The 115,343-nt window shown below is 74.5% G+C and carries 94 protein-coding genes, 1 tRNA gene and 5 pseudogenes (1 of these 100 running past the window's edge); 30 read left to right on the top strand and 70 right to left on the bottom strand.

Features of this window, described 5'->3' with window-relative positions:
- The 5 genes in view from rlmB to CPE01_RS11335 are tightly spaced (at most 58 nt apart) and all read right to left on the bottom strand, a layout consistent with a single transcriptional unit that may run on beyond the window.
- Nucleotides 1–583, bottom strand: the 5' portion of a protein-coding gene (gene rlmB, locus CPE01_RS11355) for a 23S rRNA (guanosine(2251)-2'-O)-methyltransferase RlmB (protein ID WP_146806783.1). 407 nt of this gene lie to the left of the window's left edge; the window shows 583 of its 990 coding nt (coding positions 1–583); the start codon lies at nt 581–583; its stop codon lies beyond the left edge, outside the window.
- A complete protein-coding gene (gene cysS, locus CPE01_RS11350; protein WP_146806781.1) occupies nt 583–2,016 on the bottom strand; it encodes a cysteine--tRNA ligase in 1,434 nt (477 codons plus the stop codon). Before cysS ends, rlmB begins: the two co-directional genes overlap by 1 nt.
- 58 nt (nt 2,017–2,074) lie before the next feature.
- Entirely contained in the window at nt 2,075–3,253 is a 1,179-nt protein-coding gene (locus tag CPE01_RS11345; protein WP_146806779.1) for an alanine racemase, read from the bottom strand.
- Nucleotides 3,250–4,548 carry an MFS transporter gene (locus CPE01_RS11340; RefSeq protein WP_146806777.1) on the bottom strand — a complete coding sequence of 433 codons (1,299 nt, stop codon included), beginning with the start codon at nt 4,546–4,548 and terminating at the stop codon, nt 3,250–3,252. Before CPE01_RS11340 ends, CPE01_RS11345 begins: the two co-directional genes overlap by 4 nt.
- Nucleotides 4,545–5,162, bottom strand: a complete 618-nt coding sequence (locus CPE01_RS11335; RefSeq protein WP_146806775.1) for a TetR/AcrR family transcriptional regulator — start codon at nt 5,160–5,162, stop codon at nt 4,545–4,547. The genes CPE01_RS11340 and CPE01_RS11335 overlap by 4 nt, the downstream gene beginning before the upstream one ends.
- Nucleotides 5,163–5,291: 129 nt before the next feature.
- Here CPE01_RS11335 and CPE01_RS11330 point away from each other — a divergent pair, with 129 nt between their 5' ends.
- Entirely contained in the window at nt 5,292–6,626 is a 1,335-nt protein-coding gene (locus CPE01_RS11330; protein WP_146806774.1) for a D-arabinono-1,4-lactone oxidase, read from the top strand.
- Between the two features lie 95 nt (nt 6,627–6,721).
- Nucleotides 6,722–7,675, top strand: a complete 954-nt coding sequence (locus tag CPE01_RS11325; protein WP_146806773.1) for a quinone oxidoreductase family protein — start codon at nt 6,722–6,724, stop codon at nt 7,673–7,675.
- A 48-nt stretch (nt 7,676–7,723) separates the two neighbouring features.
- Here CPE01_RS11325 and CPE01_RS11320 read toward each other — a convergent pair whose 3' ends face one another.
- A complete protein-coding gene (locus CPE01_RS11320) occupies nt 7,724–8,635 on the bottom strand; it encodes a LysR family transcriptional regulator (protein WP_146806771.1) in 912 nt (303 codons plus the stop codon).
- A 73-nt stretch (nt 8,636–8,708) separates the two neighbouring features.
- On the opposite strand from CPE01_RS11320, the gene CPE01_RS11315 reads away from it, so the two are divergent.
- On the top strand, nt 8,709–9,758 hold the full coding sequence (locus CPE01_RS11315) for an EamA family transporter (RefSeq protein ID WP_443092629.1): 1,050 nt from the start codon (nt 8,709–8,711) through the stop codon (nt 9,756–9,758).
- On the opposite strand, the pseudogene CPE01_RS11310 reads toward CPE01_RS11315, so the two are convergent.
- From CPE01_RS11310 to CPE01_RS11300, 3 genes and pseudogenes are all read right to left on the bottom strand, one after another.
- Nucleotides 9,680–10,156 (bottom strand): annotated as a pseudogene (locus CPE01_RS11310) (2-C-methyl-D-erythritol 2,4-cyclodiphosphate synthase); the annotation flags it as partial. The gene CPE01_RS11315 and the pseudogene CPE01_RS11310 sit on opposite strands and share 79 nt — an antisense overlap.
- The gene (gene ispD, locus CPE01_RS11305; protein ID WP_146806768.1) at nt 10,153–10,893 is read right to left on the bottom strand and encodes a 2-C-methyl-D-erythritol 4-phosphate cytidylyltransferase; all 741 of its coding nucleotides are present in this window, start codon (nt 10,891–10,893) and stop codon (nt 10,153–10,155) included. The pseudogene CPE01_RS11310 and the gene ispD, both read right to left, overlap by 4 nt.
- Nucleotides 10,894–10,948: 55 nt before the next feature.
- Nucleotides 10,949–11,431, bottom strand: a complete 483-nt coding sequence (locus CPE01_RS11300) for a CarD family transcriptional regulator (RefSeq protein ID WP_048341557.1) — start codon at nt 11,429–11,431, stop codon at nt 10,949–10,951.
- A 324-nt stretch (nt 11,432–11,755) separates the two neighbouring features.
- Between CPE01_RS11300 and CPE01_RS11295 the strand changes: the two genes are divergently transcribed.
- Entirely contained in the window at nt 11,756–12,313 is a 558-nt protein-coding gene (locus tag CPE01_RS11295; RefSeq protein WP_246783882.1) for a hypothetical protein, read from the top strand.
- 145 nt (nt 12,314–12,458) lie between these two features.
- Here CPE01_RS11295 and pstB read toward each other — a convergent pair whose 3' ends face one another.
- The 8 genes from pstB to CPE01_RS11255 all read right to left on the bottom strand — a co-directional run bounded on the left by pstB (nt 12,459) and on the right by CPE01_RS11255 (nt 19,666).
- Complete coding sequence (pstB, locus tag CPE01_RS11290) at nt 12,459–13,238, bottom strand: phosphate ABC transporter ATP-binding protein PstB (RefSeq protein WP_146806767.1); 780 nt, start codon at nt 13,236–13,238, stop codon at nt 12,459–12,461.
- 9 nt (nt 13,239–13,247) lie between these two features.
- Complete coding sequence (gene pstA / locus CPE01_RS11285; protein ID WP_146806765.1) at nt 13,248–14,240, bottom strand: phosphate ABC transporter permease PstA; 993 nt, start codon at nt 14,238–14,240, stop codon at nt 13,248–13,250.
- The gene (gene pstC / locus CPE01_RS11280) at nt 14,240–15,283 is read right to left on the bottom strand and encodes a phosphate ABC transporter permease subunit PstC (RefSeq protein WP_146806764.1); all 1,044 of its coding nucleotides are present in this window, start codon (nt 15,281–15,283) and stop codon (nt 14,240–14,242) included. Before pstC ends, pstA begins: the two co-directional genes overlap by 1 nt.
- A 106-nt stretch (nt 15,284–15,389) precedes the next feature.
- Nucleotides 15,390–16,517, bottom strand: coding sequence for a phosphate ABC transporter substrate-binding protein PstS (gene pstS / locus CPE01_RS11275; protein ID WP_146806763.1), 1,128 nt, complete (start codon nt 16,515–16,517; stop codon nt 15,390–15,392).
- Between the two features lie 123 nt (nt 16,518–16,640).
- On the bottom strand, nt 16,641–17,354 hold the full coding sequence (locus CPE01_RS11270) for a response regulator (RefSeq protein WP_146806761.1): 714 nt from the start codon (nt 17,352–17,354) through the stop codon (nt 16,641–16,643).
- Complete coding sequence (locus tag CPE01_RS11265; protein ID WP_146806760.1) at nt 17,351–18,586, bottom strand: sensor histidine kinase; 1,236 nt, start codon at nt 18,584–18,586, stop codon at nt 17,351–17,353. The genes CPE01_RS11270 and CPE01_RS11265 overlap by 4 nt, the downstream gene beginning before the upstream one ends.
- Before the next feature lie 165 nt (nt 18,587–18,751).
- Nucleotides 18,752–19,234 (bottom strand): DUF1269 domain-containing protein, encoded by a 483-nt coding sequence (locus CPE01_RS11260; protein WP_146806758.1) that lies wholly within the window; start codon nt 19,232–19,234, stop codon nt 18,752–18,754.
- A gap of 27 nt (nt 19,235–19,261) precedes the next feature.
- Nucleotides 19,262–19,666: a DUF7144 family membrane protein gene (locus CPE01_RS11255; protein WP_146806757.1), complete on the bottom strand. Its 405-nt coding sequence runs from the start codon at nt 19,664–19,666 to the stop codon at nt 19,262–19,264.
- Nucleotides 19,667–19,937: 271 nt separating this feature from the next.
- Here CPE01_RS11255 and phoU point away from each other — a divergent pair, with 271 nt between their 5' ends.
- Nucleotides 19,938–20,600 carry a phosphate signaling complex protein PhoU gene (phoU, locus tag CPE01_RS11250; protein WP_146806755.1) on the top strand — a complete coding sequence of 221 codons (663 nt, stop codon included), beginning with the start codon at nt 19,938–19,940 and terminating at the stop codon, nt 20,598–20,600.
- 224 nt (nt 20,601–20,824) lie between these two features.
- The gene (locus CPE01_RS11245) at nt 20,825–21,901 is read left to right on the top strand and encodes a hypothetical protein (protein ID WP_146806754.1); all 1,077 of its coding nucleotides are present in this window, start codon (nt 20,825–20,827) and stop codon (nt 21,899–21,901) included.
- 186 nt (nt 21,902–22,087) lie between these two features.
- On the opposite strand, the gene CPE01_RS11240 is transcribed toward CPE01_RS11245, so the two are convergent.
- The 4 genes from CPE01_RS11240 to CPE01_RS11225 form a co-directional block, all read right to left on the bottom strand.
- Nucleotides 22,088–22,825, bottom strand: a complete 738-nt coding sequence (locus CPE01_RS11240) for a phosphoglyceromutase (protein ID WP_146806752.1) — start codon at nt 22,823–22,825, stop codon at nt 22,088–22,090.
- 82 nt (nt 22,826–22,907) lie between these two features.
- Nucleotides 22,908–24,227 (bottom strand): glycosyltransferase, encoded by a 1,320-nt coding sequence (locus tag CPE01_RS11235; RefSeq protein WP_146806885.1) that lies wholly within the window; start codon nt 24,225–24,227, stop codon nt 22,908–22,910.
- A gap of 264 nt (nt 24,228–24,491) precedes the next feature.
- Nucleotides 24,492–25,535 carry a lactonase family protein gene (locus CPE01_RS11230; protein ID WP_146806751.1) on the bottom strand — a complete coding sequence of 348 codons (1,044 nt, stop codon included), beginning with the start codon at nt 25,533–25,535 and terminating at the stop codon, nt 24,492–24,494.
- A 148-nt stretch (nt 25,536–25,683) separates the two neighbouring features.
- Nucleotides 25,684–26,922: an ROK family transcriptional regulator gene (locus CPE01_RS11225; RefSeq protein ID WP_146806749.1), complete on the bottom strand. Its 1,239-nt coding sequence runs from the start codon at nt 26,920–26,922 to the stop codon at nt 25,684–25,686.
- A 75-nt stretch (nt 26,923–26,997) separates the two neighbouring features.
- On the opposite strand from CPE01_RS11225, the gene xylA reads away from it, so the two are divergent.
- Both xylA and xylB read left to right on the top strand, forming a co-directional pair.
- On the top strand, nt 26,998–28,188 hold the full coding sequence (gene xylA / locus CPE01_RS11220) for a xylose isomerase (RefSeq protein ID WP_146806748.1): 1,191 nt from the start codon (nt 26,998–27,000) through the stop codon (nt 28,186–28,188).
- 29 nt (nt 28,189–28,217) lie between these two features.
- Nucleotides 28,218–29,648, top strand: coding sequence for a xylulokinase (gene xylB / locus CPE01_RS11215; protein WP_146806746.1), 1,431 nt, complete (start codon nt 28,218–28,220; stop codon nt 29,646–29,648).
- 77 nt (nt 29,649–29,725) lie between these two features.
- On the opposite strand, the gene CPE01_RS11210 is transcribed toward xylB, so the two are convergent.
- From CPE01_RS11210 to lysS, 3 genes are all read right to left on the bottom strand, one after another.
- On the bottom strand, nt 29,726–30,058 hold the full coding sequence (locus tag CPE01_RS11210) for a histone-like nucleoid-structuring protein Lsr2 (RefSeq protein ID WP_146806744.1): 333 nt from the start codon (nt 30,056–30,058) through the stop codon (nt 29,726–29,728).
- A gap of 74 nt (nt 30,059–30,132) precedes the next feature.
- Nucleotides 30,133–30,321, bottom strand: coding sequence for a hypothetical protein (locus tag CPE01_RS11205; RefSeq protein ID WP_146806742.1), 189 nt, complete (start codon nt 30,319–30,321; stop codon nt 30,133–30,135).
- On the bottom strand, nt 30,318–31,754 hold the full coding sequence (gene lysS / locus CPE01_RS11200; protein ID WP_246783895.1) for a lysine--tRNA ligase: 1,437 nt from the start codon (nt 31,752–31,754) through the stop codon (nt 30,318–30,320). The genes CPE01_RS11205 and lysS overlap by 4 nt, the downstream gene beginning before the upstream one ends.
- A 232-nt stretch (nt 31,755–31,986) precedes the next feature.
- Between lysS and CPE01_RS11195 the strand changes: the two genes are divergently transcribed.
- Both CPE01_RS11195 and CPE01_RS11190 read left to right on the top strand, forming a co-directional pair.
- Nucleotides 31,987–32,556 carry a sigma-70 family RNA polymerase sigma factor gene (locus CPE01_RS11195; RefSeq protein WP_146806738.1) on the top strand — a complete coding sequence of 190 codons (570 nt, stop codon included), beginning with the start codon at nt 31,987–31,989 and terminating at the stop codon, nt 32,554–32,556.
- Entirely contained in the window at nt 32,553–33,938 is a 1,386-nt protein-coding gene (locus CPE01_RS11190) for a hypothetical protein (protein ID WP_146806736.1), read from the top strand. The genes CPE01_RS11195 and CPE01_RS11190 overlap by 4 nt, the downstream gene beginning before the upstream one ends.
- Before the next feature lie 75 nt (nt 33,939–34,013).
- Here the strand turns inward: CPE01_RS11190 and nadC are convergent, their stop codons facing one another.
- The 10 genes and pseudogenes from nadC to folP all read right to left on the bottom strand — a co-directional run bounded on the left by nadC (nt 34,014) and on the right by folP (nt 44,712).
- Nucleotides 34,014–34,946 carry a carboxylating nicotinate-nucleotide diphosphorylase gene (nadC, locus tag CPE01_RS11185; RefSeq protein WP_146806735.1) on the bottom strand — a complete coding sequence of 311 codons (933 nt, stop codon included), beginning with the start codon at nt 34,944–34,946 and terminating at the stop codon, nt 34,014–34,016.
- A gap of 8 nt (nt 34,947–34,954) precedes the next feature.
- Nucleotides 34,955–36,682, bottom strand: a complete 1,728-nt coding sequence (locus CPE01_RS11180; protein WP_186811515.1) for an L-aspartate oxidase — start codon at nt 36,680–36,682, stop codon at nt 34,955–34,957.
- A gap of 203 nt (nt 36,683–36,885) precedes the next feature.
- Nucleotides 36,886–37,341 (bottom strand): annotated as a pseudogene (gene panD, locus CPE01_RS11175) (aspartate 1-decarboxylase); the annotation flags it as partial.
- Nucleotides 37,338–38,228, bottom strand: a complete 891-nt coding sequence (panC, locus tag CPE01_RS11170) for a pantoate--beta-alanine ligase (protein ID WP_146806733.1) — start codon at nt 38,226–38,228, stop codon at nt 37,338–37,340. The gene panC and the pseudogene panD, both read right to left, overlap by 4 nt.
- Nucleotides 38,225–39,379, bottom strand: a complete 1,155-nt coding sequence (locus tag CPE01_RS11165; protein WP_146806731.1) for a Rossmann-like and DUF2520 domain-containing protein — start codon at nt 39,377–39,379, stop codon at nt 38,225–38,227. The genes panC and CPE01_RS11165 overlap by 4 nt, the downstream gene beginning before the upstream one ends.
- Nucleotides 39,376–40,932 (bottom strand): PH domain-containing protein, encoded by a 1,557-nt coding sequence (locus CPE01_RS11160; RefSeq protein ID WP_146806729.1) that lies wholly within the window; start codon nt 40,930–40,932, stop codon nt 39,376–39,378. The genes CPE01_RS11165 and CPE01_RS11160 overlap by 4 nt, the downstream gene beginning before the upstream one ends.
- Nucleotides 40,929–41,408, bottom strand: coding sequence for a PH domain-containing protein (locus CPE01_RS11155; RefSeq protein WP_146806881.1), 480 nt, complete (start codon nt 41,406–41,408; stop codon nt 40,929–40,931). Before CPE01_RS11155 ends, CPE01_RS11160 begins: the two co-directional genes overlap by 4 nt.
- A gap of 186 nt (nt 41,409–41,594) precedes the next feature.
- Nucleotides 41,595–42,083: a DUF3180 domain-containing protein gene (locus CPE01_RS11150; protein WP_146806727.1), complete on the bottom strand. Its 489-nt coding sequence runs from the start codon at nt 42,081–42,083 to the stop codon at nt 41,595–41,597.
- Complete coding sequence (folK, locus tag CPE01_RS11145) at nt 42,083–43,723, bottom strand: 2-amino-4-hydroxy-6-hydroxymethyldihydropteridine diphosphokinase (RefSeq protein ID WP_146806725.1); 1,641 nt, start codon at nt 43,721–43,723, stop codon at nt 42,083–42,085. Before folK ends, CPE01_RS11150 begins: the two co-directional genes overlap by 1 nt.
- Nucleotides 43,720–44,712 (bottom strand): dihydropteroate synthase, encoded by a 993-nt coding sequence (gene folP, locus CPE01_RS11140; RefSeq protein WP_443092628.1) that lies wholly within the window; start codon nt 44,710–44,712, stop codon nt 43,720–43,722. Before folP ends, folK begins: the two co-directional genes overlap by 4 nt.
- A 172-nt stretch (nt 44,713–44,884) precedes the next feature.
- Between folP and CPE01_RS11135 the strand changes: the two genes are divergently transcribed.
- Nucleotides 44,885–45,256 (top strand): VOC family protein, encoded by a 372-nt coding sequence (locus CPE01_RS11135; RefSeq protein ID WP_146806724.1) that lies wholly within the window; start codon nt 44,885–44,887, stop codon nt 45,254–45,256.
- A 123-nt stretch (nt 45,257–45,379) separates the two neighbouring features.
- Here CPE01_RS11135 and CPE01_RS11130 read toward each other — a convergent pair whose 3' ends face one another.
- The 7 genes from CPE01_RS11130 to dacB all read right to left on the bottom strand — a co-directional run bounded on the left by CPE01_RS11130 (nt 45,380) and on the right by dacB (nt 53,329).
- The gene (locus CPE01_RS11130; protein WP_146806722.1) at nt 45,380–45,964 is read right to left on the bottom strand and encodes a 1-acyl-sn-glycerol-3-phosphate acyltransferase; all 585 of its coding nucleotides are present in this window, start codon (nt 45,962–45,964) and stop codon (nt 45,380–45,382) included.
- A gap of 16 nt (nt 45,965–45,980) precedes the next feature.
- Nucleotides 45,981–46,583, bottom strand: a complete 603-nt coding sequence (gene folE, locus CPE01_RS11125) for a GTP cyclohydrolase I FolE (protein ID WP_146806720.1) — start codon at nt 46,581–46,583, stop codon at nt 45,981–45,983.
- On the bottom strand, nt 46,583–48,616 hold the full coding sequence (gene ftsH / locus CPE01_RS11120) for an ATP-dependent zinc metalloprotease FtsH (protein ID WP_146806718.1): 2,034 nt from the start codon (nt 48,614–48,616) through the stop codon (nt 46,583–46,585). Before ftsH ends, folE begins: the two co-directional genes overlap by 1 nt.
- A gap of 151 nt (nt 48,617–48,767) precedes the next feature.
- Nucleotides 48,768–49,322 (bottom strand): hypoxanthine phosphoribosyltransferase, encoded by a 555-nt coding sequence (gene hpt, locus CPE01_RS11115; RefSeq protein WP_186811512.1) that lies wholly within the window; start codon nt 49,320–49,322, stop codon nt 48,768–48,770.
- 11 nt (nt 49,323–49,333) lie between these two features.
- Nucleotides 49,334–50,557 carry a tRNA lysidine(34) synthetase TilS gene (tilS, locus tag CPE01_RS11110; protein ID WP_146806714.1) on the bottom strand — a complete coding sequence of 408 codons (1,224 nt, stop codon included), beginning with the start codon at nt 50,555–50,557 and terminating at the stop codon, nt 49,334–49,336.
- A 1-nt stretch (nt 50,558) separates the two neighbouring features.
- A complete protein-coding gene (locus CPE01_RS11105) occupies nt 50,559–51,671 on the bottom strand; it encodes an Rv3626c family coenzyme F420 biosynthesis-associated protein (RefSeq protein WP_146806713.1) in 1,113 nt (370 codons plus the stop codon).
- Nucleotides 51,672–51,904: 233 nt separating this feature from the next.
- The gene (gene dacB, locus CPE01_RS11100) at nt 51,905–53,329 is read right to left on the bottom strand and encodes a D-alanyl-D-alanine carboxypeptidase/D-alanyl-D-alanine endopeptidase (protein WP_146806711.1); all 1,425 of its coding nucleotides are present in this window, start codon (nt 53,327–53,329) and stop codon (nt 51,905–51,907) included.
- A gap of 159 nt (nt 53,330–53,488) precedes the next feature.
- Between dacB and CPE01_RS11095 the strand changes: the two genes are divergently transcribed.
- Nucleotides 53,489–53,983: an inorganic diphosphatase gene (locus CPE01_RS11095; RefSeq protein WP_146806709.1), complete on the top strand. Its 495-nt coding sequence runs from the start codon at nt 53,489–53,491 to the stop codon at nt 53,981–53,983.
- A gap of 92 nt (nt 53,984–54,075) precedes the next feature.
- On the opposite strand, the gene CPE01_RS11090 is transcribed toward CPE01_RS11095, so the two are convergent.
- On the bottom strand, nt 54,076–55,500 hold the full coding sequence (locus tag CPE01_RS11090; RefSeq protein ID WP_146806708.1) for a C40 family peptidase: 1,425 nt from the start codon (nt 55,498–55,500) through the stop codon (nt 54,076–54,078).
- Nucleotides 55,501–55,983: 483 nt separating this feature from the next.
- On the opposite strand from CPE01_RS11090, the gene CPE01_RS11085 reads away from it, so the two are divergent.
- The 6 genes from CPE01_RS11085 to CPE01_RS11060 all read left to right on the top strand — a co-directional run bounded on the left by CPE01_RS11085 (nt 55,984) and on the right by CPE01_RS11060 (nt 62,528).
- Nucleotides 55,984–57,303 (top strand): bifunctional o-acetylhomoserine/o-acetylserine sulfhydrylase, encoded by a 1,320-nt coding sequence (locus tag CPE01_RS11085; protein ID WP_146806707.1) that lies wholly within the window; start codon nt 55,984–55,986, stop codon nt 57,301–57,303.
- A 128-nt stretch (nt 57,304–57,431) separates the two neighbouring features.
- On the top strand, nt 57,432–58,652 hold the full coding sequence (metX, locus tag CPE01_RS11080; protein WP_146806706.1) for a homoserine O-acetyltransferase MetX: 1,221 nt from the start codon (nt 57,432–57,434) through the stop codon (nt 58,650–58,652).
- Between the two features lie 74 nt (nt 58,653–58,726).
- On the top strand, nt 58,727–59,452 hold the full coding sequence (locus CPE01_RS11075; RefSeq protein WP_146806705.1) for a maleylpyruvate isomerase N-terminal domain-containing protein: 726 nt from the start codon (nt 58,727–58,729) through the stop codon (nt 59,450–59,452).
- Nucleotides 59,453–59,559: 107 nt separating this feature from the next.
- Nucleotides 59,560–60,270 carry a DUF5995 family protein gene (locus CPE01_RS11070; RefSeq protein WP_146806704.1) on the top strand — a complete coding sequence of 237 codons (711 nt, stop codon included), beginning with the start codon at nt 59,560–59,562 and terminating at the stop codon, nt 60,268–60,270.
- 38 nt (nt 60,271–60,308) lie between these two features.
- Nucleotides 60,309–61,265, top strand: coding sequence for a zinc-binding dehydrogenase (locus tag CPE01_RS11065; RefSeq protein WP_146806703.1), 957 nt, complete (start codon nt 60,309–60,311; stop codon nt 61,263–61,265).
- Nucleotides 61,266–61,511: 246 nt separating this feature from the next.
- Nucleotides 61,512–62,528 (top strand): alpha/beta hydrolase, encoded by a 1,017-nt coding sequence (locus tag CPE01_RS11060; RefSeq protein WP_371861999.1) that lies wholly within the window; start codon nt 61,512–61,514, stop codon nt 62,526–62,528.
- Between the two features lie 148 nt (nt 62,529–62,676).
- Here the strand turns inward: CPE01_RS11060 and CPE01_RS16470 are convergent, their stop codons facing one another.
- Both CPE01_RS16470 and CPE01_RS11050 read right to left on the bottom strand, forming a co-directional pair.
- Complete coding sequence (locus tag CPE01_RS16470; protein WP_186811511.1) at nt 62,677–64,656, bottom strand: restriction system modified-DNA reader domain-containing protein; 1,980 nt, start codon at nt 64,654–64,656, stop codon at nt 62,677–62,679.
- A gap of 307 nt (nt 64,657–64,963) precedes the next feature.
- Complete coding sequence (locus CPE01_RS11050) at nt 64,964–65,320, bottom strand: MTH1187 family thiamine-binding protein (RefSeq protein WP_146806702.1); 357 nt, start codon at nt 65,318–65,320, stop codon at nt 64,964–64,966.
- Between the two features lie 127 nt (nt 65,321–65,447).
- On the opposite strand from CPE01_RS11050, the gene CPE01_RS11045 reads away from it, so the two are divergent.
- From CPE01_RS11045 to CPE01_RS16465, 3 genes are all read left to right on the top strand, one after another.
- The gene (locus CPE01_RS11045; protein ID WP_146806701.1) at nt 65,448–65,906 is read left to right on the top strand and encodes a pyridoxamine 5'-phosphate oxidase family protein; all 459 of its coding nucleotides are present in this window, start codon (nt 65,448–65,450) and stop codon (nt 65,904–65,906) included.
- Nucleotides 65,907–66,182: 276 nt separating this feature from the next.
- Entirely contained in the window at nt 66,183–67,862 is a 1,680-nt protein-coding gene (locus CPE01_RS11040; RefSeq protein ID WP_186811510.1) for an HNH endonuclease signature motif containing protein, read from the top strand.
- Nucleotides 67,863–67,918: 56 nt separating this feature from the next.
- Entirely contained in the window at nt 67,919–68,059 is a 141-nt protein-coding gene (locus CPE01_RS16465; protein WP_186811509.1) for a hypothetical protein, read from the top strand.
- 208 nt (nt 68,060–68,267) lie between these two features.
- On the opposite strand, the gene CPE01_RS11035 is transcribed toward CPE01_RS16465, so the two are convergent.
- The 8 genes and pseudogenes from CPE01_RS11035 to CPE01_RS11000 all read right to left on the bottom strand — a co-directional run bounded on the left by CPE01_RS11035 (nt 68,268) and on the right by CPE01_RS11000 (nt 79,830).
- Nucleotides 68,268–71,261 (bottom strand): FAD-linked oxidase C-terminal domain-containing protein, encoded by a 2,994-nt coding sequence (locus CPE01_RS11035; protein ID WP_146806699.1) that lies wholly within the window; start codon nt 71,259–71,261, stop codon nt 68,268–68,270.
- Between the two features lie 159 nt (nt 71,262–71,420).
- Nucleotides 71,421–71,660, bottom strand: coding sequence for a hypothetical protein (locus CPE01_RS11030; protein WP_146806698.1), 240 nt, complete (start codon nt 71,658–71,660; stop codon nt 71,421–71,423).
- Nucleotides 71,657–73,813: a ferrous iron transport protein B gene (gene feoB, locus CPE01_RS11025; protein WP_146806697.1), complete on the bottom strand. Its 2,157-nt coding sequence runs from the start codon at nt 73,811–73,813 to the stop codon at nt 71,657–71,659. The genes CPE01_RS11030 and feoB overlap by 4 nt, the downstream gene beginning before the upstream one ends.
- 56 nt (nt 73,814–73,869) lie before the next feature.
- Nucleotides 73,870–74,106 carry a FeoA family protein gene (locus tag CPE01_RS11020; protein ID WP_146806696.1) on the bottom strand — a complete coding sequence of 79 codons (237 nt, stop codon included), beginning with the start codon at nt 74,104–74,106 and terminating at the stop codon, nt 73,870–73,872.
- A 247-nt stretch (nt 74,107–74,353) separates the two neighbouring features.
- Nucleotides 74,354–74,791, bottom strand: coding sequence for an OsmC family peroxiredoxin (locus CPE01_RS11015; RefSeq protein WP_146806695.1), 438 nt, complete (start codon nt 74,789–74,791; stop codon nt 74,354–74,356).
- A 399-nt stretch (nt 74,792–75,190) separates the two neighbouring features.
- Nucleotides 75,191–76,177: an AAA family ATPase gene (locus CPE01_RS11010; protein ID WP_146806694.1), complete on the bottom strand. Its 987-nt coding sequence runs from the start codon at nt 76,175–76,177 to the stop codon at nt 75,191–75,193.
- Between the two features lie 101 nt (nt 76,178–76,278).
- Nucleotides 76,279–77,763, bottom strand: coding sequence for a M15 family metallopeptidase (locus CPE01_RS11005; RefSeq protein WP_146806693.1), 1,485 nt, complete (start codon nt 77,761–77,763; stop codon nt 76,279–76,281).
- Between the two features lie 611 nt (nt 77,764–78,374).
- Nucleotides 78,375–79,830 (bottom strand): annotated as a pseudogene (locus CPE01_RS11000) (GMC oxidoreductase).
- 207 nt (nt 79,831–80,037) lie between these two features.
- Between CPE01_RS11000 and CPE01_RS10995 the strand changes: the two are divergent.
- Both CPE01_RS10995 and CPE01_RS10990 read left to right on the top strand, forming a co-directional pair.
- On the top strand, nt 80,038–80,640 hold the full coding sequence (locus CPE01_RS10995; RefSeq protein ID WP_146806692.1) for a protein-L-isoaspartate O-methyltransferase family protein: 603 nt from the start codon (nt 80,038–80,040) through the stop codon (nt 80,638–80,640).
- A gap of 180 nt (nt 80,641–80,820) precedes the next feature.
- A complete protein-coding gene (locus tag CPE01_RS10990; RefSeq protein WP_146806691.1) occupies nt 80,821–84,726 on the top strand; it encodes a S8 family serine peptidase in 3,906 nt (1,301 codons plus the stop codon).
- A 111-nt stretch (nt 84,727–84,837) separates the two neighbouring features.
- Here CPE01_RS10990 and CPE01_RS10985 read toward each other — a convergent pair whose 3' ends face one another.
- Nucleotides 84,838–85,377 carry a ribonuclease H family protein gene (locus tag CPE01_RS10985; protein WP_146806690.1) on the bottom strand — a complete coding sequence of 180 codons (540 nt, stop codon included), beginning with the start codon at nt 85,375–85,377 and terminating at the stop codon, nt 84,838–84,840.
- Between the two features lie 317 nt (nt 85,378–85,694).
- Between CPE01_RS10985 and CPE01_RS10980 the strand changes: the two genes are divergently transcribed.
- A complete protein-coding gene (locus CPE01_RS10980) occupies nt 85,695–89,582 on the top strand; it encodes a S8 family serine peptidase (protein WP_146806689.1) in 3,888 nt (1,295 codons plus the stop codon).
- A gap of 223 nt (nt 89,583–89,805) precedes the next feature.
- A complete protein-coding gene (locus tag CPE01_RS10975; protein WP_146806688.1) occupies nt 89,806–90,333 on the top strand; it encodes a hypothetical protein in 528 nt (175 codons plus the stop codon).
- Nucleotides 90,334–90,389: 56 nt separating this feature from the next.
- Here the strand turns inward: CPE01_RS10975 and CPE01_RS10970 are convergent, their stop codons facing one another.
- The 6 genes from CPE01_RS10970 to CPE01_RS10945 all read right to left on the bottom strand — a co-directional run bounded on the left by CPE01_RS10970 (nt 90,390) and on the right by CPE01_RS10945 (nt 96,846).
- Nucleotides 90,390–91,355, bottom strand: coding sequence for a 5'-3' exonuclease (locus CPE01_RS10970; protein WP_146806687.1), 966 nt, complete (start codon nt 91,353–91,355; stop codon nt 90,390–90,392).
- Nucleotides 91,356–91,470: 115 nt separating this feature from the next.
- The gene (locus CPE01_RS10965; protein ID WP_146806686.1) at nt 91,471–92,097 is read right to left on the bottom strand and encodes a DUF4203 domain-containing protein; all 627 of its coding nucleotides are present in this window, start codon (nt 92,095–92,097) and stop codon (nt 91,471–91,473) included.
- A gap of 182 nt (nt 92,098–92,279) precedes the next feature.
- On the bottom strand, nt 92,280–93,677 hold the full coding sequence (locus CPE01_RS16460) for a hypothetical protein (protein ID WP_186811508.1): 1,398 nt from the start codon (nt 93,675–93,677) through the stop codon (nt 92,280–92,282).
- 195 nt (nt 93,678–93,872) lie between these two features.
- On the bottom strand, nt 93,873–94,541 hold the full coding sequence (locus CPE01_RS10955) for an RNA polymerase sigma factor (protein ID WP_307723695.1): 669 nt from the start codon (nt 94,539–94,541) through the stop codon (nt 93,873–93,875).
- 128 nt (nt 94,542–94,669) lie between these two features.
- Entirely contained in the window at nt 94,670–96,328 is a 1,659-nt protein-coding gene (locus tag CPE01_RS10950; RefSeq protein ID WP_146806685.1) for a MinD/ParA family ATP-binding protein, read from the bottom strand.
- Nucleotides 96,329–96,468: 140 nt separating this feature from the next.
- Nucleotides 96,469–96,846: an ATP-binding protein gene (locus tag CPE01_RS10945; protein ID WP_246783880.1), complete on the bottom strand. Its 378-nt coding sequence runs from the start codon at nt 96,844–96,846 to the stop codon at nt 96,469–96,471.
- 252 nt (nt 96,847–97,098) lie between these two features.
- Between CPE01_RS10945 and ligD the strand changes: the two genes are divergently transcribed.
- Nucleotides 97,099–98,181, top strand: coding sequence for a non-homologous end-joining DNA ligase (ligD, locus tag CPE01_RS10940; protein WP_146806683.1), 1,083 nt, complete (start codon nt 97,099–97,101; stop codon nt 98,179–98,181).
- A 15-nt stretch (nt 98,182–98,196) separates the two neighbouring features.
- Here ligD and CPE01_RS10935 read toward each other — a convergent pair whose 3' ends face one another.
- Nucleotides 98,197–99,354 (bottom strand): M15 family metallopeptidase, encoded by a 1,158-nt coding sequence (locus CPE01_RS10935; RefSeq protein WP_146806682.1) that lies wholly within the window; start codon nt 99,352–99,354, stop codon nt 98,197–98,199.
- 198 nt (nt 99,355–99,552) lie between these two features.
- Between CPE01_RS10935 and CPE01_RS10930 the strand changes: the two genes are divergently transcribed.
- Nucleotides 99,553–100,713: a hypothetical protein gene (locus CPE01_RS10930; RefSeq protein ID WP_146806681.1), complete on the top strand. Its 1,161-nt coding sequence runs from the start codon at nt 99,553–99,555 to the stop codon at nt 100,711–100,713.
- A 37-nt stretch (nt 100,714–100,750) separates the two neighbouring features.
- On the opposite strand, the gene CPE01_RS10925 is transcribed toward CPE01_RS10930, so the two are convergent.
- The 9 genes from CPE01_RS10925 to CPE01_RS10885 form a co-directional block, all read right to left on the bottom strand.
- A complete protein-coding gene (locus CPE01_RS10925; RefSeq protein ID WP_246783879.1) occupies nt 100,751–101,704 on the bottom strand; it encodes an endonuclease/exonuclease/phosphatase family protein in 954 nt (317 codons plus the stop codon).
- 137 nt (nt 101,705–101,841) lie between these two features.
- Nucleotides 101,842–102,186 carry a hypothetical protein gene (locus tag CPE01_RS10920; RefSeq protein WP_146806680.1) on the bottom strand — a complete coding sequence of 115 codons (345 nt, stop codon included), beginning with the start codon at nt 102,184–102,186 and terminating at the stop codon, nt 101,842–101,844.
- Between the two features lie 190 nt (nt 102,187–102,376).
- Nucleotides 102,377–102,449, bottom strand: a tRNA-Thr gene (locus CPE01_RS10915).
- A gap of 159 nt (nt 102,450–102,608) precedes the next feature.
- Nucleotides 102,609–104,255: an alpha/beta hydrolase gene (locus CPE01_RS10910; RefSeq protein WP_246783878.1), complete on the bottom strand. Its 1,647-nt coding sequence runs from the start codon at nt 104,253–104,255 to the stop codon at nt 102,609–102,611.
- Nucleotides 104,256–104,398: 143 nt separating this feature from the next.
- On the bottom strand, nt 104,399–105,535 hold the full coding sequence (locus CPE01_RS10905) for a DNA polymerase III subunit delta' (RefSeq protein WP_146806679.1): 1,137 nt from the start codon (nt 105,533–105,535) through the stop codon (nt 104,399–104,401).
- Nucleotides 105,532–106,209, bottom strand: a complete 678-nt coding sequence (gene tmk, locus CPE01_RS10900; protein WP_146806871.1) for a dTMP kinase — start codon at nt 106,207–106,209, stop codon at nt 105,532–105,534. Before tmk ends, CPE01_RS10905 begins: the two co-directional genes overlap by 4 nt.
- Nucleotides 106,210–106,323: 114 nt before the next feature.
- The gene (locus CPE01_RS10895) at nt 106,324–107,328 is read right to left on the bottom strand and encodes a Gfo/Idh/MocA family protein (RefSeq protein WP_146806678.1); all 1,005 of its coding nucleotides are present in this window, start codon (nt 107,326–107,328) and stop codon (nt 106,324–106,326) included.
- A 101-nt stretch (nt 107,329–107,429) separates the two neighbouring features.
- Nucleotides 107,430–110,144, bottom strand: coding sequence for a type I DNA topoisomerase (gene topA, locus CPE01_RS10890; protein ID WP_146806677.1), 2,715 nt, complete (start codon nt 110,142–110,144; stop codon nt 107,430–107,432).
- 76 nt (nt 110,145–110,220) lie between these two features.
- On the bottom strand, nt 110,221–111,135 hold the full coding sequence (locus CPE01_RS10885) for a phosphatase PAP2 family protein (RefSeq protein ID WP_246783877.1): 915 nt from the start codon (nt 111,133–111,135) through the stop codon (nt 110,221–110,223).
- A gap of 256 nt (nt 111,136–111,391) precedes the next feature.
- Between CPE01_RS10885 and CPE01_RS10880 the strand changes: the two genes are divergently transcribed.
- Both CPE01_RS10880 and CPE01_RS10875 read left to right on the top strand, forming a co-directional pair.
- On the top strand, nt 111,392–112,036 hold the full coding sequence (locus CPE01_RS10880) for a TetR/AcrR family transcriptional regulator (RefSeq protein ID WP_146806676.1): 645 nt from the start codon (nt 111,392–111,394) through the stop codon (nt 112,034–112,036).
- Between the two features lie 319 nt (nt 112,037–112,355).
- Nucleotides 112,356–112,649, top strand: a pseudogene (locus CPE01_RS10875) (winged helix-turn-helix domain-containing protein); the annotation flags it as partial.
- A 328-nt stretch (nt 112,650–112,977) separates the two neighbouring features.
- Here the strand turns inward: CPE01_RS10875 and CPE01_RS10870 are convergent.
- A complete protein-coding gene (locus CPE01_RS10870) occupies nt 112,978–114,723 on the bottom strand; it encodes a hypothetical protein (protein WP_146806674.1) in 1,746 nt (581 codons plus the stop codon).
- Between the two features lie 460 nt (nt 114,724–115,183).
- Here CPE01_RS10870 and CPE01_RS10865 point away from each other — a divergent pair.
- Nucleotides 115,184–115,343 (top strand): annotated as a pseudogene (locus CPE01_RS10865) (DNA repair protein RadA); the annotation flags it as partial.

Below are 115,343 nucleotides of genomic sequence, written 5' to 3'. Positions count from 1 at the left end.
CGAGGTTGCGCGGGTCGGTCACGCCGTCGAGCGCGACCGCGAGCACGGGCACACCCGCACGCGCGGCGGCGTCCAGCAGGTCCTCGTCCTCGGCGTAGGCGTACGGCGGGACCTGGATCGCGACGCCCTGGTGCACCGAGCCGTCCGTGAGCCGGTCGAGCTCGGCGCGCGAGACCTCGAGCAGCGGGTAGCCGGCGTCCGCGGCGGTCGAGACGATCTCGCGCGTGCGGTCGTCGGCCTCGAGCCGCGCCGCGAGGTAGAGCGTCGTCACCGGCACACCGGTGCGCAGCGCCTCGAGCACGGAGTTGCGCCCCGAGACGATCTCGTGGGTCGACGACTTGCGACCGCCCTTGCTTCCCGCGGCGGAGCGCGACGCGGACGACGCCGGCCGCCCCGACGTGCCGCGCGCCTGGCGTTCCGCGGCGACCTTGCGCTTGTGCGCCACGTGGTACGGGCGGTCCTCGGCCTTCGGCGTGGGGCCCTTGCCCTCGAGCGCCTTGCGGCTGTGACCGCCGGTGCCGACGGTCGCGCCCTTCTTGCCGCCCTTGCGCGTCGCGCCGCGACGCGAGGAGTTGCCGGCCATCAGTCCTCCGATCGGGGTGCGAGCGTCCAGCGGGCGCCCGCAGGTGAGTCCTCGACCACGACACCGGCTGCGGTGAGCCGGTCGCGGATCGCGTCCGCGGTCGCGAAGTCACGCGCGGCGCGCGCTGCGGCACGCGCCTCGAGCTGGGCCTCGACGAGCTCGTCGAGCGCGCGCGCGTACCGCTCGTCGGTGCCCGCGGAACGCCACTGCGGCGATCCCGGGTCGAGACCGAGGACGTCGAGCATCGCACGCAAGGTCACGAGCGCGTCGCGCGCACCCGGCAGATCACCGGACGCGAGCGCGGTGTTGCCCGCACGCAGCGTCTCGTGCACGACCGCGAGCGCGGCGGGCACGTTGAGGTCGTCGTCCATCGCCGCGACGAACTCGTCGGGCAGGGGCGCGGCCGCGACGTCCTCGTCCGGCACCTCACCGGTGCGCTCGACAGCACGCTCGACGAAGCCCGCGAGCCGGTCCCACGTGGCCTCGGCCTCGCGCAGCGTGTCGTCGGTCCACTCGAGCATCGAGCGGTACTGCACGGCGGTGAGCGCCCAGCGCAGCACGACGGCCCGCACGTCGCGCAGCACCACGTCGACGAGCAGCCCGTTGCCGAGCGACTTGCTCATCTTCGCGCCGCCCTGCGTGACCCAGCCGTTGTGCAGCCAGTAGCGCGCGAACGGCTGCCCGGCGGCGCGCGACTGCGCGAGCTCGTTCTCGTGGTGCGGGAAGCGCAGGTCGAGCCCGCCGCCGTGGATGTCGAACTCGGGCCCCAGGTAGCGCGCGGCCATCGCGGAGCACTCGAGGTGCCAGCCCGGCCGACCCCGCCCGAACGGCGTGTCCCAGGACGCGGTCTCGGGCTCGCCCGGCTTGGGCGCCTTCCACAGCGCGAAGTCGTGCACGTCGCGCTTCGCGCCGCCGACGGGCGCGTCGTCGGGTGCGGGGACCATGTCGTCGACCGGCTGGCGCGTGAGGGCGCCGTAGTCCTTGAACGACCGCACGTCGAAGTACACGTCACCGGGCCCGGCCTGGTACGCGTGCCCGGTGTCGACGAGCGTGCGCATCAGGTCGATCATCGCGGGCACGTGACCGGTCGCGCGCGGCTCGTACGTCGGGGGCAGCACGCCCAGCGCGTCGTACGCGGCGGTGAACGCGCGCTCGTTCGTCATCGCCCACGACCACCACTCGACGCCCGCCTCGGCGGACTTGGCGAGGATCTTGTCGTCGATGTCGGTCACGTTGCGCACGAGCGTCACGCGCAGGCCCTTGCGGCGCAGCCAGCGGACGAGCACGTCGAACGCGACGCCCGACCGGACGTGGCCGACGTGGGGCGGCGCCTGCACCGTCGCACCGCACAGGTAGATGCCGACCTCGCCGTCGACCCGGGGGACGAAGTCGCGCACCGTGCGGGTGGCGGTGTCGTACAGGCGAAGACTCACGCGGGCAAGGCTACCGGCGCGAGCCTCGTCGGACGTGCGCGCAGAGCCGACCGCAGGGTCAGCCGAACGTCCGGCCTTCGCCGCGGTACGTCGGCACGGTCGCCTCGACGGCCTCGCCGCGCACCAGGTGGACGTCGGCGAAGCGCTCCATGACCTCGCCGGACTTGGCGTGCCGGAACCACACCCGGTCGCCGACGCGCAGGTCTGCCCCGCTGCGGACGCGCAGCGGGGTCTGGACCTCGCCCGCGCCCTCGCGCGGCGTGAGCGTGAGCCCGGCGGGCCAGACCGGTCGCGGCTGGCGGGACGCGGTCGGCGGGCCGGAGGCGATGTACCCACCGCCGAACGTCGTCGCGTAGCCCGAGGCCGGGATCCGCACGACGTCCAGCCCGAAGAACGCCGCGGGCCGCGGCTCGAACGAGCGGTACGCGTCGAACAGCGTGGGCACGAACAGCCCCGAGCCCGCGGTGACCTCGGTGACCGTCGGGTCGGAGACCGACGTCTCGACCGAGCCCGAACCGCCCGAGTTCACCAGGTCGAGCCGGTGCCCGACGGCCTGGCTGACGGCGTCGACGACGAGTCCGCGGCGGCGCGCGAGGTCGCGCACCGACAGGCGCTTGACGGCGCGCACGGCCGCGCTCGAGTCGGGCATGCCCGCGACCTGCGCCTCGTAGAACATCACGCCGCGCACCGAGAGCCCCTCGCGCTGCGCGACGGCCCGGGCGAGCGCCTCGGCCTCGGCCGGGGTGTGCACGGGTGAGCGGCGCACGCCGAGGTGCGCCCGCAGCGGCCCGAGGCCCACCCGCAGCGACGCGTCGACGTCGAGGCAGACCCGCAGGGTCGTGCCGTGCGCCGCGGCGGCCTTCGCGGCGAGCTCCGCCTGCGCGACGTCGTCGACCATGAGCGTGACCGCCGCGGCGGCCACCGGTTCGGCGGCGAGCGCGTCGAGGCCGCCGGCGTCGACCGACGGGTAGCCGACGAGCACGTCGGTCACGCCGGTCCCGGCGAGCCACACGGCCTCGCGCACCGAGTACGCCATGACGCCCGCGAACCCGGGGGTCGCGAGCACCTTCTCGAGCACCGCGCGCACGCGCACGGACTTGCTGGCCACGCGGATCGGCGTGCCGACGGCGCGTGTCACGAGGTCGGCGGCGTTGGCCTCGAGCGCGTCGAGGTCGACCACGGCGAGCGGTGCGGGCAGGTGCCCGGTGGCGGCGTCGAGCCGGCGTCCGATCGTCATGCGACCAGCTCCTTGTCCCGACGGGCGGCCTCGGCCTCGTCGTGCGCCGCGAACCGGCCGGACAGCGCGGTGATGACCAGGACGAGCGCGATCGGCAGCAGGAACCCGACGCGCAGCGACGAGAACCCGCTCACGATGCCGACGAGCACCGCACCGAGCAGCGTGCCGCCGTAGTTGAAGACGTTGAGCCGCGCGACGACCGCGTCGGCGTTGTCCGGGTCGAGCGCACCGGCGGCCGAGAAGCACAGGGGTGCACCGAGCCCGAGCCCGGCCCCCGCGACCGCGAAGCCGACGAGCGCGAGCCCGGCACCGGGCGCCGCGACGACGAGGCCGAGACCCGCCGCGGCGATCAGGGACGCGGCCCGCACGACGCGCACGCGACCCCACCGACGGACGGCGCCGTCACCGAGCAGCCGCGGCACCAGCGCGGTGACGAGGTAGGCCGCGAGCGTGAGCGGGCCGAGCCACGCGGCCGCGTCCAGCGTGCTCTCGACGTAGAGCGAGCCCCACGTCTGGGCGGCGTTGTCCGCGGCGTAGAACGCGAGCAGGCACACGCCCAGCACGACGAGCGGGCCCCACGGGATCGCGGCGGCGACCGGCGCACGCTCGTCGTCCCCGTCCTCCCCTCCACCGGGACCCGTGGGCGCAGCGGCCTGGGCCGCACGCGCGTCGCCGGGGCCGGCCGCGTCCGGGGCCGGCAGCACCAGCAGCTCCTGCACGACGACCGCGTCGCTGCGCTGCCCGTCCCGCAGCTGCAGCCACCCGGCCCCGGCGGCGACCAGCACGCCCGGCAGGAAGACGAGCATCACGGGGTCGTAGGGCAGCCACATCACCGTCGCGGAGCACACGAGCGCGCCGACGACCGCACCCACCGACCACCCGGCATGGAAGCTCGACATGAGGGGGCGCCCCGCCGCGCGCTGCACCGCGACACCCTGCATGTTGGTCCCCGCGTCGACCATGCCGAGCGCCACGCCGTAGAGCGCGAACGCCGCGATGGCGACGGGGAACGTCGGTGCGAGTGCGACGAGCGGGATCGTCGCGGCGATGCCGAGCAGACCTGCCGCGAGCGCGACGCGGCTGCCGCCGGCGCGCCGCGTGAGCCGGTCGGCCACGGCCGAGCCCGCGACGGCGGCGAGCAGCACGCCGAGCACGGCGAACGTGAGGTCGTCCTCGCTGATCCCGTACCGGTCCCGCACGACCGGCAGGCTCGCGAGGATCGTCGTCAGGACGTATCCCTGCGCCGCGAACGCGAGGGTCCCGGCTCGGCGTGCCCGGCCGGACAGCCCGCTCACGCCTCGTGGCCCGCGGAGGAGAGCGGCGCGGTCCTGGTCGACAGGAACTGCCCGAAGCGGTGCATCGACTCGCGTGCGGCCTCGTCGTCGCCGTCGACGAGCCACGACAGCGACAGGCCGTCGACGAACGCGACGACTGCGCGCGCGAGCTCGGGCACGGGCTGGATCCACTCGACCTGGGCGACGCGGGCGATCTCCTCGAGCACGCTCTCGGCCGCGGACCACTGCCCGCGGTACTGCTCGAGCGCGACGTCGCGCAGCTCCTCGTGCCGCAGCGAGGCGGTCGTCAGCTCGTACGAGAGCAGCTGCGCCCCGCGGGAGCTGGAGATCGACTGCCAGAACGCGCCCACGAACGCCTGCACCACCTCGTCGGCGGTCGCGCCGTCGGGCACCTCGGAGAGGTCGGCCGAGGCGTTCTGCATCGTGATGGCGTGCGCCATCGCACGCATCAGCTCGGACTTGTCCTGGAAGCAGTAGTGCACGACGCCGAGGGAGACCCCGGCCTCGGCCGCCACCGCGCGTACGGTCGCGGCCTCGATGCCGTCCCTGCTCGCGACCGTGATCGCGGCCTCGATGAGCTGCTCGCGCCGCTCGGCCACCGGCATGCGGTTCATGCGGTCCCCTTCGTATGGCACCGGTCAGGGCCCGGGCCCCCGCCCGCGACCGGTGCCGCCGCGACAACGATAGCCAAGCATGGCGTCCGCGCTTGACTTGGACAAGCGTTCAGTCGCACTCTCGTCGCCATGGGGGAGACGACGCCGGGGGCGCGCTGGCAGAACTGGGCACGGACCGCTTCGTCCCGTCCCGTCCGGGTCGAGCACCCGCGTGACGTCGCCGAGCTCGCCGCGTGCGTCGCCACCGCGGCCGAGCAGGGCCTGACGGTCCGCGCCGTGGGTGCAGGCCACTCGTTCACGGCGGCCGCCGCGACCGACGGCGTGCTGCTCTCGCTCGACGCCGTCGACGCGATCGAGCAGGTGCAGCGCCGGCCGGACGGCACGACGCTCGTGACGGTCGGCGCGGGCATCCGGCTGGCCGCGCTCAACGGCGCGCTCGCCGCGCTGGGTCTCGCGCTGCGCAACCTCGGCGACATCGACCGGCAGTCGATCGCCGGCGCGATCTCGACGGGCACGCACGGCACGGGCGCACGGCTCGGCGGCCTCGCGACGCAGGTCGTCGCCGCCCGGCTGGTCACCGCCGCGGGCGAGGTCGTCGAGACGTCCCCCACGCACGAGCCCGAGCTGTTCGAGCTCGCGCGGCTCGGACTCGGCAGCGCGGGCGTGCTCGCGGCGGTCACGCTCGAGACCGTGCCCGCGTTCCTGCTGCGCGCGGTCGAGGAGCCGTGGCCGCTCGACGCGGTGCTCGAGCAGCTCGACGGCCCGGACGGGCTCGTCGACGGCAACGAGCACTTCGAGTTCTACTGGTTCCCGCACACGCGGCGCGCGCTGACCAAGCGCAACAACCGCGTGGACTCCGGCAGGGGCCTGAACCCGCTGCGTCGCTGGGTCGACGACGAGCTGCTGTCCAACACGGTCTTCGAGGCGACCAACCGGCTGGCGACGGCGGTGCCCGCGGTGACCCGGCGCCTCAACGCGGTCGCCGCACGCAGCCTGTCGGCGCGCACCTACGTCGCGCCCTCGCCGCAGGTGTTCGCCTCGCCGCGGCGCGTGGTGTTCCGCGAGATGGAGTACGCGGTGCCGCGTGCGGCGGTCCGCGACGTGCTCGCCGAGGTCGACCGCTGGGTCGAGTCGTCGGGCGAGCGCCTGCCGTTCCCGGCCGAGATCCGGTTCGCCGCGGCCGACGACCTGTGGCTCTCGACCGCGCACGGCCGCGAGACCGCCTACCTCGCGGTGCACCAGTACTGGCGTCTGCCGCACGAGCGGTACTTCTCGGCGGTCGAGCGGATCGTCGCGGAGCACGACGGCCGCCCGCACTGGGGCAAGCTGCACGGCCTCGACGCCGAGCGGCTGGCGCAGCTCTACCCACGGTTCGCCGACGCGCAGCGCGTGCGCGCGCAGGCGGACCCGACGGGCGTGTTCGACAACCCTTACCTCACGCGCGTCTTCGGCCCACGCACCTGACACGTGTCACTCGCGCGGGTGATCACAACCGTTTCAGTGCACACGGGACGGACCAGCCCTGGTCTCCCGCCGCGCGGAGGTGCACTCTGAGCGGCGTGTCGCACACCAGCACCGCCGCCGTGGCGGTCTCCTACGGCGGCCCCGAGTCGCTCCGCCTCATCGATGTCGACCCCGGTGAACCCGGCCCGGGCGAGGTCCTGATCGACGTCCGAGCGGCGGCCGTGAACCCCTACGACTGGAAGCAGTACGCGGGCGGGCCGGGCGCGGACCCCGCGCGCCTGCCGCTGCGGCTCGGTTTCGAGGTCGCCGGGGTCGTCACCGACATCGGCCCCCACGTGCGCTGGCTCGCCGTGGGCGACGAGGTCGTGGCCTGGCCCGTGCACGGCGGGTACGCGCGCTCGCTCGTCGTCCCCGAGCAGGTCACGGTCCGCAAGCCGGCGACGCTGGGCTGGCCCCAGGCCGCCGGGCTCCTGGTCGCGGGCACCACCGCGGAGCACGCGCTCACGGCGACCCGCACCGGACCGCAGGACGTCGTGCTCGTGCACGGCGGATCGGGCTCGGTGGGCCGCATGGCGCTCCAGCTCGCCGAGCTGCGCGGGGCTCGCGTCATCGCCACGGCCTCCCCCGCCGCGCACGACGACCTGCGTGCGCTCGGCGCCGTCCCCGTCACCTACGGCGCGGGGCTCGTCGACCGCGTCCGGGCGGCCGCGCACGACCTGGGCGCGGACGTGACCGTCGCGATCGACACGGTCGGGTCCGACGAGGCCCTGGACACCTCCGTCGCGCTCGTCGCCGACCGCACCCGGATCGCGACGATCGCGGGCTTCCGGCGCGCGGGTGAGCTCGGCATCCTCGCGCTCGGCGGCGCCCCGGGCGCCGACCCGGGCACGCAGGTGCGCGACGCAGCCCGCGCGCAGCTCGTCGAGCTCGCGGGCGACGGCACGCTCGACGTCCACGTCGCGCGCACCTACCCGCTCTCGGACGTCGCGCAGGCGCACGCCGACAGCCGCTCCGGGCACGCTCGCGGCAAGCTGGTCCTGCTCCCCTGACCCTGGCGGGTCGCGGCGCGCGTCAGCCCCGCGCGTCAGCCGCGCGCATCAGCCCCGCGCGGGCGGCGCCGTGATCCGTGACGCGAGCGCCTCCAGCTCGCTCAGCACGCGCTGCACGACGACCCGCTCGGCCTTGTCCCGGCGCACCAGCGCCTCGACGAGCCGCCCGGCACGCACGCCCGCGAGAGGGACGAGCCGCACGCGCGGGTCCGCGCCGAACGTGTAGCGCGGCAGCAGCGTCACGCCGTGCCCGGCGCCGACGAGCGCGGCGGCCACGTGGAAGTCGTTGATCCGGTGCCGCACGCGCGGCTCCGACCCGGCGCGAGCGCCGACCGCGGTGAGCACGTGCGCGACGGGGAACCCGGCACGTACCGCGACCCAGTCCTCGTCGGCGAGGTCCTGGGGCTCGAGCTCGTCGCGTCGCGCGAGCGGGTGGTCGGGCGCGAGCGCGACGTCGAGCGGCTCGCGCAGCAGGTGCCGCACGACGACGTCGCGCCCCCACCCGGGCGAGCCGTCGGGCCGGTGCGCGACGACCACGTCGATCTCGTCGGTGAGGCCGACGAACTGCGCCTGCGGGACGTCGTCGTCGGAGCACTCGACGCGCACGTCCGGCAGCGCCCGCGTGCGCTCGAGGAGCCCGGGCAGGAGCAGCTGCGCGCCGCTCGCGAACGCGCTGACGCGCACGGTCCCGCCCGGCCGTTCGCGCAGCCGGTCGACCGCTGCCGACGCCCGTTCGAGCGCGACCGCGACGTCGACCGCCGCCTCGCTGAGCGCCTGCCCGGCCGCGGTGAGCCGGACCCCGCGTCCCACCCGCTCGGTGAGCGGCACCCCCACCGAGCGCTCGAGCTGGTGCACCTGCTGCGAGACGGCCGACGGCGTCAGGTGCAGCACGTGCGCGGCGGCGGTGACGCCGCCCTGCGTCCCGACGGCACGCAACGTCTGCAGGGCACGCGGATCCATGTAGCAACGCTACAGCGTCGCTTCACGACAATGCGCTTGTGGTTCACAGTTCACGGCCTGCAGGCTCGGCAGCATGACCACGCGCGACCGCCTGCTCGCCATCGTCGTCGCGATCGCCTGGGGCCTGAACTTCCCCGCCATCCACCTCACGCTCGAGCAGTTCCCGCCGTTCCTCGCGGTCGCGCTGCGGTTCTCGATGCTCGCGATCCCGACGCTCCTGCTCGTCCCGCGCCCGAGCGCGCCGTGGCGGTGGGTGCTGCTGTACGGCACCGGGTTCGGCGTGCTGCAGTTCGTCTTCCTCTACCGCGCGATCGACGTCGGTATGCCGACCGGCCTCGCGTCGCTCGTCCTGCAGTCCTCGGCGCCCTTCACGGTCGTGCTCGCCGCCGCGCTCCTGCGCGAACGCGTGTCCCGACGCCAGGCGCTCGGCGTGCTCGTCGCCGTGATCGGGCTCGCGGGGATCGCGTCCCACCGCGCGGGTCTCGACGGCGGCACCACGCTCGTCCCGGTGCTGCTCACGCTGTGCGGCGGGCTCGGCTGGTCGATCGGCAACCTCGGCAACCGCCGCGCGATGCAGGCCGCGCCGGGCGAGCCGCTGCGCCTCATGCTCTGGATGTCGGTCATCCCCCCGCTGCCGCTGCTCGCGCTGTCGCTCACCCTCGAGGGCCCCACGCGCATCGCCGCGTCGTTCGACGGCCTGACGAGCCCGACGGGCCTCGCCGCGATCGGCGGGCTCGCGTTCACCGTCCTCGTCGGGACGCTCGGCGGCTCAGGGCTGTGGACCTCGCTCATGTCACGCTACCCGGCCGGCGTCGTCGCGCCGTTCTCGATGCTCGTCCCGGTCATCGGCATCGGTTCGTCGTGGCTCCTGCTGCGCGAGCCCACCGAGCCGGTCGAGCTGGTGTGGGGTGCCCTCGTCGTCGGCGGGGTGCTGCTGGGCAGCATCGCGCCCCGGCGCGCGCGTCAGTCGGCGTTCGGCACCGGGACGACGAGCGCCGTCGCGATCGCCGCGACTCCCTCGCCGCGGCCCGTCAGCCCGAGCCCGTCGGCCGTCGTCGCGGAGACGGTCACGGGCCCGCCCGCGGCCGACGAGAGCGCCGCCTCGGCCTCGGCGCGCCTGTGACCCACGCGCGGCCGGTTGCCGATCACCTGCACCGCCACGTTCCCCACGACGAATCCCGCGTCGCGCACGCGCCGCGCGGCCTCGCCGAGCAGCGTCACCCCCGCGGCGCCCGCCCACTGCGGCTCGGAGGTGCCGAAGTTCGAGCCCAGGTCGCCGAGGCCCGCGGCGGACAGCAGGGCGTCGGCCGCGGCGTGCGCGGCCACGTCCGCGTCCGAGTGGCCCGCGAGCGGACGCTCACCCGGCCAGGCGAGCCCGGCCAGGTGCAGCACGGCGTCCGGTGCGGGGTCCTGCTCGTACGCGTGCACGTCCACGCCGACGCCCGTGCGCGGCAGCGGGTACCCCCGCCCGCCGTGGCGCGAGGCGCCCGTCGAGGCGTCCGTCGACCCGTCGTGCGTCATGCGTCCCCCAGGAGCTCGGCGACCCGCAGGTCGCGTGCGGTCGTGATCTTGGCGGCCCGCTCGTCGCCCGGGACGACCCACACGTCGAGACCCAGCCGCTCCACGAGCCCGGCGTCGTCCGTCGCGGCCAGCGACTCGTCGTGCGCGTGCGCCACCGCCTCGTCGTGCGCGTCACGCAGCAGGCCCAGCCGGAAGCCCTGCGGGGTCTGCACGGCGCGCAGGTCCGCGCGCTCGACCGTGGCGAGCACGGGCTGCGCCGCGGTGAGGTCGGCCGGTCCCACGCGCTTGACGGTGTCGGTCACGGGCAGGCCGGGCACGACTGCGCCGTGACCCGAGCGGACCGCTGCGGCGACGCGCTCGACGAGATCCGGCGGCGCGAACGGCCGCGCGGCGTCGTGCACCAGGACGACCGCGTCCGCCTCGAGCGCGCCGGGCAGCGCGGCGAGCCCCGCGGCGACCGACGCCTGCCGTGTGGCACCGCCCGGGACGACGCGCACGGGCGCCCGCGTCTCGGCGCGCACCGCGTCGAGCGCGGACACGACGTCGTCGAGGTGCTCCGCGGGTGCGGTGACGACCAGCTCGTCGACGAGCGGGCCGTCCGGTCCGCGGGCGGCGAGCAGCGAGCGTGCGGCGTGCACGACGAGGCGCTCGCCCCGCACGGGGACGAGCGCCTTGGGCAGGGCGTGGCCCAGCCGGGTTCCGCTGCCGGCGGCCGTGAGGACGGCGACCACGCTCACGCGCGCACCACCGACACCTCGCGCACACCGACGCACGCCATGACGCCGGGAGGCGTCAGGAGGCGAGGACCTCGTCGAGGATGGCCTCGGCCTTCTCCTCCTCGGTGTGCTCCGCGAGCGCGAGCTCCGAGACCAGGATCTGGCGGGCCTTGGCGAGCATGCGCTTCTCGCCCGCGGACAGGCCGCGGTCGGCGTCACGACGCGACAGGTCACGCACGACCTCGGCGACGCGGATCACGTCACCCGAGGCGAGCTTCTCGAGGTTGGCCTTGTACCGACGCGACCAGTTGGTCGGCTCCTCGGTGTACGGGGCACGCAGCACCTCGAACACGCGGTCCAGGCCCTCCTGGCCCACCACGTCGCGTACACCCACCAGGTCGACGTTCTCCGCGGGGACCTCGATGGTCAGGTCGCCCTGGGCGACCTTGAGCTTGAGGTAGATCTTGTCCTCGCCGCGGATGGTCCGGGTCTTGATCTCTTCGATCAGCGCTGCACCGTGGTGCGGGTAGACAACAGTCTCCCCAACCGTGAAAGTCATCTGCAGGTGTCCCCTTTCGCAGGGGCACCATCTTAGCACGCCAAACGGACGCCCCGACTGGCCCCCACCGTCCCCAGGATGCACGTCTTCGCAGGTCAGAGGCCTGCCCGCGGGCGCGCGCGAGCGCGTGAGCGCGACCACGGGCACCGGCGGCACAGCCGGTCGACGCACAGGACCCCCGTCGATCGTGTGGGCATCCTCACCGCCCGCGCGAGGGACGAACGTCCCGCCGGGGGCCGCTGGCGGTCCGGTGACCGATAGGCTGGGGCCGCCCTCGACCACCCGCGCGCGCCTCGTCGCCGCGCGACGGCAGCAGGAGTCATCGTGACCTCGCACCGCCCCCGCCGCCTGCCCGTGCGGCTCTCCCTGCGCACCGGTGTCGCGGCGGCGCTCGCCTCCGGGCTGCTGCTCGCCGGCTGCTCGGCGACCAACCCCATCGAGACGAGCAAGCCCTACGACCCGTCGGACGGCATCGGCGCCACGCTCGGGGACGTGCGGGCCTCGAACCTCATGATCGTCAGCGAGGGCGTCGGCAAGCCCGGCGTGCTGCTCGGCGCGTTCACCAACGACGGCGACGAGGACGTGACGCTGACCATCGCGTTCGGCGGCGTGGACGCGGCCGAGGGCGCCGAGCCGAGCGCGGACCCGGCGTCGATCGACCTGCCGGCGGGCGAGACGGTGCTGCTGTCCAACGCGGTCGACGGCGGCGACCTGCAGGTCGTCAACGAGCGCGTCGCCGTGACCGCGACGCCCGCCGCACCCGGTGACCTCGCCGCGATCGCCGTGAGCTCCGACGTCTCGGGCGGGACGACCCTGCGGGTGCCCGTCCTCGACGGGACGCTGCCCGACTACGCGTCGGTGCTGCCCACGCCCGAGGCCTAGCGCCGCGGCCAAGAGCTGAGCGCCGCGGCCGAGGCTGAGCGCAGCCCCGCACGCACGAGCACGGACGAACGCCCCGCCGCACGCACGCGGCGGGGCGTTCGTCGTCCCGTGCCCTGGCCCGGACCCCGCTGGGACCGGCGGGTGCTCAGCCGAAGCGGCCGGAGATGTAGTCCTCGGTGGCCTGCTCGCGCGGCGCCGAGAAGATCACCGACGTGTCGTCGACCTCGACCAGCTTCCCGGGCTGCCCCTGCCCGGCGAGGTTGAAGAACGCGGTGCGGTCCGAGACGCGCGCGGCCTGCTGCATGTTGTGCGTGACGATGACGATCGTGTAGTCGGCCTTGAGCTCGGAGATGAGGTCCTCGATCGCGAGCGTCGAGATCGGGTCGAGCGCCGAGCAGGGCTCGTCCATGAGCAGCACCTGCGGCTTGACCGCGATGGCCCGCGCGATGCACAGCCGCTGCTGCTGGCCGCCCGAGAGCCCGGAGCCGGGCCGGTCGAGCCGGTCCTTGACCTCGTTCCACAGGTTCGCGCCGCGCAGCGACTGCTCGACGAGGTCCTGCGCGTCGCCCTTGGAGATGCGGCGGTTGTTGAGGCGGACGCCCGCGAGCACGTTGTCGGCGATCGACATCGTCGGGAACGGGTTGGGCCGCTGGAAGACCATGCCGATCTGCCGACGCACGGCCACGGGATCCACGTCGGGCGCGTACAGGTCGACGCCGTCGATCTCGACGCGCCCCTCGACGCGCGCTCCGGGGATGACCTCGTGCATGCGATTGAGCGTGCGCAGGAAGGTCGACTTCCCGCAGCCCGACGGGCCGATGAAGGCGGTCACCGAGCGGGGCTCGACGGACATCTCCACGTCGGCGACGGCGCGGAAGTCGCCGTAGTAGATGTTCAGGTCCTTGACGTCGATGCGCTGTGCCATGGGGGGTCCTCAGCTGATGGTCTTGGGGGCGAAGAAGCGGGTGACGAGCCGGGCGACGAGGTTGAGCAGCATGACCAGGAGGATCAGGGTCAGCGCGGCGGCCCAGGCACGGTCGTAGGTGATGGTCGCGATGCACGACGCGTCGTCCGCGGAGCACGGGATCAGTCCCTGCTGGAACTGCCGGTACACGTAGACGGGCAGCGTCATCATGCGGCCCTCGAACAGGTTGAAGTTGATCGAGTCGGCCACGCCGACCGTGATCAGCAGCGGCGCGGTCTCGCCGATCACGCGCGCGACCGCGATCATCACGCCCGTCACGATCCCGGCGACCGCCGTGCGCAGCACGACCTTGATCACGACGAGCCAGCGCGGCACGCCGAGCGCGAGCGCGGCCTCCCGCAGCTCGTTGGGGACGAGCCGCAGCATCTCCTCGCTCGAGCGCACGACGACCGGGATCATCAGCACCGACAGCGCGACCGACCCGACGACACCCATCCGGATGCCGGGGCCCAGGATCACGGCGAACAGCGCGTACGCGAACAGGCCGGCGACGATCGACGGGATGCCGGTCATCACGTCGACGAAGAACGTGACCGCGCGCGCGAGCGGGCCGCGCCCGTACTCGACGAGGTAGATAGCGGTGAGCAGGCCGATCGGGACGGAGATGAGCGTCGCGAACAGCGTGATCTCGACCGTGCCGACGATCGCGTGGTAGATCCCGCCCGCGTCGATGCCGCCGTACACGCCGCGCATCGAGTGGCTCAGGAAGTACAGGTCGAAGCGCTCGACGCCGTGCGAGACCACGGTCCACGCGACCGACAGCAGCGGCAGCATCGCGAGCGCGAACGCGCCCGTGATGACCCCGCGCATGACGCGGTCGGTGCGCCGGCGGCGCGGGTCGACCTGCCGCAGCAGGGTCGCCAGGTCCTTGGCCGGGTCGATCACGGCCGACGAGGAGGGCGACGTCGGGGACACCGCCGTGGGGCGGGGGGTGGCGGCCATCAGTTGGCTCCCGAGAAGTCCTTGCGCCGCGCGACGATCGCGCGCGCCGACATGTTCACGACGAGCGTGATGACGAACAGGGCGAGGCCGGTCGCGATGAGCACGGACATGCCCATGTCGCTGGCCTCGGGGAACTGCGCCGCGATGTTCGCGGCGATCGTCTGCTGCTGACCGGCGGCCAGGAGCAGGAAGCTGTAGAGGAAGCCCTGCGACAGGATCATCAGCACCGCCATGGTCTCGCCGAGCGCGCGGCCGAGGCCGAGCATCGCGGCGGACACCACGCCCGAGCGGCCGAACGGCAGGACGGTCATGCGGATCATCTCCCAGCGGGTCGCGCCCAGCGCGAGCGCCGCCTCCTCGTACAGCCGCGGCGTCTGCAGGAACACCTCGCGGCTCACCGCGGTGATGATCGGCAGGATCATCACCGCGAGCACCACGCCCACGGTGAGGATCACGCGGCCCGTGGGCGAGACGGTCCCGCCGAACAGCGGGATCCAGCCGAGCGTCGAGCCCAGCCACGACCACAGGGGCTGCACGAGCGGCGCGAGCACCATCGCGCCCCACAGGCCGTAGACCACCGACGGCACCGCCGCGAGCAGGTCGACGACGTAGCCGAGCCCCGACGCCAGGCGGCGCGGGGCGTAGTGCGAGATGAACAGCGCGATCGCGATGGCCACGGGCACCGCGAGCACGAGCGCGAGCACGGCCGCCAGGACCGTCCCGAACACGAGCGGGCCCACGTAGTCGGCCAGGGACGACGAGTTCCGCATGAAGCTCACGGAGTCGACGAGCTCGCCCGACGACGCCGTCAGCGCGGGCATCGCCTTGACGACGAGGAAGACCGCGACGGCGGCGAGCACCACGAGGATGAGCGCGCCCGCGCCGGTCGCGGTCCAGCGGAACACCCGGCTCGCGCCGCGCTCGACCGGACGGCCCGCGCGGCGCGGACCGCGCAGCGACCTGCGCGGCGGCCGGGAACCCGCGGACTCCGGGGGGCCGCCCGGGTCGGTCCCCGCCGGTGCGGGGCTGGTGGTGGCAGTCACGTCTGCTCCTTCAGGGGAGGACTCGGGGGGAACGTCCCGCGGCGCCGCCGCGGGATCGTCGGCGGCCGGCCCGCGTCCCCCCCGGGACGGGCCGGCCGCCGACGTGTCAGGCGCCGGCGATCGCGGCGACAGCCGCCTGCGCGTCCGCCGCGAGGTCGCTCGGCAGCGGGGCCGACCCGGCCGCCTGCTGCGCGGCGGCCTGACCCTCGTCGCTCACGACGTAGCCGAGGAACTCCCGCACGAGCGCGGCCTCGTCGGCCGAGTCGTAGTCCAGGCACGCCACGGCGTAGGACACGAGGATCAGCGGGTACGCACCCGCCTCGGTCGTCGTGCGGTCCACCTTCACGACGATGTCGTGCTCGCCGCGCTCCTCGTCGCGCGGGGACGCCGCCAGGGCGGCCGCGGCAGCCTCGGCGGACGGCGCGACGAACTCGTCACCGACCTTGACGGCGACCTGGCCCAGCTCAGCCGGGACCGCGGACTCGTCGGCGTAGCCGATCGTGCCCTGCGCGGCCTGCACCGACTGGATCAGGCCCGACGTGCCGGTCCCCGACTCGCCGCCCTGCAGCGGCCAGTCGTCGGCCGCCTCGTCGGTCCACACACCGCCGGCCGCCTTGTTGAGGAAGTCGGTGAAGTTCTTCGTCGTGCCCGAGCCGTCCGCACGGTGCACGGGCGTGATCGCGAGCGCGGGCAGGTCCGCGTCGGGGTTGTCCGCGGCGATCGCCGCGTCGTCCCACGACGTGATCTCGCCGCGGAAGATCTTCGCGATCGTCTCGGGCGCCAGGTTGAGCTCGGTGATGCCGTCCAGGTGGAAGGCGACCGCGATCGGGCTCACGTACACGGGGATGTCGACCGCCTCGCAGCGCGCCGCAGCGGACTCGATCTCCTCGGGCTTGAGCGCGGAGTCCGAGCCCGCCCAGGCCACGCCGCCGTCGATGAACTGCTGGCGGCCGCCCGACGAGCCGACCGGGTCGTAGTTGATCGTGACGTCCGGGTTGCTCGACTGGAAGCCCGCACGCCAGGCGTCCATCGCCTTCTCCTGCGACGAGGCTCCTGCGCCGTTGAGCTCGCCGGCCAGGTCGCTCGCGGGCGCCTCGCTGGTGGCGGCGCCGGTGGTCCCTGCCCCACCGGTCGCGTCAGCGAGGGGGTCGTCCGATCCGCAGGCCGCGAGCGTGAGGGCGAGGGCGCCGACGAGGGCGACCGCGCCCACGCGGCCGTGGAGGGAGAGCTTCACTGTGGGTCCGTCCTGTTCGCTGAGTGCGCACCGGGATGTGCGCGCAACGGCAGGTTGGCCCTCGGACGTGACGCCACCTGGGTCAGCGGGTGAACCCCGGGTGAACGCTCGCCGACGAACGCGTCAGGACCCGGGCGCGGCGTCCTCGAGCTTGTACCCGAGCCCGCGGACGGTGACCAGCAGCGACGGGTTCGCCGGGTCGTCCTCGATCTTGGCGCGCACGCGCTTGACGTGGACGTCGAGCGTCTTGGTGTCGCCCACGTAGTCCGATCCCCACACGCGGTCGATGAGCTGCCCGCGGGTCAGCACCCGCCCCGCGTTGCGCAGCAGCAGCTCGAGCAGCTCGAACTCCTTGAGCGGGAACGCGACGAGCTCGCCGCGCACGTGCACCGTGTGCCGCTCGACGTCCATCCGGACCGGGCCGGCGACGAGCAGCTCGTCGTCCTCGGGCTCGGGAGCGTCGGCGGGCGCGGGTGCCGAGCGTCGGCGCAGGACCGCCCGGATGCGCGCGACCAGCTCCCGCGACGAGTACGGCTTCGTGACGTAGTCGTCGGCGCCGAGCTCGAGCCCGACGACCTTGTCGATCTCGTCGTCCTTGGCCGTCAGCATGATCACCGGGACGTCGCTCGTCAGCCGCAGCCGGCGGCACACCTCGGTGCCCGACAGGCCCGGCAGCATGAGGTCGAGCAGCACGAGGTCCGCACCGCCCTCGTCGAACCGCGCGAGCGCGTCCGGACCCGTGGCCGCCTCGACCACGTCGAAGCCCTCGCGCCGCAGCACGTACGTCAGCGGGTCGCGGTAGGACTCCTCGTCCTCGACGACGAGGATGCGGTTCATGACGCACTCCGGTGCTGCACGTGCTCTCCCTGGTCGGGTTCGTGATCGGGATCGTGGTCGTCGTGCTCGTCGTTCTGCGCGGTCGCGAGGCTCGTCGTGTCCTGGTGCGGGACCCGCGGCAGGCGGATGGTGAACGTCGAGCCGCGGCCCGGCCGGGACCAGACCGTGACCTCACCGCCGTGGTCCGCCGCGACGTGCTTGACGATCGACAGCCCCAGGCCGGTGCCGCCGGTCTCGCGCGAACGCGCCGCATCCACGCGGTAGAACCGCTCGAAGACGCGCTCCTGCTCCGCCGGCGAGATGCCGATGCCCTCGTCGACCACCGCGATCTCCACGACGTCGCCCTGCTCCCGCACACCGACACCGACGCGCGTCGCGTCACCCGAGTACGCGACCGCGTTGTCGACGAGGTTCCGCACGGCCGTGACCAGCAGGTCGTGGTTGCCGAACAGCTGCACGCCGGTGTCGCCGCCGACCTCGATCCGCACGTTCTTCGCGGCCGCGGCCGTGCGGGCACGGTCGACGGCCTCGGCGACCACCGTGTCGACCTCGACCATCGCGAGCGGTCCGAGCGCGCCCGCGACCTGCAGCCGGGACAGCTCGATGATCTCGTGCACGAGCGCGGAGAGCCGCTGCGCCTCGGCCTGCATGCGGCCCGCGAACCGGCGGACCGCCTCGGGGTCGTCCGCCGCGTCCTGCACGGTCTCCGCCAGCAGGGACAACGCGCCGACGGGCGTCTTGAGCTCGTGCGAGACGTTGACGACGAAGTCACGGCGCACGGCCTCGAGGCGGCGCGCCTGCGTCATGTCCTCCGCGAGCACGACGAGGTGCCGGCCGCTGACCTGCGCGACCCTGACCTGCACGAGCAGCGTCCCGCGGCCGACGGGGGCGCGGTCGAGCTCGAGCTCCTCGTCGCGGATCACGCCGTCGCGGCGCACCTGGGCGATCATGTCGCGCACCGCGGGCGGAGCGACCCGGCCGCCGCGCACCAGGCCGAGGGCGTACGCCGGCGCGCTCGCGCGCACCACGCGGTCCTCGTCGTCCAGCACGACGGCCGCGGAGCGCAGCACCGCGAGCGTGCGCACCAGGCCCTCGTCGACCTCCGGCTCGGGCTGCGGCGGCACGCTCGACTGCGCGCGCTCGCTCCACCGGAACGCGAGCGTCGCACCGAGACCGACGGCCAGGCCGAGGATCCCGGCCACCAGCGGCGCGAGGCCGTCGACACCGTCCACAGCGCCACCCTAGGGCGGTGCGCGACGCGTGCGAGCCCGTGCAGGTGTGAGCGTGGCCGAACGCTCGACGAGCGTTCACCTGCCGTTCACGTCACGCGGGAGCGACCCGTCGTCGGACCACCGGCCTATCGGCCCGTCGGCCTGTCGGCCTGCCGGCCCGTGGGCTCAGCCGAACGCCTCGTGCAGCGTGCTGCTCTCGGCCTCGGTCAGGTTCGTCGCCACGAGCGTCATGTGCAGCCCGTGGAACCGCTCGGCGACCCGGTCGAGGTTGCCCTCGTCGGTCACGGCGCACAGCAGCGACGTCCCCGGCGTGACCTGGTCGCGGATCGTCGCGAGCTGGTCCTCCGTGATGCCGACCGCCTCGAGGCTCTTGCTCAGCGCCCCGAGCGCACCACCCGCGGCCGCACCGAGCAGCGGTGCGAAGAACAGGCTGCCGAACAGCAGACCCCAGAACGCGCCCCACCCCGTCCCGCGCCACCGGTCCTCATGGCCGTGCGTGACGTCAGGCTTGGCGGCCCCCTCGGGCCACTGCACGACGGCATGGTCGACGATCTTCACGAACCCGTCCGACGACGCGCTCTGCAGCGCGCTCAGCGCCTTGCCGGCGCCGTCGGGGGTGTCGAAGCTCCACGCGGTGAACGTCGTCATCTGGCACTCCTCTCCTCGCCGGCGCGCTCAGCGCACCGCGCGTTCGACCTCGTCGCCGTGCACCGTCAGCGCCCACAGCACGAACGCGCCGAGCACGATGATCGCGAGCGACCACCAGGGCGTGACGGGGAGCCAGAAGAAGTTCCAGACGATCGACGCGAGCACCGCGATGATCGCGACCACGCGCGCCCAGGTGGCCGCCGCGAACAGCGCGAACCCCGTGCACGTCAGCAGCAGGCCGAGGAACAGGTGCACCCAGCCCCACGTCGAGATGTCGACCACGTACGCGCCGCTGCCCGGGCTCCACGCGAGCAGCTTGTCCTCGTCGAACACCGCGATCAGCCCCGTGATGAGGTTGAACAGCCCGACGCTCAGCAGTGCGAACGCGCCGAACCACACCCAGCCGACCCAGCCTGTGACCCTCTGCTCCATGGCAGCCCCCGTTCGTCAGGACCGACCCGGACGGGCTCGTCGCACACCCGGGCGAACGCTCGAGACCGACCCTATGGATCTGTCCGTCGCGCGCGCCTCATCCACAACGGGTGACGCGCGCGACCCCGCCCGTACGGGAGAGGCGGGCCGAAGCGATCCCCGCCAGCCGCCGGGCGTTCACCCGGCCGGTCCCGCGCGTTCACCTTCGTCTGCGACCGTGCACGGGCCACCCGGCCCACGGCCGTGGCCGCGCCCTGAGGGAAGGACAGACATGCGGGACATCTTCGACGCCGAGCTCACCCAGCTCGGCGAGGACCTCGTCGCGATGAGCCGACGCGTCGAGCGCGCCGTGACCGACGCAGGCGTCGCGCTCATGACGGCCGACCTCGCGCTCGCGGAGTCGGTCATCGCCGACGACCTCGGCATCGACGAGATGGAGCGGGACCTCGACGAGCGCTGCATCCTGCTGCTCGCGCAGCAGCAGCCCGTCGCCACCGACCTGCGGATCGTCGTGTCCGCGCTGCGCATGAGCTCCACGCTCGAGCGCATGGGCGACCTCGCCCGGCACGTCGCGCAGGTCGCCCGCGGCCGCTACCCGCACCACGCCGTGCCCGAGCCGCTGTCCGCGACGTTCGCCCAGATGCACGACGCCGCCGTGCGCGTCGCGCGCCGCACCACCACGCTGCTCGAGAACCGCGACATCGCGCTCGCCGGGAGCATCGAGGCCGACGACGACCTGCTCGACGACCTGCACGAGGACACGTTCACGGCGCTGCTCGGCGGCACCTGGACCGGCACCCCGCAGCAGACCGTCGACGTCACGCTGCTCGGCCGTTACTACGAGCGCTTCGGCGACCACGCCGTCTCGGTGGCCCGCCGCGTCACCTACCTGGTCACCGGCACCCTCACCGACGACCTCACCGCCTCGGCCTGAGCCACCCGCCGGCCGCTGGCACCCGCTGGCCCTCACCGCCGAGTTCGGCACTTCCGCTCGAGTTCGTGCGTCTGGACTGCCGAGCTCGCGCGAGACTGCCGAACTCACCATGGCCGGTGTCCGCCCCCGCCCGCCGGGAGTCAGCGGCGGGCGGCAGGGGGCATGGTGCCCTGGATGTCCACAGGGGTGGCGCGTGGGTGCCGTCCGCGGGGCATCCTTCCCGCATGGGACGACGACCAGGCGCGCGACGGCCTGTCCCGGTCGCGCAGCTGCCTGCGGTGCACCTCGCCTCCGACGTGCCCCGCGCCGTCGTCGCGGCGCGTCTGCGCGCAGGGACCTGGACGAAGGTCGGCCACGGGACCTACCTGCCGGTGGAGTGCGATGCTCCGTGGCGCAGCACCCCCGCGGCACCGGCCCGGACGCTCGCAGCGGACCAGGGGACGGCTCCGGTGCGGCCGCGCTCACAGCAGGATGGTCCGCGCTTCAGCCGCCATCAGGTCCAGGCCGACGCGGGCGGTGCCGCACTGGATCGGCGCACCGTCGCGCTCGCGCAGATCGCGGGGACGGCACGGCGTCTGCGCGCACCGGTGGTGTTCTCGCACGTGAGTGCGGCTCTGCTGTGGGGGCTCCCGCTCTGGCGCACGCCGAGGCAGGTCCACGTCCTGCAGCAGAGCACGGCGAGCGCGCGGAGCGATGCCGCGGTCGTCCGGCACACCACGCTCGTCGACGACGAGGACGTGCGCCTGGTCGCCGGGCTTCGCGTCACGAGCCTCGAGCGCACGCTCGTCGACTGCGCCGCCCTCCTGGAGCCGATCGCCGGCCTCGTCGTCGCCGACGCCGCGCTCGCGGCAGGCGCAGACCCCGGGGACGTGGATCGGCGGGTGCACGCTGCGCGAGGAGCTCGTCATGCGGTCCGGATGCGCGCCGTGGTCGCGCACGCCGACGCAGGGGCTGAGTCGCCGTACGAGTCGGCGAGCAGGTTCGTCGTGCTCCGTGACGGCCTCCCGCGCCCGCAGACCCAGGTCCGCGTGGAGACGCGGCTCGGCGCGGTGTGGTCCGACTGGGGCTGGGAGGAGTTCTCGCTCCTGGCCGAGTACGACGGCCGGACCAAGTACGCCGGCATCGAGCAGTCGGCGTTCATGGCCGAGAAGCGCCGCCACGACGCCCTGCTCGAGGCGGGTCAGCGCGTCGTCCGGGTCGTCGCCGACGACCTGCGGGGGTCCGAGCTCACCGCACGGCTCCTCCCGCTGCTCCCCCGCTCGGTGCAACGAGCCCGTCGTCCCCGCCCAGACCTCCACTGACGCCGCATGCGTCCCGCCCGCATCACACCTCCAGCCCAGCCGAGCTCGGCACCTTTGCGCGAGATCGGCAGTCCGGACGCACGATCTCGCGCGAGACTGCCGAACTCGGCAGGGGTGCGGTGGGGAGGATGCAGGACGGGGCCGCTCCCCCGTGGAAGCGGCCCCGTGCTGGTGGTGCTGGGGGGGTCAGCGGCCCTGGTTGGCCACTGCGGCGATCGCGGCCTCGGCCGCGGACGCGTCGAGGTACGTGCCGCCCTTGACGGTCGGCTTGAAGTTCTCGTCGAGCTCGTACACCAGCGGGATACCGGTCGGGATGTTGAGGCCCGAGATGGTGTCGTCGTCGATGTCGTCGAGGAACTTCACCAGCGCGCGGATCGAGTTGCCGTGCGCGGCGACGAGGACGGTCTTGCCCTCCTGGAGGTCGGGGACGATGCCCGACTCCCAGTACGGCATCTCGCGCTCGAGGACGTCCTTGAGGCACTCGGTCAGCACGACGGGCTCACCGGCGTAGCGCGGGTCGGTGTCCTGCGAGAACTCCGAGCCGGGCTCGATCGCGGGCGGCGGGACGTCGTAGGAACGACGCCAGAGCATGAACTGCTCCTCGCCGAACTCCTCGAGCGTCTGCTTCTTGTCCTTGCCCTGCAGCGCGCCGTAGTGACGCTCGTTCAGGCGCCACGAGCGCTTCACCGGGATCCAGTGACGGTCGGCCGCGTCGAGGGCCAGGTTCGCCGTGGTGATCGCGCGGCGCAGCAGCGAGGTGTGCACGACGTCGGGCAGGATGCCGGCGTCCTTCAGCAGCGCACCACCGCGCTTGGCCTCCTCGACGCCCTTCTCCGAGAGAGAGACGTCGACCCAGCCGGTGAAGAGGTTCTTCGCGTTCCACTCGCTCTCGCCGTGACGGAGCAGCACCAGGGTGTAGGTCATGGGCTCCATCCTGCCGCAGCGCGGGGCGAGCGTCGCAGGGACGTCCGTCCCCCGGGCACGCGGCGAGGCGTGCCAGGACGCGTCAGCGGCTGCCGCGCTCGCGGGCGACCGCGTAGACCTTGAGGAGCTGGTCCGCGGCGGACTCCCAGCCGAACCGCTCCGCGGAGCGGCGTGCGGCGGCCGAGTAGGACGAGAGCCGCTCTCGGTCGGCGAGGACGTCGGCGAGCACGTCCGCCCAGCGCTTCGGGTCGTGCCCGCGCACGAGCACCCCGGAGACCCCGTCGTCGACGATGCTGCGCAGCCCGCCGACGGCCGCGGCGACCACGGGCACGCCCGCGGCCTGCGCCTCGGCGGCCACGAGCCCGAACGACTCCGAGCGCGACGGCATCGCGACCACGTCGGCCGCGTGGTACCAGGTCACGAGCTCGTCGCGCGCGGCGGGAGGACGGATCAGCAGCGAGTCGCCGACCCCCGTGATCTCGGCGAGCGCCTGCAGCTCACGGACCGCGGTGGACCGCCCCGAAGGCCCGCCGAGGACGACGAGCAGCGGCACCGGACGCCCGGACTCGCGCAGCACGCCGAGCGCGCGGACCAGGACGTCGGGCGCCTTGAGCGGCTGGACGCGACCCGCGAACAGCACGACGTCCCGGTCGGCGGGCAGCCCGAGCGCGGCACGGGACGCGGCGCGCTCGTCGTCGTCCACCGGCGCGAAACGCTCGAGGTCGACACCCGGCTCGACGACGTGCACGCGTGCGGGGTCCGCGCCGTACAGCTCGACGAGCTCGGCGGCCTCCGCGGGCGTGGAGGCGACGAGCGCGTCGGCCTCCTGGACCACCTGCTCCTCGCCGAGCACGCGCGCGGCCGGCTCGGGGTCGTCGCCCGGCGCGAGCGCCGCGTTCTTGACCTTCGCGAGCGTGTGCGCGGTGTGGACGAGCGGCACCTCCCACCGGTCCGCGGCGATCCGCCCGACCTGCCCCGACAGCCAGTAGTGCGAGTGCACGACGTCGTACCAGCCCGGCCGGCGCGCGGCCTCCCAGCGCAGGACGCCCGCGGCCATGCCGCACAGCACGCCCGGCAGGTCGTTCTTGTCGAGCCGCTCGAACGGGCCCGCGGGCACGTGGTGTACGAGCACGGGCGGGCGCATGCCGGCCGGGACGTCGTGCGCGGTGAGGATCTCGCGCACGCGCTCGTGGTCCACGTCGTCGCTCAGGGGGGTGCCGTCCGCCTCCGCGCCGGGAAGCACGACGGTCTCCGGCAGGTCGGAGGACGTGGCACGCGTGAAGATCTCGACGCGTGCGCCGCGCGCGGCCAGTGCGCGCGAGAGCTCGAGGACGTAGACGTTCATGCCGCCCGCGTCGCCCGTGCCCGGCTGGTCCAGCGGCGAGGTGTGCACCGAGAGCATCGCGATGCGCGGTGCGTGCTCCACGGTGCCTCCAGCTCGACGGGTGGTCCAGCGCGACGCTGTCCGCCGTCATTCTCACGCAGGTGGACGCGGACGGAACCCGGAACGGCCCTCGTCCCGCCGAGTGGAACGCCACACCCGCGAAGATCACGATCCGGTCACAACCGGGACGATCCGCTCAAGTCGGACGCGCATGGTGCCGATACGTGGCAGCTCGTCGCCCGCCGCCCGCGCTCAGGGACGGTCAGGGTCGGTCTGGGACGGTCAGGGACGCGGCAGCACGCACGTCGGTGCGGGCAGCGGCAGACGAGCGACGACCGCGTCGTCGTCGCCCCACGCGCGGTCCAGCACGACGAGCTCGTCGGACTTCTCCAGCCCGGCGACGACCCACCGCCCCACGACCGCGAAGTGTCGCGGCCAGCGCCCGCCGAGCGGGACCGACCGACCGTCGGTCAGCAGGCCGTCGGCCCCGACCCGCCACCTGGTCAGCACGTCCGCGCCGCGCACCCCGACGAACAGGTCCTCGCCGTCGAGCACGACGTGCGACGGCAGCGCCGCGCCCTGAGGCGCGACCGGGCCCGCGACCTGGCCGGCGACCGCCGGGACGGACTGCACGAGGGTGCCCGTGGCGGTCGCGACGTCCCACGCGAGGACGTGGACCGCGACGTCGAGCTCGCCCACGACGTACGCGAACCGGCCGTCGGCCGAGAACGCGAGGTGACGCGGGCCGGTGCCGGCGGGCAGCGTGGCCGCGATGCCGTCGGGGCGCAGGCCGTCGTCCGTGCGCGCGTAGCGCCGGAGCTCGTCGGTGCCGAGGTCGACGACGAGCACGTGCGCACCGCCCGGCGCGACTGCGACGAAGTGCGCGTGCGGCCCGTCCTGCCGGTCGGCGACCGGCCCGCCACCCTCATGCCCGAAGACCTGCCCGCCCGGCGCGAGCGCGTCGTCGGTCCGCTCGATCACCGCGAGCGTGCCGGACGAGTAGTTGGCCACCAGCAGGCGGTCGCCGTCGACGAGGAGGTGGCACGGGTCGTCGCCGCCCGACGGCCGCGTCCCGCCCTCGACCAGCCCGTCGCCGGTGACCTCGAACGTCGTGACCGCCCCGTCGGCGTGCTCGTTGCCCGCGTACAGCACGCGACCGTCGGGGTCGGTCGCGACGAACGACGGCGCGGGGGTCACGACCAGCTGCCGCGCGTCGCTCAGCACGCCGGTCGCGTCGTCGAGGTCGACCGACCAGATGCCCTCACCGCGGCCGACGGGCGTGCCGGCGCCGGCCGACGGGTACGTACCGATCCAGAGCTGCGTCACGGTGCCCGAGCCTACGACGCACGCGCCTCGCCGCTGCCGCTGCCGGTGCCGGTGCCGGTCGATGCCGCCCCGGATGCAGCGCTGGTGACGGTGGAGGGCGTGGCTCCTGCATTCATCGCTGCATCAGCGCCGGCGCACCCAGGGGTGGCTACGCAGAGGGAGCGGTCGCCGGGGTGGGCGTTGGCGCGTCCGGCTGGTCGGCGGGGTCGACGAGCCAGTCGACGGGGTGCGCGAGGACGCGCCCGAGCTGCGCGAGCGCCGCACCGGTCATGGCGGGCAGCGGGGCGGCGAGCGCGACGTCCACGCGCGGCTGCGCCCACGGCGCGGCGAGCACGTGCCGACGCAGCGCGGCGAGCACGGGGTCGCGCAGCCACGGCGCCAGGCGCGCGTACGTCCCGCCGAGCACGACGTCGGGCACGTCCACGACGTTGACGACGTTCGCGAGCGCGAGCCCGAGCGCCCCGCCCGCCGTCGCGAGCGCCCGGGTCGCGACCGCGTCGCCGCGCTCAGCCGCGGCGACGAGCGAGTCCAGGCCGTCGTCGGCGCTCAGCCCCGCGGCGCGCAGCATCGCGTCCTGACCGGCGACCTGCTCGAGCGTGCGCCCCTCGCCGACGACGATGTGCCCGACCTCCCCGGCCCACCCGTGCCGGCCGCCGAACAGCTCGCCGTCGAGCACGAGCGCCGCACCGACGCCGATCTCACCCGAGACGTACACGAAGCTCGGCCGCCCGGTCCCCGGCACCTCACGCGCGTCGGCCTCGGCGCGGGCCGCGAGGTCGGCCTCGTTGGCGAGCAGCGGCGGGTACGCGGCGAGCGTGGGCGAGGCGTCGGCGAGCATCCCGGCGACGTCGACGTCGCGCCACCCGAGGTTGGGCGCGTAGCGCAGGATGCCGGTGGACCGGTCGACGAGGCCCGGCAGGGCGAGGGCCGTCCCGACGAGCCGTGGGCCGCCGCCCAGCGCGGCGACGGCCTGCTCGACGAGCTCGCCGAGCAGGGGCAGGACCTCGTCGGGCGCGCTCCCCCGCAGGTCGCGGTGCGCGAGGCGCTCGTCGAGCACGGTGCCGGCGAGGTCGAGCACGCGCACGCCGAGGTAGTCGACGTTCACCTCGGCGCCGATCGCGGCGAGCGTGCCGGTCGGCGCTGTCAGCGGCACGGCGGGGCGGCCGGCACGCTGCGGGGTCGCGGGCGCGAGCTCGGCGAGCAGGCCTCCCGCGACGAGCTGGTCGACGAGCGCCGAGACCGTGGCCTTCGCGAGTCCGGTGGCGGCGGCCACGTCGGCGCGAGACCGTGGCGGCTGGTGCGCCGCACGCACCTCGAGCACGGTGCGGAGCACCAGGCCGAGGTTGTGCTCGCGCAGGCTCGCCTGCCGTGCCGCCGTTGGTCTCATGTCGCTTGACCCTAGCGGCTCGACGGCATAAGTTCATCCGTACAACTAATCCATCTCAACGTTGAGAGGTCCCTGATGGTGCGCAAGCCCACCCCCGCCGACAAGTTCTCCTTCGGTCTGTGGACCGTCGGCTGGAACGCGCAGGACCCGTTCGGTGCAGCCACGCGTCCGTGGCTCGACCCGGTCGAGTCGGTCCACAAGCTCGCCGAGCTCGGCGCAGCCCACGTGACGTTCCACGACGACGACGTGGTCCCGTTCGGCTCGTCGGACGCCGAGCGCGAGAAGATCCTCGACCGTTTCCGCGGCGCCCTGGCCGAGACCGGCATCACGGTCGAGATGGTCACGACGAACACGTTCACCCACCCGGTGTTCAAGGACGGCGCGTTCACGTCCAACGACCGCCGCGTGCGTCGCTACGCGCTGCGCAAGATCCTGCGCAACGTCGACCTCGCCGCGTCGCTCGACGCCGACACGTTCGTCATGTGGGGCGGCCGTGAGGGTGCCGAGTACGACTCGGCCAAGGACCTGTACGCCGCGCACCAGGCGTACGCGGACGGCATCGACACCGTCGCCGCGTACATCAAGGAGAAGGGCTACAAGCTGCGCATCGCGCTCGAGCCCAAGCCGAACGAGCCCCGCGGCGACATCCTCCTGCCGACCATCGGCCACGCGCTCGGCCTCATCGCCAAGCTCGAGAACGGCGACATCGTCGGCCTCAACCCGGAGACGGGCCACGAGCAGATGGCCGGCCTGAACTACACGACGGGCCTCGCGCAGGCGCTGTGGGCCGACAAGCTGTTCCACATCGACCTCAACGGCCAGCGCGGCATCAAGTACGACCAGGACCTGGTCTTCGGCCACGGCGACCTGTTCTCCGCGTTCGCGACGGTCGACCTGCTCGAGAACGGCTTCCCGGGCGGCGGCCCGAAGTACACCGGCCCGGTGCACTTCGACTACAAGCCCTCGCGCACCGAGGACTTCGACGGCGTGTGGGAGTCGGCGCGCGCGAACATGGCCACCTACCTCCTGCTCAAGGAGCGCGCGATCGCGTTCCGTGAGGACCCCGAGGTCAAGGAGGCCATCGAGGCCGCCGGCGTGCTCGAGCTCGCCAAGCCCACGCTCAACGAGGGCGAGACGCTCGCCGACTTCCTCGCGGACCGCTCCGCGTTCGAGGACTTCGACGTCGACGCCGTCGCCAAGCACGGGTTCGGCTTCGTGCGCCTCAACCAGCTCGCGCTCGAGCACGCGCTCGGCGCGCGCGGCTGACGCACCCGCCGGACAGGGACGGAACAGGCATGGCGCTCGTCGCCGGGGTCGACTCGTCGACCCAGTCCTGCAAGGTCGTGGTCCGGGACGCCGCGACCGGAGCGCTCGTGCGCTCCGGTCGCGCGTCCCACCCCGACGGAACCGAGGTCGCCCCCGCCGCGTGGTGGGACGCCCTGCAGACCGCGATCGCGGACGCGGGCGGCCTCGACGACGTCGACGCGATCAGCGTCGGCGGTCAGCAGCACGGCATGGTCACGCTCGACGAGAACGGCGATGTGGTCCGGGACGCGCTGCTGTGGAACGACACGCGTTCGGCGGCAGCCGCGCTCGACCTGATCGACGAGCTCGGCGGCCCGCAGGCGTGGGCCGACGCGACGGGCTCGGTGCTCGTCGCCTCGCTCACGGTCACCAAGCTGCGCTGGCTGCGCGACGCGGAGCCGGAGAACGCGAAGCGCGTCGCGGCCGTCGCGCTCCCCCACGACTGGCTGACGTGGCGCCTCGCGGGCCACGGGCCGGGCACGGGTGGGCTGGACCAGCTCGTCACCGACCGCTCCGACGCCTCCGGCACCGGTTACTGGTCCCCGACCACGAACGACTACCGGCACGACCTCCTCGAGCTCGGTCTGGGCCACGACGCGGTGCTGCCGCGCGTGCTCGGCCCGAACGAGGCCGGTCCGCGCTCGGCGGTCGGTGCCCGCAAGCCCGTGCTCGGACCGGGTGCCGGCGACAACGCGGCCGCCGCGCTGGCCCTCGGCCTGCGCCCCGGCGACGTCGCGGTGTCGATCGGCACGTCGGGCGTCGTCTCGGCCGTCACGGGCGCGCCGACGACCGACGGCTCGGGCCTGGTCAACGGCTTCGCCGACGCGAGCGGGCACTTCCTTCCGCTCGCGTGCACGCTCAACGCCTCGCGCGTCCTGGACGCGACCGCCCGCATGCTCGGCGTCGACCACGCCGGCCTGTCGGAGCTCGCGCTGCAGGCGCCCTCGGGTGCGGACGGGCTCGTGCTCGTCCCCTACCTGGAGGGTGAGCGCACGCCGAACAAGCCCGACGCGACCGGTGCCCTGCACGGCCTGCGGCTGGCGAACACCACGCCCGCGCACCTCGCGCGCGCGGCGGTCGAGGGCATGCTGTGCGCCCTCGCCGACGGTGTCGACGCGCTGAGGGCGCAGGGTGTCGCCGTGGAGCGGCTGTTCCTCATCGGCGGCGGCGCGCGGTCCGAGGCCGTGCGGCGCATCGCGCCGAGCGTGCTGGGCCTCGACGTGCTCGTCCCGACGCCCGGGGAGTACGTCGCGGACGGCGCGGCACGTCAGGCGGCCTGGGTGCTCTCGGGCACCGACGAGCCGCCCGCGTGGAGCGCGGCCGGTTCCGCCGAGGTGTTCTCCGGTGCGGCCGACCCGCGGGTCCGTGAGCAGTACGCGGCGGTGCGTGACCTGACCGCCGTCCGCCCGGCCGGCCTCTGAGGCGCACAGCCGACGACGAACGCGACGAAGGCCCGGTACCGCGAGGTACCGGGCCTTCGTCGTGCGTGCGTCGTGCGTCAGTGCGCCTTGTCGTACGCCTCGCGCACCTCGGCGCTGATGCGACCCCGCTCGGAGACCTCGAGCCCCTGCTCCTTGGCCCACTCGCGGATCGCGTGCGCGTCGCTGTCACCACGGCGACGACGAGCGGCCGGACGAGCGGCGGTCGTCGAGCGGCCACCCACCCGACGGGCGTGGCCGACCCAGGTCGCGAACGCGTCACGCAGCTGCGCTGCGCGCTGCGCCGTGAGGTCGATCTCGTACGTCACGCCGTCGAGCGCGAACGTGACCGTCTCGTCCGCCTCTGCCCCGTCGACGTCGTCGATGAGCAGGACCTGAACCTTCTGAGCCATCCGGTGTTCTCCCGATATTTGAGCCGGAACGTCATTCTGTCGGACGTCAGCATCACACCGGAGAACAATTGACGTCAAATGCTCGGCGGAGTTTCCTGCGAGGAATGTGCCGTCGCGCGCAGCTCTTCCTCGCGATCCAGACGGGCGAGCGCCTGGCGTTCCGTACGGTCTGCGTTCACGATCGCCCGCATCGCGAACCAGAACAGCAGGCCCACACCGATCGACGGAATGACCGCCGTCAGCACCCCGGACAGGCCGTTCACGACTGCGGCTTCACGAGCGGGAACAGGATGGTGTCGCGGATTCCCTGGCCGGTCATCGCGATGAGAAGGCGGTCGATACCCATTCCCATGCCACCCGACGGCGGCATCGCGAACTCCATCGCCGTCAGGAAGTCCTCGTCGATGCGCATCGCCTCGTCGTCGCCGCGTGCCGCCAGCAGCGCCTGCGCCTCGAAGCGCTGACGCTGGATCACGGGGTCGACGAGCTCGGAGTAGGCCGTCGCGAGCTCGAGCCCGCGCACGTACAGGTCCCACTTCTCGACGAGGCCCGGCTTGCTGCGGTGGTCACGCGTGAGCGGCGAGGTCTCGACCGGGAAGTCGCGCACGAACGTCGGCGCGTGCAGGTGGGCACCGACGTGGTGCTCCCACAGCTCCTCGACGAGCTTGCCGTGGTTGCGCTGCGCGGGCGCCAGCTCGATCTCGGCCTTCTCCAGCAGCTTCAGCAGCGTCTCGTCGTCGGTGTCGTGCGTGATCTCGACGCCCACGGCCTCGGACAGCGACTCGTACATCGTCAGGTGCGTCCACTCGCCGCCGAGCTCGTACTCGGTGCCGTCGGCCAGGATCGCGGTCGTCGTGCCCAGCGCCTCGAGCGCGGCGGTCTGCACCAGGTCCTGCGTGAGCGCCGCCATGGTGTCGTAGTCGCCGTAGGCCTCGTACGCCTCGAGCATCGCGAACTCCGGCGAGTGCGTGGCGTCCACGCCCTCGTTGCGGAAGTTGCGGTTGATCTCGAAGACGCGCTCCACCCCGCCGACCGCGGCGCGCTTGAGGAACAGCTCCGGGGCGATCCGCAGGAACAGGTCGATGTCGAACGCATTCATGTGCGTCTCGAACTGACGCGCGGCGGCGCCCTCGGGACGCACCTGCAGCATCGGGGTCTCGACCTCGAGGAATCCGCGACGCGCGAAGTTGTCACGCAACGAACGCACCACCGCGGCGCGCGTGCGCACCATGTCGCGCGCCTTGGAGTTCACGATGAGGTCGACATAACGCTGACGCACGCGTGCCTCGTCGGACAGCTCGGCGCCCTCGTACAGGTTCGGCAGCGGACGAATGGCCTTCGCCGCCATCTGCCACGAGTCGGCGAACACCGACAGCTCACCGCGCTTGGACTGGATCACGCGGCCGTGCACGAACACGTGGTCACCCAGGTCGACGTCCGCCTTGAACGCCGCGAGACGCTCCTCGCCGACCTCCGCGAGCGAGAGCATCGCCTGCAGTCGCGTGCCGGCACCGTCCTGCAGCGTCGCGAAGCACAGCTTGCCGGTGTTGCGCAGGAACACGACACGACCGGCCACGCCGACCTCGTCGTCCGTCTCCTGGCCCGGCTCGAGCGACGGGTACGCGGCGCGCACCTGCTCGATCGTGTGGGTGCGAGGCAGGGACACCGGGTACGGCGCGGTGCCCTCGGCCAGCATGCGCTCGCGCTTCTCGCGCCGGATGCGGATCTGCTCGGGCGTGTCGTCGGAGACGACCGCGGGCACGTCGGCAGCGGGCGAGGAAGCGGTGTCGGTCACCGGACCATGGTAATCGGGCGCCCGTGCGTCTTCGGTCCCGCCTGGCGCTGCGGCTGCGGGAAGATCGACCCCAACGCGCCGGGCACGCACGAGCGTTGTGGCTACGACATCCCGACGACCGAGGGGAACCGCCGTGGCACGACCATGGGAACAGCTCCTGGACCAGGTGGCGCGCGAACGCTGGCCGCGCCTGGTCGCCCACGCCGCGCTCGTCGCCGGCTCGACGAGCGAGGCGCCGGACCTCGTGCAGGAAGCGCTCATCGCGACGTTCCGCGGACGCGCCCGCTTCACGACCGTCGAGCAGGCCGAGGCGTACGTGCGCCGCGCGATCGCGTCGCGCGCGGTCGACGAGGCCCGCCGGCGCCGCCGCGAGCGCCTCGTCGCGCTGCGTGCCGCCGCTCAGCCGTCACCGCCGGACACCGTCGAACCGCCGGGCCCCGGACGCGACGTGGTCCGCGCGCTCGCCCTGCTGTCCCCCCGCGAGCGGGCGTGCGTGGTCCTGCGGCAGATGGAGGACCTGTCGATCGCCGAGACCGCGATGGTGCTCACCCTGTCCGAGGGCTCCGTCAAGCGGTACACCGCCGACGGCCTGAGCAAGCTCGCCGAGATCCTCGGCACGCATCCCCACACCGAGACGGACGACGAGCGCGTCCCCGTCCGCCCTGCACCCACCCCGCGCATCATCCCCGGAGGCGCACGATGAACCTCGACCAGCTCCTGACCGGCGCCCGCGACGAGATCGCGCAGGCGACCGCCCCCATCGACGACCGCACCCTGACGCGCGTGCGCGGCACCGTCCGCCGCGCCCGCATCCAGCGGCACACGTTCGAGTCCGTGGGCGCCGCCGCGTGCGCCGGTGTGCTCGGCCTCGGCGCGTGGGCGCTCTCGTCGCCGGACGGCGACCCCGTGGACCCCGCGACGCGCAGCAGCACCCCCGAGCCGTCGTCCGCCCCGACGACCGAGCCCACGACCGCTCCGACATCCGCGCCGACCACCGCCGTCGACGACGGCCCCGTGGCGCGCGCCGCCGAGGTCGACGACGCGACCGTGCTCGCCCGGCTGTCCGCACCGCGCACCGGCGAGCGCTGGTTCGACGAGGCCCTCGACGCGAGTGACGCGCTCGACGCGCTGTTCACCCCGGCCGAGCTCGCGAACGGCCCCGAGTACCACCTGTACCTCGTCGGCGACCGGGAGGCGTCCGCGATCTACGCGCTCGCGTTCCCGCCCGTGAACGACGACGTCGTGCAGTGGGGCAGCCGCGTCGAGCTCTACGAGATCGACGAGGACGGCCCGCGCGCGATCCTGTGCCCGAGCGCCCGCACCGGTGACGCGTGCGCGAAGGACTTCTCGTCGTCGAAGGCGGTCGCCGACGACGACACGTTCTACGACACGCTCACCCTGCCCGCGAGCATCGAGGTCGGCGACGGCTGGGCGCTGTCCACCGAGACGGTGCGCGGCGACGTCACGCGCGTCGCAGGCCTGCCCGCCAGCTTGGCCGACGCGAACGAGAAGCTCGAGGAGCTCACGAGCCTCGGCTCGCTGACCGTCGTGCGCCGCGAGCTGCCGAGCAGCGTCGACGGCTTGCGCTCCTACGGGTACGCGGTGCTCACGCCGTTCGGCACGATCCTTCCGATCGCCGACGCCGACGTCCCGGGCCTGGACTACCTGGGCATCACCTGGGACGACGGCGTGGACCGCAGCACGCAGGTCGCCGACGGCGACTGGGCCCGGTACGCGCAGGCCGCGGGCGCGGGCACCTGCACCACCGCGCAGTTCTCGGTCGAGAGCACGCACATCCCCGCGCAGTGGCGCACGGCGGGGGTCACGGCCGACGGCCGCGACGTCGTCGTCCCCGTGAGCGGCAGCCCGCTCGCCACGGCCGTGCACGCGTGGCAGCTGGAGCACTCCGGCACGATCGACACCGACACCGGCCAGACGCTCACCGGGCTCGACGCGGGCTACCGGTACGCGACGGTCGGCGAGTTCCTCGACGCGCAGTCGCTGTACGGCGTCGAGGGTCCCGACGGCGAGTGGCACCTGCACCTGCGCCCCGAGGCGACGAACGTCGTCTGGGAGTGCGCCTGAGCGATGACGAGGGGCGCGGCCGGGACTCCCGGACGCGCCCCTCGTGCTCGCTCCTCCGGCGTCCGGACCCGGCCGTCAGGCGCGCAGGTCGAGGGCCAGGTCGAGGATCGGGGACGAGTGGGTCAGGCCGCCGACGGAGAGGTAGTCGACGCCCGTGCCCGCGACCTCGGCGGCACGGTCCAGGGTGAGGTTGCCGGTGGCCTCGAGCTCCGCACCCGGGGCGGCCACCCGCACCGCGGCGACGACGTCCGCCAGCACCGGGGTGGGCATGTTGTCGAGCAGCAGGAAGTCGGCGCCCGCGGCGACCGCCTCGAGCGCCTGGTCGCGCGTGTCGGCCTCGACCTGGATCGCGACGTCCGGGAACCGGGTGCGCACAGCCTCGATCGCGGCCGTGACCGAGCCCGCCGCGGCGACGTGGTTGTCCTTGACCATGGCGACGTCGTACAGGCCCATGCGCTTGTTGGTGCCGCCGCCGCAGCGCACCGCGTACTTCTCGAGCGCGCGCAGGCCGGGCGTGGTCTTGCGGGTGTCGAGCACGCGCGCCCCGGTGCCGGCCAGGGCGTCGGCCCAGCGGCGGGTGTGGGTCGCGACGCCCGACGCGCGGGACGCGAGGTTGAGCAGCGTGCGCTCGGCGACGAGCAGGAGCTGCACCGGGCCGGTGAGCTCGGCGAGCACGTCACCGCGGGCCACGCGGGTCCCGTCGGGCACGCGCACGACGAGCGTCGCGGGGGCCAGTCCGAGGCGTTCGGCCACCTGTCGCAGCACCACCGGGACGACGACGAGCCCCGCGACGACGCCGTCGGCGCGCGCGACCAGGTCGGCGGTGCCGGTCGTCGTCGGGGCGATCGTCGCCTGCGACGTGACGTCGCGGCCCGGCGCCGTGCCCAGGTCCTCGTCGAGCGCCGTCGCGACGAGACGCTCGATCGCGGCCTCGTCGGGACCCGGGTCGCCGGGCAGCACGCCCGGACGGTCGGCGGGCGCGCTCGTGGCGCTCGTCGTGTGCGTCATCGTCGTCCTCAGTCGATCGGGGTGCGGGACAGCTCGAGGCGACCGTCGTGGCCCAGCCGCGCGTTCAGGCGCACGCGCCACCGCTCGTCGGTCGCGGGGAAGTCCGCACGTGCGTGGCCGCCGCGGCTCTCCTCGCGCGCGAGCGCGGTGGCGGTCAGGACGCTCGCGACCTGGTGCACGTTCGTCGTCTCCCACTCCGCGACCTGCGGGGCGGCGAGCAGACGACCGTCGTCGTGCCGCTGGTGCGCGTCCGTGGGCACGGCGGCCAGGCCGACCGCGGCTCGGCGCAGGCCGTCGGCGGAGCGCAGCACGCCCGGGCCGTCGGTCGCGAGCCGCTGCACCCGCGAGCGCGACGCGGCCGCGACCAGCGCCTCGTCGCCCGCACGCACCACGGGCTCCTGCTGGTGCAACGCGCCCGCCGCGACCTGCTCGGTGACGTGCTTCGCCGCGCGGTGCGCGAACACCAGGCCCTCGAGCAGCGAGTTCGACGCGAGGCGGTTCGCCCCGTGCACGCCCGTGCACGCGACCTCGCCCGCGGCGTACAGGCCGCGCAACGACGAACGCCCGACGAGGTCCGTGACGACGCCGCCCGAGTGGTAGTGCTGCGCCGGCGCGACGGGGACCAGGTCGTTCGTCAGGTCGATGCCGTGCTCGAGCAGGCGTTCGTGGATCGTCGGGAACCGCTTGCGCAGGAAGTCCGCGCCCAGGTGGCGCGCGTCGAGCCACACGTGGTCCGAGCCCGTCGCGGCCATCTGCCGCACGATCGCGTGCGCGACCACGTCGCGCGGGGCGAGCTCGGCCATCGGGTGCACGTCCGGCATGAACCGCACGCCGTCGGTGTCGAGCAGCAGGGCGCCCTCACCGCGCACGGCCTCCGAGACCAGCGTGAGCTGGCCCTTCACACCCGAGCCCAGCCACAGCACCGTGGGGTGGAACTGCACGAACTCGACGTCGCCGAGCGCCGCCCCCGCGCGCAGCGCCGCCGCGATGCCGTCACCCGTGGCCTGCGGCGGGTTCGTCGACGAGCGGAACACCTGGCCGATGCCGCCGGTCGCGAAGATCACGGCCTTGCCGAGCGCGGCACCGACGCCGTCGCGCTGACCCTCGCCGATCACGTGCAGCGTCACGCCGCACGCCGCCCCCGGGCGGCCGTCGGCGTCCGGCGGGCCGGTGAGCACGTCCAGCACGAGCGCGTGCTCGATGACCTCGATGCCGGGGTCGTCGCGCACCGCCTCGATCTGCGCGACGAGCGCCCGCGAGATCTCCGCACCCGTCGCGTCGCCGCCCGCGTGCGCGATCCGGTCCGCGTGGTGCCCGCCCTCACGCGTGAGCGAGATCTGGCCGTCGGGCGCCGTGTCGAACACCGCGCCGCGGCCGACGAGCTCGCGCACGCGCGCCGGGCCCTCGGTCACCAGCACCTCGACCGCGCGCGGGTCGCACAGCCCGGCACCCGCGACGAGGGTGTCGGACAGGTGCGCGGCGGGCGAGTCCTCCGGGTCGAGCGCCGCGGCGATCCCGCCCTGCGCCCACACCGTCGAGCCCGAGCCGAGCAGGTCCTTCGTCACGAGCAGCACACGCGGCACGCGCGTGCGCAGCTCGAGCGCGGCGGTCAGGCCGGCGATGCCGGAGCCGACGACGATCGCGTCGACCTGGACCGTCCAGCCGGCGGGCGGCGCGGCGAGACGGGTCGCGAGCCGCGGCAGGACGTCGTCCGTGGCCGGGTCCGACGAGGGCAGGCTCGTCGCGGCGGCGTCGGCCGCCGGGGCCGTCGTGGTCACCGGGCGGCGCCGTGCGTGACGGAGCCCTGCTCGTCTCCGGCGTCGGCACCGGCGTCCACGTCGGCAGGTGCGTGGGTGCCGTGCGGGCCGTGCGTGTGCGGCTCCCGGACGCCGCACCCCGCGTGCGTGTGCGGCGCGGCCCGGTCCACCGCGTGCGGGTGGTCGACGAGCTCGCGACCCGCCGCGAACGGCACACCGCTCGGCAGCAGGCCCGCAGCCTGCGTCCACTCGTCCGGCACCTGGCCGGGGTCGTCGGACAGGTCGACGATCCGGTTGTCGGAGTCGACCAGCACCACGTGCGGCTCGTACGTGCGCGCCTCGGCGTCCGACATCAGCCCGTACGCGATGAGGATCACGACGTCGCCCGGGTGCACCAGGTGCGCCGCGGCGCCGTTGATGCAGATCTGCCCCGACCCCGCCTCGCCCGCGATCGCGTACGTGGTCAGGCGCGAGCCGTTGGTCACGTCGACGATGTCGACCTGCTGACCGGGCAGCAGGTCCGCCGCCGCGAGCAGGTCCGCGTCCACGGTCACCGACCCGACGTAGTGCAGGTCCGCCTGCGTCACCGTCGCCCGGTGGATCTTGCCGGTCATCATCGTGCGCATCAGCGTGGTCATGCCTCGCCTCCCAGCGTCACGCTCGTGTTGTCGATCAGGCGCGTCGTGCCGATGCGGGCGGCGAGCGCGAGCACCGCCTCCCCCACGTGGTCGTCGGGCACCGGGGTGAAGTCGTCGGGGTCGACGAGGGCGACGTAGTCGACGTCCTCGTCCGCCAGCGCGGCGTGCGCCGCGGCGAGCACCGCGGCGGGTCCGTCGGACGCCGCGGCCGCACCGGCGCGCAGCGCACGCGACAGGCCGAGCGCACGACGACGCTCGTCGGGATCCAGGTACGCGTTGCGGCTCGACAGCGCCACGCCGTCGTCGTCGCGCACCAGCGGGACACCCACGACCTCGACGGGCACGTCCAGGTCGCGCACCATGCGCCGCACCGCGACGAGCTGCTGCGCGTCCTTGCGGCCGAACAGCGCGACGTCCGGTCGCGTCAGGTGCATCAGCTTGAGGACGACGGTCAGGACGCCGTCGAAGTGACCAGGGCGGACCGCGCCCTCGTACGTCTCGCCCAGCGCGCCCGCACTCACGCGCACGAGCGGGTCGCCGTCGGGGTAGACGACGTCGGGCGCGGGGGCGAACACCACGTCTCCGGGGCCGAGCAGGCCGGGCCCGGACAGCAGCTCGAGGTCGCGGGCGAGGTCGCGCGGGTAGCGCGACAGGTCCTCGCCCGCCCCGAACTGCAGCGGGTTGACGAAGATCGTCACGACGACCTGGTCCGCGAGCTCACGCGCGTGCCGCACGAGGGACAGGTGCCCCGCGTGCAGCGCGCCCATCGTCATCACGACCGCGCGCGCGTGCCTCGTCCGGGGCACCCCCGGGCTCGCCGCGGCGAGTGCGGAGTCGAGCTCCGCACGCGTGCGGGCGAGCGTCGGGGTTCCGACGGCGGTGGTCATGCGTCCTCCTGCGGGCCTGGCGGCCCGTCCTGCGGGTCGTCGTGGTGCTCGTCGTGATCGTCGTGCTGGGCACCCGCGTCGCCCGCGTCACCGGCCGGGGACGCGGGATCCACGTGCTGCTGCTCTGACTGCAACGATCCACCATCAGGATCGATGCCCGCGACCTGCGGGGACTGTGACGTGCGAGACGCGAGCGCGTCCAGGACCCGCGCCGCGGCGTCCTGCGGGAGCAGGCCGGCCGCGAGCGCCCGCGCCTCCGCCGCGCGGGCGAGCGTCCGGTACGACAGCGGGACGTCGGGGGCGCCCTCGCGCGCCGCGAACGCGTCGAGGGCCGCGAGGTGCTCGACGACCGTCCCCGCGTCACCGCGGCGCACCGGCCCGGTCAGCGCGGCGACCGCACCGCTCCCCCGCGCCTCGCGCCCGCCCGGCTCGCCGGGCGACTCCGCGCGGAGCGCACCGTCGAGCGCGGCCTCGAGCAGCGGGGTCAGCATGCGGCCCGGGTCGTCGACGCCCGCCGCCGCGAGCGCCTGCGCGGCCTGCGCGACCAGCACGACGAGGTGGTTCGCACCGTGCGCGAGCGCCGCGTGGTACAGCCCGCGCGCGTCCTCCTCCAGCACGGTCGGCTCGCCGCCGATCTCGACGACGAGCGCCTGCCCGATGGGGAGCACCGCCGCCGGGGCCGTCACCGCGAACGGGCAGCCGATCAGCCGCGCGAGGTCGAGCGACGTGCCCGTGAACGTCATCGCGGGGTGCAGCGCGAGCGGGATCGCGCCCGCCGCGCGCGCGGGGGTCAGCACGTCCGTGCCGAAGCGACCCGACGTGTGCATGACGATCTGGCCCATCTGCCACGCGCCGGTCTCCGCGAGGCCCCGCACCAGGTCCGCGAGCGCGTCGTCCGGCACGGCGAGCACCACGAGCTCCGCACGCCGCACGACCTCCGGGACGTCCAGCACGGGCACGCCCGGCAGCAGCGCCTCGGCGCGGTCACGCGACTCCTGGGACACCGCGCTCACGCCGACCACCGGGTGCCCCGCGGCGCGCAGCGCGTTGCCCAGCACCGCACCGACGCGTCCCGCCCCGACGACCCCGACGCCGAGCCGTCCCGGCCGCCGCTCGGGTGCGCCGGCGGCGCCCGCCGGCCCGAGGCTCACGACCGCTCTCGCATCCACTGCTCGGCACGCGCGGTCGCGCGCGCGGTCCGTGCCCGCTCCGCCTGCTCGTCGAGCAGCGCCGCCGCGACCCGGCCGTCCAGGTGGTCGACGCGCGGCGCGACCGGGCCGGGCGTCGAGTGCACGACGAAGCTCGCCAGCCCCAGGCGGCGCTGCAGCGGACCCTGCTCCATCCCGAGCGACTGCGTGCGCTCGTGCGGCACGACCGCGACCTGCCGGATCAGCCGCCCCGAGCGGATGACCAGCGCGGTCCGCGTGACCCGCACGCCGTGGCGCCGCCAGCTGACCGGGTCGACCCAGCGCGCACGGCGCGGGGCGGGCGTGAAGCCCCCCTCGTCGTCGACGCCCGACAGCGCGGCGTCGACCAGTGCACGCGGCTCCGGCACGCCCAGGTCCGGCAGCACGAGCCACAGCGCGGTCGCGGCCTCGTCGCGCGTCGCGACCGGGTGCAGCACCGTCGCGCGGCTCGCGTCCTCGCCCTGGCCGTAGCCCGCGACGTTGATGTCGACCTTCCACCAGTCCTTGCGGCGCCACCACAGCGGCTGCGTGAGCTGCACCGCCTGCACGCGGCCCGGCGGCACGGTCTGCGCGCGCTGCTCGGTCAGGCCGTGCCGCAGTCGGATGCCGTCGGGCGACAGGGCCGCGCGGAAGCTCGCCCCCGCGTTGACCCGGCCCCACAGCGCACCGCCGAAACCGACGAACGCGGGGAACAGCACCGCGAGCGCCCCGAGGTCCCGGGACACGGCCGCGGCGACGACCGCACCGATGACGAGCACGACGAGCCCGACGACCGTGGCGGACCGCAGCGTGGCCGCCAGCAGGCGCGGCATGGGCAGGGAGTAGACCTCCTGCTCGGGCGCCTCCTCGAACGCGGGGATCGACGACGCGGGCGGGACCGGGACGGGCGAGGCGGCGCTCGTCGAGCCCGTCGCATCCGGCGTGCCGACGTCGGCCGGCGCGTGCGCCGTCGGGTCGACGGGCGTCGAGACCGTGCCCGGCGCGTGCGCGGCCGGTGCCGTGGCGGCCGTGGGCCGGCGCAGCCCCGCCGCGAGCGCGAGCAGCTCGCTGCGCAGCGCCTGCGCGTCCGGCTCGCGCAGGTACGCGAGCTGCACGCCCGACCCGCTTCCGCCGGCCACCTCGAGCCGCAGCTCGGCCAGCCCCACGAGCCGAGCGACGAGCGGCTGGACCACGTCCACCGCCTGCAGCCGGTCCAGCCGCGCCTGCCGCTGCGTGCGGAACAGCACGCCGCTGTGCAGGTGCACGGCCTCGTCGGTCACCGCGAACCGCATGTGCCGCCACGCGATCGCCGCGTAGCCCCACCCGACGAGCGCGACGAGCAGCACGATCCCCAGCGCGATCAGCCAGCCGGGACCGCCGAGCAGGTCCGCGGCCGAGCGCACGTCGTCGGCCGCCTGGTACCCGACGATCACGACGACCGCGACCACCGACTTCCAGCCCTTGAGCGCGGGCGTGACCGGGTGGACGCGACGCCAGGCCTCGTCGGGAACGTGCTCGTCGTGGACGGAGGCGTTCACAGGCCCGCCAGCCGTGCCTCACCGCGCGACGCGAGCCGGTCCCGCAGGCGCGCCGCCTCCGCGGGCGGCAGGCCGTCGATCGACGCGGTCGTCGCGGGCGACGCCGTGTGCAGCTGCACGGACGCGATGCCGAACCGCCGCGCGAACGGCCCCGCGCTCACGTCCACGTACTGCATGCGGCCGTACGGCACGACGACGAGCGAGCGGAACAGGATGCCGCGGCGCACCAGCAGGTCGTCGGCACGCTCGGCGTACGCCATCGCGCGCACCTGGCGTGGGACGAGCACCGCACCCCAGAGCGCGAGCAGCACGACGACGCCCGTCGGCACCCACAGCCACGAGGCGCCCGTCGCGAGCGCGAGCGCCGCGAGCACCAGCACGAGCGGGCCGAAGACGAGCGCGATCGTCGTCAGGCGCGCCGCGGCCAGACGCGGCGACACCGCGGTCCACGTCACGCCCGCCGGCTCGAACGGCAGGCTCGCGTTCGTCGTCGCAGCGGTGGTGCCCGCGCTGGATGCCGGGTCCGGCTCGGGCGGGCGCGCGGTCGTCGGTTCGGTGCTCACACCGTCATCCTTCCATCGTCGTCGCCGGCACCCGGCGTCGCGAGGTCGTCGTCACGACGCGCGACCGGGTGCGCGAGCGCGTGGGTTCCGCCCCGCACGTCACCCGGCGCTGGGCTGCGGCGACGCCTTGGCCTCGGCCGTCTCGTCGTCCTGCGGCGGCGGGACGCGGCAGAACCACTCGACGACGAGCCCGACGACCGCCAGCACCACCGCGCCGGTCGTCGCGATCCCCGCCGCGACCGCGCGGCCCCCGTTGCCGTGCGTCGCCAGGTCCATCACGAGCACGATCGTCTGCCCGCCGTACCACCCCGCGAGCAGCGCCCCCGTGTAGCAGGACGCCTTGGCGAGCACCGCGGTCCGCGCCGCGCGGATCGGGTCGAGGTCCGGGCGCTTGCCGCGCAGGAACTGCCGGACCGCCCACCCCATGACGAACACGATCGCCGCGATCATCACCTCGACCGCGGCCACGAGCCACGGCACCTGCGGCGGCAGCCCGCCGCGACCGGCGAGGGCCGAGAAGCCCAGCCACGTCAGGGCCGCGACCCCGGTCGCGACGAGCGCGAGAGTCTGCCAGCGCGTGCGCTGCATCAGGCCTCCGGCGCCGCCGGTGGTGCCTGCGCGTCGTTCTCCGCGGGCTCCTCCCACTGCGCGGCGGGCACCGGCGCAGTCAGCCAGTCGAGCGCGAGCCAGCGCAGGCCCTCCCGGTCGGGTGCCGTCGCCGCGAGCGCCGCGACCGGCCCGCCGCCGAGCCCCGGCAGGACCGCGGCCGGGTCGACCTGCGCCCACGGCTGCAGCACGAACGCACGCTCGTGCGCGCGCGGGTGGGGCAGCTCGAGGTCGTCGGTCACCGCCAGCACCGAGCCGTACACGACGATGTCCACGTCGAGCGTGCGCGGGCCCCAGTGCTCGGTCCGCTCGCGGCCGTGCCGCTGCTCGACCGCCTGCGTCGCGCGCAGAAGGTCACGCGGCGACAGCGTGGTACGCACCAGCACGACCGCGTTGAGGAAGTCCGGCTGCTCGGGCCCGCCCACCGGCGCGGTGCGCGCGAGCGGGGACACGTCGATCACGTCGATGCCCGGCGTGCGGTCGAGGTCGCCGACCGCCGTGCGCAGGGTCTCCTGCGCGTTGCCGAGGTTCGCCCCGAGCGCCAGCACCGCACCGACCGGGCCGTCGGGCACCTCGTCGAGCCGGTCCGTGACGATCTCGCCCTCGACCACGCCGTCGTCGGCGCCGTCGACGTCCCCTGCGTCGTGCCCACCGTCGAGCGGCACGGGGGCGACCACCTGGGTCGCGTCGCCGGGCCCGAACGGCATGACCTGCGTCGCGTCGGGCTCGAACGGGATCGACGAGACCACCTGCGTCGCGTCGGGCTCGAACGGCGCCACCACCTGCGTCGCGTCACCGGACGGGAACGGCAGCGACGAGCCGACCTGCTCGTCGGCCGGGTGCACCTGCACGTCACCGCCCAGGGGTCCGCGCGTGACGACGTCACCCGGCGGCGGCAGCGGGACGAGCGGCGGTGCGACGGCGGCCGCACCGAGCGGGCCGACCGCGGCGGCCGCGGCCGGGTCGACGAGCGGCGCGGGGATCGGGGTCGCGCCGAACCCGGCGGCGGCCGGAGCCCCGGCGGGAGCGCCGGGCGGTGCCGCGGGCGGCTCGGCGTGCAGCGGAGCGGGCGCCGGCGCGGGCTCAGCGGCGGCCGGCGAGCCCTGGCCGGCCGGCGCCGCAGCCACCTCGACCGTGCCGATCGGCAGCGCAGCGGTGCGCGGCGGCGGACCCGCGGGCGCGGGCGCGCGCGTCACCGGCTCCGGCCGGTGCGGCTCGGCCGCGGGGAGCTTCGAGCGGTCGCGGCGGATCTCGACGACCACGTCGCCGAACGGCACCGTGATGGGCGCCTGCGGCTTGTGGACGGACACGTCGACGGCCGTGACCGCGCCGTCCGCGAGGACCGTCGCGGCGATGCGCTCCGCGACCGTCTCGATCAGGTCCGCCGGCGGACCCTCGATCACCGCGACCACCTGCTGCGCGAGCGTGCCGTAGTCGAGCGTGTGCGCCAGGTCGTCGCGCGCCGCGGCCCGGCGCGTGTCGAGGTGGACGACGACGTCCACGACGAACGTCTGCCCCTCGCGACGCTCGTGCTCGAACACCCCGTGGTAGCCCGTCGCGCTGATGCCGACGAGGCGGATCTGGTCCAGGCGGTGACCCTGGGCGTCGGTCACGTCGCTCACGCGTCCTCCTGTCGTGCGCCGCTCGGCGTCGTGCTCGGGTCGGTCAGGTCGTGCGCGGGCCTCGGACCGGTCGTCGGGCTCGTCGTCGGGCTCGAGGTCGGCGCGGTCGTCGGCTGGGTCCCGTGCTCGCGGCTGCCACCTTGCCATGCCGCGGCCACGCGCACGGCGTCCGCGGACGCCGCGACCTCGTGCACGCGCACGCACCACGCCCCCGCCGCTGCGGCGAGCGCGCTGATCGCCGCGGTCGCGTCGTCGCGGCGCAACGGCGGTGCGGGCGTCCCGTCCGGGCCCGCGAGCAGGTGCCCGAGGAAGCGCTTGCGGCTCGCACCGACCAGCACCGGGTAGCCGTCCGCGACGAGCTCCGGGAGGCGTGCCAGCAGCGGCCAGTTGCTCGCCCCCGACTTCGCGAACCCCAGCCCGGGGTCGAGCACCACCTGCTCGTCGCGCACACCCGCGGCCCGCAGCGCCTCGACGCGCTGCGCGAGCTCGCGGCGCACGTCCGTCACGACGTCGTCGTACCGGTCCAGGTCGTCCATGACGTCCGCGTGGCCCCGCCAGTGCATCGCGACGTACGCGACGCCCGTCCGCGCGACGACGTCGTACATCGCGTCGTCGGCCAGGCCGCCCGAGACGTCGTTCACGACGAGCGCCCCCGCGTCGACCGCCGCGCTCGCGACCTGCGCACGCGTGGTGTCCACGCTGACGACCGCGCCGCGCCGCACGAGCTCGGTGATGACCGGCAGCACACGCGCGCGCTCCTCGTCGACCGGCACGCGCCGCGCACCCGGCCGCGTGGACTCGCCACCGACGTCGAGCAGGTCGGCCCCCTGCTCGAGCAGCGTCAGCCCGTGCGCGACCGCGGCCGCCGGCGTGTACCAGCGACCGCCGTCCGAGAACGAGTCCGGCGTCACGTTGACGACACCCATGACGAGCGCACGACCAGCGCCGCGCAGCTCGTCAGGCAGCCCGACCGGTCCCTCGAACCTCACGCGCAGAGCCTATGCGCCACCCCGCCCCGGCCTCACGCCCATCCCCGCCCTCGCCGCGGGGACCTGGTGGGTGGGCGGGTGTCGGAGGGCGGTCGTACGGTGCTGGTGTCCGCTTCGACCGGTGTGCGGCCGGACGGACCGACCACCCGGATCGACGAGGACGGAGCACGCCATGCCGCACGGAGACATCACCCACATCGACATCCCGGTGTCCGACAACGACGCCGCGATCCGCTTCTACGGGACGCTGTTCGGCTGGCAGATCGCCGAGATGCCCGGCTTCGAGGGCTACCCCATGTGGCAGGCGCCCAACAAGATCAGCGGAGGCGGCCTCGCGCCGCGCAGCGAGGGCTTCACGCAGCCGCGCAGCTACGTCGAGGTCGACTCGATCGACGACACGATCGCGCAAGCCGTCGAGCTCGGCGCGACCGTCCAGCTGCCGAAGTCGCCGATCACGGAGACGAGCTGGTGGGCCGTCGTGCGGGACCCGGACGGCAACGACATCGGTCTCTACCAGGGCGACCCCACCGAGAACCCCGCCTGACGACCTGCCCCCGGGCCCGGCGGCGGTCGCGCTAGACGAGCAGGCCGATCCCCAGGGTCGCGACGACGGCCAGACAGGCGACGATCGAGATCGTCACGAGCATCGCCCGGGAACGCATGAACCTCATCGGGCGCCCTCCTCGGTCTCGGCCGCGAGCCGCGGCTCGGTGCGGTGCTCGGGGTGCAGGCCGGCCTTGTCGGCGTAGAACGCGCGGATCACGTCCATGTCCGCGCGGACGTCGCCGGTGAGGTCGATCGTCGGGCCGAGGCCCGTGGTCATCGTCGTGCGGTCGACGTAGCCGAGCGTCACCGACCAGCCCGTCTCGCGCGCGATCCGGTAGAAGCCCGACTTCCAGCCGGACCCCGTGCGCGAGCCCTCGGGCGTGACGACGAGGTAGAACCGCTCGCCGTCGCGGACGCGGGCCACGAGCTCGTCGACGAGCCCCGCGGGGTTGCGGCGGTCGACGGGGATGCCGCCGAGCCCGCGCATGATCGGGCCGGCGAGTCCCCTGAACAGCGTGTGCTTGCCGAGCCACCGGAACGGCAGCTCCTGCTCCCACGCGATCCCGAGCATGAAGACGAAGTCCCAGTTGGACGTGTGCGGGGCACCGATGAGGATGCCCGCACCGTCGCGCGACGGGCGCTCGGTGACCAGCCGCCACCGGCTGACCTTCCAGAACGCGCGGGCCGCCGTCCGACGAACGCTCACTCCTGGCTCCTCGGGCTCAGCGGGCCTGGATGAGGCTCATCGCCTCGGCGCGCGTCGCCGCGTTGCGCATCTGCCCGCGCACGGCCGACGTCACGGTCCGCGAGCCGGGCTTGCGCACACCGCGCATGGACATGCACAGGTGCTCGCACTCGACCACGACGATCACGCCGCGCGGCGTGAGCTGCTCGACGAGCGCGTCGGCCACCTGCGACGTGAGCCGCTCCTGGACCTGCGGCCGGCGCGCGAACACGTCGACGAGCCGGGCGAGCTTCGACAGACCGGTGATGCGGCCGTCCTCGCCGGGGATGTACCCGACGTGCGCGACGCCGTGGAACGGCACGAGGTGGTGCTCGCACGTGGAGTACACCTCGATGTCCTTGACCAGCACCATCTCCTCGTGGCCGAGGTCGAAGGTCGTGGTCAGGACGTCCTGCGGCGACATGCGCAGGCCGGCGAAGATCTCGCGGTACGCACGGGCGACCCGCGCCGGGGTGTCGAGCAGGCCCTCGCGCTCCGGGTCCTCGCCGACCGCGAGCAGGAACTCGCGGATCGCGGCCTCGGCGCGCTCCTGGTCGTACTCGCCGATGACGCCCGTGGGCTCGGAGATCGGGTCGACCATCAGCTCACCTCGGGCGTCTGCGACGGCGGCAGCTCGACGGCCTCCACCGGCGGGCGCTCGTGGTTCGCGGCGACGGCCTCGTCCTCGGGGACGACGGCGTGGCCGTTCTGCGCGGCGATCTCGGCGGGCGTCTGGATCGGCGGGCGGTCGGAGACGGCGCGCTGGTCGCTCGAGAGCCACACCTGTCGCGGCGGGCGCTTCACGACGGGCGCGAAGATCTCCTCGAGCTGCTTGGCGTTCAGCGTCTCCTTCTCGAGCAGCTCCAGCACGAGGGCGTCGAGCACGTCCCGGTACTCGACCAGGATCTCCCACGCCTCGTCGTGCGCCCGCTCGATGAGCCCGCGCACCTCGGCGTCGATCCGGCCCGCCACCTCCTCGGAGTAGTCGCGCTGGTGGCCCATGTCGCGGCCGAGGAAGACCTCGCCCGAGTCCTGGCCCAGGCGGATCGCGCCGATCGAGCTGCTCATGCCGAACTGCGTCACCATCCGGCGCGCGGTCGCGGTGGCCTTCTCGATGTCGTTGCCCGCGCCCGTCGTCGGGTCGTGGAAGACGAGCTCCTCGGCGACGCGGCCGCCCATCGCGTACGCGAGCTGGTCGAGCAGCTCGTTGCGCGTGACGGAGTACTTGTCCTCGACGGGCATGACCATCGTGTAGCCGAGCGCACGGCCACGGGGCAGGATCGTCACCTTCGTGACGGGGTCCGTGTAGCGCAGGGCCGCGGCGACGAGCGCGTGACCGCCCTCGTGGTACGCGGTGAGCTTCTGCTCCTTGACGTTCATGACGCGCGTGCGCTTCTGCGGCCCGGCCACGACGCGGTCGATCGCCTCGTCGAGCGCGTGGTCGTCGATGATCTGCGCGTTCTGCCGCGCGGTGAGCAGCGCGGCCTCGTTGAGCACGTTCGCCAGGTCGGCACCGGTGAACCCGGGCGTCCGGCGAGCCACCGCGGTGAGGTCCACGGCGGGCGCCATCGGCTTGCCCTGCGCGTGCACCTGCAGGATCTTCTCGCGACCCTTGAGGTCGGGCGGCTCGACCGCGACCTGCCGGTCGAAGCGACCCGGCCGCAGCAGCGCGGGGTCGAGGATGTCGGGGCGGTTCGTCGCCGCGATGAGGATGACGTTCGTCTTGACGTCGAAACCGTCCATCTCGACGAGCATCTGGTTGAGCGTCTGCTCACGCTCGTCGTGACCGCCGCCCAGGCCGGCGCCCCGGTGGCGACCGACGGCGTCGATCTCGTCGACGAAGATGATCGCGGGCGAGTTCTCCTTGGCCTGCTGGAACAGGTCGCGCACGCGGCTCGCGCCGACACCCACGAACATCTCGACGAAGTCCGAGCCGGAGATCGAGTAGAACGGCACGCCGGCCTCACCCGCGACGGCGCGGGCCAGCAGCGTCTTGCCGGTCCCGGGCGGGCCGTACAGCAGCACGCCCTTGGGGATCTTGGCGCCGACCGCCTGGAACTTGGCGGGCTCGGACAGGAACTCCTTGATCTCCGTGAGCTCCTCGACCGCCTCGTCGACGCCCGCGACGTCCGCGAACGTGACCTGCGGCGACTCCTTCGAGACCAGCTTGGCGCGCGACTTGCCGAAGCTCATGACCCGCGAGCCGCCGCCCTGCATGTTGGCCATGAGGAACCAGAAGATGCCCAGGATGATGATGAACGGCAGCACGAGCGACAGCAGGCTGCTCCACCAGGACGTCTGCGGGTTCTCGGACGTGAAGCCCTTGTCCAGGTCGGCGTTCTGCACCGCCTCGACGACCGTCTCGCCCTGAGGTGCGACGTACTGGAACTGCACGCGCTTGCCGAAGTCGTCGTCGCCCTTGACGAAGTTCTTCTCGAGCGTGAGCTGCACGCGCTGCACACCGTCGGTGATCTTCGCGGACTCGACGGTGTCACCCGCGAGCAGCGCGAGGCCGTCGGACGTGTCGATCGACTTGACGCTGGGCTGGGCCAGCGTGCTCACGCCGATCCAGAGCAGCACGACGGCCAGCACGATCCACAGCAGCGGACCGCGGGCGAGGCGCTTGACGTTCATAGGCGTTCGGGGCTCGGCCCCTCATCCTCCTGCTCGAGCGGGCTGATCGGTCGAACGTACACGTTCCGTCTGGCGTTCCCGGGCGCTGTTCGCGCAGGGCACAGCCCTCCGTCGGTCGCGTGGTGCGCCGCCGGCGGGCCGGTGCGGCGCGTCAGGCGCCGTACACGTGGGGGGCGAGCGTGCCGACGAACGGCAGGTTGCGGTACTTCTCGGCGTAGTCGAGCCCGTAGCCGACGACGAACTCCGACGGGATGTCGAAGCCGATGTACCGGACGTCGACCTCGACCTTGGCCGCGTCGGGCTTGCGCAGCATCGTCGCGATCTCGACGCTCGCGGGGCCGCGGCTGCGCAGGTTCGACACGAGCCACGACAGCGTCAGCCCGGAGTCGATGATGTCCTCGACGATCAGGACGTGCCGGCCGCTGAGGTCGGTGTCGAGGTCCTTGAGGATCCGCACGACGCCCGACGACTTGGTGCCGGACCCGTACGACGAGACCGCCATCCAGTCCATCTGCACGGGCGAGTGCAGCCGGCGCGCGAGGTCCGCCATCACCATGACGGCGCCCTTGAGCACGCCGACGAGCAGGAGGTCCTTGCCCGCGTAGTCCGCGTCGATCTGTGCCGCGATCTCGTCGAGCCTGCCGTGGAGCTGCTCTTGCGTGAGCAGGACCTTCTCGAGGTCGGCTCCCATGTCCGCAGGGTCCACTGCTGCTCCTGTCAGGTGCGGTGCTGGTCCGCCGGACGGGTCGTCCGGGTCGGCGTCGGTGGGCTGTCGGGCCCGACGACAAGCGTGCCACAGCGACGACGTGCGACCACCCGCCCCGGCAGCTGGACGGGCCCCTGGCCGTGCCAGTCGGTGAGCAGCGCGTCGACGGCGAGCACGTGGACGCGGTGCACGGACCCGTCGGGCGCGCCCGCGGCGACGATCGCGGCGCGCACGGCCCGCCGCCGCACGGCGTCGCCCGCGCCGCACAGCACCCCGACGTCGAGCACCACACCCGCCCCGCCGTCGCCATCGCCGTCGCCGTCGCCGTCGCCGTGAGCGTCACCGGGTTCGTCGTTCGCGCTCTGCTTCGTCGCTCCGGACCGACGAAGCGGTGTCGGAGCGACGAAGCGGCCGGCACCGGGGATGCGGGGGTCGACGACGAGGGCGGTCGCCGCGGCGTCGACCGTCCGGCTGTCCGGGGCGCCGGTGACGACGGCCGAGGTGAGGAGGGCCGCGGCCGCCGCGTCGAGGGCGTCGGCGTCCTCGCGGAGCTGCGTCGCGGAGCGGGCCAGCGCCTGCGCGACGCCCGGGCCGAGCTCGCGCTCCAGCACCGGGAGCACGTGCGCGCGCACCCGGCTGCGCAGCGGGTCGCCGGGCTGGCCGGCGTTCGTCGGGTCGTGCCACGGCTCGAGGCCGAGCACCGCGCAGACCGCGAGCGTGTCCTGCCGCCGGATGCCGAGCAGCGGCCGTCGCAGCCGGCCCCGCACGGGCGCCATGCCCGCGAGCGACCGGGCGCCCGACCCGCGTGAGAGCCCCAGCAGGACGGTCTCGGCCTGGTCGTCGAGGGTGTGCCCGAGCAGCACGGCAGCCGCGCCGGACTCGTCGGCCGCCTGCTCGAGCGCGGCGTACCGCGCGGCCCGCGCCGCGGCCTCGGGTCCACCCGTCCCGGTCACCTGCACGGGCACGACGAGCACGGGGTCGAGCCCGAGCGCGCGGCACTGCTCCGCGGCCCGCGCCGCGACCTCCGCCGAGCCCGGCACGAGCCCGTGGTCGACGACGACCGCCCCGACCCGCCGCCCCGAGCGGGGCACCGCGAACGCCGCACCCGCGGCCAGCGCGAGCGAGTCCGGCCCGCCCGAGCACGCGACCAGGACGAGCGCGTCGTCGGGCAGGTCCGCGAGCGCGTCGGTGACCGCGCACCGCACACCGGCGACGCGGGGGTCCGGCCCGCTCACGTCAGCCGTGCACCCGGCGCACCCACGCGCTCGGGTCGGCGATCTCGGCGGCGCTCGGCAGGTTCTCGCTCGCCGCCCAGACCGCGTTGAGCCCGTTCACGCCGACGCGCGAGCGCACCGCGCGCACGAACACCGCACCCTCGCGGTACTGCGCGAGCTTCGCGTCCATGCCGAGCAGGCGGCGCACGACGCCCGCCGGGCCGCGCGCACGGGCGCCCTTGTCCCGCCGGTCCTCGAACTTGCGCCGGATCTCGCGGACGCTCGGCACCACGCTGCGCCCGACGGCGTCCATCGCGACGTCGGCGTGCCCTTCGAGCAGCGCCATGACCGCGCCGACCTCGTCGACGAGCCCGCGCTGCTCGGTCGTCAGCACGTCGAGGATGCTGCTCTCGTCGTCGGTCAGCACCTTGCCGACCGTCGAGACCATGCGGCCGAACGTCTCCTCGCCCTGCCCGGTGAGCTCACCGAGCAGCTGGGTGAACCGGGTCCGCAGGTGCGTCGACAGCCACGGCGCGGCCGCGAACTGCAGCGCGTGCGTCTGCTCGTGCAGCGACACCCAGAGCCGGAAGTCCGCGGGCTCGAGCGTCAGCTGACGCTCGAGGTGCAGCACGTTGGGGGCGACGAGGAGCAGCCGACCTTCGCCGGGCGCGTCCGGGCCGGCACCCGCGGGCGGGGTGAACGGGTCGAACTGCCCGAGCACCTTGCCCGCGAGCAGCGCGAGCGCGGCGCCGAGCTGCGCGCCGGCGGCGAGCCGTCCGGCGGGGCTGGTGCGCGCGGGCGTGGCGTCGCCGGCGTCGGCGTCGGCGTCAGGCTGCCCGTGCGCGTCCGCGCCGGCGGGCGGCGCGCTCATGGTCGCGAACATCTGCACGTTCGCGCGGGTCCAGCCCGCACGGTCGACGACGAGCACGCGCGACACCTCGGCAGGCTCGCGGCCGTCGGCGGGCGTCAGGCGGGTCACGCGCGCCGCGTGCTCGGCGGCCGGGCCGGCGGCCTCACGCAGCGCGCCGACGAGGTCCTCGAGCTCGGCCCGCGACGCTGTGGGCCCGGGCCGGGCGGCGCGCGCAGCGACGCGCCGGGCGGTGTCCCAGTCGACCGGCCCCGTCGTCGCGTTCATGCGGCTCACGGTAACCCGCGCCCCTCGTCGTCCCGCCCCCGTTCGCCCACAGCGTCGAACCCACCCACCACGCCCTCGTCGTCGCCAACGCGCGGCCCGCACCGTGGCGCGAGCTCGGCAGTGCGGCGCGAGATCGGCAGTCCGGATGCACGAGCTCGCGCGCAGGTGCCGAGCTCGACGAGACCCACGCAGGCCAGCCGCCGCGGGTGGGGAGGTCGTCAGGGTGGGGTGGGTCAGCTCGTGCAGCTGCACGCGTGCAGGTTGGTCACGAACTCGTCGATGGCCTGGCGCGGGCCGAACGGGCCGGTCTCCTTCTCGTGCTTGACCAGCACGACGAACACGAGCTGGCGACCGTTGTCGTCGACGAGCGTCCCCGCGAGGCCCTTCACCCCCGACAGGCTGCCGGTCTTGGCCCGGACGAGCCCACGCGCGTCGGACGTCAGGTACCGGTCGCCGAGCGTGCCGGTGAGCCCGCCGATCGGCATGCCCGCGGCGATCGAGCGCAGCTCGGGGTGCTCGGGGTCGACGACGAGCTCGACGAGGTCGAGCAGCGTCGCGGGCGTGAGCTGCGAGCCCTCGGCGAGACCCGAGGCGTCGGCGAGCACCGCGTCCTTGGTGTCGACGCCGAGCCGGGTCACGGCACGCAGCACGGCCTGCGTGCCGCCCTCGAAGCTCGCGGGCAGCTGCTGGTCGAGCGCGACGACCCGCGAGACGACCTCGGTGATCGTGTTGTCGGAGTCCTCGAGGAAGAAGTGCACGAGCTCGGGCAGCGGGGCCGACGAGACGGTCGCCAGGACGGTCGCCCCGGCGGGCGCCGTGCCGCGCGACGGGTCGCCGGTGACCTGGATGCCCGCCTCGGCGAGGCGCTGCGCGAAGACCTTGGCCGCCGCGATCGTCGGGTCGGGGTACCGCGGCGGGTACGGCACCCCGTCCTTGGTCGCGGCGATCTTGACCGCGAGCGCGGTGACGGGTGCGACGTAGCCCAGGTTCAGGTCGCCCTCGTCCCAGCCGGGGCTGGTGCGCGGGCCGGTGAACAGGGTGTCGTCGACGCGCAGCGTGACCTTCGTGAGGCCGACGAGCCGCAGCTGCTTGGCCGCCGCGCGCGCGAGGTCGCCCAGGCCCGCGCGGCCGTTGACGACCGCGGCGTCGCCCGCGTCGGGCGCGAGCATCATGTCGCCGCCGCCGACGAGCACCACCTCGTCGCCGGAGCCGCGCACGACGCTCGTCGTGAGCGTGGTCGAGCTGTCGAGCGTGCCGAGGGCCGCGACGGCGGTGACGAGCTTCGCGGTCGACGCGGGCTCGCGCGGCGTGGTGGACCTGCGCTCGGCGATGACCTCGCCGGTGAGCTGGTCGGCGACGACCACGCCCGTGGCGCCGTTCTCGCCGAGCCGCGAGTCGCTCGCGAGCTTGTCGACGAGCGTCGCGACGGGGTCGGTCGCGGGCTCGGGTGCCTCGGCGTCGAGCTCGCCGAGCGCGGGGGTGACCTCGGGGGCGTCGACCGCACCGGGCGCGCTCGGGAACGGCGCGGCCTCGGGCGGGACCGGGTCGAGCGTCACGAAGCCGGGCACGACGTCGTAGGCGTCGGCCGCGACGTAGCCCCCCAGCCCCAGGACCAGGACGAGTGCCGTCACGCCGACGACACGTGCGCCTGTGGCCATCGTCACGCTCCGCTCGGGGACCCGATGGGACGGTCGGCCCACCGGTGCGTCAGAATATGTCGACAAGACGGTCCGCCCGAACCTGCGGCGCGCCGGTCACCGAACCACGCCGCCCGGACACGCGACCGACCCGCGACCTGGCGAGCGGACAGGAGTGCTGTGGAGTTCGACGTCACGATCGAGATCCCCAAGGGTCAGCGCAACAAGTACGAGGTGGATCACGCAACGGGGCGGATCCGGCTCGACCGCATGCTCTTCACGTCGACGCGGTACCCCGACGACTACGGCTTCATCGAGGGCACGCTCGGCGAGGACGGGGACCCGCTCGACGCGCTCGTGCTGCTCGAGGAGCCCACGTTCCCGGGCTGCCTGATCCGCTGCCGCGCGCTCGGCATGTTCCGCATGCGTGACGAGGCGGGCGGTGACGACAAGGTGCTGTGCGTCCCGACGGGCGACCAGCGCGCCGCGTGGCGGCAGGACATCGACGACGTGTCCGACTTCCACCGGCTCGAGATCCAGCACTTCTTCGAGGTCTACAAGGACCTCGAGCCCGGCAAGTCGGTCGAGGGTGCCCACTGGGTGGGTCGCGCCGAGGCGGAGGCCGAGATCCAGCGTTCGCGTCAGCGCGCGATCGACGCCGGCTACGAGCACTGACGCCCGGCTGCACCGACGCACCTCTCGCACGTACGACGAAGGCCCGGCCCCGATGAGGGGGCCGGGCCTTCGTCGTCGGTGGACGACGCGCGTCAGGGGCGACCGGCGTACGGCATGGAGCCGGCCCAGCGCATCGCGGTGATGCGCACGGTCAGGCCGGGCCGGGGCGCCTCGATGATCTGCCCGCCGCCGATGTACATCGCGACGTGGTAGATCGAGTTCGGGTCGTTGGCGTTGGTGCCCCAGAACACGAGGTCACCGGGCCGCATGTCGGCGTACCTGACCTTGAGGACCTGCTTGTACTGGTCGCGCGACGTGCGGTTGAGCGCGACGCCCGCGCTGCGCCACGACGTCATGGTCAGGCCGGAGCAGTCGTAGCCGGGGCCGGTGCCGCCCCACACGTACGGGGCGCCGAGCCGCGTCTTGGCGACCGCGACGGCGTTCTGGCCCATCGCCGCCGAGCCGCGTGACGTGCCCGTCCCGAGGCCGTACTGCGACGGCGGGGTCGTCGGCTTCGGGGCCGGTGGCGGGGTCGTCGGGGTCGCCGGCGGGGGCGTCGTCGGCGTGGCCGGCGGCGGGGTCGTCGGCGTGGCCGGCGGCGGCGTGGTCGGGGTCGCGGGCGGCGGGGTCGTCGGGTCCGGGTCGGGCGTCGCCGGGGGCGTCGTCGGCGGGGCGGCCGGCGGCTGCGTGGGCGTCGTCGGCGGCGCGGGCTGCTGCTCCTGCTCGCGCTTGCGCCGCGCCTCCTCCTCCTCGCGCTTGCGCCGCTCCTCGTCGATCGCGGCCTGGCGCTGACGCTCGACGTCGACGCTCGTGGCACGGGCGGCGGCGAGCTGGGCGAGCAGGGTCTCGCGCTCGGCCTCGCCCGCGGCCTGGGCGGCGGCGGCATCGTCTGCCGTGGTCTGCGCGGCGTCCAGGAGCTTCTCCGCCTGGGCCTGCGCGGCGCTCGCGTCGGCGGCGGCCTCGGTCGCGGCGCCCGCGAGCGTGCTCGCGACGAGCGTGGCCGCCTGGTAGGCCTGGACCGCCTCGTCGGTCTTGCGCGTGAACTGGTCCATCTGGCTGGTCCGACGAGCGACGTCCTCGAACCCGTCGGCGGACAGCAGCGCCTCGACGAGGTCGGCGGAGCCGCCCGAGCGGGCGACCTGGCGGGCGATCGCGACGAGCTCGCGGCGCGCCTTCTCGGCGTCGGCGGCGGCCTCGTCGGAACGGTCCTGCGCAGTGGTGGCGGCGTCCTGCGCGGTCTGCGCGTCGGACATCGCCTGCGTGTACGCCTCGCCCGCCTGCTGGACCTCGAGCTCGGCGGCGTCGGCCTCGGCGCTGAGCTGCGCGAGGCGGATCTCCATCTCGGCGACGGACCGCTCGGCCTGGCCGACGGCCTGCTGTGCGCGGCGGACGTCGTCGTCGGAGGGGGCACCGGGGTCGGCGACCGCTCCCGGTGTGCTGAGCAGCAGGATGCCGACGGTGGCCGCGGCGAGCGCGCTCGCGCCCCGCGTCCGTCGTCCGGCTCGTCGTTCGCCCACTCGTCGTGCCCCTCACGTGCTGCTGTGCGTGCCTTGCTGCGGGCCGTCGGTGGCCCTGCGGCCGACCCCGTGCCGTCGGTGCTCGCGGACGCACCTCGGCGGCGAGGAGGGCCGCGCTCTGCGGACGCTACCGGCGCGAGCCCCAGAAGTGAACACCAGTCACAACAGTCCCACCTTTCACAGCAGTCACATTCCGGACGAACCGGATGGACGAGACAGCGCGTGCTCAACATGTGGGACACCCATTCCACGTTGCGGTACGAGCGCCTTACGCTCCCCGACATGCCCTGCCGTCGAATGTGTCGCTGACGCGCACGTTCGGCCTGCCCGCCGACTGCTCGACGTCGATCCGGCGAGCACCGACGAAGGTCCAGCGGGGACTGCCCCGCTCGAACCGTGCGCGACCCTCCCCACTCCCCCGCGGGACGGGCGTCGGCTGCCGAGCTCCCCGCGGGTCCCCACCCCGCCACCAGGAGCACGACGATGAGCAACGAGAACTGGAACTTCGAGACGCGTCAGGTCCACGCCGGCCAGACGCCCGACCCGACGACCGGCGCCCGCGCACTGCCGATCTACCAGACGACGTCCTACGTCTTCCCTGACGCCGCCACCGCGGCCGCGCGCTTCGCGCTGCAGGACCTCGGCCCGATCTACACGCGCATCGGCAACCCCACGCAGGAGGTCGTCGAGAACCGCATCGCCTCGCTCGAGGGCGGCGTGGGCGCGCTGCTCGTCGCGTCCGGCCAGGCGGCCGAGACGTTCGCGATCCTCAACGTCGCCGAGGCGGGCGACCACGTCGTCGCGAGCCCGTCCCTCTACGGCGGCACGTACAACCTGCTGCACTACACGCTGCCGAAGCTGGGCGTCGAGACGACGTTCGTGAGCGACCCGCACGACGCCGAGGCGTGGCGCGCCGCGATCCGCCCGAACACCAAGGCGTTCTTCGCCGAGACCATCCCGAACCCCAAGTCCGACGTGCTCGACATCGAGCTCGTCGCCGGGGTCGCGCACGAGTACGGCGTGCCGCTGATCGTCGACAACACGGTCGCGACGCCCTACCTCATCAACCCGCTCAAGTGGGGCGCCGACGTCGTCGTGCACTCGGCCACCAAGTACCTCGGCGGGCACGGCTCGGCGATCGGCGGCGTGATCGTCGACGGCGGCACGTTCGACTACGCGCAGCACCCCGACCGCTTCCCCGGCTTCAACGAGCCCGACCCGTCGTACCACGGCCTCAAGATCGCCGAGGCGCTCGGCGTCGGCTCCGCGTTCGGCGCGAACCTGTCCTACATCCTCAAGGCGCGCATCCAGCTCCTGCGCGACCTCGGCTCGGCGGTCTCGCCGTTCAACGCGTTCCTCATCTCGCAGGGCATCGAGACGCTGTCGCTGCGCGTCGAGCGGCACGTCGAGAACGCGACGAAGGTCGCGCAGTGGCTCGAGGCGCGCGACGACGTGCTCGGCGTGCACTACTCGGGCCTCGAGTCGAGCCCGTGGCACGCCAACCAGGTCAAGTACGCGCCGCGCGGCGGTGGCGCGGTCCTCGCGTTCGAGATCGAGGGCGGCTCGGCGGCCGGTCAGGCGTTCGTCTCGGCGCTCGAGCTGCACTCGAACGTCGCGAACATCGGAGACGTGCGCTCGCTCGTCATCCACCCGGCGTCGACCACGCACAGCCAGCTCACGCCGGCCGAGCAGGAGCTGTCCGGCGTGACGCCGGGCCTCGTGCGGCTCGCTGTGGGCATCGAGCACATCGACGACATCCTGGCGGACCTCGAGGCCGGCTTCCGCGCCGCCAAGGGCGCCTGACCGTTCGTCACGACGAGGTGGGTGGGACGTCCGCGAGGCGTCCCACCCACCGCAGGTCGAGGGACGTCCGTCCCGAACCGCGGTCCGCCGCGGGTCCGCGACCACGTCCCTGCGTAGATTGGTTCACCATGTCCGACGAGTCCGCCGCCTTCGCCCCCGCCCGGGCGCTGGCCAGCACGCGCGCGAGCCGCACCCCGCTCGCGCAGCGCGCGCCCGTGCCCGCGTCGTCGGCGTGGCGCGAGGGCGACGAGGTCGGGCGTCGGCAGTTCGCCGACCTCGGGCCGTTCGCGCTCGACTCCGGCGGTCGTCTGCCCGCGGTCCGGCTCGCCTACGAGACGTGGGGCGAGCTCAACGAGGACGGCTCCAACGCGGTGCTCGTGCTGCACGCCCTGACCGGCGACTCGCACGTCACCGGCGAGGCGGGGCACGGGCACCCGACCGCCGGCTGGTGGCAGTCGATGGTCGGGCCGGGTGCGCCGATCGACACCGAGCGCTGGTTCGTCGTCGCGCCCAACGTGCTCGGCGGCTGCCAGGGCTCGACGGGACCCTCGTCGCCCGCACCCGACGGCACGCCGTGGGGCAGCCGGTTCCCGGTCCTGTCCGTGCGCGACCAGGTGGCCGCCGAGGTCCGCCTCGCCGACCTGCTCGGCATCCGCACGTGGGCCCTGGTGATCGGCGCGTCGATGGGCGGGCAGCGCGTGCTCGAGTGGGCCGCGTCCGAGCCGCAGCGCGTCGAGGCGTTCGCCGCGATCGCGACGACCGCGCAGACCTCCGGCGACCAGATCGCCAACTTCCACACGCAGCTCGTCGCGATCCAGGCCGACCCGGCGTTCCGCGGCGGGGACTACTACGACGCACCCGACGGCGCGGGGCCGCACGTCGGGCTCGGGCTCGCGCGGCAGATCGCGCACCAGAGCTACCGCTCCGCGTACGAGCTCGACGAGCGGTTCGGGCGCATCCCGCAGGGCGCCGAGGACCCGCTCGAAGGTGGCCGGTTCGCGGTGCAGTCGTACCTCGAGCACCACGGCGACAAGCTCGCGCGGCGGTTCGACGCGAACACGTACGTCACCCTCACGCGCACGATGCTCACGCACGACCTCGGCCGGGACCGCGGCGGCGTGGACAACGCGCTCGCGCAGATCACCGCACGCGGGCTCGTCGTGGCCGTCGACACCGACCGCCTGTTCCCGCTCGCGCAGTCCGAGCGGATCGCCGCACACGTGCCCGGCGCCGGGCCGGTCCGGGTCGTGCACTCCGACTACGGGCACGACGGGTTCCTCATCGAGGAGGACCAGGTGGGCCGCCACGTCTCGGAGTTCCTCGGCGAGCTCGTCCGCACGCGCCCCTGACCTGCGCACGAACCCGCACCCACCCGCCCGCGGACTCCCCGACACCGTCGCGACCGAGAGGGCAGGATGAGGCCATGACCGCGTCGCTGACCGAGGCCTCGACCGCGCTGCACCGCCAGTGGGACCGCCTGCGGGCGTGGGTCGTCGAGGTCGTCGACGACGCCGTGGGCGACGCCCCGTCCGTCCTCGAGGGCTGGACCGTGACCGAGCTCGTCGCGCACGTCGGCCGGGCGATGGACGCGCTCGCCGCGTGCTCACCCGTGCCCGCCGGGACCGTCCCGCTCACGCTCGGGGAGTACCTCGGCACGTACGCCGACCGCGCCGCCGACATCGCGCAGACCACGCGCCAGCTCGCCGAGCAGGTCGCCGACGACCCGATCGCGTGGATCGACGACCGTGCGGCCGCGGCGTTCGCGGCGCTCGACGCGTACTCCGCCGACGGCGACCTCGTCGTGCAGGCGCGGCGCGGGCCCGTGCGGCTGTCGGCCATGACCGTCTCGCGCGTGATCGAGCTCGTCGTGCACGCCGACGACCTGTACGCGTCCGTGCGGCGCGTGCCGGGCGCGGGCGCCGGTCCGGACCCGGTCGACCCGCTGGCGCTCGACCTCGTCGCGAGCGAGCTGCTCGCGGTCGTCGTCGCGCGCGGCGGGTGGGACCTCGAGGTGACCGACGCGCGGACGTGGGTGCGGCTCGCGGCCGGGCGCACGCCGTACGACGTGGACGTGCTCGCCGGCGCGGTCGCGGCCCGGTTCACCGGCGACTCGGTGCCCGACCTCGGGCGCATGCTGCCGGTGCTCTGAGGCCGACCGCCCCGAGACGCACCGCTCCGAGACGCACCGCTCCGAGCGGTTCGGCTCGGCGCAGGTTCATCCTGGGCAGGGCCCGCGGCGTCCGCCAAGGTGGGCGCATGGGGGTGACCGAGGGGTCCGTCGCCATCGGGCGGGTGATCGCCGCGATGGACGCCGAGCGCAGCCAGTGGTCCCGCACCGACGGGCTCGGCGTGTTCAGCGACGTCTACCGGGACGTCACGTCGCTCGTCGCCGTGCGCGTCACCGACGGCACGTTCAACGACCCCGCGTTCGTCGAGGACCTCGACGTGCGGTTCGCCGACCTGTTCCTCGACGTGCCGCGCGACCTCGCGGCTCGTCGGACCGTCAACAAGGCGTGGGCACCGCTCGTCGAGCGACGCGCGCACCCTGACCTGTGGCCGCTGCAGTTCGCGCTCGCAGGCATGAACGCGCACATCAACCACGACCTGGCGCTCGCGGTCGTCGCGACGTGCGAGGCGCGCGGCGTGCCGCCGACCGCGCGCGGCGTGCACGCGGACTTCGAGCGCGTCAACGACGTGCTCGCGGAGGTCGTGCGGCCGCTGCGGCAGTCGTTCCTCGACAGGCGGGTGGTCGCGGCGGGCGGCGAGCTGTCGCCCGTGGCGGACCTGGTCTCGAACTTCTCGGTCGACAAGGCGCGCGACGCGGCGTGGGCGAACGCGCTCGTGCTGTGGCACGTGCGCGACCTCGGCTTCGTCGCGGCCGCCGCGCGCGACGCGCTCGCCCGGACCGTGGGGCTCGTCAGCCGCCAGCTCCTGACGGTGTTCCCCGAGCCGCTCGACCGGCCGTAGCCCCTGCTCAGCGGGCTACTCATGGGTAACGTGACGGTGTGATCGCTGCCTACGCACGAGACCTGTCGCCCGACGACCCCGTCGCCGCCCTCGAGGTCGGCGACCGGCCCGAGCCCGTCGCACGCGAGCACTGGTCCGTCGTCGACGTGCGCGCGGCCGCGCTCAACCACCACGACGTGTGGTCGCTGCGCGGCGTCGGGCTGCGCGCCGAGCAGCTCCCGATGATCCTCGGCACCGACGCCGCAGGCGTCGTCGACGGTCGCGAGGTCGTCGTGCACGGCGTGATCGGCGGACCGTCCGGGCACGGCGTCGGGCCCGACGAGCCGCGCTCGCTGCTGTCCGAGCGGTACCCCGGCACGCTCGCCGAACGCGTCGCGGTGCCCACGTGGAACCTCGTCGACAAGCCCGCCGAGCTCTCGTCCGTCGAGGCCGCGTGCCTGCCGACCGCGTGGCTCACCGCCTACCGCATGCTCTTCACGACCGGCCGCGCGACCCCCGGCCAGCGCGTCCTCGTGCAGGGCGCGGGCGGCGGCGTCGCGACCGCCGCGATCCTGCTCGGTGCGGCCGCCGGGCTCGAGGTGGTCGTCACGAGCCGGTCCGACGAGCGTCGCGCGCACGCCCTGACGCTCGGCGCCGCCGCCGCGGTCGAACCCGGGGCACGCGTGCCGCGCGTCGACCTCGTGCTCGAGACCGTGGGCCGCGCGACGTGGTCGCACTCGCTGCGCTCCGTGCGGCCGGGCGGCACCGTCGTCGTCGCCGGCGCGACGACCGGCGACCCGACCGCCGCCGAGCTCACGCGGGTCTTCTTCCAGGAGATCTCCGTGCTCGGCGTCACGATGGGCACGCGCGACGACCTGCAGCACCTGCTCGCGTTCCTCGCGCGGACCGGCGTGCGCCCGCTCGTCGACCGCACGTACCCGCTGACGCAGGCGCGCGAGGCGGTGGCTCGGCTCGCGGCCGGCGAGCAGTTCGGCAAGATCGTGGTGACGGTCTGACGGCGCGCGACGACGGCGACGCGCGTCGTGGCACCTGGACCAGGTCGCACGAGACCACGTCACACCAGGAGCGCGGCGGACGAGGAGGCGAGGACGGTGGGCGACACGACGGGGACGACGCCTGAGCCCCCGTCCGGGCCGTCCGCCGCCGGCACGGCACGCGCCGGCACGACGCGCGTCGGGCCGGCACCCACGGGTCCGGCACCCGGCGCGGACGTTCCCGACGCGGACGTGGCCGGTGTGGACGTGGCCGGTGTGGACGTGCCCGACGAGGACGTCCCCACGGTGGCCTCGCCGCCCGGTGAGTGGGTGCAGGACGTGCTCGGACCCGACTACCAGGCACAGACGCTCGACCTGACGCCCGACGACGAGGGAGACGTGGTCGCGACCGTCGTCCGGCACCGGCCACCCACCGACGAGGCCGTCCGGCCCGCGCGCGCCCTGCTGTACCTGCACGGCTGGTCCGACTACTTCTTCCAGACCGAGCTCGCCGAGCACTGGACCGCGCGCGGCGTCGCGTTCTACGCGCTCGACCTGCGCAAGTACGGGCGTAGCCTGCGCGCGCACCAGACCCCCGGCTACGTCGACGACCTCGAGACGTACGACGAGGACATCGCCGCCGCGCTCGACCTGGTACGCCGCGAGCTCGGGGCGCACGCGCGCGTCGTCGTCATGGGGCACTCGACCGGCGGGCTCGTCGCGAGCCTGTGGGCGCACCGCAACCCGGGCGCGCTCGCCGGGCTCGTCCTCAACAGCCCGTGGCTCGAGCTGCAGGGCTCCGGGATGCTGCGGCACCTGTCGAGCCCCGCCGTCGCCCAGATCGCCCGGTTCCAGCCCAAGGCACCGCTGCCGAACATCGACCCCGGGTTCTACAACCGCACACTGTCCGCCGCGTCCGGCGGCGAGTGGACGTTCGACGACCGCTGGCGGCCCAACCCGTCGTTCCCCGTGCGCGCCGGGTGGCTCTCGGCCGTGATGACCGGGCACACCGTCGTCGCGCGCGGGCTGAGCATCGACGTGCCGATCCTCATGATGGCCTCGACGCGCACCCTCATCACGCCGCGCTGGAACGAGGCGATGCGCTCGGCGGACATCGTGCTGGACGTCGAGCTGCTCGCGAGGCGCGCGGTCCAGCTCGGGCCGTGCGTCACCGTGGTCCGGATCGCCGGCGGCGTGCACGACCTCGTGCTGTCCGCACCGCCCGTCCGGGCGCGTGTCTATGCCGAGCTCGACCGCTGGTCCGCGGGGTACGGCTGGGCCTGACGGCGCTGCGTCGGAGGACCCTCAGCGGCCGCCCGGCCTTCCGTCGGGCTCCGCCACCGGCGACGTGCGCGCCGGACGGGCTTGCTCGTCGTGCGGCTTGCTCGTCATGCCGCCTGTTCGTCGTGCGGCCCGCTCGTCGGGGCGCGTGCTACTCGTGGCGGCCGGCCGCCTCGGCGAGCGTCGGACCGCCGTCGCCGAGCCGCCACGCGCGCCAGCCGTCGACCTCCATCGGCGTGCCGGCCGCGTAGGCCGCGGCCTCCCCGGGGTCGAAGAACTGTGCGCCGTCGGGGAGCTCGATCGACCCGTCGGGGGCGAGCGTCGCGACCAGGCGCTGCCCGCGGCGCTCCCGCAGCCACACGAGCGTGACCACCGCGCGGCGCTGCTTGGCGAGCGTCGCCAGCTCGGGGTACGGCTCGTCGGGACGACGAGGCGCGGGGGCGGGCAGCGTGGGGGCCGCGACGAGGCCGTCGGCAGGGTGCGTCTCTGCAGTGAGGTCGGCAGGCGGCGCGGGGTACGTCGGCGCGTACTCGGCGTGAGCCGGCTCGTCGTGCGCCTGCTCGTCGTGGGCCCGCTCGTCGTACGCCTGCTCGTCGGACGCACGCTCGTCGGACGAACGCTCGTCATACGCGCGCTCGTCGTACCCGGTGCCGAGCTGGCGGCCGTACGGCTCGTCGTACGCGCGCTCCGCACGCGCGTCGTGCGCGTCCATGACCCCGGCACGACCCACCGCGGGCACCTGACCCGCGAGCAGGCCGGCCATCGACTCGTACAGCGGGGACGCCGTCGCCGGGTAGTCACGATCGGGCCGCGGGTCGGCGGCGGCCGGCATCGGGGCGGTGCTCGTCGTGCGAGACGCCGGCGCCTGGGGGGACGCGGACGGGCGGGACGACGAGTACGGGGCGCCGTACGCCACACCGGACCCCCCGGGCGTGGGCGCGGGCGGCACGACGGGGTTCGTCAGGAGCGGGTTCGTCGGGGCGGGGTTCGCGGGAGGCGCGTACGACGAGGTCGTGCGGTTCACCGGCGGCGCGTAGGACGGTGGGGCGGACGACGGGGCTGCCGGCGGACGAGATGCCGACGACCGCGTGACCGTGGCCGACGGGTGCGAGCCCGCCGCGGGCTGGCCCGCGTGCGTGACCGCGGGAACCGCTCGCGTCGACGTGGACACCTGCGCGCTCGGAGCACCCGCGACCGGGAGCACCGCGGCGGCGGGCGTCACCGGCGAGCCGGGGGCAGGCGTCGTCGGACGCGGGGGCGGCGGAGGCGGGAGCGGCGTCGACCGCCCTGCCGGAGGCGCGGGCGGTCGGTTCGTCGCCTGGCCCGTCGGACGCTGCGGGGCGGGCGGCGTCGACCGGCCCGACGCACCCTGGCTCGGGCCCGACGGGAACGCGGACGTCGAGGGCAGACCCGACCCGTACGCCGGCCCCGGGTGCACCGTGCCGCCCAGCGGTGCGGGCGGGCGCCGACGCCCCTCCTCGTACGCCATCGCCGTCGCGAACGACGCCTCGCTCGACCGCACCAGGCGCAAGGCGGTCGGCTCGACCGGGCGCCGTACGTTCTCGTGCCGGGCGAGCGGCGAGACGTCCAGGAAACGGCGGTCGTCGACGCCGCGGACCACCCCGAGCTGCAGCACGTCCACGTGCCGGCCCGGTCCCCGCAGGTAGCTCAACGTGTCGCCCGCCTCGGTCGCGACCTCCGAGCACACGATCAGCAGCCGCACCCCCTCGCGGCGGCTCGTCGCCATCCCGAACGCCACCTGGTCCCGGAACGCCGCGAAGTCCACCGCGAACCGGTCCGGGTCCGCGTGGTACGAGCGCGCCAGGTCCGTCGCCGTCATGCGCGCCGCCGCACCCGCGTGCCGCAGGGCCGTGACCACGGCGTCGTCGTCGAGCACCTGCACGCCCTCCACCACGACCGCACGGCCCGTCGCGTCCAGCGCGAGCAGCTCCGGCAGGTCCGCGTGGTCGGGCGCGCCCGAGCGGTGGCGCACCGGGAACAGCGGCTCACCCGCGATGGCCGCCAGGTGGTGCGTCAGCAGCGACTGGAGGTCCTGCGCGAAGGAACCGGGCAGCGGCTGCATCGGCTGGACGAGGCGCGGGCGGCCGTCGTCGAGCTCGAACAGAGGCATCCGGTTCCCAGCCTTCCCGGGGTGGGCGGCACCGTCCCACTCGGCCCGACCCGAGGCGTGGGAGGGCGACGGTTCCGGCGTTGCGCGACGACCCGACGATGGAGCGCACGCGAGAGGTCCCGCATGCTGAGCGACACTCTGGCATGTCCGCGCATGTCCGGTCTGTCCGCCGGACGGGTCGAGTTCCCCCGCCCACGACGACCGTGCGGGTGACGTGCCGACGTCATCTTCGTCCTGACGTGGACTCGTGTCACGCGTCCACGACCGTGTCGGGGTTTGTCGGTATGTGCAGGTCAGTGTGTGCAGGTCAGTCCGCGTGCGGCCCGGCGGGGGTCTCGTCGCGGTTCGGGGAGGGTGCGGTCGGGGCCGGGGACGAGGCGAGCGCCTGCTCCAGGCGGTCGACCTTGCCCGTGAGCTCGCCCGTCCGGCCGGGGCGGATGTCCGCCTTGAGGACCAGGCTCACGCGGTGACCGTGCCGGCCGACCGCCTCCGTCGCGCGGCGGACCACGTCCATGACCTCGTCCCAGTCGCCCTCGACGGTCGTGAACATCGCGTCGGTGCTGTTCGGCAGACCCGACTCGCGGACGATGCGGACGGCGTCGGCGACCGCGGCGGACACGGACTCGCCCGCGCCGAGCGGGGAGACGGAGAAGGCGACGAGCATGACCCGACGATGCCCGTCGGCGGCGTGCGGCGCAACGGCGGTCGGGTCGACGGTGGGTGGGGCGGGCCGTCGGTGGGCCGGCGTCGGACGCGACTGGCGTGTCAGTGGTGGGCGGTTCGATGGGCAGATGGCTGAACGAGTGCGATGGGCGGACGTGCGGCGCGAGGCTCCGGACCTGGCGGCGGTCGTGGAGTCGGTGTTCGGGGCGGGTCGGCACAAGACGCTCGCGACCTTGCGCGCCGACGGGTCGCCCCGGATCTCCGGGACCGAGCTCGCGCTCGGCGACGACGCGACGCTCGGGATGATGCCCGGCTCGGTCAAGCTCCGGGACGTCCTGCGGGACCCACGGGCAGCCGTGCACAGCCCGACCCTCGAGCCGCCCGACGACGTGACGCAGTGGCTGGGCGACGCCAAGATCGCGGGGCGCCTCGTCGAGTCGGAGCGACCCTCGGACGAGCCTCCCGGCGCGTACTTCGCGTTCGACATCGCGGAGGTCGTGCACACGCGCGTGGACCAGACCGGAAAGCTGCTGGTGGTGACGTCATGGCACCCCGGGCGCGGCCTGACGACGCTGTCGCGCGAGTGAGCAGGTCATGGACCCCAGGGTGACCCCTGGTTGTCCACAGATCTCCCGAGCGCGGGTTGCGCCGTCCGATCCCTCCCTAGAATCGTACGTATGTTCGATTTTGGAGATCGCGGCGATCTGCACGGAGGCGGCACCCCGGCTCGCGGTGCCGAGGCTCGCGGTGCCGAGGCTCGCGGGACGCAGGAACGGCGCGACGCGCCTGGCGACGGCCCTGCCGACGACGCCCTGGCCGGCTGGGTACCCGAGCAGCGGGAGGTCCTTGCCGAGCTCGAAGGGGTGCGCGACCGCCTCGCGCACCTCGTGGACCAGGCGGGGTCGGCACAGCGGTGGGCGGGGTCGGCGCGCGCCGCCGCGCTGGGCACGCTCGACCGGATCGCCGCGCTCGTGCCCGCGGTTCGCGCACCCGTGCTCGCCGCGCACCAGGCCTCCGCAGCGCGCGTCGGAGCAGAACGCGAGTTCGCCGACACGCGCGCGCGGCTGACCGGCAGCTCGCGCTTCCAGGTCGCCACGCAGGTCCGGACCGCGCAGACGCTCACGCGGCTGCCGGACGTGCGCGCGGCCATGGCGGACGGCCAGGTCCGCGAGGGACACGCCGACGTCCTCGCGCGGGCGCTCGCATCCGCCCCACCGCAGGTCGTCGACGCGCTGAGCAGCAGCGACGGCCAGGCAGCCGTCGTCGACCTCGCGCGGGGAGTCGACGCGCGGGAGTTCGAGCGCGGGCTCGCCGCGTGGGTGGCTGCGCAGGACCACGACCACCACGAGTCCCAGCGCGAGGCGCAGCGCCGCGCGAGGTTCCTCACCCTGACGCACGCGGCGGACGGTACGTTCCTGCGGGGTCGGCTCGACCCCATCGCGGGCAGGCTCCTGCAACGCGCGCTCGACGCGACCGGCCACCGTCCCGACGAGGACCGCACCCCGGAGCAGGCGCGCGCCGACGCCCTGACCGCCCTCGCCGGCGCCCCGATCACGCGTGACGTATCCGCGCCCCGTGACGTCTCCGCGCCTACGGTGCCCTGCACGGCAGAACCCGGCGCAGTCACGCTCGAGGATGCGACGCGGGCGGTCGTGCACGGCTCCGGGTCCTCCGCGATGGACGAGGCCGCACCCGACGGAGCCGTCGGCACGGCGGTGTCCGGGCGGGTTGCCGGTGGCTCGACCGACAGCGTCGGCGGCGGCGCGGCGGCTCACGTCTCGCTGCTCGTCCCCGCCGAGACCTGGGTCGCGGTCCGCCGCAGGCAGTCCGAGCGTCGCCGGACCCGGACGAGCGAGCCGAGCGGGAGTCGCGATCGCCTCGCCTCGGTTGACGACGCGGGAGCTCGAAGCGGGGCACGTCCTGCGGTCACCGACACCGGGGTCGTCCTCTCGGCGACCGAGCTCGCGGCGGCGTTGTGCGAGTGCGCGATGACGCGCGTCGTCATGGACGCGCGAGGGTTGCCGCTCGACGTCGGTCGGACGCGGCGGACGTTCACGCCTGCTCAGCGGATCGCCGTCGTGGCACGGGATCGCGTGTGCGCGTGGAACGGGTGCAGCGTCCCTCCCGTGTACGGGCAGCTGCACCACATCGCGTGGTGGCACCGCGACGGCGGCGCGTCCGACCTGGAGAACGCCGTGCTCCTGTGCGGCTTCCACCACCACGAGGTCCACCGCCTCGACCTCGACGTCGAACCTCAGATCACCGGTTCAGACCTCACCGCGCCCGCGCTCCGATCACGACCCACCACACCCGCACGCGAACCGGGACCCGCGCTGCCCCCACTCGCCGGTGGCACGGCCCGCGGGACCGACGAGCAGCCGGTGCTCGCGGTGCAGGGCGGCGCGGCTGGGCGGCAATACGTCTTCCGCACCCGCTCGGGCCGCCTCCACAACGCACCGACTCCGTCCTGTCGTGCGAAGCCGGCAGGGCACGATGCCGGCGTGAAGGCTGGCGCGGGCGGGGCCATGAGGAGCGACCTTTGACTTAAGGATGGGTGACTGTTGCGATTCCTCCACTGCCAGGCGACTCAGGAGGAACCGTGACCCAGGAGTGCGAGCACACCGGCGAGATCGACGCGCGGTCCACAGAGCTGCCCGGGCTGGCCGAGATCGTCGTCGCGAACATCTTCGAGTGCCTCGACTGCCGCACCAAGGTGGTCGTCAACATCAAGGTCGCGTGATCAGACGCGCGTGGTCGTCACCCGCAACGTTGCGTGATCAGACGCGCGTGGTCGTCACAATCAAGGTCGCGTGATCAGACTCGGGTGGTCGTCACCATCAAGGTCGCGTGACCGGGCGCCCACTGCCCCAGCGTTAGCCCGGCTAACAGCCGCGTCACCGGCTGGGCTCTGGCCGGGCGCCTGCACGCCTCGCGCAACCAGCCGATGGTCAGGGTGCGGGAGCGGAGGCTCCGTCGCGGGCGGGGAGGTGGGAGGCCAGGAGCTCGGCCAGGTGGATGCCGTGGACGCCCGCGAGCTGGTCGGCCTGCGTGCGGCACGAGTAGCCGTCGGCGAGGTAGATGTCCCCGGGTGCCGCGTCGCGAAGAGCGGGCAGCAGGGAGTTCTCGGCGACCGCGACCGAGACGTCGTAGTGCCCCTTCTCCATGCCGAAGTTGCCCGCGAGCCCGCAGCAGCCCGCCATCGCCGAGAACTGCGCACCGGCATCGGTCAAGAGGCGACGGTCGGCGGTCCACGTCATCACCGAGTAGTGGTGGCAGTGCGGCTGGACGACCGCGGTGACGTCCGACAGATCGGGGACCTGCCAGCGGTCGCCGGGGCCGATCGGCGTGGGCGCGGTCAGGAGCTCCGCGAGGGTGCGGGTCTCGCGCGCGACCGCGACCGCTCGCGGGTCGTCGGGCAGCAGGTCGGTCAAGTCGGAACGAAGCACCGCCGTGCACGACGGCTCCAGGCCGACGATCGGGATGCCGTTCACCGCGAACGGCGCCAGGACCTCCAGCAGGTGCTCGAGCTGGTGACGCGCACCCTCGAGCTGCCCCGTGCTGATCCACGTCAGACCACAGCACGCCTGGTGGTCCGGCACGAGCACCTCGTAGCCGGCGTCCCGCAGCACGGCCACCGCGGCGCGTGCCACCGACGGCGCGAGCGTGTCGCTGAACGAGTCGGTCCACAGCAGCACGCGCGGACGAGACCCGCCCGCCTCGCTCGTCGTCGCGCCGGCCACTCCCCCGGACGCCGTCATGTCCCCGGCCGTGGGGACCTCGTCGGCCGTGCTCGCACCCGCGAGCGTGACCTGGTCGGCACCACCTCGTCGGACCCAGCGACGGAAAGGCTCGTCGGCGAAGCTCACCATCGTGCGGCGCGTGTCCATGCCGCCGGCGGCCAGCACCAGCTTGGCGATCGGACGCACGCCGAGGACGGCATTGGCGAGCCGCGACAGGCCGGGCACACCGGTGACGAGACGCGCCCAGCGCGGCAGCCAGCCGAGGGCGTAGTGGTTGATCGGACGCAGACGCCGACGATATGTACGGTGCAGCACCTCCGACTTGTACTGCGCCATGTCGACGCCCGCGGGGCAGTCCGACGAGCACGCCTTGCAGCTCAGGCACAGGTCGAGGGCCTCGTGCACCTCGGGCGACGACCAGCCGCGGGACACGAGCGAACCGTTCGCCATCTCCTGCAGCACCCGGGCGCGGCCTCGGGTCGAGTCCTTCTCGTCCTTCGTCGCGAGGTACGACGGGCACATGAAGCCGCCGGCCGCGGTCGAGTCCGCGCGGCACTTGCCGACGCCGACGCACCGGTGCACGGCCGTCGTCATGTCGCCCGCGTCGTGCGCGAACGAGAACCCCGTCGCCGCGGGGAGCGGGCGCGCCGCGGGTCGACGCAGGTCCGCGTCGAGCGGGCGCGGGCGGACCAGCACGCCGGGGTTCAGCAGGTCGCGCGGGTCGAACAGGTTCTTGAAGGCGCCGAACACCTCGATGGCGCGCGGCGAGTACATCACCGGCAGCAGCTCGGAGCGCGCGCGCCCGTCGCCGTGCTCACCGGACAGCGAGCCGCCGTGCGACGCGACGAGCTCCGCGGCGTCCTGCATGAACGCCCGCAGCGGGTCGCCCGACCGCTCGAGCGGGATGTCGAGGCGCAGGTGCACGCACCCGTCGCCGAAGTGTCCGTACGCGAGCCCGTCGACGCGGTGCCGGGCCATGAGCGCCTCGAGCTCGCGCAGGTACGCGCCGAGCTGCGCGGGCGGGACCGCCGAGTCCTCGAACCCGGGCCACGCCTGCTCACCCGAGGGCGTGCGTCCGCCGAGGCCGGCGCCGTCCTCGCGGATCCGCCACATCGCGGTGGCCTGCGGACCGGGCGGGAACAGCCCGACCGCGGTGGTGCCGGAGTCGGCGGCCAGCGCGCTCGCGCGGTCGAGCGCCTCGTCGAGCGTGTCCGCACCCACCTCGACCATGAGCCAGCCCGCACCGGGAGGCAGGTCGGGCACGGCGGCGGCCCCGCGGACTCGTCGGACCACGTCCACCAGGCGCGCGTCCATGCCCTCGATCGCGATCGGCTGGTGCGCGAGCAGCGCCGGGACCGCGTCGGCCGCGGACGGCATGTCCGGGTAGCCGAGCACGACGAGCACCGGCGCGGCCGCGACCGGCACGAGCCGCAGCGTCGCCTCGAGGAGCGTGCCCACCGTGCCCTCGGTCCCGACGAGCGCCTTGGCGAGGTCGGTGCCGCGCTCGGGCAGCAGGTGCTCGAGCGAGTAGCCGGAGACCTGGCGCCCGAACCGACCCAGCTCGGTGCGCAGCAGGTCGAGGTTCCCGCGCACGAGCTCGCCGAGGCCGGGCACCGCGTCGAGCGCACCCTCACCCGCACCGGCCGTGAGGCGTCGTCCCGTGCCGTCGACGAGGTCGAGCGCCAGGACGTTGTCGGCCGTGCGGCCGTATGCGACGGCGCGCGGGCCGCACGCGTTGTTGCCGATCATCCCGCCGAGCGTCGCGCGGGTCCACGTCGACGGGTCGGGGCCGAAGCGCAGCCCGTGCGGCGCCGCGGCCTTCTGCAGCGTCGCCATGATCGTGCCGGGCTCGACACGGGCCGTGCGGGTCTCCGGGTCGATCTCGAGGACCCGGTTCACGTGCCGCGAGAAGTCGAGCACGACGCCCGGGCCGACCGAGTTCCCCGCGACCGACGTGCCCGCGCCGCGCGCGGTGAGCGGCACCTCGGCCTCGCGCGCGACCTCGAGCGCGGCCAGCACGTCGTCGACGTCGCGCGGGAAGACGACGACCTGCGGCACGACCCGGTAGTTCGACGCATCGGTCGAGTACTCGGCGCGGCGGCGGGACGAGTCGTCGACGGAGCCACGCACAGCGGAGCGGAGCGCCGCGACGACGTCGGTGCGCAGGCGGTTCTCGTCGGCCACTGCAGTCACGGGGGGCATCTTCGCACTCGGACGCGAACCGCGATCGGGACCACTCGCAGACCGGACGCCGGCGGACGCACGCGGCGCACGCCACCTCGCCGGACACCGCCCAGCAGTCGACGTGGGCGCGCGCGGAGGGTCACCCGCTCCCCCACGGGCGCGCGGCACCGGGTGGCGTCAGCGGCGCGCGAGGGGGCAGCCGGTGCAGGCGAGCGGGAGGGGCACGTCGGGCGTCGTGGCCACGCAGGTCGAGCACGACGAGTCGGCGCGGGCCGGCGGGCGGGTGAGGGTCCCACGACGCTCCCAGTGGTCGAGCGCGGCAAGGACGAGCCCCTCGTCGACCCCGAGCGTGCGGGCCGCGGCGGCGGGCGTCGCGCCCGTGCGCGTCACGCGCAGCACGTCGTCGAGGACGCTCATCCCAGCAGCCGTCCCGTCTGGAACACGAGCACCGCGCCGACCCACGCGACGCTCAACCCGACGCCCACGCCGAGCAACGTCCACCGCAGCCCGAACAGCCGGCGCTGCTCGGCGAGCGTCGCGAGGCACGGGCTGTACGCGAGCACGAACCACAGGAACCCGGCAGCGGCCGCACCCGCGTGCCCGCCGGACGACGCGTCGAACGTCGCGCGCAGCCGGTCGGCCAGGTCGCCGGGGTCGGCGGGGTCCTCGGGCTCGGCCACCGCGGCCGTCTGGGCGAGCGACCCGACGACGACCTCCTTCGCGACGAAGCCCGTGGCGAGCGCCGCCGCCGCCTCCCACGTCCCGAAGCCGGCCGGGCCCAGCACCGGCGCGATGGTCTCGGCCGCCCGGCCGTACAGCGAGTCCTCGACGGGCACGTCCGCGACCGCGTGCCCGCCCGTCACGGGGACCGCCATGAGCAGCCAGACCACGGTGAGGGTCCCGACGATGATCACGCCCGCCTTGCGCGCGAACGCCAGGACCCGCACGCCCACGGACAGCGCGATCGGGCGCAGCGCGGGCCGTTGGTAGGCGGGCAGCGCGAGCACGAGCGGCTCGCGTCGGACGTCGCGGAACAGCGTGCGGCGCAGCGCCAGGCCGCCGAGCACGACGAGCGCGGCGGACGCGAGGTACATGACGAAGATGACCGTCCCTGCGTGCTGCGGGAAGAACACCGACGCGAGCAGCACGTACACCGTGAGCCGCGCGGTGCAGGACGTGAACGGGATGAGCAGCCCCGTGAGCAGGCGCTGCCGCGCGTGCGGGAGCGTGCGGGTCGCCGCGAGCGCGGGGAGGTTGCACCCGAACCCGACGACGAGCGGCAGCACCGCCCGGCCGTCGAGCCCGATCGCTCGCATCGCGCGGTCCGCGACGAACGCGGCGCGCGCCAGGTAGCCGCAGTCCTCGAGCAGCGCGACGGCGACGAAGACCAGCGCGAGCAGCGGCACGAACGACAGCACGGTCCCGACGCCCGCGAGCGCACCGTCGACGAGCAGCCCCTCCACCCAGCGCCACGGTCCCGACGAGGGCAGCACGTCACGCAAGGCGTCCGCGACCGTGCCGTTGACGACGGCGTCGATCGCGTCCATGAGAGGTGCGGCCACGGTGGTCGCGAGCTGGAACAGCCCCCACATCACGACGAGGAGCACCGGGATCCCCGCGCGCGCGTCGAGCAGCACACGGTCGACGCGGTCCGACCAGGTGCGCACCGGTCGAGCCGTCGCGGGGGTGCCGCTCTGCACGACCCGCAGCACGTCGGCGACCCACGCGAACACCCTCTCGGCGTCGTCGTCGTGGTCCTCGGCGTGCTCGGGTGCCGGATCGAGGGCGTGCTCGTCGGCGCCCGCATGCGCCGGGCGGACGGCGTGGTCTGGTGTCGGCTCGAGATCGTGATCGTCTGCGCGGGCGGGTGCCGGGTCGACGGTGTGGTCGACGGTCGGATCGGCGGTGTCGTCGACGGCCGGGTCGGCGGTGTGGCCGACGGTGAGGTCGGCTGTCGCGGTGTCGGGCCGGTCGCCCGTGGCGAGCGTGAGGGTGCTCGGGTGGGTGAGCGCTTGCTCGACCGCCGACGCGAGAGCCGCCAGGCCGGCGCCCGTGCGGGGGTCGAGCGCGACGACGGGGACGCCGAGCCGGGTCGCGAGCGTCTCGACGGGCACGGTCAGACCCCGCGAGCGGGCGACGTCCGACATGGTGAGCGCGACGACGACGGGTACGCCCGAGAGCGCGACCTGCCCCGCGAGGACGAGCGAGCGCGCGAGCCCCGCGGCGTCGACGAGGAGCACGGCGAGGTCGGTCCCCTCGTCGTGCACGGCCTGGGCCGCGACCTGCTCGTCGGGCGACCGCGCGTCGAGGCTGTACGTACCCGGCAGGTCGACGAGGCGGCACGGCACGCCTCCGACGCGCCACCGGCCCTCCTGCAGCTCGACCGTCGTGCCGGGCGCGTTGACCACGCGTTGCCGTGCGCCCGTGAGCGCGTTGAACAGCGTGGACTTGCCGACGTTCGGGTTCCCGACGAGCACGATGCGCGGCTCGTCGGCGCGGCGCTCGTCTCGGCGTGGGCCGTCGGCGCCGCGCCTCTCGACGCGGCGTCCGGCGAGGCGGGGCTCGAGCACGGCGGTGCTCGAGGGCGCCGATCCCCGACGCGTCGGGTTCGGCGCCTCGTGGCAGCTCACGACGTCGGGACGTCGACGGGTGCGACGTAGACGTGGACGCACGTCTGGGCGTCGAGCGCGAACCGGTCGAGTCCGATGCCGACGACGCGCCCGCCGAACCCGCCGCGGTGCGTGACGTGCACGACCGCTCCTGGCGCGAGGCCGAGCTCGCGACAGCGCTTGCGCATCGCCCCGTCGAGGTCGATGCGCGTGACCCGGACGACGTCGCCCGGTGTGCTCTGCGCGAGGTTCACGCTCGTGACGCTAGTGATGAGGTGAGGCAATCCTCACGGGACCGAAGTCCCGACGCACGGCCCACCCGGGCGCGATGCACGCGCGTCGTCCGCGACACGCCGACGCGCGTGCACCGTTCCCGTCGGGCAGGCCCGTCAGGCAAGGCGCTGCCTCGGACCATCCGAGGCCGTCAGGCAGGGCGACCCGTCAGGCAGGGCGACCCGTCCGGCAGGGCGGCCCGTCCGGGCGCCTCGGAGGGCGGCTCGGTCACGCGAGCGCCGCGTCCAGCGTGATGGTCGTGCCCGTGAGCGCCTTGCTCACCGGGCAGCCCGTCTTGGCGCTCTCGGCCGCGGCGAGGAAGCCGTCGGCGTCGAGGCCCTCGACCGTGCCGCGCACCGTCAGCGCGATCCCCGAGATGTGGAAGCCACCCGCGGAGTCGGGCCGGAGCGTCACGTCGGCCTTCACGTCGAGGTCGACGGGCGTCCCGCCGGCCTCCGCGATCACCGCGGAGAGCTGCATCGCGTAGCAGGACGAGTGCGCCGCACCGATCAGCTCCTCGGGGCTGGTCACTCCGCCGGCGTCGTCGGCCGCGCGGCGCGGGAACGAGACGTCGTACGCGCCGGCGCCCGAGCTCGTGAGCTCGACGCGGCCGGAGCCGTCGTTCAGGGTGCCGTGCCAGGAGGTGTGTGCGCTGCGCGTGGGCATGCTTGCTCCTTACGTCGTCGTGTGTCGTGCCGTGTCGTGCCGTGCCTGTCGTGAGTGCCTGTCGTGAGCCCCGAGGTCGTGCGCGCCGTCGTCGTGCCGTCCGCGACGAACGCGCTGCCGTCCGAGACGACAGAGACGACACTGACCACAGAGACGCCAGAGAGGACAGGGACGACAGACAGGCTGGTCCGCCCACGCTAGGCGCGCGACCGACGCCCCGCAGCCCGAGATCCACGGGCCGAGATCCCGAGCCGAGATCCTCGGGGCCAGATCATGTGCAGGCACCCGCGAGCAGAGGTCCGCACGCAGAGACCCACGAAGCCGCACCCGTCCCCGAGCACGCAGGCACGGGCCGGCCCGGGCGTTCCTGGAGGCGGACCGCGCGAGCGACGCGGGTGCTCAGCGGGAGCGTTCGAGGTGCGTCGCGACGACGGCCTGCGGGGCACCCGCCTCGCGCAGCGTCCACGCCGCGCGAGCGTGCAGCGCACGCCGGTCGTCGAGATCGATCCCGGAGTACAGCGCGGCACGCACCACGTCGTGCCGGAACACGAGCCGGTCGCCGCGCGCCTGGACGACGCCCGCCGCGAGCGCGTGCCGCAGGGTCCGCCACACGTCGGCGACGGGCCGGTCGGCGAGCGCCGCGAGGTCCACGACGACGAACGACACCCCGAGCACGGACGCCGCCGACAGCAGCGCGAGCACCTCGTCGCCCAGGTACGCGACGCGTGACCGCACGACGTCCTCGACCTCGCCGCGCCAGCCCGGCAGGACCGCGTCGATGCCGCCCTCGACCGCGACGAGCGCGCCCGTGTCGTGGGCCGCGGTGACCACGTCGACGACGAAGCGCGGGTTGCCACCCGCGGTCGAGACCGCTCCGCGCAGCGACGGCCCGAGGTTGGCCCCGACGATCGCCTCGGCGAGCTCGACGGCCGCAGCGGTCGGCAGCGGCCGCAGCTCGAGGTAGCGCGCACCGGCGCGCGTCCAGCGACTGACGACGTGCGTGACCTCGGGCCGGTGCGGCACGGGTCGCAGCGTCAGGACGACGAGCGTGCGCGGCGGGAAGCCGTCGGCCGACGCCTCGGCGAGCCCGGTGAGCTCGTCGTCGTCCCAGCGGTGCACGTCCTCCAGGACGACGAGCCGCGCGGACCCGTCCTCGCAGGGACGGCGCAGCTCGTCGAGCGCGTCCGGACCGCCGCAGACGCGGATGCCCAGGAGCTGCGCACCGGACTGCAGCGCCTCGACGAGGCTCGTGCGCCCGACGCCCGCCTCACCCTCGAGCAGCACCGCGCCACCGGGCCCGTCGGTGGCCTCGGTCAGGTAGGCCTCGAGGTCGTCGAGCTCGGCGGCGCGGCCGACGAGCGGCCAGGCTCGACCCGGGGAAGGCATGGGTCCGATGCTAGGTGCAGACCGGTGCCGTCGGGCTGGGTGAAGACCGGACCGGCAGGTCAGGGCCCGGTTCCGGCTCGGTCAGGCCGTCAGCGCGCTGGTCAGCGCGTGTACTCCCAGTGCCAGGCCTCCGGCTTGCTGCCGCCGGCGCGCGCCCAGGACGGGTGCACCCACCCGAAGTCGGCCGCGTGCTTCTGCATCCACACGTGCTGCGCGGTCCCGAACACCTGGATCCCGCCGCCGAGGTCCACCGCGACGCCCGTGCCGTGGTTCGACGTGCCGGGCCGGGCGCACAGCCAGCCCTTGCGCGCTCGGCAGCTCACCTGCGAGCCGTACGAGCGGTAGGAGTCGGAGATCGCCAGGTGCGCGCCGAAGTCGGCGTAGTAGGCGGCGTCGAGCGCGTCGAGGTCCTCGGCCGCGTCGCAGCGCAGCAGCGCACCGGAGTCGAAGGACGGCGCGCAGAGCGCCGACGCCGGGATCTGACCGTTGGCGTACCCGCGCAGCGACGCCTTCCACGCGGCGCGCTCGGCCTCCTTGGCGGCGGCAGCCTCCGCCGCGGCCTTGGCGGCTGCCTCCGCCTCGGCCTTCGCGGCGGCCTCGGCCGCGGCCTTCTCAGCGGCAGCCTTCTCGGCGGCGGCCTTCTGCTCGGCCGCGATCCGCTCGCGCTCCTCCTGCGTCGTCTCGGCGACCTCGTGGCTCAGCTCGACGACGCGCTCGAGCGCCTCGCGGATCTGGCGTGTCGTCTCGTCCTCGGGTCCCTCGACCGGTGGGACGACGACGTCGTCGGCCGGGTCGGCCGCGGCATCGCCAGCGGCGGCCGGGTCCGCCGTCGCGTCGGTGCCGGCCTCGGGTCCGGCGGCGTCCGACGAGGGTGCCTCCGACGAGGTGTCGCCCGGGGCGCCGGTCGTGGTGTCGGCCCCGGTCGGGAGCCGGTCCTCCGACGCGCTCAGGAGCCCCTGGACGCGCGCCTCGGTGGTCGGCGTCGCCTCGGGCGCTGCGGCGTCAGGGGTCGCGGTGCCGTCGGGCTCCGGCGCGTCCGTCGCCGCACCGTCAGCGGCGGCACCGTCCGTGGCGGCACCGTCCGTCGCAGCACCGTCCGTCGCAGCACCGTCCGTCGCAGCACCGTCCGTTGCGGCACCGCCTGCTGCGGCACCGTCCGCGGCGGCACCGTCGGTCGCGCCCTCGTCGGCGGCCGTGCCGTCGGTCGCGGTGCCGTCGGTCGCCGTGCCGTCGGTCGCCGTGCGGTCGCTCGTCGTGCCGTCCCTCGCCGTGCCGGACGCGGTGCGGTCGCCGCTGCGGGAGGCGGCACCGGTGGTGCGGGCGCTCAGGACGCCGGCCTCGTCGAGGAGCTCCTCGAGCTCGGCCGTGGCGGCGTCGAGCTCGTCGACGGTCGCGTCGTCGACGGTCACGTCCTCGGCGGCGTCGGTCGCGGCGCGCGCCGAGTGCACGGCGTCGAGCGCGGCGTCGGCGACGGCGGCGCGCGCCTCACGCATCGCGGTGCGGTCCTGCTCGGTGGCGGCGGTGCTCTGCGACACGAACCCGCCGAACGCGGCGGTGAGCGCGACGACGACGAACCCCTGGGCCACTCGGCCGGGGGTGAGGTGGGGGTGGTGGCGCGTGCGTGTCCGGTCGGTTGCCGCGTGGCGACCGCCGCCGGACGTACGCCGGCGCTGCGGCTCGTCACTCATCGCTCTCCACGCTAAGGAGCGGCAGTCGGACGTCCCGGTGGCGATCCGGAGAGGTCCTGCGAAGGCCGCAGCGGGGGCGTCGCACATCTCTGACACACCAGCGGTCCGGGCCCGCTTCGCCCGTTCACGCCCGTTCGATGGCGGTTCAGGACGTCCGTCCTGGTCACGTCGACGAAGCGGCGATGCGGCTATGCGGAGCAGTTCACGCATACCGGACAAGCCGTCTCGGCGCTCTCGACATGAGCGCCTGCACACTTCCGTCACACAACTTCACCCACCCCGAGCGCGCTGTGACGGCGGCCACAGCCACCCCGCGCGCCCGGCAAAAACGCGGCGCGACCTGCGCGAACCGGACACATCCGACGACGCACCCGCGACACACCCGCCGGGCCCGGGCACGCCCCGCCCGCCGCAGCCACCGCCGCAGCCCGACGCCGACGCCCCCATTTCCGTCACAACCGGAGCGACGACGACCCGAGCGCGGAGGCAGGGCCCGGCCCCCGCGGCGGCTAGCGGGGGCGGAGGGCGGCGGGGGCGTGCGCGGGCACGACCGGGCGGGCCGGGGCGACGGGGGCGAGCCGCACGTAGGGTTCCCCCGGGCCGGGCCGCGGGTCGGCCTCGCCCAGGTTGGGCCACAGCGCGCACGCCCGTTCGGCTTGCGCGGTGATCGTCAGGGACGGGTTCACACCGAGGTTCGCCGAGATCGTCGACCCGTCGAGCACGTGCAGCCCCGGGTAGCGGTGCACGCGGTGGTAGGGGTCGATGACGCCGTCGTCGGCGGTCCGGCCGATCGTGCACCCGCCGATGAAGTGCGCGGTCATCGGCACGTCGACGACCTCGCCGATGCTCCCCGCCGGGAACCCGCCGAGCTGCCGGGCCATCGCCCGGTACGCGGCGTGCGCCTGCGGGATCCAGGTCGGGTTCGGCTCACCGTCGCCGGGCACGGAGGTCAGGCGCACGCGCCCGCGCCAGTCCCGGCGCGGCCGCACGTCGATCGCGGCGCCACCGGTTTGCATGACGAGCCCGATGACGGTGCGCTGCGACCACGAGCCGAGGCCGAGCAGCAGCGAGGCGACCTGACCGGGGTGCCGCAGCGCGGTGGCCCACCACCGCCCGACGTGCCGCACGCGCGCTCCGGTCGGGCGCTCGTCCGGGGTGCGGCCGGCGGTCAGGACCGTCGAGAGCAGTCCCATGAGGTTGGAGCCGCGGCCGTACCGGACGGGTTCGAGGTGCGTGCGCTCGTCGAGCCAGACCGACGACGTGATCGCGACGCCCTGCGTCAGGTCGGGTGCGGTCCGGCGGTCGCGCCACCGGGCGACCGCGCCGCCGAGCGACTCGGAGTTGGTGCGCGTGAGGTGCCCGAGGCGGTCGGAGAGCTCGGGCAGCACGCCGTCGGCCTTGAGCCGGTGCAGCAGCTCCTGCGTGCCCCACGCGCCGGCCGCGAGCACGACCTGCCCGGCCCGCAGGGTCCGACGCGGGCGGCGTCGGCCGGTGGGCACGACGTCGACCTGCCACGTGCCGTCGTCGGCCGGGCGCACCGCGGTGACCGTGGTGAGCGGGACGACGCGCGCCCGCCCGTTCGGCGAGCGGCAGGTAGTTCGTCGTGAGCGTGTTCTTGGCCCCGAACCGGCAGCCGGTCATGCACGAGCCGCACTGCGTGCACCCGCGCCGCTGCGGCCCGACACCTCCGAAGAACGGGTCCGGCACGACGGCGCCGGGTTCGAGCCTGCCGTCGCGCCCGAACACCACGCCGACCGGCGCGCGCCGGTACGTGCCGCCCACGCCTGCGCCGGCGAGCACGAGCACGTCGGGCAGCGCGTGGATGCGCTGGATGCCGGTGCAGCCGAGCCGCGGCGCCCACAGGAACCGCCGCACGTCCCAGGAGGTGCGCGGCAGGGTGTCGTCGGTGAACCGCCGACCCGCCTCGAGGACGAGCACGCGGTACCCCTTCTCGGTCAGCCGCAGGGCGGCGACGGACCCGCCGAACCCCGAGCCGACGACGACGACGTCCGCGTCGAGCGACCTCTCGGGACCGGCGTCCGCACGCGCGGGCGACGGTCGGGGCGACGACGTCGTCGCGGGCCGGGCAGCGTTCACGCGCCTAGTGTCGGTGCTGAGGGACCACGGACCGCGTCACGCGGGACGCGCGGCGCGGCGCACCCTGGAGGCGGTGTGCACGACGACCGGGTGAGCGAGGCGATGCGCGCGGTGCCGCGCGTGCGGTTCCTGCCGCGCGCGCAGCGCGCGCACGCCGACGAGGACCGCGCCCTGCCGCTGTGGCACGGGTCGACGGGGTCGCAGCCCAGCACGGTCGCGGCGATGCTGCGCCTCCTCGACGTCCCGCCGGGCGCGGCGGTGCTCGACGTGGGCGCGGGGTCGGGCTGGACGACGGCGATCCTCGCGCGGCTCGTCGGACCCGAGGGTGAGGTGCTGGGGCTCGAGCTCGACCCGGAGCTGGCCGCGTGGGGTGCGGCCAACCTCGCCCGCTCCCTGCTGGAGGACGGCCCGACGAGTGACGGCGAACGTGCCGCGAGCCCGCGAGCGCGGCTCGAGGTCGCGCAGCCGGGGACGGTCGGGCGCGACCGACCGGGCGGGTGGGACCGGATCCTGGTCTCGGCGGCGGCGCGCGAGCTCCCGGGCGCGCTCGTCGGGATGCTCGCCGACCCCGGGCGGCTCGTCCTGCCGATCCGCTCGACCATGCACCTCGTCGTCGTCGCCGAGGGCCAGGTGAGCGACTCGACGCACGGCTCGTACGCGTTCGTGCCCCTGCGTTGAGCCGCCGACGACCGTCTCGCCGCCCGTCTTGCAGGGCAACCAATTCGGTCGTAACGGGTGACGTGGGAGGTACCGGTCAGTAACGTGCGTCGGGCGTCCTTGGTCACCGCCGACGAGGGAAGCGGTCTGCCCGGCGGCCCCACGAACGCTCCGCGAGAACCCACAACTCCAGGGGTGCACATGTCACGTCGATCCGTCCTCGCCTCCACGACCGCGCTCGCGGTCGCCCTCAGCACCGCGCTCCTCGTCCCGTCCGCCACCGCCGCCCCACCGGGCAAGCCCACCCCCGCCGACCACTCGATCGACCCTTCACTCAGCCGGGTCACCCTCGCCGAGGCACGCAAGGCCGCGGGCCTCGTCGGGGCCGAGGGCCAGATCACCGCGCTCGTCGGGCTCGACACCACCGCGGGTGTCGACGTCGCCGCGCAGGGCGCCGACGCGGTGCAGGACGCCGCCGCGCAGACCGAGGCCGCCGCCCGCAGCGTCGTGCCGAACGAGCTCACCGCCAAGAACGCCGACAGCGCCGCGCCCAAGCGGCTCGGCACGCTCACGAACCTCGTCGCCGGGACGCTCGTCACGGGCGACGCCGAGCAGGTCCGCGCGCTCGCGTCGTCGGACAAGGTCACCTCGATCCGCCTGGTGGCGCAGAAGCGGCCGACGAACGCGAACACGGTCACGTTCACGCGCGCGCTGCAGACGTGGCAGGACACCGGCCAGACGGGTGAGGGCATCTCGATCGGCGTGATCGACACCGGCCTCGACTACACGCACGCCGACTTCGGCGGCCCCGGCACGACCGCGGCGTACGAGGAGGCGTACGGCGAGGACGGCACCGGGCCCGTCCCGGCCGGGCTGTTCGACCCCGCGAAGTTCGCGGGCGGCTACGACTTCGCGGGCCCGCTGTACGACGCGAGCGGCGACGAGCCGGGCTCGACGCTCGTCCCCGCGCCCGACGAGAACCCCATCGACTCGCTGTCGACCTCCCCGAACTCCGGCCACGGCACGCACGTCGCGGGCACCGCGGCCGGCTACGGCGTGGACCCCACGGGCGCCACGTTCGACGGTGACTACGCGACGCTCACCGACCTGTCCGACTGGGAGATCGGCCCCGGCGCCGCACCCGGTGCGCAGCTGTGGTCCTTCAAGGTGTTCGGCGACATCGGCGGCTCGACGAGCCTGACCAGCCTCGCGCTCGACCGCGCGGCCGACCCGAACGGCGACGGCGACCTGTCCGACCACGTCGACGTCCTCAACCTGTCGCTCGGCTCCGACGGCACGCCGGCCGACGACCCGGACAACGCGCTCGTCGACGAGCTCACGGCGCTCGGCGTGGTCGTCGCGATCTCGTCCGGCAACGCGGGCGACATCACCGACATCGGCGGCTCGCCGGGCAACGCCGCGAGCGCGATCACGGTCGCGAACTCGGTGGGCGCCCCGGTGCTCGACGCCGTCAAGGTCACCGCCGCGTCCGACTCCTCGCTCGTCGGCACGCTGTTCGCCGCCCAGAACTCGGTCGCGTACGGCGGCGACGACGTCACGGCACCCGTCGCGTACGTCGGTGCCACGTTCGACGGCTGCACGGCGTTCACCGCCGCGCAGGCGGCCGCCGTCGCGGGCAAGATCGCGTACCTGTGGTGGGACGACGACGACACCTCTCGTCTGTGCGGCTCGGCCGCACGGTTCAACAACGCCGCAGCGGCCGGTGCCGTCGGCGTCGTGCTGCCCACCGAGCTGCCGGTCTTCTCCGCGGGCATCGCGGGCAACGCCACGATCCCCGGCGTCCAGCTCACCAAGGCGTCGACGGACGCGCTGCTGCCCGAGATCGAAGCGGGCACGCTGAGCCTGTCGATCGGCCCGGGCTTCGCGCACGCGAGCAGCCTGGCCGACGCGGGTGACCTGCTGAACGACGGCTCGTCGCGCGGCGTGCACGGCTCGCTCGGCATCGCCAAGCCCGACGTCGCCGCACCCGGCACCGGCATCCTGTCGGCCGCCTCGGGCGGCGGGGCCGCGGGTCACCTGCTGTCCGGCACGTCGATGGCCGCGCCGCACGTCGCGGGCATCGCCGCGCTCGTGCGGGCCGCCCACCCGGCGTGGTCGTCCACCGACGTGAAGGCCGCCGTGGTCAACACCGCGACGCACGACGTCACGACCGAGCCCGACGGCGAGGGCATCGCCTACGGTCCCGAGCGGGTCGGCGCCGGTCGCGTCGACGCGCTGCAGGCCGTGCAGACGGACGTCGTCGCGTACAACGCCGCCAACCCCGCGCTCACGTCCGTCGTGTTCGGCGTCGTCGACGTCGGCGCCACCAAGGTCACGCGCACCGCGAAGGTCACCGTCCGCAACACCGGCACCAAGGCGGCCAGCTACGACGCGTCGTTCGTCGCCGCGTCCACCGCGGGCGGCGCGAGCGTCAGCGTCTACCCGAGCGTCGTCGCCGTCCCCGCGGGCGGTACCAAGACGATCGTCGTCACGCTCACGGCCGACCCGGCCACGCTCGAGCGCGACATCGACCCGACGTCGGCGTCCGAGCAGGCCGGGCTGGCCCGCGAGTACGTCGCGATGCTGACCGGCCGGGTCGTGCTCGACTCGCGCACCTACGGGTCCGACCTGCGCATCCCCGTGCAGGCCGCGCCGCGTCTCGTGTCGGACCTCACGGCGAAGGACGTCGCGTTCACCGGCGCGTCGACCACCGCGGGGCTCGCGCTGACGGGCCGAGGGGTCTCGTCGGGCGGCTGGCAGTCGCTCACCACGCCGCTGATCCTCGGGGCGGTCAGCGACAAGCTCGCGCTCGACCCGTCGGTGACCACGTCGCAGTCGGCGATCGCCTCGGGTGACATCCGGTACGTCGGCTGGTCGTCGACCGCGCCGTACGTCGAGGCGCTCGGCGCGGACCCGCAGGAGTACGGGCTGCTCAACATCGGTGTCGCGACGGAAGGCGACTGGGCCTCGCTCGGCCAGTCGGTCATCCCGATCATCGACATCGACGTGGACCAGGACGGCACGTTCGACCTCGAGTCGTACGTGTGGAAGCTCGACCCCTCGATCGACCTGACCGTCGTCTCGACGTACGACCTCCACGCACCCGCGACCGATCCGGCGATCGACATCGAGCCGATCAACGACGAGCTCGGGGACGTCGACACGGGCGTGTTCGACAGCAACGTGTTCGTCGCGCCGATCAGCCTCGGTGCCGTCGGCATCGCCCCGGGGGCCACACCCACCGTGCAGGTCTGGACGTACTCGGACTACGGGCAGGACGGCGTCGTCGACGACGAGGTCGCACCGTTCACGGTCGACCCGTACGACCCGGCGTTCTGGTTCGAGAACGACCGCCCGTCGCTCGTGTCGACCAACGGGGACGGCGGCGTCACCATCCCGGTGCACCGCTCCACCGACGCGGTCTCCGACCGGCTGCTGGTGCTGCAGCACCACAACGTCGACGGCAAGCGCGCCCAGCCGGTGTACGTGACCGTGCCGCAGGCCACGACGACGACGCTGAGCGTCACCGGTGGCACGTCGTTCGGCTCGAAGGCCCAGCTCAAGGCGACGGTCACGCCGCCGGACGCCACGGGCAAGGTCGAGTTCCGCGACGGCACGCGCGTCGTCGCGGTCGCCGACGTGCGCAAGGGTGCGGCCACCGCGTCCGTGCAGCTCGGCATCGGCAAGCACGCCCTGACGGCGCGGTTCGTGCCGGCCAAGGGGTCGTCGTTCCTGGCCTCGACGTCCGCGCCGGTCTCCGTCACCGTCACCAAGTCGAAGACGACGACGAAGGTCGCCGTCCTCGGTGCGAACGGTCGTGCGGCGGTGGAGATCACCGGCCGTTCGGGCAAGGGCGACGCGGGGCGCGCGAAGGCGGTCGTCACCGTCACGGGAGCGAGCACCGCACCGTCCGGCAAGGTCACGCTCACCGAGGGCAAGAAGCTGATCGGGACCGCGACGCTCAAGGTCAACCGCCTCACGGGCACGGCGACGATCACGCTCCCGCGTGACCTCAAGCCGGGCTCGCACACGCTGACGGCCACGTACCCCGGCAGCAGGACGACCGAGGCGTCGAAGGGCTCGGTCACGTTCAAGGTCCGCCGCTGACGTAGCGGGCGGTCCCCTCGGCGGGGCGTCGTGGCCACGGCTACGGCGCCCCGCCGTCGTGTGCGGGTGCCCGACGAGCGGCCTGGGGACGGGGACCGGTGCCGACCCTCGCTAGAAGAGCGTGTCGACAGCGAGCTCGGGCCGGGGCGCGGGGGCGGGCTCCGGGGCGACGATCGTCGGGGCCTGCGTCGCCGACGAGACCGGCCGGGGTGCGAGCAGGCCGTCGCGTGCCGCGCGGGCGGCGATGCCCGCGAGCTCGTCGGCCCGCTCGTTGAACCGGTCGCCGCGGTGCCCGCGCACCCACGTGAACGTCACGGGACCGGGGCGTTCGGCGATGGCGCGGTCGATCGCCTGCACCAGCGCGAGGTTCTGCACCGGACCACCGCCGGCGGTGCGCCAGCCGCGCCGCCGCCAGCCGTGCACCCACTCCGACGAGCACTTGATCGCGTACTGCGAGTCGGCCTCGATGCGCAGCGGCTCGTCGCCGGGGTGCGCGAGCACGGCCTCGAGCACGGCGGTCAGCTCGGCGATCTGGTTGGTGCCGGACGGTGCGCCGCCGCTGTCGCTCGTGCCGTCGTGGTTGGCCCAGGCCCACCCGATCGCACCCCCGGGGTTGCGCAGGCAGGATCCGTCGGTGCTCACGGTGATCATCGCCGCCCATTGTCGACCATGCGCGGCGTCCTCGTCGCCGCCCGCTGCGTCCACCCCGCGCCGCTGCTGTCACGCGCCCTGCTCGTCGTCCGGCGCGGCGCGCTCTCCGGGTCGTGCCTGGTCACCGGGCTACGGCCTCTGCGGCCGTCCACTCCTCGGGACAACCGAGCCATCTTCCGGACACTTTGATTGCGAGTGCGTGAACTCCGGCGTGGCGCGCCCTACTCGTCAGTAACGTGCGCGCCACGCCTCACGCCGGGCCGCCGTCAGGGTCGGCGCGGCACTGTGGGGCGTCCCGAGGATCTGAAGGGACACGCATGTCACGACCAGTCCGGCGCTCATTCCTGGCGTCCACCACCGCGGTGTCGGTCGCGCTGACCAGCGCGCTGCTCGCCACGTCCGCCACGGCGGCACCCGCCGACTCCGGGCCGTCCGGCTCGGGCCCGGCCGCCACCCGCCTCGACCCGTCCCGCGCGAGGACCACGCTCGCCGAGGCCCGCAAGGTCATCGGGCTCGACGGCGACGAGGGCCAGGTCACCGCCGTCGTGCAGCTCGCGACCGAGGCCGGCGTCGACGTCGCCGACGAGGGCGCCAAGGCCGTCCGCGCCGCTGCGGCCGCGACCGAGGAGCTCGCCGCGGACGTCGTGCCCGCGGAGCTCACCAGCACGAACGCCGGCACGGCCACGCCGAAGCGGCTGGGCACGCTGACCAACCTCATGGCCGGCGCACTCGTCACGGGCGACGCGGAGAAGATCGCTGCGCTCGCGACGTCCGACGACGTCACCGCGATCTACCGCGTCGCCACGAAGCGTCCGATGAACTCGAACACGGTCGAGTTCACGCACACCCTCCAGACGTGGCAGAGCACGGGCCAGACGGGCGCCGGCGTCAGCATCGCCGTGATCGACACGGGTCTCGACTACACGCACGCCACGTTCGGCGGCCAGGGCACCGAGGACGCGTACGACGCGGCCTACGGCGAGGACGGCACGCAGCCCGTGCCCGCCGGCTCGTTCGACCCGGCCAAGTACGCGGGCGGCTACGACTTCGCCGGCCCGCTGTACGACGCGAGCCTCGACGAGCCGGGCTCGACGGACGTCCCCACGCCCGACGAGAACCCGATCGACTCGCTGTCGACGTCCCCGAACTCGGGCCACGGCACGCACGTCGCCGGCACCGCCGCGGGCTACGGCGTCGCCGCCGACGGCAGCTGGATCCACGACTACGCGCTCGTCGACGACGTCTCCGACTGGAAGGTCGGCCCGGGCTCGGCGCCCCGCGCGACGCTGTGGGGCTTCAAGGTCTTCGGCGACATCGGCGGCTCGACCGACCTGACGGCCCTCGCGCTCGACCGCGCGGCGGACCCGAACGGCGACGGCGACCTGTCCGACCACGTCGACATCGTCAACATGTCGCTCGGCTCGGACGGCTCGCCGGCCGACGACCCGGACAACGTCCTCGTCGACGAGCTGACCAAGCTCGGCGTGGTCGTCGTCGTGGCGTCCGGCAACGCGGGCGACATCACCGACGTGGGCGGCGCACCCGGCAACGCGGCGAGCTCGCTGACGGTCGCGAACTCCGTCGGCGCACCCGTGCTCGACGCAACCCTCGTCCTCGACGCGTCCGACACGTCGCTGATCGACCGGACCTTCCCGGGCCAGAACTCGGTCGCGTACGCCGGGACCGCGGACGTGACCGCGCAGGTCGCGTACGTGGGTGAGCGGTTCGACGGGTGCTCGCCGTTCACGCCCGAGCAGGCCGCCGCGGTCGCCGGCAAGATCGCCTACCTGTGGTGGGACGAGACGCCGGCACGCGCGTGCGGCTCGGGCCAGCGGTTCACCAACGCGTCCACGGCCGGTGCCGCAGGCGTGCTGCTCCCGACCGACGTCCCGGTGTTCTCCGCCGGCATCGCCGGCAACGCCGCCATCCCCGGCATCCAGCTGACGAGGTCGGCGACCGAGACGCTCATGCCGGAGATCGCGGCGGGCACGCTGCGCCTGCGCATCGGTCCGAGCCTCGCGATGCGCGTCTCGCAGGACGACGCCGGCGACCTGCTCAACGCCGGCTCGTCGCGCGGTGTGCACGGCTCGCTCGGCATCGTGAAGCCCGACGTCGCGGCACCCGGCACGGGGATCCTGTCCGCCGCGTCCGGCGGTGGCGCCGCGGGCCACGTCCTGTCCGGCACCTCGATGGCGACGCCGCACGTCGCGGGCATCGCGGCGCTCGTCAAGGCCGCTCACCCGGCCTGGACCGCGCCGCAGGTCAAGGCCGCGGTCATGAACACCGCGACGCACGACGTCACGACCGAGCCCGACGGCGGCGGCATCGCCTACGGCCCCGAGCGGGTCGGCTCGGGTCGTGTGGACGCGCTCGCGGCCGTCGAGACGGACGTCATCGCGTTCGCCACGCAGGACGAGCTGCTCACGTCGGTCGCGTTCGGCGTGATCGACGTGGCCGACGAGGTCGTCACGAAGAAGGCCACCGTCACCGTGCGCAACTTCGGCAGCACGGACCGCGCGTACGACACCGCGTTCGTCGCGGCGTCCACCGCGGGTGGCGCGGGCATCACGGTCTCGCCCGCGCACGTCACGGTCCCGGCCGGCGGCAAGGCGGTCACGCTGACGCTCACGCTCACGGCCGACCCGGCCACGCTCGAGCGTGAGATCGACCCGACGCAGGAGCTCGTGCAGTACGACTTCGCACGCGAGTACGTCACCATGCTGTCGGGCCGTGTCGTGCTGACCTCCACGGACGACGACTCCGAGCTGCGCGTGCCCGTCCAGGCCGCGCCGCGCCTCGTCTCCGAGCTCACGGCGTCGAAGGTCGCGTTCTCGGGCATGTCCACCACCGCGGGCCTCGCGCTCACGGGCCGGGGCGTGGACGGGGGCGGCTGGCTGTCGCTCACCTCGCCGCTGATCCTCGCGGCCACGAGCCCCCGGCTCGAGGCCGACGCCGCGCTGACCACGTCGAGGTCCGCGATCGCATCCGGCGACCTGCGGTACGTCGGCTGGTCGTCGACCGCGCCGTACACCGACGCGATCGAGGGCGGCGGGGACTGGAGCGAGTGGGACACGCTCAACATCGGCATCGCGACCGACGGCGACTGGGCCTCGCTCGGCACCTCCGTCATCCCGGTGATCGACATCGACGTGGACAACGACGGTGAGGGCGACCTGCAGTCGGTCGTCATGAAGCTCGACCCCGAGGTCGACCTGACGACGGTCATCACCTACGACCTGCGCCTGCCCGCCGACGCCGACCCCGTCGACGTGCAGGTCGTGAACGGCGCGTACGGCATGGACGGCGGTCTGTTCGACTCCAACGTGCTCGTCGCGCCGATCGGCCTGACCGCCACGGGCATCGCCGAGGGCGACACACCGACGGTCTCCGTGTGGACCTACTCGGACTACGCGCGTGACGGCGTCGTCGACCACGTCGCACCGTTCACGGTCGACCCGTACGACCCGCCGTTCTGGTTCGAGACCGACCCGGACCTGCTCGTCACCGCGATCGGCGAGCCCGGCACGATCGGTGTCCACCGCTCGGCCACGGCCACGACCGGCAAGCTGCTCGTCCTGCAGCACCACAACGCCGGCTCGGCCCGCGCCCAGGTCGTGGACGTCACCGTCCCGGTCCCGACGAAGACGACGACGAAGCTCGCCGTCAGCGGCGGCACGTCGTACGGCCAGAAGGCCACGCTCACCGCGACGGTCTCCCCCGCCGCGGCCGGTCGCGTGACCTTCTACGACGGCACCACGTCGCTCGGCTCCGCCGCGGTCTCCAGCGGCAAGGCGACGAAGTCCGTGGCGCTCGGCGTCGGCACGCACCAGCTCAAGGCGGTCTTCGCGCCGTCGAGCTCGGCGTACGTCGGTTCCACGTCGCCGGTCGTCAAGGTGACGGTCACGAAGTCGACGACGACGACCTCGGTCTCGATGTCGAAGTGGACCGTGAAGAAGGGCAGCACGGTCAAGGCCACCGTCACCGTCAAGGGTGCGACCGCGGCGCCGTCGGGCAAGGTCACCATCAAGAAGGGCACCACGGTCATCGGCACGGGGACCCTCAAGGTCTCCGGCACGACCGGCACGGCGACCATCACCCTGCCGACGAACCTGGCCGTCGGGAAGCACTCGCTGACCGTCAGCTACGCGGGTTCGTCGGGCACGGCGGCGTCCTCGAGGACCGTGACGCTCACGGTCACGAAGTGACACCAGGCACGTGACAGCACCGCGTCACCGTCGCTGACGGGCCACGCACACCGACGGGGTGTCGTGGCGGGCTCCGGCCCGCTGCGGCACCCCGTCCGCGTCCCCGCTCACGCCGCCGCGGCACCCCGTCCGCTCCCGCTGCCCGGGCACCAACGCTCACGCGGTGTGTGCATCCTGACGATTCGTCCTCATGTCACCGCCAGCACCTGCCGATGGTGCGGACATGACGACGTTCGAGGATCTCGACCTCGGCGAGGCGTTCGGTGACTTCGGCGACGCAGGCACCGAGACCCGCCGGCTCTCCCGCGCATGGGGTGTCGTCGCGGGGCTGATCGCGTTCGCGCTCGTCGCGCTGGGCCTCGTCTGGGCCGGCTCACAGCGCGACGCCCCCGTCGCCGCCGCGTCGCCCGAGAGCGTCGTGCCGGCCCTCGGCGCCGCGCAGACGGCCGCCGACCGGCTCGCGGGCGCCGAGCTCGACGCGCTCACGGTCGTCTCCTCGAGCACGCGCCTGCTGGGCACGTCCGCGTGGGGCTCGCACTACGCGGCGCTCGACCAGGCCGGTGCGGTCTGCCTCGTCACGGTGCTCGACGGCGAGCTCCCCGCCCAGACCTGCGGCGGCCCGAGCGAGAGCCTGACGCTCACGACCTCCGACGTCGACGGCCGCGACGTCGTCCTCCTGACCGCCCAGGACACGGCCCCGTCCGCCGACGGCTGGCAGCGCGTCGCCCCCCACCTCTGGACCCGCCCCTGACGCTGCCCGTCACCACCTCCCCCAGCACATCCCCTGCCGGGACGCGCCGGCTCGGGTCAGGGGGTGAGCGTCGTGACCAGTCGGGTGATCGGTGAGGACAGGCCCCAGCGCTCGGCCAGGGCGACGAGCGCGTCGGGGTCGGCCGGCGTCGTCGGCAGGCGGTCGTCGACCACCGCGACGGGCGCGTCCGACGCGACGCGCACGACCGTCGGCGCGACCGTCAGGTAGTCCGCGGCCTCGGTGAGCCGACGCAGCTGCGTCGCGGTCAGGCCCTTGTCGGCCGCGTCGCGCGCGGCGAGCACGCCGTCGAGCGAGCCGTAGCGCCGGATGAGCGCCGCCGCGGTCTTCTCGCCGATCCCCGCGACGCCCGGCAGGCCGTCGCTCGGGTCGCCGCGCAGCGCCGCCATGTCCGCGTACGCCGCGCCCGACGGCACGTCGTAGCGCTCGCGCAGCCGCGCGAGGTCCACGACCTCGAGGTCCTTGATGCCCTTGACGGTGTAGAGCACGCGGACGCGCGCGTCGTCGTCGACGAGCTGGAACAGGTCGCGGTCGCCGGTGATGACGTCGACGGCGTCACGCTCGTCGGAGGGCTTGGCGGCCTCGCGCGCGACGAGCGTGCCGATGACGTCGTCGGCCTCGTACCCGGGCGCACCGAGCCGCGGGATGCCGAGCGCCGCGAGCACCTCGGCGATCACCGGGACCTGCGGGGCGAGCGTGTCGGGGACCTCCTCGACGCTCGTCGTCGTGCCGTCCGAGGCGGGGACCTCCGTGGCGACGCGGTGCGCCTTGTACGACGGGATGGCCGCGACCCGGAACTCGGGGCGCCAGTCGTCGTCCCAGCACGCGACGAGCCGCGTGGGGTGCCGGTCGGTGACGAGCCGCGTGATCATGTCGAGCAGCCCGCGCACGGCGTTCATGGGCGACCCGTCGGGCGCGCGCCCGACGGACTCGGGCACCCCGAAGTACGCGCGGAAGTACAGGGACGCCGTGTCGAGGAGCAGCAGCCTGCCGTCACCAGCCATGGCCCCACCGTAGGGCCGCGCGCTCCGCGTCGCGCGGACCTGCGACGACGAGACCCGCACGTCACCGCCTCTGGCGCACCGACCCCGACCGCGCAGCACCGGGCCCGGGCAGTGGTCAGGTCGGCGGTGTGGCGGCGGCCGTCGTGGGCGAGGCCGGGTCGGGCTTGGGGGGCTTCGGGGGCAGGCCGAGGCGCTCGCGGAAGAGCTGGCGCTGCACGTACCAGCCGCTGCCGGCGACGGCCAGCCACACGACGAGCATCACGGTCTGCTGCCAGCCGTCGTCGGGGTGGGCCAGGAACCCCAACCCGTCCGGCCACAGCAGCGCGGCGCCGGACAGGATCACGCTCGCACCGCCGAGCGCGGTGAACCACAGCAGCGCCCGCCGGGCGTACTTCTCGGCGAGCAGCGCCGCGGCGTACGCGCACGTCACGACGAGCACGATCCCGAGCAGCGCGCTGGTCCCGGCGTCGCTGAGCGCGGACCACAGCTTCGCCCCGATCACGGCACCGGTCGCGAGCCCGACGACGAACGTCGCGAACCGGAAGACGAGCGAGACGATCATCCACACGAGCGCGGCGGCCCCGAGCCCGACCCACAGCTGCGTCCAGGCGTCCGCGCCGAACGCCTCCGCGATCAGGTACCCGAGAGCGAAGCCCGCGGCGAGCAGCGCGAGATTGACCGACCGGATCCCGTAGAAGCACAGCAGGACACCGACGACCAGCACGACGAGCGCTGTGGTCACGGGGTCCTCCCTCCGACGTTCGCCACGCTAGCGCTGCGACCGCCACCCGGCAGCGCGACGGGCGCGCACGCTCGTCGTCCGGAGACGTGCGACGACGAAAGGCCGGTCGACGCCCCTCCGCGTCGACCGGCCTCGCGTCCCTACCCGTCCCGAGGCCACCTCACCCGGTCCGGGCGCCGTGCTCAGCTCGTGAGGTCCAGCTGGTCCTCGACGACCGCGATGACGCTCCAGGACGCACCCGCGGCGTCCGTGAGCTCGTAGGCGGGGATCAGCGCGGAGGCGCCGTTGTCGAGGTACTGCAGCGCGACGCCGAGCCGCGCGCCGGTGATCGTGACGTCCGTGACGGGCCACGCGATCGGGTCGCCCGCGTGCAGCGTCGGCGGGACCGTGGCCTCGTCGGACGCGGCCCCGTCGTCCACCAGCGCAGGCTCCTCGGCCGCGCGGGCGGATGCGGCCAGCGGCCAGATGCCGCTCTGCGTCGCCGAGAAGCGCGGGTCGTTGAGCCGCTCCACGGCGTCCGCGGGGCTGATCACGTCGTAGTCGCCCAGCTCGACGAGCGGAGCGAGCGGCCCGTAGGCGGACTGCACGCCGTCGTCCATCACGACGAACGTCCACGCCGCACCCGTCGACTGGTCGTCGACGACGAGCGTCCCGGTCACGTTCGTGCTCGCGGACGACTCGCTGCTCGCGTCGAACGTGAACGCGTCGGCGTCGAGCCCGAGCTCGTCGAGCACCTCCTTGGCCGTCGAGATCGCCGAGGACTCCGACGGCGCGTCACCCGCGCAGTCGGCAGCGGGCTGGGTCTCGTCGCCGAGCACGATGTCGACGCCGTCGCCCGACGCGCCGTCGCTGGACGCGGCCCCGTCGTCCTGCGGCTTGTCCGGGGCGGACAGGGTCTCGCAGCTCCACGGGTCACGCGTGGGGTCGTAGTAGGAGACGCTCGCCTGGCCGTCGGGCGACAGGCTCACGTTCGGGCCGGAGCCGTCGAGCACGCCGATCGCGAGGCCGTACTCACGGGTGATGTCCCCCGTGACGCCGAAGACGTCGGCCACGCGCTCGAGCGTCGCCTCGGAGTACACGCTCGCGGCGTCGAACGCCCACGCGGCCTGGGACCCGCCCTCGGTGGGCAGGCCCGTGGCGTGGAACACCTGACGCCCGCCGTACGCCATCATCCGGGCGTCGCCAGCACTCTCGGCCGTGCTGCTGAGCGGCCCGCCGGCGATCTCCGCGGCACCGTCCGCGGCCTGGGCGTCGTCGGCGTCCCGCGCGCCCAGCGAGATCGGCGGTGCGATGGTCGGGTCGCTGCCGTTCGCGCCGACCGCGTAGCCGCCCGTGCCGACGACCGCGACGGCCGCGACCGCCGCAGCGGCCTGCAGCCAGCGCGTGCGCCGCCGGCGCGACCGAGCGGCCGCGAGCTCGTCGGTGGGGAGCTGCACCCCCGTGGTGGCGGCGAGCGTCGCGTGCAGGTGCTGGGTGTCGAGCACCGCGTCCGCGGCGGGGTCGGCCGCGGCGACGCGGCGCAGCGCGGCTTCGACGAGCTGGGGGTCGACGTCGTGCTCGTCCGGCTGGTGCGTGGTCACCGGGTCCTCCTGGGGTTCGGACGCGAGCTGCGTGATCTGGCGGGTGCGTGGTCTGGGGAGTGCGGGCGTCGTGCTGTCGGTCCTCGTGCCGGGCGCGGGGCGCCCTTCCACCCCCCTTGTGTCGGGGACGACGAACGTCTTGCACACCCGCAGGTGAACCGGCCGGACGGCCGACGGGCTGGTGCGGGCCGAGCGCTAGTCCGACGACGCGGCCCACGCGGCCGCGAGGCGCGCGCGGGCACGGCTCAGCGCGGCGTCCGCACCGCCGCGGCCCACCCCGAGCACGTCCGCGAGCGCCTGACCCGTCAGACCCTCCCAGGCGTTGAGCAGCACGATCTGCCGGTCGCGCGGGCTCAGCGCACCCAGGGCGACGCGGACCCGCTCGTCGTTCACGGCACGCAGCGCGGGGTCGTCCTCGTCGACGACCTCGGGAAGGTGCTCGACCGGGATCGGCCGCCCCTTGCGCCGGTGGTTCGCGAGCACGAACCCGGCGGTCCGGTAGAGCCACGGCAGCTCGGCGCCCTCGGGCACGTCCTCGCGGCGGCGCCACGCGATCGTCAGGACGTCAGCCGTGAGGTCCTCCGCGTCCTGGCCCGCGCGACGCACGAGGTAGCGGTGCACGTCGCGCTCGTGCCCGCGCACGAGCGCGGTGAACCACTGCGCGTCGCGCGGGACGGCCCGCTCACGCAGGTCCGCGGGGCGGTCCTCGTCGGCCAGGTCGTCGTCCGTCGGCTCGTCGCTCGGGTCGCCGGCGTCGTCGGAGGCGGACGTCGGGTCCTCGGCAGGTGCCGACGGCGCGTCCGACACAGGCTCGACCCGCTCGAGCTGGTCGATCGCGTCGTCGGGCGGCTCGTTGCGCGGCACCACTGGTTCCCCGTCTCGTCGTGTCCGTCGGTGGACTGCGGGCGCGCGACAGCGCACCCTGCACCCCCTTGTGTCACCGGGTCGCGCGTTCTTGCACGTGACCTGCGCGGACTTCGGACGGACGCGACCTACAGGCCGTCGGCGACGACCGCCGTGGCGCGCAGCCACGCGTCGCGCGTCGCAGGACGCAGCGACTCGTAGTCGATCGGGCCGCCGGGCACCAGCGACGGGTCGTGCGGCACCTCGACGACGGCCCGCGTGAGCGCCCCGAAGTGGCTGCGCAGGCGCTTGCGGAGATCCTTGTCGACCTTGCGGTCCGGTGCGGACAGGATCGTCACCGCGCGGCGCACGGCGTCGTCGTTGCCGGTCGCCCGCAGCGCGTCGAGCGCCCACGCCGCGGACTGCGCGGTGTCCTCACGGATCGTCGAGACGATGACGACCTGGTCGGCGGCCGCGACCGCGGCCTGCCAGTTCGACGCGCGCATGTTGTTGCCCGTGTCGATGACGATCACGCGGTAGAAGCGCGAGAGCACCTGGTGCAGCGCGTCGAAAGCCTGGGCGTCCATCGACGCCGCGGACGCCGCGTTCTCGTCGGACGCGAGCACGTCGAACTGCTCGTCGGTCTGCGTGCGCACGAACCCGTCGAGGTCGCCGACGCGGACCGTGGCCGCGCCGCCGAGCGACGGCAACGCCTGCAGCAGGTCCACCGCCGTGCGCTGGTGGTCGGTGTGCGCCGAGCGCCAGCCGAGCGTCCCGCGGGTCTCGTTGTTGTCCCACGCGAGCGTGTACCCGCCGCGCTGCAGGCCGAACGTCGCGGCGAGCAGCATCGTCGCGGTGGTCTTGTGCGCGCCGCCCTTCGGGTTGAGGACGACGACCGTGCGCGGCCCGTCGAACGTGCGTCGCACCGCGGCGACCTGCACGCGACGCTGCCGCTCGGCTCGGCCCGGCGGCGGCTCGACCGCCCCGAAGGTGAGCTTGCGCAGACCGCCGCGCCATCCGTGCTCGGCGGGCCCGCTCGATGCGGGATGACGCTTGGCGAGCAGGTCGTCGAGCGTCGGCAGGGTCGCCGCTGACGCCCGCTCGGCCGCGCTGCTCGCCGCGGCACCGAGGCGCGCACCGGCGGGCTCGCCGGCCGTGGGGGCACCGCTCGTCGACGCGCTGGTCGCGGTCGTCGGCGCGCCCGTCGTCGCGCCCGTGACCGGCGTCGGGCCGGACGCCGGGCTCGGGGCCGACCCCGGGCTCGTCGTGCCGCTCGGCCCGCCCGACAGGCTCGACGACGCGCTCGTCGTGCTGCCCGTGCTGCTCGTCGTGCCGGTGACCGAGGTCGCCGCGCCCAGCGCACCGAGGTCGGCGACACCGAGACCGGACGCCTCGACACCCGCGATCGTGTCCGGGACGGTCACGTCCGGCCCTGCCACGTCCGGCCCGGCTGCGTCCGGGCCTGCTGCGTCCCGCCCTGACACGTCCCCGCCGCCCACGCCGGCGACACCGGGGCCGACCATCGGCGCGACGCCCTCGGCCGGGGCCTCGTCCACGAGACCGTCCGGGTGGATCAGCAGGGACCACATCCCGTCGGGGTCGCGCACCTGGACCGGGACGGGCTCGCCGACCTCGCCCGCGATCGCCGCGATCCGCTCGGTGATCGCGGCGCCCGCCTCCTGGAGGTTGGCCATGCGGATCCGCTCGATCACCCCGTCGATCGAGATCTGGCCCGTGCCGTCGTCACGCACCTCTGCCGTGACCTGCGGCAGGCGTGCCGTCCGCGTGGTGCTGTCGCCGTCGCTCATCGGTGGTCCCTCCTCGTCGGCCCCCGACTGCGAAACTACGCGAAACCAGGCCATTCCGCGCGGAGCGAATGAGGCGAAAAGCCGCCGCCACCTGCGTGGGATGGGTCACGGCCGGGTGCGAGCGGGTCCCGGGCGCCGCCTCAGGAGTCGTCGACCTCGAACCAGACGGTCGTGCGGCCGGCCTCGTGGGTCGTGCCCCAGCTCGACGCGAGCGCGTCCACGAGCGCGAGCCCCCGCCCGTGCGCGGCGGTCGGCTCGGTGCGGCGCAGCACCGGCTGACCCCCGCCCTCGTCCTCGACCTCGACCCGCAGGACGCCCGACTGGATGTCGACGCGCACCACCACGGGAGCGCCCGCCGGGCCGTGGACGACCGTGTTGGCGACGAGCTCACCCGTGAGCAGCTCGGCGATCTGGTTGGCCGCTCCCCCGATGCCCGCGGACGCGGCGATCTGCATGACCCAGTGGCGCGCGGTGCGCGCCGCGACCGGCGCGGCCTCGACCTCCAGCTCGTCGTGCACGCGCGGTCCACGCATGCGCACGCTCGCAGCGCTCCGGATGCTCCGCACCTGACCCACGTCCCCAGGGTGCCCGACGATCGGCTCGCTCGCCCTGTGAAAACGCGGATCGTCCCTCTCGCCGTGCGCGCTCGACGGGCGCACGGCTGCCGTGCCTCGGGCAGGTGTCGAGGTCGGAGGGGGAAGCGGGGGCACGCCCGGCATCGTGCCATCACCGGGTGACGCACGTCACCCGTCGCCCCTAGGTTGGACGTCATGCCGTCCCAGACACCCGCGACCGAGCTCGACGTCCGCGGTCGCGCGGTGCGCGTGAGCAGCCCCGACAAGGTGTACTTCCCGGAGCGCGGGCTGACCAAGCTCGACGTCGTGCAGTACTTCGTGTCCGTCGGCGACGGGATCCTCGGCGCGCTGCTCGACCGGCCGACCACGCTCGAACGCTGGCCCAAGGGCGTGTTCGAGGGCGCGAAGCTCGCGACGCGCGCGGACTCCTCGGGCGACGCGTTCTACCAGAAGCGCGTCCCGGCGGGCGCACCCGACTACGTCAGGACGTCCCGCATCGGCTTCCCGTCGGGCCGAACGGCCGACGAGGTCGCGCCCAGCGAGCTCGCGGTCGTCGCCTGGGCGGTGAACCTCGGGACGCTCACGTTCCACCCGTGGCCCGTGACGTCCGACGACGTGGACCGTCCCGACCAGCTCCGCATCGACCTCGACCCCCAGCCCGGCACGGACTTCGCCGACGCCGCGCGCGTCGCCCCGCACGTGCGGGAGCTGCTCGCCGAGCACGGGCTCGAGGGCTGGCCCAAGACCTCCGGCGGGCGCGGGATCCACGTGTTCGTGCCGATCGAGCCGCGGTGGACGTTCGTCGAGGCGCGGCGCGCGACCATCGCGTTCGGCCGTGAGCTCGAACGCCGCCTGCCCGACCAGGTCACGATGAAGTGGTGGAAGGAGGAGCGCGGCGCCAAGATCTTCGTCGACTACAACCAGATGGCGCGCGACCGCACCATCGCGTCCGCGTACTCGGTCCGCTCCAACCCGCGCGCGACCGTGTCCGCGCCGCTCGCCTGGGACGAGGTCGCCGACGTCCACCCCGACGACTTCGACGTCACGACGATGCCCGCGCGGTTCGCGCAGGTCGGTGACCTGTTCGCGCCGCTCGTCGCGCACGCGCCCGGGCGGTTCTCGATCGAGTCGCTCCTCGAGCTCGCGGCGCGGCAGGAGCACGACGAGGGCCACGGGGACCTGCCGTACCCGCCGGAGTACCCGAAGATGCCGGGCGAGCCGCCGCGCGTGCAGCCGTCCCGCGCCAAGAAGCAGCCGGACCCACCGGCTGCCGACTGACCCCGCGGCGTGGCGTCAGCCGACGTACTCGTAGTGCCAGTACTCCGGGTTGCTGCCGTTGCGCAGCGCCCATGACGGCTGCACCCACCCGTACGACGGCCCGTTCGCGACCAGCCACGCGCGCTGCGGCGTGTCCCAGCCGTACTCGCACGGCAGCTCGGGCACGTCGAGCGCGTACCCCGTCCCGTGCTTGGACGTGCCCGGCACCGCGGCGATCGACCCGAGCGCCTCGCGCATCGCGACCTGCGTCGCGAAGTCGCGGTACGTCAGGTCCAGGTCGAGGTCGTGCCCGAACTCCGCCTTGAACGCCACGTTCAGCCGCTCGAGCGCCTGCGTCGCCTCCGTGCGCAGCCAGTAGCGCGTGCCCTTCGGGTCGACGCCCCAGGACGTGGCCCGCAGCATCGACTCCGGGAGCTTGCCGTTGGAGCCGTCGCCGCCCTTGGTGGGGGGCGAGGTGTAGAACGGCGGGCCGTCGTACGTGGTCTCGCAGCGGTCCCCGCCCGAGCCGCCGCCCGGTGCGCGAGGCCGCTGCGTCGCTCGCGCCTCGCGCTCCCGCTGCGCCTTGCGCTCGGCGAGCCACTCGTCGTGCGCCGTGCGGACCGCCTCGTGCGCGGCGACGACCTCGGCCGCGAGCGCGCGCAACGCCGCGACGGACGCCCCGTCCGACGAGCCCGCAGCGCCCTGCTCGGACCCGTCCGCCTGGCCCGACGCGCCGCGGGTGGGCGCCGGGTCGGCCGGCGCCGCGTCGTCCGTCGGCTGCACGTCCGTCGGCGCCGCGTCGGCGGGCGTGGACTCGAGCGCGTGCTGGGCGCGCTGCAGGACGTCCGCGAGCGCGTCGCGCACCGCCTCGTCGGCGACCTCGCCGTCGCTCGCGTCGAGCGTCTCGACCCCCTGCTCCACGGCGGCGAGCAGCGCGTCGCGGGCCTCGTCACGAGCCGCGTCGCCCACCGCTCGACCGGCTCGTGCGACCTCCGCCCCACGCGCCGCGCTGTCCTGCGCCAGGACGCGAGCGGCCAGCGCCGCCGACGCGCTCGCCTCGGCCTGCACACGCGCCTGCTCCCGGCTGCGGCTCAGGCCGAGCCCGACCGCGGCGCCCGCGACGAGCGCGAGCGCGACGACGGCCGCAGCCACGGCGACGCGCCGTCGAGACGCCGTGCCGGCCCGTCGGATCATCGGGTGAGTGTGACCCGCCGGACGAATCCGACGCAACGCCCCAGGTCTGACGCCCGCCCGCCGACCCCGACGCGCGTCGTGCCGCGGTGTGCACGCGCCCGTCCGCGGGTCGCGCAGCGCGCGTCTGGGACCGCCCGTCCGGCTGAAACACCACGGTTCGCCTCAAGGCGGGCCCCCAGGACGCCGACGCATGGACACATGACCAACGTCCGCGCGCCCGAGAACCCGTCGGTCGGGCCGGCCGCGCCGGCGGCCGCCGGGATGCGTGAGCTCACGGACACCGAGCACCAGCACCTCGACCGGCTCCGCGGGCACCTCGCGTCGAGCGGCGCGCCCGTGCACACGCTCGACGGCCTGGGGAGCCTGCTCCAGTCCGCGCACACCGCGTGGGTGTGCACGGCGCCGGCCGCGCGTCCCGACCCGGGCCCGATGATCTCGTCGATCGCCGTGGGCGTCGGCGACCTCGTCCTCGCGGGCGCTCCCGCCGCGCGCTGGGTGCTGCACGTCGCCGACCAGGCCTCCCCCGCGCTGCTGTCCTCCGACGGCTCGGCGGCGGTCGTCCCGTTCACGGACCTGCGCCGCCGCTGGGCGGAGGGCGCCGACGCCGCCGACCGGGACGCGGGCGCGGGTCAGTCCGTGCCGAGCGACTCGGACGTGACCGTCGACGCCGCGTGGCTCACGCGCTACGTGACCGCCGCCGCGGCGCACCTGGCCTCGGCCGAGGCCGCGATCGTGCCGACCCCGCGCCCTCCGGTCCCCGGCGAGCACGCGATGGGTCACGAGCACGCGCGCCACGCGTCCGAGCCGGTCCGCGTGCAGACCGTCGCACCCGCCGGGGACGACGCGACGCCGCGCCGCCGCCGGGCGCGCACCGCCACCGTCGACGAGCCCGTCGTGCGCTACCGCACGCCGACGGAGCTGCCGTTCGTCCCGTCGGTCGACGTGCAGAACCTCGCGCTGCGTGCGCTCGACCGCGGCCTGACCGCGGCCCTGTCCGACGGCCCCACCCCGTTCGCGTTGCGCGACGACGGCACGAACGTGCACGTCAAGTGGTTCCGCACGGATCCCGACGAGGCGCTCGCGCAGGCCGAGCGCTGGGTCGAGGACGGCATCGGGTTGCGCGCGGCGATCGGCTGGGTGGTCCCGCTCGACCAGGACGGCGGTCTCGTCGTCCCCGGTCTGGGCGGTCTGCCGTCCGACGAGTCCGCGGCCGCGCAGGGTGCCGACCATGCGGTCGTCGTGCTCGCGTCCGACGCCCGGCTGCCCGGGCTCGTCGTCGCCCACCGGTACGTCTCCGGACCGGACGGTGGCCCGATCGGCGAGCCGCTCATCGTCGGCCCGTGCCCGACGCTGCTCTGACCACGCGACGTCCTGACCCGCGCGGCCGCCGCCCCCGCTACGCGTCGAGCATGAACTCGACCCACAGCGGGTAGTGGTCGCTGATGCGCCACGACACCTCCGTGCGCGACAGGCCCGGGAACACGTGCGGCAGGAAGTCGAAGCCGCCCGCGCGGTTCGTGTACGTCATGCCGTCGAGCATCGACGAGCCGTCGGGGCGGGAGAACCACGCGACCTGGTCGTAGAAGTGCCGCGAGGAGTCGTCGTCGAAGATCGTGCGCGGCACGGTGTCGAGCGCTGACGGCGGGAACAGGCCCGTCGCGACGAATGCGTTGTAGAGCGGGTTGCCGAGCCGGTCGAGGTTGAAGTCGCCGAGCACCAGCAGGTTGGTGTTCCAGTCGTCGTCGCGCACCGCCCACCGGGCCATCCACTGCGCGAACTGCTCGATCTCGACCAGCCGCGCCCTCGGGCTGCCCCACAGCACGTGGACGGTGGTGAGCACGAACGACACCGGACCCGACGGCATCAGGCGCTCGAAGCCCACCGCGTACGGCGTGCGCGCGAACTGGCCCAGCGGGTTGTCGACGGACGGGGGCAGCACGATCTCGCCGACGAGCCCCGACGGCTCGACGCGCGTCGAGTCGTACAGGAACGCCAGGCGCTCACCGTTGCCGGCGTCGCCCTCGGTGACGTCGGAGGCCAGCACCCGCCAGTGCGACCCGAGCCGCGAGCGCAGGAACCGCAGCGCGCCCGTCGAGCGCCTGACCTCCTGCAACGCGACGACGTCCAGGTGCTCGACGACCGCGGCGATCGCTGCCACGGCGGCCCAGTCGCGCTTCGGCGACGACGTCGCGGTCGCCTTCCACGTGGGGCTCACCGACCCGAACGCGCGCAGGTTCCACGTGCCGACGAGCAGGTTGTCGGGCGTGCGCGGCGGGATCGTCGCGGAGGCCGCCGAGCGCAGCGCCGCCACCTGCGCCTCGACCGTGGCGGGCGACGGGGGCGTGGTCACGCTCACCCCTCCATGGCACCACCGCGCCCCGCGCCGGACCACACCCGCACCGGGCGATTTCCGCCGGGTCGCTCGCGAGACCGGGTCAGTCGTGCGAGGCCGGCTGCGCGAGACCGGGTCAGTCGTGCGAGACCGGGTCAGTCGTGCGAGATCGGGTCGTCGGCCGACGTGGCGGCCGCGTCGGAGCGTGTTCCGGGCATCGCCTCGGCGTCCTGCGGCGCCGGGGTGAGGGTCGGCGCGTCGTCGTCGCGCGGGCCGGCGACGAGCGGAGCGACGACGACGTTGCGGATCCGCACGATCGTGGCGACGAGCCAGACCGCGCCGATCACCGCGAACTGCCACGGGTACCGCGCGCCGACGAACGCCGCCGACAGCCCGATCACCAGCCCCGCCAGCAACGCCGAACGGACAGCCCCGTCGCGCAGCACGCGACCGACCGCCGCTCCTCGTCGCGGGCGCCCCGTCTCAGCTCCTTCTTCCATGCCCACCATTGTCCCCACTGTCCCGACCACCGCGTCCCATCCTGACCGCCCGGTTCTGCCGTCCCAGCACCTCTCCGGCACAGCGCCGCGAGACCTGCGCGACCACCGCTCGAGGAGCGTCGGTGGGCCGGTGCGGGGTGCGCAGGAAGGACGACGAAGGCCCCCACCCGGAGGTGGGGGCCTTCTGGGGAGCCGCCTAAGGGAATCGAACCCTTGACCTTCTCATTACGAGTGAGACGCTCTGCCGACTGAGCTAAGGCGGCGCTGTCGGACCAGCCGGTCCGGCGAGCGCGCCTACTGTACCCGGACGGGTGCCGGGTCTCCAAAGCGGGCGGTCCGGGCTCCGCGCGGCTCGCTCGGCTGCGCGCGACGCGACCCCCACGCACGACGACGACCTCGCGGCCGTCGGTCGTGACCGACGATCAGCAGCGGGTGCCGTCGGTGGGGACGGTCCCGTCGATCAGGTAGGCGTCGACGGCATCCGTGATGCAGTCGTTCGAGCGGCCGTACGCGGTGTGCCCCTCACCCTCGTACGTCAGCAGGACACCGGAGTCGAGGATCGTCGCGAGCGCCTCGGCCTGGGCGTACGGCGTCGCGGGGTCGTTCGTCGTGCCGATCACGACGATCGGGGCGGCGCCCTCCGCGGAGTAGTCCTCGAGCCCACCGACGAGCGGCACCGACCACTGCGCGCACAGCACCGCACCGTAGGAGAAGAGCTCGCCGACCGTCGGCGCGGCCTCCTGGATGCGCTCGGCCTCCGCGGCCATCGCGTCGAGGTCGGCGCTCGAGCGGGAGTCGACGCAGCCGATGGACCAGAACGCCTCGGTGGAGTTGTTGCCGTAGGTGCCGTTGGACTGCCGGTCGTAGTAGGCGTCCGAGAGCGTCAGCAGGATCGAGCCGTCGCCGTCGCGGATCGCGGCGGTCAGGGCCGACGTCAGGTAGGTCCAGAACGTCTGCGAGTAGAGCGTGACGGCGATCCCGGTGAACGCGAGCGACTGGGTCAGGGGACGCTCGTCGTCGCCCGTGGGCAGCGGCGAGACCTTCGCGCGGTCGAGCAGACGCTTGACCTGGCTGAGCCCGTCCTCGAGGTCGCCCTTCAGCGGGCAGCCCCGGCCGGCCTGGCAGTCGGCCACGTACGCGCGCAGCGCGTTCTCGAAGCCGACGGCCTGCTGGAACGTCGACTCCTCGCTGCTGAGCGTGGGGTCCACGGCGCCGTCGAGCACGACGCGACCGACGCGCTGCGGGAACAGCGACGCGTACGTCGCACCGAGCTGCGTGCCGTAGGAGTAGCCGAGGTAGTGCAGCTGGGTGTCGCCGAGCACGGCGCGCAGGACGTCCATGTCACGCGCGGCGCTCACGGTGTCGACGTGCCCGAGCACGGGCCCCGTGTTGTCGAGGCACGCCTTCGAGAAGTCGGCGAACCGGTCGATCGCCTCCTGCACACCGGCGGGCGACGAGGTGTCCGCGTCCGCGGCGAGCAGCGCGTCCATCTCCGGTGCGGAGTAGCAGGTGATCTTCGGGTCGGAGTTCTGGACCCCGCGGGGGTCGAAGCCGACGAGGTCGTAGTGCTCCTGGACGTCCTTGCTCACGGTGTCGAGCGCGTCGGGCAGGAAGTCGAAGCCCGAGCCACCGGGGCCGCCGGGGTTGAGCAGGAGCGAGCCGATCCGCTCGGTGCCGGTCGCAGGGTGCCGGTTGAGGCGGATCTTGATCCGGTCGCCGCCGGGCGCCGCGTAGTCGAGCGGCACCTCGACGGTCGCGCACTGCAGGTCGTCCTCGCACGACTGCCACGCGAGCTCCTGCCCGTAGAAGGGCTCGAGCCCGTCGTCGGGGGCGCTCGACGCGTCCGGGGTCACCTGCTGCGGGGTGGGCGGCGCCTTCTCCTCGGTGGTCGCGGTGCAGCCGGCGACGACGAGCGCGACGACCGCGACGAGCGCTGACGACCGCACGAACGGGCGCCGACGGTCGCCCGGCCGGTCACCCGGCCGACGCGCGGAACGAGAGCCGGGGACAGAGGCGGGCAGGGATGCGGGCAGGGAGGCGGGCTCGGGCAGGGAGGTGGGACGACGCACGCGGCCACGGTAGCCGCCGCGGCACAGCGTCCGGCGCCGGTCGAGTGGTTTGTGGACAACGAGGCACCACACCCACACACGGCGCACGCGTCCCTTGTCCCGCGTCCGCGTCGAGGGCGGCCCGCACGCGGTGGGCCGGGCGCTCAGCCCTGCGGCCGCAGCGCGATCGCCATCGCCTCGACCGCGAGCAGCGGCGCGACGTTCCCCTCGAGCCGTGTACGCGCCTGCCCGATCGCGTCCATGCGCCGCAGCGTCTGCTCGGGCGACGAGGAGGCGGCGAGCTCGCGCACGGTCTCGGCATGGTCGAGGTTCACGAGCGACACGTCCGCGCCGAGCTGCACGACGAGCACGTCGCGGTACAGCGAGAGCAGGTCGAGCATCGCGCGGTCGAGCACGTCGCGCTGGGCGCGCGTCGCGCGGCGCTTCTGGTCCTCCTCGAGCTGGCGCACCTGCGTGCGCAGCGCGGGCGGGATCGTCGCGGCGCCCTCCGCTCCGAGGGTGCGCAGCAGCGCGGCACGCTCGGCGGCGTCGCGCTCCTCGGTGGCGGCCTTCGCGTCGGCCTGGGCGGTCGCGACGAGGTCGCCCGCGGCGAGCACGGCGTCGCCGACCCCGCGGATGCGCGCGGCGATGCCGAGCACGTCGGCGCGGCGGCGGCGCGCCTCGGGGTCGCGCGCGAGCCGGCGCGCGATGCCCACGTGGCTCTGCGCGGCGCGCGCGGCGACCTCGGCGACCTGCGGGTCGATCCCGTCGCGCCGCACGAGCAGGTCGACGACCGCCTCGACGGGCGGCACGCGCAGCGCGACGGCGCGCGACCGCGACCGCAGCGTGACGAGCACGTCCTGCGGGCTGGGTGCGCACAGGAGCCACACGGTGCGCGGCGCGGGCTCCTCGAGCGCCTTGAGCAGCAGGTTCGACGTGCGTTCGACGAGCCGGTCGGCGTCCTCGACGAGGATCACGCGCCAGCGGCCCTCCGAGGGCGACCGCTGGGCGAGCTCGACGAGCGGGCGGACCGCGTCGATGAGGATGTTCACGCCCTCGGTCGCGACGACCGTGACGTCGGGGTGCGTGCCGCGCAGGGCCGTGGTGCACGCGTGGCACGAGCCGCACCCGCCCTGCGCGCACTGCAGCGCGGCGGCGAACGCGCGCGCGAGGTTCGAGCGCCCGGACCCGGGCGGGCCGGTGAACAGCCAGGCGTGCGTCATGGCCTGCGGGTCGACGACGGCCCGCTGCAGCTCGGTGATCGCCGGCTCCTGCCCGACGAGCCCGTCCCACACGCTCATGCGGCACCCCCGGACGCGGCCCCCTCGGCGGCCAGCCCCAGCAAGGGCGCGACGCGCGACCGGACCGCGGTCGCGAGCGCGTCGGGGTCCGCCGTCCCGTCGAGCACGAGCCAGCGGTCCGGGTCGGTCGCCGCGCGGTCGAGGAAGGCCTGCCGCGTGCGGCGGTGGAACTCGTCTCCCGCGCTCTCGAGCCGGTCCGGGCTGCCCGTCAGGCGCGTGCGGCCCACCGCGGGGTCGACGTCGAGCAGCACGGTCACGGCCGGCAGCAACCCGCCGGTGGCCCACAGGGACAGCCGCTCGACCTCGTCGGCGCCGAGGTCACGACCGGACCCCTGGTAGGCGACCGACGAGTCGAGGTACCGGTCGGTGATGACGAGCGCTCCTCGCGCGAGCGCCGGGCGCACGAGCGAGGCGACGTGGTGCGCGCGGTCGGTCGCGTACAGCAGCGCCTCGGTGCGCGGGTCGACGTGCTCGCCGTGCAGCACTGCCTCGCGCAGCGTCTGGCCGAGCGTCGTGCCGCCGGGCTCGCGCGTGAGCACGACCTCGCGCCCATGCGCCTGCGCCCACGCCGCGAGCAGACGCGCCTGGGTCGACTTGCCGGCGCCGTCGCCGCCCTCGAACGACACGAACACGCCGGGCAGGCTCCGCGCGTCCTCACCGGCGGGTGCGGGCAGGCTCGTCGGACCGGTGGGACTCGTCACGGCGTCAGGCTAGCCGCCCCCACCCACGCGCCCCGCACCCGGACCGCACCCGGCCCGCACCCGGACGGTGCGCGGCCGCGCCGCGGATCACTCGCCCGGGTAGACCACGCCGACCTGACGCCGCACCTCGTCGAGCGTGCGCAGCACCTCGAGCGTGCCCTGCCACGACATGCGCGGGCTCTCGACCTCGCCGTCGGCGACGCGACGTGCCACCTCGGCGGCCTCGTACTGCAGCCCCTTGGTACCGGGCTGCTCGAACGTCCACCGACGCCCGTCGTTGCGCGTGACCTGGAACGACGACGGCCCGTAGAACGACCCCGCGACCTGGATGTACCCCTCGGTCCCGGAGACCAGCGCGACGGTCGGCGTCCTCGCCCACAGCGTCGTCGACAGCGTCGCCTGCGTGCGCTCGCCGTAGGACAGGACGATCGACACCTGCCCGTCGACGCCCGTCTCGGTGAGCGTCCCGGTCGCGGCGACCGCGTCGGGCGCGCCGAGGAAGTCGTGCGCGAACGAGACCGGGTAGACGCCCAGGTCGAGCAGCGCGCCGCCCGCGAGCGCCGGGTCGTAGAGGCGCGAGGTCGGGCCGAACGCCATGAGCTGGCCGTGGTCGGCGGACACGTTGACGATCTCGCCGATCTCGCCCGCGTCGATCACCTGGTGCAGCGCGGCGACGTGCGGCAGGAACCGCGTCCACATCGCCTCCATGACGAACACGCCCGCCTCGCGCGCCGCGGCGAACACCTGCTCGGCCTCGGCGGCGTTGCGCGTGAAGGCCTTCTCGACGAGGACGTGCTTGCCCGCGCGGATCGCGAGGAGCGCGTGCTCGAGGTGCTCGGAGTGGGGCGTGGCGACGTAGACGACGTCGACCTGCGGGTCCTCGACGAGCGCCTCGTAGCCGAGGTGCGTGGTGGGGATGCCGTGCGCGGTGGCGAACCGCTCGGCGCGGTCACGGTGCCGCGAGCCGACGGCGACGACGTGCGCGCGGGTCTGGCTGCCGACGGCGTCGGCGAACGTGCCGGCGATCCGGCCGGCGCCGAGGATCCCCCAGCGGACGGGCGGGGCGGTGCGGGGGTCGGGGGTGCGAGCCATGGCGTCAACCTAGCGTGCGGAGCGTGCCGGGCGACGGACCACCCCCGGACGGCGACGCCCCGCCGGGCGGGTGGGCCGGGCGGGGCGTCGTCACGCCGGGGTCAGGACTTCGACGCGGCCTTCTTGCGCGTCGTCGTCGCACGCCGCGCCGGGGCCTTCTTCTTGGCCGGTGCCGACGCGCGCTTGTCGGCGAGGAGCTGGATCGCCTGCTCGGGCGTGATCGACTCGGCGGTCACGTCGCGCGGCAGGGTCCGGTTCGTCTCGCCGTCGGTCACGTACAGCCCGAACCGGCCGTCCTTCACGACGATCGGCTTGCCGGACGTCGGGTCGTCGCCGAGCTCACGCAGCGGCGGCGTGGCGGTCGCGCCGCGGCCCCGCTTGGGCTGGGCGTAGATCGCGAGCGCCTCCTCGAGCGTCGTCGTGAACAGCGCCTCCTCGGAGGCGAGCGTCCGCGAGTCCGTGCCCTTCTTCAGGTACGGCCCGTACCGGCCGTTCTGCGCCGTGATCTCGGCACCCGACTCGGGGTCGACGCCGACGACGCGCGGCAGGGAGAGCAGCCTGAGGGCGTCCTCGAGGGTCACGGTCTCGAGCGACATCGAGCGGAACAGCGACGCGGTGCGCGGCTTCGGTGCGGCCGCGAGCGCCTTCTTCTTCGCCGCGGCGGACAGCGACGGGTCGATCTCCGGCTCGGGCAGCAGCTCGGTCACGTACGGCCCGTAGCGGCCGTTCTTCGCGACGATCGTCGTGCCCGTGGTCGGGTCGGTGCCGAGCACCTTGTCGCCCTCGGGCTCGCTCTCGATCAGCTCGCGGGCCCGGGCGGGCGTGAGCTCGTCCGGCGCGAGGTCGTCGGGCACCGACGCGCGTCGCGGGTTGCCGTCCTCACCGAGCACCGACGGGTCCTCGAGGTACGGGCCGTAGCGGCCGACGCGCAGCGTGATGCCGTCGCCGATCGGGATCGAGTTCACCTCACGCGCGTCGATCTCGCCGAGGTTCGCGACGAGGTCGCGCAGACCCTCGGCGTCGGTCCCGGCCGCGGTGTCCCCGAAGTAGAACTGCGTCAGCCACGCCACGCGGTCCTTGTCGCCCGCGGCGATCGCGTCGAGGTCCTGCTCCATCGCGGCCGTGAAGTCGTAGTCGACCAGCCGCTCGAAGTTCTCCTCGAGCAGCCGCGTCACCGCGAACGCGAGCCACGACGGCACGAGCGCCTGGCCGCGGTTCGTGACGTACCCGCGGTCCTGGATCACGGAGATCGTCGCGGCATACGTCGAGGGGCGGCCGATGCCGCGCTCCTCGAGCGCCTTGACCAGCGACGCCTCGGTGTAGCGCGGCGGCGGCGAGGTCCGGTGCCCGTCCGCGGCGAGGTCGCGGCCCGTGAGCGGGTCGCCCTCGGCCATCTTCGGCAGGCGGGCGTCCTTCTCGTCGGCCGGCGCGGCGTCGTCGTCGTACCGGGAGACGTCCCGGCCCTCCTCGTACGCCGCGAGGAACCCGCGGAACGTGATGACGGTGCCGGACGCGGAGAACACCGCGTCACGCCCGTCGGACGCCCTCGCCCCGAGCCGCACGGACGCGGTCTGCCCACGCGCGTCGGCCATCTGCGAGGCCACCGTGCGCTTCCAGATCAGCTCGTACAGCTTGAACTGGTCCCCCGACAGCTCACGCGCCACCTGTGCGGGCGTGCGGAAGTGGTCACCCGCGGGACGGATGGCCTCGTGCGCCTCCTGGGCGCCCTTCGCCTTGGACGTGTAGACGCGCGGCGCGTCCGGGACGTACTCGGCGCCGTACAGCTCGGCCGCCTGGCGCCGCGCGGCGTCGATCGCCTGCGTCGAGAGCACCGGCGAGTCGGTACGCATGTAGGTGATGTAGCCGTTCTCGTACAGCGACTGCGCGGTGCGCATCGTCTGCCGCGAGGACATGCGCAGCTTGCGCGACGCCTCCTGCTGGAGCGTCGACGTCGTGAACGGCGCCGCCGGGCGGCGCGTGTACGGCTTGGTCTCGAGGCTGCGGACCTCGAAGCCCGCACCGTCGAGCGCCGCCACCAGCGACGTGGCCGCGGCCTCGTCGAGCTGCACCGCGTCGCTCTTGAGCACGCCGCGGTCGGTGAAGTCACGCCCGGAGGCGACCCGCGTGCCGTCCAGGGACGTCAGGCGCGCCGAGAAGGCGGGCTCGTCCTCGTCGGCCACCGCGAACGTGCCGGTCACGTCCCAGTAGTCCGCCGCGACGAACGCCATGCGCTCACGCTCGCGCTCGACGACCATGCGCGTCGCGACCGACTGCACGCGGCCCGCGGACAGGCCCTGGCGGACCTTGCGCCACAGCACCGGGCTGACCTCGTAGCCGTACAGACGGTCGAGGATGCGCCGGGTCTCCTGCGCGTCGACGAGGCGGTCATCGAGCTCGCGCGTGTTCTCGAGCGCCCGGGTGATCGCCTCGCGGGTGATCTCGTGGAACACCATGCGCTTGACGGGGACCTTGGGCTTGAGCTCGGACAGCAGGTGCCACGCGATGGCCTCGCCCTCGCGGTCCTCATCGGTGGCGAGGTACAGCTCGTCGGACTCCTTGAGGAGCTTCTTGAGCTCGGCGACCTTCTTCTTCTTGTCCGAGTCGACCACGTAGTACGGGGTGAACCCGTTGTCCACGTCGACCGCGAACTTGCCGAAGGGCCCCTTCTTCATCTCGGCCGGCAGCTCCGAGGGCTGCGGCAGGTCACGGATGTGCCCGACGCTCGCCTCCACGTCGAAGTCGTCGCCCAGGTACCCCGCGATCGTGCGGGCCTTGGCGGGCGACTCGACGATGACGAGCTTGCGCCCTGCCGACATGCGTGCCTCTTCCTTCTGCTCGGCCCACTCGGCCATCCGGGTGGTGCCGTCCGTCTGCGGACTCTACGACGCGCGGTCAAGCGCTCCGCAATCGCCTGCTCGCTCCCTGCCGCAGCGCGAGGGCTGTCGCGAACGCCCACGCGCATGCCGCGACGGTCCCCGCGACCCCGCCGGCGTACGCCGTGAGCAGCTCCTCACGCGTCCCCACCGACGGTACTGCCGCGAACGTCCGGGACAAGGCGACCGCCGCGACGACCGCCGCCGCCGCACCCACCGCGACGAGCACGACGAGCGCGCCCCGCAGCGTACGGGGAGTCGGGGGCGGGCCGTCGAGCGCGTCCTCCGCCAGGCGCGCGGGCCACAGGGCCGTGATCGCGCACGTGGCCGCCGTCCACCCCAGCACGACGAGGACCGCCGCGACCACGTCGGAGGGCCGGTGCCACTGGCCGACGAGGGTCGAGACCCCGGTCGCCGCGGCGTACGCGGCCCCGACCGTCGCGACCAGCGGGCGCATCCGCGCCGGGACGACGAGCAGCAGGACGACCGCGATCGAGGTGGCCGCCGTGGTGTGCCCGCTCGGCAGCGAGTTCGCCTGGCTGCCGATCGGGATGCCGTGCTCGGGACGCGACAGCACCCCGTACTTCAGCGCCTGCGTCGTCAGGTTCGCGCCGCCCATGACGACCGCGACCTGCACCGCGAGCTCCCAGCGCCGGCGCAGCACAGCGATCCCGATCGCGACGAGCAGCACGACCGCGACCGCGCCGACCGAGACGACGTCGAGCACGCGCTCGGCCACACGCCACAGCTCGGTCTGCCCGTAGGCGGCGCCCTCGACCGCGGCCGCGTCGACCTGCTGTCCGTTCTCGGTGCGCACGAACACGCCCCAGAGCGCCAGCACACCGGCCATGCAGGCCACCGCGACCACCAGGCACCACGTGACCACGCCCGCACGCTCGCGTGCGGCCTGCCTCGTCGTCGTCACGCTCGTCACGCGCCCACGCTAAGCCACGCCCGCCCCCGACCTGCGCGTTCCCCCCGGACCCACACACCCCCTCCCCACCCGCCCCCACCCGTCACCGTCCACCCTCCCCACACGACGAGCGCGGCAGATCGGACACGAACGCGGTCCTCCTCGACCGGCGCTCGCGACGGATCGACCGCGCTCGGGCCGGGGGTGGGCGCGGGAGGGGTGATCGCCGTGCCGACGGGCAGTCGGTGGGTCCGGTGGGGGCAGTAGGGTCGCGGCCATGGACGACGAGACCGTGGCACCCGCCCGGCGCGCGCGGCGCCCCCGACGGGCCACGCTCGAGCGCCGCGCCGAGATCCTGCGCGCCGCCGCGCGCACGTTCGGCACCAAGGGCTACAAGACCGGTTCGCTCGCCGAGGTCGCCGAGCAGGTCGGCATCACGCATGCGGGCGTGCTGCACCACTTCGGCACCAAGGAGCAGCTGCTCGTCGAGGTGCTCGAATACCGCGACCGGGAGGACGTGCGCGACCTCGAGGGTCAGCACATCCCCGACGGACTCGAGCTGTTCCACCACCTGGTACGCACCGCGCGCGCCAACGAGCAGCGGTCCGGGATCGTCCAGGGCTACACGGTGCTCACCGGCGAGTCCGTCACCGAGGACCACCCCGCGCGCGGCTGGGTCATCGGCCGGTACCGCACCCTGCGCGGCCAGATCGTCCAGGCCGTCAAGGTCGTCGGTGGTCCGGGCGTCGACGACGAGACCGCGACGAGTGCCGCGAACGCGGTCATCGCGGTGATGGACGGGCTGCAGATCCAGTGGCTGCTCGAGCCGTCGGCCGTGCGGCTGGCCGAGGAGACGCGCGTCGCGATCGAGGCGATCCTGCGCGCCGCATGCCCCGGTACGCCCATCCCGACCCTCGGCTGACCCACCCGCCGGCCCACGCCCCGCCCCGTCCAGCGCACGGCCACCCGACCCGTCCAGCGCAAGGCCACCCCACCCGTCCAGCGCCGGCCGACCCACCCCATCCGGCGCACGGCCGACCCCACCCATCCAGCGCACGGCTGACCCCGCACCGTCCCGCGCGCTGGCCACCCCGCGCCTGGCGACCGCTGACCGGGCCCCGGGGGCGCGCGTCCGGATCGCCCGCATTCCCAGGGTTCTCCCAGGTCTGGCCCAGGCCGGTTCCAGTCAGCGCGGCGAGCGTTGCGGCATGACAGCCACGACCACCACCGCTCCCCCCGGGACGCTCGTCGTCGGCGACCTGCAGCTCGACGAGACGAGCGGCGAGGTCACGCGTGGGGGCGAGCGCATCCACCTCACCCCCACCGAGCGCGCCCTGCTCACCTACTTCATGCGCAACCCGCGCCGCGTCCTGTCCAAGCGGATGATCCTGGACCGCGTCTGGCGCGACGACCGGGGCGGCGCCGACGGAGTCGTCGAGCTCTACGTCAGCTACCTGCGCCGCAAGATCGACAAGGGCCGCACCCCGATGCTCCACACCCAGCGCGGCCTGGGCTACGTCCTCCGCGCCTCCTGACACCCGCCGGCAACGCGCCCGCCCTCGACCCACCGCGACCGCCGCAGATCAAGCGCGAGCGCGGTAGATGCGCTCCGAGCGCCGGTCCCCACATGCCGCGCTCGCGTCCGATCTACCGCGCTCGCGCGGGGAACGGGCCAGAGGGAGAGGACGCGGTCACCCCCGCGAGCACCGTCGACCCAGCACTCGCGGCAGACCCAGCGCGCGCGGGAGACCGCGCTCGAGCGCGGTAGATGCGGTGCGAGGGCGGTCGATGCGGTGCGAGCGCCGGGGCTCGCAGGGTGCGCTCGGGTTCGATCTACCGCGCTCGCGCGGGGCGCTCCAGGGATTACAGGGGGAAGGCGCGGTAGAGGTCGAGGATGTCCTCGGCCGGGCCCTCGATGCGGAAGACCGCGGTGAGGTTGCGCCAGACGACGACGCCCGTGCCGTCACCGAGCGCCACGGCCGTGTACGTGCCGACCCGCTCGCCGTCGACGCGCACCGCGCCGGTCTGCGGGAGCTCGTCACGGCCGGACGTCGGCGCGTCCGCGGTGCCGGTGGTCTCGTCGCTCGCGGCACCGGTGGCGTCGTCAGTCGCGGCCCCGTCCGTCTCGGACCCGCCGCCGACCTCGTCGCTCGTCCCCTCGCCTGCGGCCTGAGCGGTCGGCAGCTCGGCGACGAGCGCCTCGGTGAACGCGCGCGCCTCGTCCTGCGTCGCCCACTGTCCCGACTGGACGGTCACGGTGACGTCGCCGCCGTCGCTGAACGACTCCGTGTACGCCTCGAGCGCACCCGCGGTCACCCACGACTCGTCGGGCGCCGACGACGCGAGCGCGTACTGCAGCACGGTCGTGGGCAGCGCGCTCGCGAACGGCGTCGTCGCCTCGCGTGCGACGGGCTCGATCGACGGCGTCGGGGAGGGGAGCCGGATCGTCGTCGCGACGACGGGGTCGGGCGATGCCGAGTCGGAGTCGCGGTTCGCGAGGACGATCCCCACGACCACCGCGGCGACGACGAGCACCCCGCCACCGATCGCGACGGGCAGCAGCCAGGCCGGCCGCTTCGAACCGCCCTCGGACGGGTCGGGGCGGCCGCTCGCGGGAGCTCCGCTGCCGTCGCCCGCGACCGACGCGCCGGACGTCGGGAACCCCGACCCGGGCTCGCCCGCGCCGGTCGGCGAGGTCCCTGCGAACCCCGCGGTCGGAGCGCCGGACGCCGGCGAGGCCGCGGCCGGAGCCGTCGGCGACGGGGCGCCGACGGGCTGGTAGGGGGCACCGGAGGCAGGGCCACCGGGGACACGGGTACCGGAGGTAGGGGCACCGGGCGACGAGGCGGCGGGGACCGCACCCGGGGGCGGGCTCGCCGGACCGGCGGCGTGCGCGCCGTGGGCACCCGTGCCCTGGCCGGGCTGGGAACCGCCGGCCTCGTGACCAGGCTGAGCCGGGCCGCCGTCGGGCTGGCCCGGGCCGCGGTGCGCGCCCGTGGACGCCGAGGCGGCCTGCGCGACGTGCGGCGCCGGACCCGTGCCGGGCGCGGCGGGACCGGACGCGGCTCCGCCCGGCGCACCGGCGCCCGAGGCGCCGGCGTACCCGGCCGAGCCGCTGTAGCCCGCGACGCCGCTGTACCCGGCGGTGCTGTAGCCGGAGGTGCCGGAGCCCGGGACGCCGTAACCCGGGGCGCTGGAGCCGGAGGTGCCGCTCGTCCCGCCGACCCGCGGCGTCACGGTCGGCTGCGCGGGAGGCGGCGTGGTCCGACGAACAGGCAGCGCGCCTGCGGGCTGCGCGGCCGCACCGGCGCCCGGCGTGCCGAGCGGAGCGGCAGCCGACGCGACCGGAGCGGCGGCCGGCGGCGCAGCAGGCGAGGCGGCACCGGACGCACCGAGCGGGGCGGACGGAGCGGTGTACGTGGCCGCAGCCGACGGCGCCGCGGAGGGTGCCGACGCAGCGGCTGGTGTCGCAGCGGGGGCCGTGGGCGCTGCGGGCGGGACGGCGGCGGGGGTCGCGGGCCAGCCGGGCGCGCCGTCGCGGGGCGCCCAGACGGGGCGTCGGTCCGGCGCGGGCTGCCCCGGCTCGTCAGGTCGTCCGGTGTTGCTCATCGATCCCCCTCGCCGCACTGTGCCCGTGGTCCGGACGTGCCGCAGCCTACCCAGCGCACGTGGCGACGGCCTCGGCGACCCGCGCCTCGCGCGTCGCCGACGGCCACCCCGCCCCACGCGAGAGGAACGGTCGCCCTGCGCGACGGCCGAAGCGCTCATCAGCGCGCACCCGGCGGGGTCGAGCTCGGTCGCGAGCAGTCCGACGAACGTGGTGGCGCCGACCGCGAGCGTCGCGTGTCACGGACCCGGTCGTCGGCCGGACGCGCGATGCCGACGCGAGGCACCGCGCTCGACGCCCGCGAGCGGGACCGGCGGGGTGCCGACGCCGCGGGCGCGGCTCGGCGGGGCGGGACGCGGCGCGGCGGGATGCGGCGCGGCGGGGTGGGACGCGGCGGGCGGGACGCGCGGGCCGACGAGGGGCGGCGCGGGAGTGTCGGCGGCGGCGGATAGCGTGCGGGCCGTGGCGACCAAGAGCAGGGCCGGCGTGCGCGCGGGCTTCCGGTGCACCGAGTGCGGGTGGACGACGAGCAAGTGGGTCGGCCGGTGCGGCGAGTGCCAGGCGTGGGGCTCGGTGGTCGAGGAGTCCGGCCCCGGGGGCGGCGCACCGCGCACCGCGGCGG

Source organism: Cellulomonas persica (assembly GCF_007989825.1).
GTDB lineage: Bacteria > Actinomycetota > Actinomycetes > Actinomycetales > Cellulomonadaceae > Cellulomonas > Cellulomonas persica.
The sequence above is the reverse complement of the archived record's forward strand: the minus strand, read 5'-3'. Positions and strand labels throughout refer to the sequence as shown.

Excerpts from the sequence above, each read along its gene's own strand:
- CPE01_RS11045 (WP_146806701.1), top strand. The coding sequence starts at position 65,448 with ATGGCTGAACGAGTGCGATGGGCGGACGTGCGGCGCGAGGCTCCGGAC.
- CPE01_RS11150 (WP_146806727.1), bottom strand. The coding sequence starts at position 42,083 with ATGCAGCGCACGCGCTGGCAGACTCTCGCGCTCGTCGCGACCGGGGTC.
- CPE01_RS10980 (WP_146806689.1), top strand. The coding sequence starts at position 85,695 with ATGTCACGACCAGTCCGGCGCTCATTCCTGGCGTCCACCACCGCGGTG.
- xylA (WP_146806748.1), top strand. The coding sequence starts at position 26,998 with ATGGTGCGCAAGCCCACCCCCGCCGACAAGTTCTCCTTCGGTCTGTGG.
- CPE01_RS11270 (WP_146806761.1), bottom strand. The coding sequence starts at position 17,354 with ATGAACCGCATCCTCGTCGTCGAGGACGAGGAGTCCTACCGCGACCCG.
- CPE01_RS11010 (WP_146806694.1), bottom strand. The coding sequence starts at position 76,177 with ATGCCTTCCCCGGGTCGAGCCTGGCCGCTCGTCGGCCGCGCCGCCGAG.
- CPE01_RS10950 (WP_146806685.1), bottom strand. The coding sequence starts at position 96,328 with ATGAGCGACGGCGACAGCACCACGCGGACGGCACGCCTGCCGCAGGTC.
- CPE01_RS11085 (WP_146806707.1), top strand. The coding sequence starts at position 55,984 with ATGAGCAACGAGAACTGGAACTTCGAGACGCGTCAGGTCCACGCCGGC.
- CPE01_RS11330 (WP_146806774.1), top strand. The coding sequence starts at position 5,292 with ATGGGGGAGACGACGCCGGGGGCGCGCTGGCAGAACTGGGCACGGACC.
- CPE01_RS11245 (WP_146806754.1), top strand. The coding sequence starts at position 20,825 with ATGGGACGACGACCAGGCGCGCGACGGCCTGTCCCGGTCGCGCAGCTG.
- CPE01_RS11320 (WP_146806771.1), bottom strand. The coding sequence starts at position 8,635 with ATGGATCCGCGTGCCCTGCAGACGTTGCGTGCCGTCGGGACGCAGGGC.
- CPE01_RS11260 (WP_146806758.1), bottom strand. The coding sequence starts at position 19,234 with ATGACGACGTTCACCGCGTGGAGCTTCGACACCCCCGACGGCGCCGGC.
- CPE01_RS10895 (WP_146806678.1), bottom strand. The coding sequence starts at position 107,328 with ATGGCTCGCACCCCCGACCCCCGCACCGCCCCGCCCGTCCGCTGGGGG.
- CPE01_RS11050 (WP_146806702.1), bottom strand. The coding sequence starts at position 65,320 with ATGCTCGTCGCCTTCTCCGTCTCCCCGCTCGGCGCGGGCGAGTCCGTG.
- CPE01_RS11105 (WP_146806713.1), bottom strand. The coding sequence starts at position 51,671 with ATGAACGCGACGACGGGGCCGGTCGACTGGGACACCGCCCGGCGCGTC.
- CPE01_RS11315 (WP_443092629.1), top strand. The coding sequence starts at position 8,709 with ATGACCACGCGCGACCGCCTGCTCGCCATCGTCGTCGCGATCGCCTGG.
- folE (WP_146806720.1), bottom strand. The coding sequence starts at position 46,583 with ATGGTCGACCCGATCTCCGAGCCCACGGGCGTCATCGGCGAGTACGAC.
- CPE01_RS11190 (WP_146806736.1), top strand. The coding sequence starts at position 32,553 with ATGAACCTCGACCAGCTCCTGACCGGCGCCCGCGACGAGATCGCGCAG.
- dacB (WP_146806711.1), bottom strand. The coding sequence starts at position 53,329 with ATGGCCACAGGCGCACGTGTCGTCGGCGTGACGGCACTCGTCCTGGTC.
- CPE01_RS11235 (WP_146806885.1), bottom strand. The coding sequence starts at position 24,227 with ATGCTCTCGGTGCACACCTCGCCGCTGGACCAGCCGGGCACGGGCGAC.
- CPE01_RS10970 (WP_146806687.1), bottom strand. The coding sequence starts at position 91,355 with ATGGCTGGTGACGGCAGGCTGCTGCTCCTCGACACGGCGTCCCTGTAC.
- CPE01_RS11015 (WP_146806695.1), bottom strand. The coding sequence starts at position 74,791 with ATGCCCACGCGCAGCGCACACACCTCCTGGCACGGCACCCTGAACGAC.
- CPE01_RS11345 (WP_146806779.1), bottom strand. The coding sequence starts at position 3,253 with ATGACGATCGGACGCCGGCTCGACGCCGCCACCGGGCACCTGCCCGCA.
- CPE01_RS10870 (WP_146806674.1), bottom strand. The coding sequence starts at position 114,723 with ATGAGCAACACCGGACGACCTGACGAGCCGGGGCAGCCCGCGCCGGAC.
- CPE01_RS10935 (WP_146806682.1), bottom strand. The coding sequence starts at position 99,354 with ATGATCCGACGGGCCGGCACGGCGTCTCGACGGCGCGTCGCCGTGGCT.
- pstA (WP_146806765.1), bottom strand. The coding sequence starts at position 14,240 with ATGGCCGCCACCCCCCGCCCCACGGCGGTGTCCCCGACGTCGCCCTCC.
- CPE01_RS10930 (WP_146806681.1), top strand. The coding sequence starts at position 99,553 with ATGACCAACGTCCGCGCGCCCGAGAACCCGTCGGTCGGGCCGGCCGCG.
- CPE01_RS10920 (WP_146806680.1), bottom strand. The coding sequence starts at position 102,186 with ATGGAAGAAGGAGCTGAGACGGGGCGCCCGCGACGAGGAGCGGCGGTC.
- topA (WP_146806677.1), bottom strand. The coding sequence starts at position 110,144 with ATGTCGGCAGGGCGCAAGCTCGTCATCGTCGAGTCGCCCGCCAAGGCC.
- CPE01_RS11225 (WP_146806749.1), bottom strand. The coding sequence starts at position 26,922 with ATGAGACCAACGGCGGCACGGCAGGCGAGCCTGCGCGAGCACAACCTC.
- nadC (WP_146806735.1), bottom strand. The coding sequence starts at position 34,946 with ATGACGCACACGACGAGCGCCACGAGCGCGCCCGCCGACCGTCCGGGC.
- CPE01_RS11075 (WP_146806705.1), top strand. The coding sequence starts at position 58,727 with ATGACCGCGTCGCTGACCGAGGCCTCGACCGCGCTGCACCGCCAGTGG.
- xylB (WP_146806746.1), top strand. The coding sequence starts at position 28,218 with ATGGCGCTCGTCGCCGGGGTCGACTCGTCGACCCAGTCCTGCAAGGTC.
- CPE01_RS11070 (WP_146806704.1), top strand. The coding sequence starts at position 59,560 with ATGGGGGTGACCGAGGGGTCCGTCGCCATCGGGCGGGTGATCGCCGCG.
- metX (WP_146806706.1), top strand. The coding sequence starts at position 57,432 with ATGTCCGACGAGTCCGCCGCCTTCGCCCCCGCCCGGGCGCTGGCCAGC.
- ftsH (WP_146806718.1), bottom strand. The coding sequence starts at position 48,616 with ATGAACGTCAAGCGCCTCGCCCGCGGTCCGCTGCTGTGGATCGTGCTG.
- CPE01_RS10985 (WP_146806690.1), bottom strand. The coding sequence starts at position 85,377 with ATGATCACCGTGAGCACCGACGGATCCTGCCTGCGCAACCCCGGGGGT.
- CPE01_RS11255 (WP_146806757.1), bottom strand. The coding sequence starts at position 19,666 with ATGGAGCAGAGGGTCACAGGCTGGGTCGGCTGGGTGTGGTTCGGCGCG.
- CPE01_RS10990 (WP_146806691.1), top strand. The coding sequence starts at position 80,821 with ATGTCACGTCGATCCGTCCTCGCCTCCACGACCGCGCTCGCGGTCGCC.
- pstB (WP_146806767.1), bottom strand. The coding sequence starts at position 13,238 with ATGGCACAGCGCATCGACGTCAAGGACCTGAACATCTACTACGGCGAC.
- CPE01_RS10905 (WP_146806679.1), bottom strand. The coding sequence starts at position 105,535 with ATGAGCGTGTGGGACGGGCTCGTCGGGCAGGAGCCGGCGATCACCGAG.
- ligD (WP_146806683.1), top strand. The coding sequence starts at position 97,099 with ATGCCGTCCCAGACACCCGCGACCGAGCTCGACGTCCGCGGTCGCGCG.
- CPE01_RS11300 (WP_048341557.1), bottom strand. The coding sequence starts at position 11,431 with ATGACTTTCACGGTTGGGGAGACTGTTGTCTACCCGCACCACGGTGCA.
- CPE01_RS11035 (WP_146806699.1), bottom strand. The coding sequence starts at position 71,261 with ATGCCCCCCGTGACTGCAGTGGCCGACGAGAACCGCCTGCGCACCGAC.
- CPE01_RS16470 (WP_186811511.1), bottom strand. The coding sequence starts at position 64,656 with ATGCCTCTGTTCGAGCTCGACGACGGCCGCCCGCGCCTCGTCCAGCCG.
- CPE01_RS11335 (WP_146806775.1), bottom strand. The coding sequence starts at position 5,162 with ATGAACCGCATGCCGGTGGCCGAGCGGCGCGAGCAGCTCATCGAGGCC.
- lysS (WP_246783895.1), bottom strand. The coding sequence starts at position 31,754 with ATGCTGGCCGAGGGCACCGCGCCGTACCCGGTGTCCCTGCCTCGCACC.
- panC (WP_146806733.1), bottom strand. The coding sequence starts at position 38,228 with ATGACCACCGCCGTCGGAACCCCGACGCTCGCCCGCACGCGTGCGGAG.
- CPE01_RS10975 (WP_146806688.1), top strand. The coding sequence starts at position 89,806 with ATGACGACGTTCGAGGATCTCGACCTCGGCGAGGCGTTCGGTGACTTC.
- CPE01_RS11030 (WP_146806698.1), bottom strand. The coding sequence starts at position 71,660 with ATGAGCGTCCTCGACGACGTGCTGCGCGTGACGCGCACGGGCGCGACG.
- CPE01_RS11240 (WP_146806752.1), bottom strand. The coding sequence starts at position 22,825 with ATGACCTACACCCTGGTGCTGCTCCGTCACGGCGAGAGCGAGTGGAAC.
- CPE01_RS10880 (WP_146806676.1), top strand. The coding sequence starts at position 111,392 with ATGGACGACGAGACCGTGGCACCCGCCCGGCGCGCGCGGCGCCCCCGA.
- phoU (WP_146806755.1), top strand. The coding sequence starts at position 19,938 with ATGCGGGACATCTTCGACGCCGAGCTCACCCAGCTCGGCGAGGACCTC.
- CPE01_RS11210 (WP_146806744.1), bottom strand. The coding sequence starts at position 30,058 with ATGGCTCAGAAGGTTCAGGTCCTGCTCATCGACGACGTCGACGGGGCA.
- CPE01_RS11135 (WP_146806724.1), top strand. The coding sequence starts at position 44,885 with ATGCCGCACGGAGACATCACCCACATCGACATCCCGGTGTCCGACAAC.